Origin of the sequence: Pleionea sp. CnH1-48 (genome assembly GCF_024124665.1) — a bacterium.
Classification (GTDB): Bacteria; Pseudomonadota; Gammaproteobacteria; order Enterobacterales; family Kangiellaceae; genus JAMXSB01.
Map to the genome: position 1 here is coordinate 57,672 of NZ_JAMXSB010000016.1, position 112,975 is coordinate 170,646.

Consider the following 112,975-nt stretch of genomic DNA (forward strand, 5'->3'; position numbering starts at 1 on the left):
GTACCTCTTTGTGGGTAAGAGTATTTAGTATCCAAATTCATCCGTCAAGTAATAATCGTTTTTCGGTATTATTATTGCTTTTCAGGGTATAAATTCAGCCTAAAGGGGTCATTTTATTACTTTAAGTATGGCTTTATACACCTTCGGGTTCGCCGCTAACAATGATTCGCCATGCTTTACGGTGGGGTTCCCTGCCAAGTCACCCACAATACCACCTGCTTCTGAAACCAGTAAAGCCCCAGCAGCATAATCCCACTCTTTAAGACCAAATTCCCAGAAGCCATCATGACGACCTGCTGCGACATAAGCCAGATCTAATGAGGCACAGCCTGCGCGGCGCATATCGCCACACTCTTTATATAGAGCTTCAAACTTGCTTAAGTAGTCAGATAGTTTATCCATATCGCGGTAAGGAAAACCTGTTGCGAGCAGAGATTGCTCCAGGCCTCGAGCTTGGCTTACACGAATACGCTTGTCATTAAGTTGTGCACCGCTTCCACGGCTAGCTGTAAATAACTCTTCTCGGATGGGGTCGTAGACAACGCCTACTTCGATTCTACCTTTAACACGGCAAGCGATAGATACGGCAAAGTGGGGGACACCACGGACAAAGTTGGTTGTGCCATCAAGAGGATCGATGATCCAGACATGGTCAGAATCGCCTTGCTCACCACTTTCTTCGGCAAGAAAAGCATGGTCGGGGTAAGACTTACGAATGGTCTCAATGATTTTTTGTTCTGCTTTATAGTCAACTTCGGTAACGAAGTCATTGCGCCCTTTGATATCGGCTTTTTTGAGTAAATCGAGATTCGCTGTTGCGCGCATAATTGTATCGCCAGCTGCACGCGCAGCGCGCACGGCTATATTTTGCAATGCCTGCATTGAGAGACCACCTTGTAAGAAGAACGAAACCTGATTGATCGTGCCAACCAGATTGGGAATAGGGTTAAGGCGCGCATATTACCAAAAATTCCCTTTTTGAGAAACGCTATATTGTACAAAAAGTGAACTTTTCATAAGTTTTTTACGCCATAGATGGGTTTTATATAGGGAGATAGCTTTTCTGTCATTCCTGACCCTTTATGCAATCTGTTAGAATGGCGCCCATCATTGATGGCCTATTGGTAGTTTTATCTATGTTAAACAACGTTCAGTTTGTGATGTCGCACCCTACGCATCCGGGAAATATCGGTGCTGCTGCTCGTGCAATGAAGAATATGGGGTTATCACAACTAAGCCTGATCAATCCTAAACAGTTTCCTTGTGCAGAAGCCACGCAAAGAGCTTCGGGAGCACAGGATATCTTGGCAAATGCTGGAGTTTACGACTCGCTGGATCAAGCGATTGCAGGCAGTCGGCTGGTGGTTGGTACCAGTGCACGCAGTCGTACCTTACCCTGGCCAATGTTAGAACCCAGAGAACTGGCAGAAAAAATCGCTCAAGAACCTTCAACCCATCCTGTTGCCATCTTGTTTGGTACTGAGAACTCGGGACTGACGAACAGCGAGTTGCAACTGTGTCACTACCATGTAGCTATTCCGGCAAACCCTAATTATTCATCGCTTAACATTGCGTCTGCCATGCAGCTAATAGCTTACGAATTGAGAATGGCGGCACTGAAGTTTGAGCACCTTGAGACTGCATCAGAAGCCGAAGTGGATCCGGGCGAATTACCAGCAACCGCTGAGCAGATGGATCAGATGATTAAACATTTTGAGCAGGTATTGGAGTCGACTGGATACCTTGATCCCGTCAAACCCAAAATGTTGGAACTTCGATTACGTCGCCTGTTTGGAAAAGCTCAGGTGACCGACAGCGAATTTAGAATGTTGCGTGGTATCTTGGCTTCGATAAAAAAATTCGAATGATATAGCAATCCACGTTAGTGGCTTAATTGGCTTGCTAAAAAATTAAATCCCTTCGGGCAAAACAGATACAGATGCTCATCAGACATAGGAATCTGATATGTTTAAACGAATAAAAGAAGACATAAACAGTGTGTTTGAAAGAGACCCCGCCGCACGTCATTGGTTTGAGGTCTTGACTTGTTATCCAGGCATGCACGCCATCTGGATTTACCGTTTAAGTAATAAGCTCTGGAAATATAATTTTAAATGGTTAGCACGATTTATTGGCATGTTAGGGCGTTGGGTGAGTGGGGTTGAAATTCATCCTGGTGCTACGATTGGCAGGCGTTTCTTTATTGATCATGCGACGGGCATAGTCATTGGCGAAACCGCCATTATTGGTGATGATTGTACGCTATACCATGGTGTGACATTAGGTGGCACGACCTGGAATCCGGGTAAGCGTCATCCAACTCTTGAAGACGATGTGGTTATTGGTGCAGGTGCCAAGGTTCTGGGGCCGATAACCGTTAAACGCGGTGCGCGCGTGGGTTCTAATGCGGTGGTCATTAAAGATGTACCCGCAGGAGCTACAGTAATTGGTATTCCTGGACATGTAGTACGCGATCAGGCGGGCAAAAACCCACAACATCGAAAGCGCATAGAGCAACTGATTGGCTTTGAGGCTTATGGCGAAAGCGCCACCACTTATGATCCCGTTGCTCAGGTTATTTCTAGCATGTTGCAACATTCTAGAGCTGTTGATTTGCAGTTAAAGCGTTGTCGAGAAGCATTAGAAGCGCAGGGCATTGATGTGGAGAATATCTCTCTGCCTGGCATTGAGATGGCAGACTTTTTGGAAGAGTATGAACTCGATCCAGCCTATGCTAGTGATGCAGAGTCTGAATCTACCAAGGCTGAAGAGTCAACATCGTCGTCTTAGAGGCTTAGCCCTGGAGATTTGTAGAACACCCTGAGTGGTCATTAAGAGAAAGTATTCTTACACTTTATATAGGTAGAGTGTCACTCGTTTTGAGTGGCAGGCAAGATAGTAGAAAGTATTAAATCATGAAAACACCGATTTACTTTGATTTCGCTGCAACGACTCCTGTTGATCCTCGAGTTGCAGAAAAGATGATGCAGTTCTTAACGCTGGATGGGCAATTTGGCAACCCAGCTTCGCGCTCGCATCGGTTCGGCTGGCAAGCTGAAGAAGCCGTCGATATTGCTCGAAATCAGGTTGCTCAGTTGGTTAAGGCCGATCCGCGCGAAATTGTTTGGACGTCTGGAGCAACCGAGTCTGATAATTTGGCGATAAAAGGCGTTGCTGAGGCTTTTAAAGAGAAAGGCAATCATATTATTACCATGACCACTGAACATAAAGCGGTGGTTGATACTTGCATTTACCTGGAGCAAAAGGGCTGGCAAGTTACCTGGCTAACACCGGATGCTAATGGATTAGTGGATATGGAAGCTCTCGCTCAGGCCATTACTGACAAGACGGTATTGGTGAGCATTATGCAGGTGAATAACGAAACGGGTGTTGTGCAGAACATTGAAGCCATTGGCGAACTCTGTCGACAACATAAGGTTCTATTTCATGTGGATGCCGCTCAGGCAGCAGGCAAGTTGTCGATCGATTTATCTCAGCTCCCTGTGGATTTGATGTCGTTTTCGGCCCATAAAATTTATGGACCAAAAGGCATAGGGGCACTTTATGTTCGCCGTAGCCCAGATGTCTCGTTGGAGGCTCTCATTCACGGTGGCGGTCATGAGCGGGGAATGCGTTCAGGCACTTTGGCTACTCATCAGATTGTAGGCATGGGTGAGGCCTTTGCTTATGCTGATGCAGAGCTGGAACAAGAAGCAGAACGCATTCAGTCATTAAAGTTAAAATTGTGGCAAGGCCTCAAGGATATTACAGGTGTTTCTCTGAACAGTTCCCTTGATGGAGCGCCAGGTATTTTGAATGTGAGTTTTGCTGGCGTAGATGGTGAAACCTTGTTGATGTCACTGCATCAACTGGCTGTATCCTCAGGCTCTGCTTGTAATTCCGCCAGTGTTGAGCCTTCTTATGTTCTTAAAGCGATGGGGTTGTCTGACGAGCTAGCATTGACCGCTATTCGTTTTAGTGTGGGTCGTTTTACCACAGAGCAAGAAATTGACTATGCTATAGAGCAGGTGAGCGAAATCGTACCTCGTTTACAGGCCTTATAAATGGAGCTTTTTTGCTCCATTTTGTAGAGTTTTGAACGACAATTGTCCACTCGATAAAAATAAGGGCATATTTTAAAAAAAAGTATTGCATTATTTTTGTATATCAGGATAATACGCACCTCATCAGGCAGGGCACTGCTTGAAGCGCTGAGATAACAGCGAAATCAAACACTTACCAGCGGGTTGTTAGCTCAGTCGGTAGAGCAGTTGACTTTTAATCAATTGGTCGCAGGTTCGAATCCTGCACAACCCACCATTATTCAAGGCTGTCTGTTGGGCCTTGTTCGATGTTGATACTTTCGACATCCAAAATCAACAGAGCGTTGGGTTGTTAGCTCAGTCGGTAGAGCAGTTGACTTTTAATCAATTGGTCGCAGGTTCGAATCCTGCACAACCCACCATTATTTTTAAAAACCGCAGCATCAACTGCGGTTTTTTTTCGCTTGTAATTTAACCCTGCCTTCTCTCTATTTTTCTTATTATCCTCATTTTCGAGTACCCATTGGGTAATGAATGATGCGTTTTGTTGTATCCATAAAATATGAAGGAAGAGATCGTGAATCTGGAAATTCAAGAATCTCTTTTATTTGATAAGTCACAGAGTGGTATTTGAAGGGTAATATGAAACTGTATTTTAGTTTTGTTAGTTATATGCGGTTTCGGTTGCCGCAACAAGACAGAGTAAGATTGAACTAAATTATTGAATAAATGTAAAAAAGTATCGGCAAACTGGTTGAAAACAAAAACGGGATTTGATTTAATAAATTCAACGACAGGGAGTCACCAAAACAAAATAAGGAAAATACGTAATGAAAAACTTATGTTTTGCTGCCCTGACCCATTCCCTTTTTAATAGCTGCTTTTATAGCCAGTTTTCTATTCTTAGTCGCCGTCTTTAGACGTTCTTCGTTCACTTACACCTATTGCTTTTCGTGATATCAGCGGGGATCTGTTGTGGCTAAACGATTAATAATTACTGATGAAAATATTCTGGATGCTCGAACTTGGCTTATTAATAAATTAGGCAAAGAGGGCTTCAATTTTAAAATTGATATTGAGCGGTTGAAGGATTGCGAGTATGTGGATTCGCTGGTGGTAAACCAATTGACTCCACGGGAAACTAATCTGCTTTCTAGAGCGATTTCGGCGGCGAAAGCCAGGCGACAAAAAAAATCACCAGGAACTCAGATGGCATCGGTACAATTGCCGAGAGATTTGGTAGAAGAATGGGTGACGGTAGCCGAACTCGTTGGTGTTCCTAAGTCAGAGATTTTGCGCCGGGCAATTGCTTCTTTCTTACAAGGTTTTCAGTCCGAGCAAATGGCCAATCCTTCTGATGTGTGTCGGTAATATGATGATTATTGAGCACTGACTTTGCCATAAGCGGCAGGCTGTTGGCATAATAAGAGCACTTAAAATTAATAATAATTGCCAGCAGGACCGGGTATGCTTTCTTTTGTGATGGTGGGCTGTGCCGCTTTGCTCACCGCCATTTTGACCATGTTTTCTGGATTTGGGCTCGGTACCTTGCTGATGCCCGTGTTTGCGCTTTTCTTCCCTTTGCCTGTGGCTGTGGCTTCGACGGCTTTGGTTCATGGCGCTAATAATTTATTCAAAGTGTCTTTGATGCACCGTGATGCGGATAAGGCCGTCGTGTTACGTTTTGGCTTAACAGCTGTCGCGGCTGCCTGGTGCGGTGCCTGGATATTATCGCAATTGGCCCATTGGACGTTGGATATTCGTTGGCAATGGTTTGCCGTTGATTTTGTTACGACGCCTTTGAATATTACTTTAGGGCTACTGATATTAGCCTTTACCGCCATCGATCATTGGCCGACATTAAAGAAGAAGCAATTGGCGCCTCGTTGGCTACCGGTTGGGGGAATTATTTCTGGCTTCTTTGGTGGCCTGTCGGGCCATCAAGGCGCATTTCGTTCTATGTTTTTGTTGTCTTATGGTTTAACACCTAAAACATTTGTCGCGACTCAGGCCGTGTTAGCGACTATGGTTGATACAACGCGTTTGCTGGTTTATGGAACTCTGTTACTCACTGTCGATGCAACGGATTCTATCGGGGCAATAGATTGGCCTCATATATTGGTTGCAACGGTTTGTGCTTTTATCGGAACCTTAACGGCGCGCAAATATCTCGAAAAAATTAAAATTGCTTTTGTGCGTCGTCTAACGACTTTCATGCTTGTATTAGTCGCGGTAGGGCTGATTCTGGGGATTTTATAGGCTTGCTTGAGCTAAGGGCTGCGATCACTGTAGAATGCACGACCGCCAATGATCAGGATAATAATGTAATGGGACATATTGATTTGTTAATGAAATCCATCGATTTTCTTATCGACGATGGAAAGTACAGCGAAGACGATATTCGTCACTTATTTGCTCTTGCTTTAGAAGATGGTGTGATTTCTGAAGATGAAAAGCGCATCTTAAAAGGCGTTTTTGAAACGGCAATGATGCATGGCATTGATACTTCTACTCACGCATTGATAACTGAGCTGTCAAAAAAATATAATATTTAGTGCTTCTAACTTATTGATCTTAATGGTTATAGGGATTGGCCATTAAGGATATAAGTATCAGTTATACCCTCATTTCTATCGCTTAGTTCAATGACATTTCTGCCTTGTCTATGCTGGACGCCACTATTGATAAATAAAGGCGTTTTGGCATGCTGGCCAACATACTACAAGAATTCGCAAGCCCCCTGACTAAAGAGCAGGTCGACAAGATTCAGGCGGCGGTTGGCGACTTGAGCTTAGAGCAAGTTAATTGGCTGAGTGGTTATTTGGCTGGGATTTCTGCGGGTGCGGGTGCTCAGACCTTGCAAGCCGCTACTAATTCAGATGTGCAGACCCTCTCAGCGCAAAAGCCATCGTTAAGTGTCGAGTCCACTACTATTTTATATGCCTCGCAAACAGGCAACGCTCGAGCTCTGGCAGAAGAACTGTATGAGCAGTTAAAGCCACAGGGTTCTCATATTCGATTAGCGGATATGGCTGATTACAACGCCCGCCAGCTCAAGAACGAGCAACAGGTGTTTGTTATCGTATCGACTCACGGCGAGGGTGAGCCACCAGATGATGCCTTACCTTTGCATGAGTTTTTGTTTGGTAAAAAAGCGCCTGATTTGTCCCATGTTAAATTCGCAGTATTGGCCTTAGGCGACTCCAGTTACGAGTTCTTCTGTAAAACAGGTCAAGATTTTGATGAACGTTTCAGTGAGCTGGGTGCACAGCGACTTTTCGAGCGTGTGGATTGTGATGTTGACTATCGTTCACAAGCCAAAGCTTGGTCAGGGCAGGTGGTTGAGCAAGTGAGTAGTGCGGCTGCCACTGCTTCTGCGTCAGAAGAAACCAAGCCGCAACTTAGCGTTGTCGAAACGGTGTCTCGCTACAGTAAATTCACTCCTTTTTCTGCTGAGTTATTAGTGAGCCAGCCCCTTACTGGTCGTGGCAGTTCAAAAACAACCGCTCATGTTGAAATCTCTCTTGAAGACTCAGGTTTGAGTTATGCACCAGGTGATTCGCTAGGAGTTTGGCCCGAGAATCACTCTTCTCTGGTCGAACAGGTGTTAGCGGTCGTTGGACTTAATGGAGAACAAGAAGTCACGGTTGAAGAGCAAACTAAGCGATTAAAAGAAGCATTGGTTGTTGATTATGAGCTAACACAAATTAGTCCTGCGTTGGTTCAGTTTGTTGCCGAAAAAAGTGGTGATGGTTCCTTGCAGGCAATTGTGCAAGAAAGAAGTGAACTCAATGCCTTTATTAAAAACCATCAAGTGATTGAGTTGCTCCAAAAGTATCCATTGAGCTGGTCAGTAGAAGAGCTTCTAGGACAGCTGCGTAGAATCACACCGCGTTTATATTCTATCGCGTCGAGTCAAGAAGCGGTTGATGATGAGGTTCACTTAACCGTTGGCCTGGTGGATGATGTGCGTGATGAACAACACTACTATGGCGCAGCGAGCCGATTTTTGGTGGAAGCCGAAGAAGACCAAAAGGTTCGAGTGTTTGTTGAAAAAAACAAACACTTTAAACTGCCAGACAATGGCGACACCGACATTATTATGATTGGAGCGGGCACCGGTATTGCTCCTTATCGAGGCTTTATGCAACAGCGTGAGTCAGTCGATACTCAAGGGCGTAACTGGTTGTTCTTTGGTAATCCTCATTTTCAAACCGATTTCCTGTATCAGCTAGAGTGGCAACAATGGTTAAAGTCAGGATTATTAAGTCGTATCGATTTGGCGTTCTCTCGCGATCAAGCTCACAAAGTTTATGTACAGCATAAAATCAAAGAGCAGGGCCAAGAGCTATTCCAATGGCTAGAGCAAGGCGCTCACCTTTATATCTGTGGTGATAAAGACAACATGGCAAAAGCGGTTGAGTCGAGCCTGCTTGATGTGATCAGCGAGTACTCCGGCAAAGATTCTGCTTATGCCGAAGACTATTTACAACAACTGCGCCAGAGCGCTCGTTATCAGAAGGATGTTTACTAATGTCTGATACAAAAACGTTTTCGTTAACAAAAGAACAAGTTCAATCGCTTAATCCTGTAGAAGGCATTAAAGATAAAAGCCAACATTTACGTGGCAGCATTGCACAGAGTTTGGCAAACCCCGTTACTGGTGCCGTTGCTGCTGATGATACGCAATTGATTAAGTTTCATGGTATTTACCAGCAAGATGATCGTGATTTGCGTAATGAGCGTCGCAAACAAAAGTTGGAGCCTGCCTATAGTTTTATGCTGCGCGCGCGCGTACCGGGGGGTATCTGTTCTCCTGCACAATGGTTAGCCATGGACCGTATTGCTAATGAGTTTGGTAATGATACGTTACGTCTCACTACCCGCCAGGCATTTCAACTACATGGCATTATCAAAAATAATTTGCGTCCGACCATGCAGTCAATGAAGCAAGTCATGCTTGATTCAATTGCAGCCTGTGGTGACGTTAATCGTAATGTGATGTGTAATCCGAATCCGGTTGAGTCTAAAGTGCATAAAGAAGTTTATGACTGGGCGGCGCGCATTAGTGAGCATTTATTACCAAAAACTCAGGCTTATTACGAGATCTGGTTGAACGGCGACAAGGTTGATACCAATCAAGAAAAAGAACCGATTTATAGTAAGCACTATTTGCCGCGTAAGTTTAAGACGGTTGTGGCCATTCCGCCGTATAACGACGTCGATGTCTTTGCTCATGATTTGGGTTTTATCGCAATCATTCAAAACGGACGCCTGGCAGGGTTTAATGTCACTGTTGGCGGTGGAATGGGGATGTCTCATGGGGATACAGAGACTTATCCTCGAGCTGCAGACGTTATTGGATTTTGTTTTCCACAGCAAGTTTTGGCCGTTGCTGAGCAAGTGGTCAAAATTCAGCGAGACTTTGGTAATCGAGAAGTGCGCAAGCAGGCGCGATTTAAATATACCATCGCGACTCGTGGCATAGACTGGTTTAAACAGGAGCTTAATGATCGTCTAGGTTGGAAGTTGTTACCTAACCAACCTTATGAGTTTATTAGCAACAGTGATCGCTATGGTTGGATTAAAGGGTACGATGGTCGGTGGAATTTAAATCTCTATATTGAGAATGGTCGAATTGCTGATCATCCTGATTGGCCGCTGATGTCTGGGTTAAGAGAAGTTGCAAAAATTCACGATGGTGATTTTCGCATTACACCGAATCAGAATCTGATCATTGCTGGAATATCGGAGCAAAACAAAGCACAGGTAGAAGCTTTAGTAGAGCAGTACCGGTTAAATACAGGCGAAGAAGTTTCGAATATTCGACGTCATGGTATGGCGTGTGTTTCGTTACCTACCTGTACCTTAGCGATGGCAGAAAGTGAGCGTTATATGCCTACTTTCCTCGATAAGATGGAAAGTCTATTGCAGCAACATGGATTAGAATCACAACCTATCACGATTCGAATGACGGGATGTCCGAATGGTTGTGCCCGTCCTTATCTGGCTGAAATTGGATTGGTGGGTAAGGGGCCTGGAAAATACAATCTATTTTTGGGGGCTGGGCATCATGGTGAGCGTTTAGGCGTGGTGTATCGCGACAACATTGGCGAGCAGGAAATTTTGCGCGTGTTGGATCAGTTGTTTGCACAATATGTTGCTCAACGTGAAAGTGACGAAAAGTTTGGCGATTTTATTGTACGAAAAGGGATTGTATCGCCGACAGCAACGCCGCAAGACTTTCATTTTGAATTACAACATCAGGCAGCTGTTTAGCGAATAGATGGACAGTCTATGACTGCCGAGGAGAACTCAATGGGTTCCTATTGTTTACAACAAAAAGCGTTAACCGTCGAAGAGTTTGATTTTGCTCAGGCTAACACCAGATTGGCATCAATGACGGCACAGCAGAGGGTCGACTGGGCATTAGATACCTTGCCTGGTCATCATGTGTTGGCATCAAGCTTTGGCGCCCAGTCGGCGGTCAGTTTGCATCTATTAACTCAGGCTTTACCTGACATTCCAGTCATGTTGATTGATACAGGGTATCTTTTTTCAGAAACTTATCAGTTTATTGATCAGTTGGCTGAGCGTTTGAAGCTAAATTTAAAAGTGTTTCGCAGTCCGATAACTCCTGCATGGCAAGAAGCTCGCTATGGTCAGTTATGGGAACAGGGCGTTGAAGGGATCGAACGTTATAATCAATTGAATAAAGTAGAGCCGATGCAGCAGGCGTTAGAGGAGCTTCAGTGTTCTACCTGGTTTGCTGGGTTGCGCCGAGATCAATCTAATTCGAGAAAACATATTGATTTTGTTCGTGCCCAGCAACAGCGATTCAAAGTGCATCCGATTGCTGATTGGAGCAACCGAGATTTGCATTATTACTTGAAGCAACATGACTTGCCTTATCATCCTTTGTGGGAAAAAGGTTACGTGTCGATAGGTGATGTTCATACCACTCGGCCTTTTGCCGCAGGCATGAGTGAAGAGGAGACGCGTTTCTTTGGACTAAAACGAGAATGTGGCATTCATGAAATATAATGGAAATAATAAAAAAGCCCGTAAGGGCTTTTTTATTAGAGCGATAAAGCTCATTAAAAGACTGGCAAGGATTTAACTAAAGACAGTAACTCGGTTTCTACCATCTCGTTTTGATTTGTACATAGCTTCGTCAGCATCGGCTATCAGATCTTTGAGTTCGTAACCTGAACGGCTAGCAGTCGTGATACCGAAGCTAGCGGTGATGGTAAAGTTATGGCCTGAATCCGTTGTATCAATCACTTCGATAGTTCGTCGATGCTCTTCTGCGAGTTTTTCTGCGGTTTCAACATCACAGCCAGGTAGTAAGATGGCAAACTCTTCGCCCCCCAGGCGGCCAAGTATGTCATTTTTGCGTGTGTGAGTTTGGCAGGCTTTAACTGCATTTTTTAATGCCCAGTCACCAGTAGGATGGCCGAAGCTGTCGTTGATGACTTTAAATTTATCTAAATCAAACAGAATGAACGCCATTTCTTGCTCAGTGCTATAGCAATATTCGATAGTACTTTGAGAGCGTTGAGTAAAATGATGGCGACTACAGATCCCTGTCAGGCTGTCATATTCTGCAAGGCGGCGTAAACGCACTTGAGTCAGTTTTGTTTTATAAGCCCATAGAGCAATAAAACCAATAATAGCGACTAATAGGATGATAAGCAGTCGATTGTTTTCTGCCGCTTTATTAGAAAGCTTTTTTTCCAGCTTTAAGACTTCATTTTGTTTATCAAGTAACTCCACTCGACGTTTCATCTCTATCGACTGGTGGCTGACTAGCTGGTATGCCAGCTGTTTAGCGGTAATGTCATTGATATAAGCTTTGTCTGCGACCGCATGCTTTTTATGATAATCCAATGCAGAAACAAGATCATTTTGTTTCATGGCGATTTGGTAGAGCAACTCGTAAGACTTTACGATGGGTAAGGTATGGCCTAACGATTCGCTTTCTTTCACCGCTCTGGCGGCGTATCGATCAGCTAGCTCAAATCGGTCATCGGTCCAGTGAGCTTTGGCTAGCAGATAGAAAAACTCGGAAGTGAGGCGAGGGTATTTTGCTGCCGTAACTTCTGTAATGTGTTGATTCAGCAACTCAAGGGCGGCTTGGTGCTGGCCTTTATCCATAAACAGCGAGGCGCGATAAGTGCGAATAAGATTCGTTCCCACCGTTTCTCGATGGGTTTTACAGGTGTCGAGACCTGACTGTATGTCTTTGTTATTTTGTTCCAGAGTTTTTAGTTGAAATTGTGCTTCTAGCTTCAACATTTTGGCTATGCAGAGATTTCTGCCTTCTGGAGCTTCAGACAATAAGCGGTTAGCGTATTGCAAACCCAGTTCATATTGTCCCATTTGGTTATATAAAATGGAGGCTACCTGTAGGCCCTGCTGGCGCGCTTCGCTATTCTGTATTTCTGGAAGAAGATCGAGCGTTTGCTCGAGATGGGTTAAGCCTTCTGTAAAATGGCGCGTTACCGCTGCGGTGTTGGCAATCGATGCGCCTGCGCGAAATCGCAGAAGAGAGCTGGCAGATTCTTCTAGAACCTTTTTAAAAAGAATGAGAGCAGTGTCCATATCTCCTGCGAACGCGCGCTCGTAGCCACGCAGGTAGTTTAAATAATTTTTTTGCTCTTGAGATAAGGTTTCGGTGCGGAGGCTGAGTCCATTTAACAAATCTCTAAACTTTTGTGGATCAGAGCTGCGAATGGCATCGGCTTGCTTGAGGATCTGATTGTTTTCTTCTAAAGAATCAGCCCAAACAGGGCTGATTAAAAGCATCGAAATGAAAACGATCCAGTACTTAAGATAATACTTGTTATTATTTTGTTTCATTTCCTGTTAATTAACTGCTTGACGAATCTTGTCATCTGGCTGATCGTCGCCTTCTTTCTCAGGCTCGTCTTCTGCTGGTGCGATAAAGCATATCACATCTGGACGAGAGCCTAGCAGTTTTTTTAGCGCTTCGGCATCATTATTTTGCAGTGCGTCACGCAATTCGTCATTAACGTCTAGTTGATTGATCTCCTCTGACAACTGCTCTTTAGATGCGTGACGTAAAGTTGCATCTTGGCCTAGTTTTTCTAAAAACTTAATGACTTGAGACATTTTTTTCTCCTTCGTATGGCGTTAGTTATTGCATTAGAGTTGTGAATTATCAAGTTCTGCCAGACGCTTGATTATGACGTTATTAGGTTTAAGCGACTGGCTAGGGGGTATCACTAGTGTAGAATAGGATTCGATTTGAGCACTGACTAAATCGTTAAGTGCAATGCGTTCCATTCGTGGTTGATGAATGGGGAGAGTAGCAGCTTCGTAGATGATGACCTCATGGTCTTCGGGATAGTCTTGACAAAGTATTTCTATTAATACTTCTCGATAGGCTGGCCCGGTTGAAAACTTGGCCAAAGATTTATCGCCAGCAATGCCTATCTGCCAAAGAATTAAGTAGGCTGATGGATCAATATGACGGTGATAAAACATAAATTGGCTGGCTTCAAATTGCTGACATCCCACTTTGCCCGGGTCAATTCCTAAGTCAGCAATTAAGCAATCTTCTGCCGAAATACCTGGCTCCATGTGTGCAGTGAAACCTTCGTTACGAGCTGCGCTAATGGCCTTATGAGGAACACAAGCAAACACACCCGGATGACCATAAAAAGCGCCGCATACCTTTTTGCCGGCTCTGACTTCAAGCATCATTGCATCAACCATTTGTTGATAGGTTATAAGGCGAGATTGCCCTTCTTTATAGAAGGGTTGCAGACTGCGCACATCGCTGTGCATTTCTTCTAGCCATAACTCAACAATACCGTCTGATGCTCCAACAAAAACAACATCAGCTTGTTTGATATAACTGGATGATAATGGACTTATATGAGAGCCTAGGGTCATTCCCAGTCCTACACACACCAAACTTCCTGACTGACTCAAACCTTCTCTCCTGATCCATTTTTTTTTTGTTACTAAGTATCATTATTGATGATGGTTGGCATACTTTAAATAAAGAGGATGCTGATACCATTGTTGTTTTTTTAATAGCCAATGAAACCAAAGTGTTCCATCATCATGGATACATTCTTCTTTAATAAATCCTAGTTTTGTCATTAAGCGTGTACATGTCAAGTTTTGAGGTGAAGATTTACCAAAAATACTGTTTACACTCAAACAGTTAAAGCCTCTTGTCATTAAACCTGTCATGGCTTCTGTGCCAATGCCTGCTTGTTGGTGAGATTGACAGATAGACATGCCTACTTCTACTTTTTCCATTCGCTCTTTGGTGTTGCTGTTTCCCCAGAGCAAGCTCATAATGCCAATGGTTGATTGCGATTTTTTATCTTTCATTGCCCAAAAAAAACGCACCGTGGGATAGGCTTCGTTCATTTTTAACGCGGCCTGAAAACTACGAGTGGCTTTTTCTGTTGAAATGGGAGGAGCGATATATTTCATAATGTCATCACTCGTAAACAGATGACAATAAACGGCTTCGTCATCATGCTGTATTGGGAGGAGGAGCAGATTTGGGGTTTCGATAGTATGTCGAAAAGGATTGTTATCCATCACGTTATCGTTGTTATTCTTTTTGTAGCATTGTAGAGAAATTTATTGGCGTGCGCACGAGATTCCATCGATAAAACACTATTATCTATTCTCGATACTCATCTTGGCGACAATATTTATCTTAAGTTCTGATATTAATTTGTCGGATAACTGGATTTTTTATAACCAATGTCATAGGATATCTGCATCGGCACTTTCAAAAAATATCCTTCTTAGACGCGCCAGTTTTTCATTCGTTACAACTTTTTTTCTCTTCTGATATTGTGATCATTTTGTGATTTTTACGTGAGTATTTTGCCATAACTTTCTTCTAGTCTCTTAATCAGGTTTTTAACTTTATGCATTCGCATAGGATGTTTAGCTTGGGCCTTCGGCGCTCTGAGTTGAATGTCCAAAGCTAATTTTTTGTTGAATTTTTTGTAACGATTTGACTTGTGATTTGCCTACTACCTGCGCAGGTAAATCCAGATACTGATCGTTAAATACGATGAAAAAAATAACATGCATAGAAAAGCGTGGTTTTTCAACAGGAGACTATTATGAAATTAACAAAGTATGTTGGTGCTGCCGTACTAACAATGGGGGCGAGTCTTGTCAGCGCTCAAAATATTGATGTGACTATTACTAATCTGACTCAAGGTATTTATTACACTCCTTTTGTCGTCGCAGGACACAATGATAGTACTTATATTTTCCGCACTGGTGAGGCGGCGAGCGCTGCGTTGCAGGCTCTGGCAGAAGGCGGTGATACTTCGGCTGTCGTTGCTAATCTTGATGCTGCTGGCGCTGTTGTTGTTAATAATCCTGCTAACGGATTGTTGGCGCCCGCTGCTTCAACATCAACGTCATTAGATACCGGAAGCAATGGTTATCTATCGATTGCCGCAATGATGTTACCGACTAATGATGGATTTGCTGGTTTGAACTCCTGGAAAATTCCAACGGAACCAGGCACCTATACTATTAATTTAAATGCCTATGATGCAGGTACCGAAGCTAACAATGAGCTTATTGTTAATGGTAGTGGTGCTTCTGGGGTTTTAGGTATTCCTGCGGCACCTGGTGGCGACACTGGAACCAATGGTACTGGCGTAACAGTAACCGAAGGTAATCAGACGGTTCACATTCACCGTGGTAGTTTGGGCGATGATGATTTGGCGGCTGGTAAAAGTGATTTAGATAACCGAGTTCATCGTTGGTTGAATCCTGTCGTGCGCGTTACGGTTGTTGTTAACTAAAGGAGGCGTTTATGAAACCTCAATTAAAAATGACATTGGCTCGTGGTTTAGCGGGTGCTATGGCGCTGTTAGGGCTTGCTGCTTGCAGTAGCGATAACAATAACACGACACCTATTTTACAGCCTCCACAAGAGTTTCGTTATGATGTTACGGTTACCAATTTGACCCATGGCCAACCTTTATCACCCGTTGCAGTACTGTTGCATGATGAGGGTAGTTTGTGGACCTTTGGTGAAGCTGCCAGCAATGAGTTAGAAGTTCTTGCTGAAGGTGGAGATAATGCTGATGTTCTGGGACTAAGCTTTGTTGATATGGGCGCCAGCGGGACTGGACCTATTCCCCCTGGAGGCTCAGAAACAGTAATCTTAACGCTCACTGGGACCGTTTACACCTACCTAACCTTGGCGACCATGTTAGTGAATACCAATGACGCTTTTGCAGGAGTGAGTCGTGTTCAGGTTTCTCAGCTAGGTGTCGGTGACAGTATGAGCTTGCGTGCTCCGGTGTATGATGCTGGTACTGAACAAAACAGTGAGTTAGCTGGCACCATCCCTGGGCCTGCTGATGGCGGTGAAGGTTATAACGCGACCCGTAACGATGTTAACTTTGTTGCTCGACACCCAGGTGTCGTAAGTGCTGATGATGGACTCACCTTGTCAGTACTGTCAGATGCTCATCGTTTTGACAATCCTTTGGTTAATGTCGAAATTACTCGAGTGCAGTGATATAGCAATGTCGAAATATATTGGCTTACGTTTGAATGTCTTTCAGGTAAGCAAAAGTAACGTTGATATAATTTCGCCACTGCTTATTATGTAATGCAGTTTATTATAAAACTATGAGTACTAGCCGGGCACCGCCCGGCTATTGTGCATATTGAGCAATCAGGTATGGAGGGTACCAATAGATGGCAGATTCGGTTCTTATCGTAGAAGATGACTGCGATATTGCGGAGTTGATTAAGGTTAATCTCGAAGATATGGCTTTGCAAGCCTATCATTGTGAGGATGGAGAATCTGCGCTAGAAAAAGCCCTCAACGAAAACTTTGCCATTATTATACTTGATGTAATGTTGCCTGGATTAAGTGGTTTGGATGTATGTCGAAAAATTCGTGAGCAAAAGCCGGAGCAGGCTATTTTGATGTTAACGTCACGCTCATCGGAAGCCGATCGAGTAGTAGGACTGGAATTAGGTGCCGATGATTACATGACAAAGCCGTTTAGTATTCGAGAGTTGCAAGCGCGTGTGCGTACACAACTAAGAAGAGTGCACTTGCTTAATGATGCTCGTGTGAAAGAACCATCGGAGCAAAATCGGATTTGTTTTGGGCGATTGATGATTGACGACATTAGTCGTACGGTATCCTGGAATGATCGTTTTCTGGAGTTGACATCCACTGAGTTCGATTTGCTGTTTTATTTTGCCGCTCATCCCAACCAGGTTTTTTCTCGTTCTCAGTTGTTGGACAAAGTATGGGGGTATCAACATAACGGGTACGAACATACTGTAAACTCTCATATTAATCGGCTACGTAGTAAATTAGAAACCGATGCCGCTAACCCTCTTATTGTACAAACAGTATGGGGAGTGGGGTATAAATTTGATCCCAAAGAATGCGAGTAGAGTTTTGATTTATTCGAAGTATCTATCTTTGTGCTAAAGCGGCATGAGTGATTGTAAGGAGTAGTGATTTTTGAAGTTATCGCTATATCATAAGTTAGCATTAACCACCTTTATTGTATTTTTTGCAATGGTAGGGCTTATTTTTTGGTGGGTGCAAAAACTGGAAGTCGCATCCCGTCATCAGGCCGAACAAAAACTGCACCTGGGATTGGCTGATCATTTGGTTCATGATAATCCGTTGCTTAAGGATGGTGCTACTGACTATAAAGCGTTAAAGAACTTGTTTCATACGATGATGATCCTTGGGCCTGGCTTTGAGTTTTATGTGTTGGATACTAAAGGTCAGTTGAGTAATTATTCTGCTAAGCCGGGTGAGATTAAGCGGCGAAAAGTCCGATTGCAACCTATTTTAGAGCTATTAGACGATCCATCATCTTTACCAATCTACGGTGATGATCCGAGAAGTTTTAGCGAAGCTAAGATATTTTCCGCCGCACCGATTTATCGTGAGGAACAATTACAGGGATATATGTATGTCATTGTTGGTGGGCAAATATATGACTCTGTTTTTGAGAGCATAAAAGCTAACCACAATTTGAGCATTGCCTTTTCTGTTGTCATTGCAGGGATCTTATTCTTTTTCTTCGTATTGATGTTCACTTTCCGTTTATTTGTTTTTCCATTACGCCGACTAACAAAGAATGTAGAAAACATACGGCAAGCTGGTTTTGATGGAAAAGTTGACTCATTGTTAAAGTGCGAAAAATCAAGTAGCGAGGTTGATCAGTTAGGGTGCGCATTTAACGAAATGATTGCTCACATTAATCAGCAATTTTCCTCGTTACAACAACTGGATACACAGCGCAGAGAAGTTTTGTCGCATATCTCCCATGATTTACGAACGCCGTTAGCTTCTTTACAGGGATACATCGAAACCATTGACCTGCGAGGTGCAGCGATAACGGATGAACAAAGAGCTTCATTTATCAAACGCGCTTTAAAAAATGCCCAACAACTTAAACTGTTGGTTGATCAAATTTTTGAGCTGGCACATATTGAAAGTGGACAGGTGACCTTGAATCTGGAGCCCGTTAACTTATCGGATTTGATGAATGATTTATGCGATAAGTTTACTATGCAGGCGGCTGAGAAAAATATTCAACTTAATGTGTGTTTGATGAAAGACAATATCACTGCTAAGACAGACATTGGTAAATTAGAGCGAGTACTCAGCAATCTGGTAGAAAATGCACTTCGGCATACAGGTTCAGGCGGGTTTATTAATTTGAAGATAGAAGAAAGTGAACGAGAGCCGAAACGACTGGTTATCAGTGTTGAAGATAATGGAGAAGGGATAGCAAAAGAAGAGCTGCCTTATATTTTTGATGTCAGCTACCGTGCCGAAAATGCTGCTGGAGAGCGTACTAAACACATAGGCCTTGGTTTGACCATTACTAAAAAGTTGTTGGCCATAATGAATAGTGAAATCAGGGTTGATAGCGAATTGGGAAAGGGAACTCGGTTTTCTTTTTATTTGCCATAGAGTCTGAGGTAGACCGATATTTTACTTATCTTTGGTTAAGGTTTGACTATGAGGGCTCGTCTTTTTTATTGGCTGATCTAAGTATCCAAAAGAGGAGATAAACTGCTACACCCGTTAACCAAATAAACAATAGGCCTATTTGAGCTAAGTATCCTGCGTGGGGATGAGGGTCGATATTTAAGATAAGGCTAAATATACTTATTAAAATAGTCCAGATGACTAAAGGCTTCATACTAATATCCTTATTATTCTTTTACCAGTGATGCTCTTGCTGGTTTATTAAAAAAGCTGCCCGCATATACTTGAAATACGGGCAGCTTTTTAAATGATGTCATCTACTGCGAATCAAAATTTCTTAATGAGCTAAAGAAAAGTCCGGCTCCACCGCCCATTAAAACTAATAATACCAAAATATCAAAAGCCGTCATTGGCATAAGTGTCATGCGAATATTGGCAATGATTCCCGCAATCAAGGCGACGAGACTCAGACCACTGAGTAGCCAGCCAAAGGGATTTTTGCTATTCCAAAAAATCATGATGACACCGATAACAAAAGGCAGCAAAATCATTCCGCCGGTTACATTGAAGCCTGAGCCCACACTGTATAAACGTGTACCCATTCCAAAACCGCTAGAAAAAGCCCCGGTTGTCACCATCACTTTGGATAGAAAAATATAGCCGCCAACACACATCATGGTGAGACCTGCTAAGTAGCGTCCAATGCCTCCACTTGTTCCTCCTGCACCTTTGGGTGTTTCCATAGATTATTCCTCATTTATTCGATTTAATAACTGCTGAACTTCGTCTTCACTTGGTAAGTGCTTTTCGTGTACCAGCAACAGTAAAGCCGTTCCTATGGCGGGTTTAAACGGTGGTGGATTTGTCCACACCTTTCCATCTTCTGCAACATAGCCTACGGGAGTACCAAGGCCAGCTTTGATAATGTGGCAGGCTAGATCAGACCATTGTTTGACACTGAACTTATGGTCGATTCGAGTGGGGTGATCGCCTTCGTAGGTAAAGAGGTTTTCTAATACTTGCTCAGTACCCGGTGACACCATGGCTCGTACGATAAGTTCAGGGTAAGCTCTGATGGGGCGCAAAACAGAAGAAGCGCCTAATTCGGTGAAGCGAATACGATTAGAATCTTTAACAGCTTCGGCAATCACTCGTCCTTCAATATCTAAACTTTCCAGGTGATAGAGCACATCAAGGGTCATAGAATCAGAACTGCGAGCATGGCTATCGCTTGAGATCACAACAATGAACTTAGCTGTTTCTACACTGGCTTTGTGCAAATCGGCTGACTCAAAGCCATCTCCATGTATGTGGGCCGCATTCATTTGTCGAATAGACAGGGGGAGGCCGTCTGGAAAGTCGCGAGTTACGATACAAATTGGACTCTCATCTAGACTTGGAGTGTCACGGATCTGATCAATTAGGCGCTCTAAGAATAGCTCGGGGTTGTTGTTGGGAGTATTAATAATGACGATATGATCGTTCATGTTGTTCCAGCTCCATAGACCTTTAATTTTTCGGTCTTTTTGTTCTATTCGGTATTCTATGTATTCCGTTGCTACTTGAGCCATTAAGGTAATACCAATACCATACATTAAAATAACGGTGAAAGTTCTACCGAAAAACGTTTCGCTGCTTAAATCACCATAACCTGTTGTATTGATGGTTGTTAAGCTTAACCACAGCGCATCACCTGCAGACATACCTTCAAAGAACATCATTGCAAGGGTATGAAGTGCAATGATGCTGACGAGTGCAATGGAAAGTTTTTTGATACGATGCTTCGAGTCAAAAACAATGCCCTTCAACAACCACTTTGAACGACGTCGCCGTAAGATTTTAGTAAAGAGTCTCACGCAAAAATTCCTTAGTCGCTTTCTGCCAAATCAATCAGTCGTTTAGCCACAGCATGTTTGATGGCTATGTGATCCGTTGGGTCTAGTTGAAATAATTCACCCAGTTGTTCGTAGTCTTGCTGACTTAAAGTAATAGTAAGACGTGGGCGTACTTTTTTTTGTTTATATTCTAGCCCTAGCATTTTGCGAATATAATCAGAAGGTTTCAGACTGTCGTCCACCGAACACTTTTGAATGAACTTGTGAACGGACTCGCTCACATCAAAAGCAACTTGAGTTGCTTTTGCGGCTTCGGCCTGTTTTTGCCATTTCGTATTATTACTCATATCAGATGCGACCAAATAAAGATTTGATGTCAGAAGCGGGGCGCGTAGCAATTAAAAATACTTCGGTATCTCCGTCAGACCATACCTCTATCTGGATTGAAAACATATCATCATCAGAAACTAATGAGACACTCTCTAATGGTTCTCCGCCGTCTTCTTCAAAGCGAGAAATTTGTCGATTGCGATAGTCGCCTTTTAAAAAGAAGCCTCGAGTCCAGTCGCCACTCATACGATAAGAATCTGATACCCAGCGGTCGTACTCATCATCAATATCATCCTGCACTTTGATGACAGGGTTGCCAGGGTTTTCGTCAAAAACTTGAGAGAAAGCATCCATATCAACCAGAGACTCAACGTCATCACGTTCGACTTTCATTGAAAAGTTGATCCAGTGTTCGCCGTCTTCGGTTTCTACGGTCATAAAGAAGGGCTCACCTGTTGGGCCTTCTAATAGAAACTCGGTTTCTTTTTCTCGTTGATATTCGTAAGTGTTAACTTCGGTGACTTTAAATGATTTTCCTCGTATTTGCGCTGGAAGACCAAATGAGTCTACCATTTCAAACATATCGCCAACCTGCAAATCTTCGGGGCGCTCAAGAATTCGTACAGATTCTTCTTTTTTGCCAAACCATTTACTGAACATAACTGAGTCCTTTTATGAGTAGTCAGGTAATTTTTAACTTTTACAAAGTCTAAAAACACAAAAAGGCCGTCACCGTTAAGTGACGGCCTGACTATCAGAATTACTTCTTCAAGCGAGCCAAGATGTCGTTGGCTTTTGCTTTACCTTCGCCGATACCAGCATCAGCCAGTTTCGCTTTTAGGCCAGCGTCAGAGTTTTCTGCGTTTAACTCTTCAGATGCTTTAATCTTGTCGTCCAAACGCTGCTGACGTTCTTTGATTCGATTAAGTGAATCTCGAGCCGCTGAAGATTTCGAAATGTTTGAAGACAATGTCTCGTTTACTGATACACGAGCCTTCTGAACACTTTCTGTTGTTTTTACTACTGACAATTCACGCTTATGCTCTTGAATCGCTTTTTCTGCTTTGCGGATCTGGTCTTTCAGAGTCGCAACGCTTTTACGGTAGCTGTCTAATACTGGTTGCAGCTCTGCGATTTCGTTTTCGAACTCAGCAATTTTTTCTGCAACTTCCAGAGCAAGCTCTTCATTACCTTTTTCAAGTGCTTGGCGAGCATAACCTTCGTGCTCTCCAACGCGATCTTTCAATGCGTTAACTTGACGAGCCGTTTTAGATTCATCAGCCATAACGCCTGTTAACGAATCTTTTGCTTTAGCAATCGCAGCTTGCTGATCGGCGATTTCTTGTTCCAGAATGCGAAGAGCATTAGCATCAACAATTGACTCTCCTACTTCTCTTGCTCCACCACGGATTGCTGTTACTAATTTTTTTAAGATACTCATAATTCTCTCCTGCAAACTATTTTAAGAAATCTTCCAATGCTTCTAGAGTTTCTAGCGCATTTTCTGATTGAGTGACTAACTCATGAGCGACATTTTCAAGCAGTGTTTTCACACTCATCGCGCCGAACAACACGTAGGTTTCATCAATGATACCCAGCGAGCTTAGAGGAACATTGACCGTTAAACGTAACATAGTGTTATTTAAGTCATCGATCAGTTCATCTTTCACTTCATCTTTGTGGAACAAGTTTGTGACACAAAGAATTTGTTCATCGGTTGCGGTGATGAAGATGGGTAATTCATCAAATCCTTCTACAGTTACCTGCAAAACAGATATTTCACCGTTGCCGTTTTCCTGGATGGGCAATACATCTAGCGCAAAACCGTCCTGAACATAGCCACTGAGTTGAATTGCCAATTCCTTTAAAACCATCGTCGGTTATCCTCATGTTGTTTGACATAAAATGTCGTTGTTGTAGAGAGATTAATTGAGCCGACATAAAATGTCAAGCCCGATTCTTAAAAAACTTCAAAATTTATTTTAGCTGACTGCCTTTGGCGTAAACACCCGTATCTTTCTGCCAAGCTAATGTGTGGTAACGATACAGTACGCCACTACCCAAGTGATTGACTTCTATAGATTTTTTGTCTCTATAAAAGTTCGCTGGCATGGCAAAAGCCGCTTTGATCAAAGTCAGATCAACATAATCATCAGTGACCCAAAGTTTATCGTGTCGCTGAATACGTTGCTGTGCGGATTGCCCCATTTTTGTGGCGATCGTCCATCCCCATTCACCAAAGCTGGGGACATTCTGGCGATATTGCTCTACGTGTTGAAAGCCCGCCGCCGCGACTGTCTTCTGAATGCTGATAAAAGCGTCTTGCGCGTGGTAGGGCGATGTGGATTGAACCACCATGGCGCCATCACCAACGAGCAATTGCTTGAGTCTGGCATAAAAGAAGTCACTGTAAAGCTTATTGAGATCCGGATGGCTTGGATCGGGCAGGTCAACAATGATGGTGTCGAAATGCCGTTGTGCTTTAAGCAGCTTTTCAATTTCAATAAACGCATCGCCAAACATGACAGTGACCCGAGGGTCTTCAAAAGCACTGTTGTTAAGCTGCATTAATTTAGCTCTTAGCGCTTCAGTTTGTTGATCGTCACGTATTTTGTACTGCTCCGAGTATAGTTCAACCAGACCATGATCAAGATCTATCAGCGTAACTGATTTAGGTGACCATTTTAAGATATCTCTAACAGCCAGGCCGTCGCCACCTCCTATCACCAGAACATGGTCCTGCCGTGCGGATGCCAGCAGTGGAGGATAGATTAGCATCGAATGATAAATACGCTCATCTGAGCTGCTGAACTGGAGGCGACCATTGAGATACATATCAATGACCTGATTATCGCCTTCGCCCATACGACGCTGAGTGAAGGTAATGTTTTGATAGGTGGTATTGACCTGATAGATCACGTGATCTTTATAGAGCACGTTGGCGAAATTGCTCATCCAACGCGCGCCGCTATCGGCAACAATGACGAGCACAATCACTAACAATAGATGGATGGTTAACAGAGCTTTAGGGAAGCGAATTTTGTCCCAGTAGCGAACCAGAAAGATAATGCCTGCCACGATATTGAGTGATGCAGTCCAGACAGCTGCGGTGGTAATGTCCAGAGTGAGCATGATGGTCACCCAGAGCAGAGCACCGAAGCCTGCTCCGATATAGTCTGCGCCATAGATGGTACCAGCGTTGTTTTCTAAATGTTGACCATAAACACGTTCTCGCACCCGCGCGATCAATGGGATTTCCATGCCAATGAAAAAGCCCAGGAAAAATCCCGCTACATAGGGCAGATAGCCTGCATATTCTCTAAGCTGTTCGAGGGTTCCGCCTTCAATGACGGTATCAGGGGGGAGGTTAAACGTTTGCGAGACGAGCTCGGGCAGAGTGCCTGTGAGCGCAATAATCCCCGCGATGATTAAAACTGCCGTAGCGCCTATGGTCGCTATGACCACTTCTAGCCAGGCAAATGCCGTAAAAGGTTGTTTAAAAGTTCGGGCGGCAAAAGCGCCTAAGCCCATGGATACGATCATTAAGCCAATCATGGCGTAGATAGCCGTTTCCATAATACCGAGCACACGGCCTGCATAGTGAGATAACAGATATTCGTAAATAAGGCCGCAGGCGGCTAATACCGCCATAATGCTGATAAGCAAAACATCTTGTATGAACAAGTGCTTACGTGAAGGGTGTGCAACCGATTGTTGCATAGACATTCCTACACAGGCTTAACTACTCTGATGACTTTGAAAGTACAGTGACTGCATTTTCAAATATCTAGGGAGTATGTTGGTACCTGTTTCATTATTTTGGATGAATAAAACTGAGTGGCCATTATGCTGGCCACTCAGAAACTACTATTTACGCTAACAGAGCTGCCAAAATGAGTCCAATGGCAATAAATATCGCGCCTTCAATGGCTGCGACGCCAGCGTTCTTCTGGCGATCAACTTCTTCGGCAACGTCGATGCCCGACAGTACCAATTTGCGAGTTAGCATCACTAGGCCAGCGAAGATAACGATAGCAACAAGAGAAAGCCCTGCCCAGAATACAACCGAAAGCCAAGGGTTTTCGAGGCTGTAGGTTACCAGACCTGTCATTGAGTTTGTTGCCAGTGCTGCACCCACCATAAAGGCACCGTAGCGTAGAGCCAGTGCGTAGTTGCCTTCTGCAATAGCCGTTTGTAAGCAGTTATCATGGCCGTCGTTACGAGCTTTAAACAGCTTAATACGATAGATGCTGGCAACCAGCATGACCAGTTGTGCTAATACGAAAGCAACCAACAAGACTGGGATAATTGACCAGTCTGAAACAGGTACCCAGATCATAGCAGCGCGAACGATTAGTCCAACAGCCAGCATGTGGCCAACGTCAACAAAAGCACTTGCCAGATTGCCTTTCGCAAGTTCGGCATGAACGTCTAACTTGGTCAGCACAAAGCGGTCTTGAATAAAGCGGCCAGCCATAATCATGAGCAGACCCAATAGACCAAATCCACCTACGCTCAGGGCTTCGTCTAAGAAGGTATCGGCGATTTCGCCAGATGATACGCCTGTTAGCATAATGCCCAGAGCCAGAATACCGCCAGCGTAGCTGATACCGAAGGCAGCGTTGTTTTTCTCTTTTAGTTCTTCAGTTGAATGTACACTGGAAAAGAAGCCTTTTAGAAACTTCATGCTGATCAGCAGCGCAATAACGATCACCAGATCGAGTGCGAGCGCTTGCAGATTCCAGATATCGATGTCACTTAAATTCATTCCTCAATCCTCTAATTTTAAATTCTTATTTTCCACGACGTGGACCACGGCTGGTACGAGAGCTACTACGTCGGCTGGAGCTAGACGACGAGTTACGGAAGGTCGATGCGTTTCTAAAGCTACCCGAAGAAGGGCGCGAGGTGCTCGCTTTAGAAAGCTTACTGGCTCCGACACGCTGCTTAGAATAAGGACTCGTGAACTTTTTCCCTTGAGCGCGAAACGATTTAGCCGTGCGAGTTTGCAGCTGCTTTTGTGAGTAACGGTATTTAGGACGAGTGTAACGATAGCGCCCGTAGTCGTGATAGTAGGAGTAGGGGCGTTTATAGGACCAGCTACTGTACTTGTAGCGACGGCCGCCATCAAGATCTGAGAATAAAGCATAGATGCCATACCACTCCCAAAAACTTAACCCATTGCTGCCTGTTACCCATTGACCGTATTGAGGATTACCAACCAGTTGAGAGCCAGCTGCGGCCTCAGATTTATTAATGCTTTTCTCAGTCGCCTTGTCGATGGAGTTTATGCGAGGCAGTTTGCCATCAGACAGGTCGGCAATGACATTAATAGGATCCGTAAGTGCATCATTAAAAGTGCGGATATTAGCCGCTTCTTTTACGAGAATAATTTCTTCAAGGTTATTCTCCATCTGCAATTCGTTATCTTTAGGTGCAGCGTCCACAGCAATAATGCGGTCTTTTAACGACTGATACAGTGGGCCATTCACGATGCTATTGTAGGCCAGGTTTTTGGCCAACTTGGCTAGCTCGGGCTTTTGTTTGCCGAGTTGTTCAGCATAATCTTGCAGCAGTACTGCATTGGTTAAGCTGCCCTTATCGAGCGCATTCTCTAGCGATTTCATGCTTTTTTGCGCTGTTTTCAGTTCTTGCTCGTAAGTCTCTATAAGACTATCCAAGCGACTGGAACAGGCAGACAGCAAGAACACTAGTGCAAAAAGTGTCCATCTGAATTTCATTCAACCTCCGGTGCTTCTTCTTTATATTGTCCGATGTTGTGTAAAGTCGTTAAGTGTATCGATTTATTACACTTAACTTGAAAACAATATTCTATCGGTTAGTGGTGGATTGGCAAGTTTTCGTTACTTGAATATCTATGGTTATGATGAATTTCTCATTGAAAGATAAGGGTTTATGTTACTTCTCCGTTCGCGTATAGTGAGCTAAAATAGCACACAACAATACTACAAAAGGCGAATAATATGTTGTCACCTATTCTGAAAACAGGGCTGTTTTCGGCCTTGCTGATTTTAGCCGGTTGTCAGTCTGCTTATTATGGGGCTATGGAAAAGGTCGGTATCCATAAGCGGGATATCATGGTTGATCGAGTTGGCGATGCTAAAGATTCGCAAAATGAAGCAAAAGAAAAGTTTAAATCGGCTTTAGAGCAGTTTCAGTTTATGTTTGGCCGTGGTGACGAGGCATTAGCCGATAAGTATGAGCGCCTTAATGATGCTTACGAAGAGAGTGAGAGTGCCGCTCAAGAAGTCACTGAGCGCATCGAGAAGGTAGAATCAGTTTCGGAAGCATTATTCGAAGAGTGGCAACATGAGTTGGGATTATATTCGAGTGCCGCGCTGCGTCGTGACAGCGAACGTAAACTGTCTGAAACGAAAGCGAAGTATAAGCGAATGATGTCGGCAATGCGCAATGCTGAGCGAAAAATGCAGCCTGTCTTGAGCGCACTTCGTGATCAAGTTCTTTATCTAAAGCATAATTTGAACGCTCGTGCTATTGATGGCTTAAAAGGTGAGCTAGGTAGTGTAAAGCAGAACGTTGCTGCATTGATTCGTAATATGGAAAAATCGATTGCTGAGTCTGAGGCCTTTATTGCTCAAATTAAAGGTTCATAAATTAGTTATTTATGATGAGGGGGAGTCATAACCCCCCTTTATCCGTTGTCTGATAATACATAGACACAGGATTAAAGGCTTATTGAGTTTCTTCTGGCTCTGTTTCTGTTTCTTTTTCTGCCCATCGACGTTTTATATCCAATATGTCGGGTAAATTATCCATAAAGACATTGATCAACTCAGGATCAAAGTGCTGACCTTTTTGTTCTTTCAGGTAATCGAGTGCCTGCTCTAAAGGCCATGCTGATTTATAAGGTCGTTGAGTGGTCAATGCATCAAACACATCGGCTACGGCAACAATACGTCCTTCTAAGGGGATTTCTTTTCCCGCTAATCCACGCGGGTATCCTGAGCCATCCCACTTTTCGTGATGAGTTAAAGCAACGGTTCTTGCCATTGTGAGTAGCGGAGAGGTATGTTCGCCGAGAATATCAGCTCCAATTTGAGAATGTGTTTTCATGATTTCCCACTCGTCCGCCGTCAGTGCTGCTGGTTTAAGCATGATGTGATCCGGTATTCCTATTTTTCCAACATCGTGCATAGGAGCTGCATTGAGCAATAGATTACACCAATCTTCAGGCTCGCCAACACGGCGCGCAAGTAATTCTGAGTAGCGGCTCATCCGTATGGTATGTAACCCCGTTTCATTATCACGATATTCAGCTGCTCGACCCAATCGCTCAATGATGAGCCGCTGAGTTTCTTCTAACGTTTCCATCTGAACCAGAGACAGATGTGTTTTGACTCTGGCTCTGACAATGCCTGGCTGAATGGGTTTTTCTATGTAATCCACTGCACCGACTTCGAAGCCCTGTTTCTCATCTTCGGTATCGTTCATGGTGGTAACAAAAATAACCGGAATATGCTTTAACTCAGCGGCTTGCTTTAAATGTTTGCAGACCGTGTAACCATCCATCTGAGGCATCATGATATCGAGCAGGATTAAGTCCGGTTGCTGTTTTTGTGCGATATCTAGAGCGTCCTTTCCGTTCTTGGCGAAAACAATACGATAGCCTTCGGTGGATAGAACTTGCTCCATCACCTTAAGGTTTTCTACTTGATCATCAACAATCAAAATAGTTTTCGCGTTAATTTTCATCTAACTAACTCATTGGTTTAAAAAATAAAATTTGCAAATCTCATTTTACAATATTTCGTTTGGTGTTATTGAGTATAGACAGCATTGCCCCAGTTTTCATCGTTGATTAGGACTCCGGTTAGTCGTTATCTGGTTGTATTTGCAACTGCTCCAGTAGAGTGACTGCTTCGCTAAAATCGAATTGCTCAATATGATGCTTGAGTTTAGCCCAGGAAGATGGCTCCAGAGAGGTCGACAACTCCTGTAAATAAGCGTCAATTTTGCCGGAAGGCATTTCGGCCTGGGTGAAGGTTTCTATCAACTCTCTGATGATGACTAAACTGCGTTGATGGGTTGTTGGAGCCGTCGTTGAATCTGTCAGAACGGTTGCAGGCTTCAATTGGTTTATCACGCTATTAGTATGCGTTAAGGTGGTAGTAAAACGCTCTATACTATCTTGGCGAAGCTCATCGGGTTGAGCGAGTTGCTTAAGCAGCGTTTGGCTCGACAAAAATAATTCTGTTAAACAACAGTTACCAGCAACACCATGGAGTGTATGCAGCAAGGCATGTGCTTTTTGATAGTCTTTGTTTTCCAGCAGGGTTATGAGTTGCTTACCATCATCTTGGTGGGTGTGAGCAAAATTTAACAAGCTTTGGCAATAGGTACTTGTTGACTGCCATCTTTGTAAGGCCGATTTGATATCGGCAATGTCATGCAAGAAAGACAACTCATCGGGGAATGAAGATTCATTTTGCGAAATGGACGTTGTGGTATTTTTTGTACCTTTCTCTTGAGGTACAAATTTTTCCATCGTTCGAAAGAGAAGGTTAAAGTCGATGGGCTTAGTTACAATAGTCGACATACCTGCATCAAGACAGCTTTGTTTTTCGTCAGATAATACTGAGGCCGTCAGTGCAATAATGACCAAGTTATTGGCCTCTGGATGATCCGAGTTACGAAACTTTTGCGTTACTGTTAGGCCGTCCATTATGGGCATTTGTACGTCCATCAATACAAGGTCATAGTCGTTATTTTCCATTAAGTACTTAAGAGCTTGCTCTCCATTGCTAGCCAAGGTTAACTGATGATGTTGTTGTTTTAATCTTAAACTAATCAGTTCTGCATTTTCTGCGCTGTCTTCAGCAACTAGAATATTAAACCTTCTCGGTGAGAGGTAGATGGATTCCATAGTATCTGGCTGAGCCAGTTCTTCTGTTTCTTTTATGGCAGTTTCTGTTAATGGTAATGTGAAGTGAAAGTGAGTACCTTCGTTGAGCTTACTTTCGACCCATATTTTTCCTCCCATGAGTTCTACTAATTGTTTGCTAATGGTAGTCCCTAAACCAGTTCCTCCAAATTGCCGAGTGGTTGAAGCATCTGCTTGAGTGAAGCTTTCGAAAATCGTTTTCAGTTGCTTTTCGTCAATACCAATTCCAGAGTCTGATAATTCGAACTTTAGCTGGTTGTCGCTTGAAGATACATCAATATTCACAAAGCCTTGCTTGGTAAATTTGATTGCATTGCCCAATAAGTTGATAATAATTTGCCTGACTTTTCCTGGGTCGCCTAAGTAATGATGGGGCAGATCCTCTTCATAGTTTAATGTGATGGAGTAGCCTTTTTCTTGGGCTTTAACATTAAGAATATGTATCACATCGCATATGACCTGAAATAAATTAAAGGGCTGTTGCTCTAACTCTAACTTCCCACTCTCGTACTTACTAATGTCCAGAATCTCATTGATTATAGTGAGCAGGTTTTCGGCCGCACCGTGAGCGATTTGAATATGGTGATGATCCTCGCGAGGTAGAGAGGAATTCTCTAAAGTCAGTTTCAAAAAGCCAAGAATTGCGTTCATGGGCGTGCGTATTTCATGGGACATGTTCGCTAGAAAAATTGACTGCGCTTTTGTAGCCTGTTCTGCTTTTCTTTTTTCTACCTTTAGCTGTTTTTGAGTTTCCTCTAGTTGTGTTACAGAAAGCTTTAGGTTGTGATTACTAAGCTCGACTTGATGATAAGCATAGGCATTGTCGAGGGCAATAGCAGTGTAATTAGCTAAAGTTTGAGCTGCTTCTATTAAAGCTTCTGAATAAGCATCTTTTTGCTTACTTTGTATCGTGAGACATCCTAGTATTTGTCCATCGCTGCCTTTCAGTGGAAGATAAATAATAGATTCCATCGAGTCTCCAAACTCTTCGTCAAACTCGGAATTTTGATAGCTTTTTATATCTTGCTTATTAGAGAGGAAAACCGTCTCTTTGTTATTGATACACCATACAGAGAGTGAGTCGCCATTCAGTGACTTTTTCTTCACTTCGATTCTCTCTCCATCTTTTATTGCAAGGCTAAAGACAAGTCTGTGCTTCTTTTTTGAGAGGATACCTATAGCAAAAACGTTGGTATCAAATAGGTTCTCGACATATTGATAAAGCCGTGTGAAAATTTCTTCTCTATCCAGTACCGAATTAAGTTCGTTTCCTACGCGACCCAAAAATTTAAGTTCTGCCGTACGCTCAGAAACTATCTGTGTTAACTCCTGCTTTCTTTGATACAGGCTGCGAGTTCGCCATTGAAAACTCTGGTAAATAACGAATAGCGAAACGAAAATAACAGCATAATAAAACCACAGTGTTTGATGCCAGGCTGGTAACACCGTGATAGGAATCTCAAGTCGATTTTCACTCCACTTTCCCTTTCTATTGGAGCCTTTGACAATTAATCGGTAAGTTCCAGGATCCAGGTTAGTGTAGGTAGCGACTCGATATTGAGGAGAGGCATCAACCCAAGTTGTATTGTAGCCTTCTAGCAGGTAGGCATATTGATTGTCTTCTGGTGAAGTAAAGTCTAGTGAAGAAAACTCGATAGCTAAACTTTGAGCATCAGGCATTAATTCTAGTGACGAGCCGGGGGCCAGGGGAATCGGTTGAGCATCAATCTTGGCTTGTGTAATAACGATGGGGGGATTGTAGTTCCATGATTTAAACTGTGTAGGATCGATGACCAACATACCTTTGGTTCCACCAAAAAGCAATAAACCTGAGCGCGTTTTGGCATAGGCTCCTAACCACTCTCCACCGATATCAAAACCATTCGCGGTATTAAACCGAAAGAAATGCCAGTTCACGGTATCTATCATTCCTGAGCCTGACCATATTCTACCATTGTGATCTTCTATCAGATTGCTAATTAGTGAGCGTTTGGAAAGCTTCAATCGTTTATTGATGGACTCAAAGGTTGCTGTTGTGCCATTCCAATCTGTCATTCGGTTGATACCCAGATCATTGGAAATCCACAACTGCCCCTTGCTATCAAATAGCAGGTCGGTAATGTTGTTGTGAAGTAGACCTTCATCAGAGGCTCGTGCTTTTACGGGCAATATGAAGTCGCTATCACCAGGCTTTACATAGAGCCCTCCGGGACCTCCCGCCCAAATAGTACCTTGATTATCTTCTACTATAGCTTTTATGGTTCCATTAAATGGCTGCTTGTCTCCTTCGTTCAATAAAGAGAAAGAGTGAAACTCCTGAGTTTTGGGAATGTACTGCTTGAGCCCTCGGCTCGAAGCTATCCAGATAGAGTTATCCGAAGCACTCATAAGGGATAAAATTTGTTCTTTGTTGCCCGCTGTCTTGTCGGGTATGCGGATAAAGTTTTGTTGTTCGACATTAAATTGGTGCAAACCTGATTGCAATGTAGCTACCCAAACAGAGCCATCCTTTGATTGCACTATTGATTTAACGTTGCCGTCACCTAATGCGTTAGGATTTTTTTGATCGGATCGAAAGCTCTTAGAGAATTGAAGTTTGTTATGGGTTCTTTCGAATACATCAATTCCGTCGCCTTGTGTTCCAATCCAGATAGAACCGTTCTGTAATTCTGCAATGCTGAGTACATCACCATTTGAAAGGCCGTTACCTTCTGCGGTTTGTTTGATCGTGGTAAAAGCCGAGTTAGTTAAATTGTAGTGATACAAGCCACCGCCCCAGGAAGCAATCCACAGTAGCCCTGAGTGATCAAGTGTTAAATGACTGATGTTGTTGGATGAAAGTTGGCCCTGATTGGCCAAATGCTTTGTTATTCGTTGGGTAATTTCCCCCGTTTGTGGGTTCAGAATATGAATTCCTGAACCGTAAGTGGCAACCCACACTTCGTCTTGTGAAGGTTGATTGATATCAAATATCCAGGCTTTGTCTAATTGCGGATCAAAACTTTCTAGCTGAGTATTTCGGTGAAACTTGTTGGCTTTGTTGATCCAGGCGTAACCATTTTTAACCGTTCCAATCCAAAGGGTATCCTTATGGTCATAAAACAGAGCGGATACGTTTTGTCCGAATAAAGACTCCGGATCGGCTGGTGTGCTATGGGGAGAGAGGAAGGTATTGTTTTGAGAATCATATCGATTTAATCCCTGACGACTACCAATCCACAAGCGATTTTTATCATCAACCAATAAGGAGCGGATATGGTTGCTAAGCAGTCCCGTTTCATCTTCGTGACGGTAGTGAATAAAGTCTGGCGCGTCCTTTCGCTTAAGGTCGAGGCCGCCGTTGGTGCCGATCCAAATGTTGCCGTTGCGGTCACCCGTTATCGCATCGACTCGATTATGAGACAGACTATTGGGGTTAGAAGGGTTATTTCTGTGACGTTCAAAGGTGTTGTTTTTGGGATCGAATATAGAAACACCATCGGTAATGGTGCCAATCCACAACTTTCCATCATCAGCTTGCCATAGCGCCCGAATGTAATTGCCTCCTAAAGAATCTTTATTATTGGGATCGTGGGTATATTTTTTAAAGTGATAGCCGTCGTATCTGATTAAACCGTTTTGAGTACCTACCCAGATGAACCCCTGACGATCTTGCAAGGTGACGGTGACGACTCCATTGGGAATTTCGGCATTGCTACCAATGGGTTGAAAATAACGAGAGCCCAGGCTAAAGAGGTTGCTTGTCCCTTCTGGGTATACCGCTAATGACGATAGACAAAGCAATAAAGCGAGTAGTCGCGACATGGAAGATAAACATCGTAGTTCAGGCCTTCTTTTTAGTTTAGACGGATTTTATCAATAGTGACTCGAAGTGTCTGATCCCAACCGCCTATTCATCGAGAGCACAGGTGCGTCAAAGTATAGAAGTTTGGTCTCTACCTCTGAGCTTACTGGGTGATGCGGGAAGCAGGCTTGCCTTATTAAACTTACAATGAGTAAATAAAGTGAAAAGTTGTTTTAAATCAATTTATTACGTATTTTTCGTCTCTTGATGAAACTATCTATGTTGGTTTGTTACTTATTATTTAGTTATCTCATTATCAAAAGCAAATCGGAGAAGGTTTCGTCGTGATACAAGAACAAATGACACGGTCCATGAATGAGTTGGGCCGTCTTTATCAGATTTCAAAATTTGAGTTAGATGATGGTGGACATGCTGGCCTTATTTTTGAAGATGGCATTAAAGTAGAGATTCATTTACAGCATGATTTCGTCAGTCTTTATTCGCTTGCTGCGGAGATCCCCGAAGGCGCAGATGAAACAGAATTTATGATCTCGAAGTTGGAACAGAACCTTCTTGGGTTCGCGTCTCCCCACCTTTGCTGGAGCAAGCTGAAGAATCGGCGCTCCTTATTTTTGCGTCGTGATTTTGATAGTGAAGAACTCGTCTCAAAAGGCTTGGAGAAGTTGCTTATTCAATTTTATCAAGCCGTCAAAAAGGAAAAGTATCGTTCGGATAATGCTATTACCGATAAAGCAGTGACCAGCACGCCTGATGTTGTCGCTCCGATGCACCAACAAGATTTTATCCGAATATAGGAGAAGAAGAATGCATACCGATTTCAAAGTAGGTAGTACTGGAAAAACTCAAGAAGTTGAACAAATTACCCCTAATACACCGCTAACTAATGTTTCTAAAAGTAGTTCATCTTCTGAGCATCTGCAGAATATCGTTGAACTTGATCATGAAGTGAGCTCACCACCAGAGCTGACTAAAAGTAAAACGGTATTGATGATTGAAACGATTACGACAGAATCTATTAAAGATGGAGTACTGGCTACAAAAGACAGTGTAAAAGGTAGCACATTGAAAACTTTCAATGATTTGGTACCGACATTACTGGAATGCTCTGTTTCTCGACAAGAGCCTTTTAGTAGTAAAGAAGTTGCAACGATCATTAATATGATTGAACAGGGTGTGTCTGCAGAGTTAATTGGTCAAAGCTTAGAATCCTTAGCGCAGATATCAGATAGCGCAATACAAGATACTAAGAATTATGGCCCTAAAATAGGTGGATCGATTAACGATTTAACACTCGATTTTCTAGATATTGCCGCCTCTCGTGGCGAAGCTATAAAAAGTACCGATGAAAGTTATATTAAAAATGCTGTAAGACAACATATACCAACAAACGTGATGGCATTTTCGCTAGGTGTTGGAGACTATAACCATGAAATGAAACAGCTTGTGGGCACTCACCAGGAGTTTTTGAATCCGCATAAAATGGCTAACTTTGTTACAGGCTCCACACAAAACGGTAAAATGGAAATGTTGTTGGCGACCAACTCAGCAAAAACAGAACAGCTCCATTCGGGGGACTCTCTTGTTTATTTTGGCGGCGACAGCGACATTCTGCACCCATTGATTGCAACGGGGGCGACTGAAATTAACATTGTTTCTTGTTCAAATGGTGAAGATGCTGAGCATGGCCCAAGATTAGATTATCGTAACAGTATGGAGGCGTCTATTGTTGAAAAGTTAGAAGCTTATATTGCTGATGGTTATGAAGTAAATGTGGAGCGCGATGATGAGAATCACTTATCTACTATCACAGTAACGGCAACTGAAGAGAACGATGATCCTGTATTAACAATTAAGTTCCACTCTGCCAGCTATGATCAGTTTATTGATGAAAGCGATGACACCTTTGATTACTTTATGGAAAAAGACTCTTGGTTAAAAGAGTGGAAAGATAGTGACGATAAAGCGGTTCCTCCTGTTGTTAATAGTCTTCTTAATGAAGATGGTCACTGGATTGGCGGCTTTGATTCAAACAAGTTAGGTGTTGAAGATGCATTGAGTGGAAGCTTCACCGATCGTACTGAGCAGTATGTCGATTCCCAGCACATCAAGTGGTCAGGCTATGAAAACTTGCATATTCGCCAAAAAGGTGTTGAAGAAGTAGCAGAGCTGGATGATGAACTGGTTGAAGCGGCTCCCAGTTATTCGGATGACCCTTATTGGCAGGAAGCAGGAGAGAGTATTGTAAGTTGCGCAAACATTCTTTTTGACAATGTGTTTGGCTCTTTCACTGGAGACCATTATGCATCGCTAATTGAAGATACAGGTCCTTTATCCAATTTAGGCTATGTAGGACTAGAAAATAAAGCAAAAACCATTGAACTAACGGCAATGTATCTTCAGGAAAAAATGAGCGACCTTGGATATGACAAGGCTCTGAATACTATTGAAAACGATATTACACCAGCGATTAATAAGTACTGGGGTTAGTCTAAAGTAATAGGTAGTAACAGTCGGACTATCGACTGTTACTACCGCAGTTATTAGAGGAAACTATTGAGCTTCCGAATCCTTTCAAGCCGCAATTTGGCTTTTAGATTTTGGTCGCTCAATTAACTTATAAGGTAATTGATTTTCGTTGATGTTACGAATGTATCCTTCGCGACGATATTCATTAACGGAATCATCAATGAGTTGGCGCGAAAGATGCGGCGCAATCATTTCGATAAAGTCATACATATAACTGCGGATGTATTGATCTTCTCTGAACCCTAACCAGGTGGTGCAGGATGGGAAGATATCGTGAGTGCTCACAGCAACCAAATCGGCATCTTCGTCAGCGTCATAAGCCATGCTGGCGGCAATACCAATGCCCAAACCTTTGCGTACATAGGTTTTTATGACGTCAGCATCACGAGCAGTAATTGCGATGTTAGGCGTTAATCCTTCTGCATGGAAAGCTTCTTTGAAAGATGAACGGCCATTGGAGCTAAATACATAAGTAATAATTGGGTATTCTGCTAAGTCTTTTAGTGTGACTTCTTCTAACTTCGTTAATGGATGATCTTTAGGCATCAAAATAGCACGATCCCAGTGGTAGCAAGGGAGTGTGACCATGTCACTGTTCTTAGCTCCACTGGTGCTTGCCATGGCAAAATCGATCAGACCGCTTTTCATCATCTCTGAGATTTGTTCACTGGTACCTTGATGAAGATTTAACTTTACATCGGGATAACGCTTTCTGAACGCCTGTAAAATATCAGGCAGTACATAGCGTGCTTGAGTATGGGTAGTACCAATAGACAACGAGCCTTCCTGCTCATTTTGTAATTCTTTCGCAAGTTGTTTGATGTTCTCGACTTCGCGCATGATGTTGGCGGCTTTTTCTAGAACCTGATTACCAGCATAGGTGATACCGTCCAGGCTTTTGCCGTTGCGAGAGAACAGACGAAGACCAAGTTCTTCTTCTAGTAATTTTAATTGCTTGCTGACACCGGGTTGAGAGGTGTATAGGCGTTCTGATGCGGCAGTGATGTTCAGGCCGCTTTCGGCGATGGCTAACAGATAACGAAGTTGTTGCAGTTTCATGGCTTTATCTCCCTCTTTGGTGACTGTCAGGTTGGGATAGTTCAAAAATCCAATAAGCAAAATGTTTCGCAATAATTGAACGACAGACGGGTTTGAGGGCCATGAGAGGTGTTGCAAAGGTTTTCATTGTTATCTCCTGATAGTTTGGTTGTAATGTTTTAACTAAAAGTTATTGGTTGGGTTCGCCAACCGGTTGTATATTTTTATCTAGCATTAAAAAAGCCACCGAGCTTTGAGGGCGGGGTGGCTTTTAAAAATCTTGTGAAACGGTTGTTTAGTTTCTATTTTTGGCGGCCACCCCATCCTGTGTCAGATACCATTTACACAGGGGCATTTTAATTAATGTAAAGAGGACGACGGCCTTATTCATTGTGATTACTCTTAAACTCAAATTCATCAAAGTGTACTTTCTGAGAGTAGGGTTTTTTATTGCCTCTATAGCCGGGCTTCACTTTCTCAGATACTAAGTTGTATAACACCTAAAGATATTTTAGACGTCTACATGTCTGTTATTTCTACATGACTAATTTGTCTAAGTCAACCCCTGTTTTGTGCAACATAACAAAAAAGTATGAAATCAGAACATCCGATTATTTCTACCTGCGGCCATAAGTCCCTACATTAACTGACATTGAGGGCTGATTATCATTTTCGGCATATAACTATGGGTTATGGGAGCAGAACTTATGATTCTGCGGCTGGAGAGTCTGTCTGGTATTAGGATGACCGTTATTAAGTTTTAAGGTGAAGTTATGATCTACGACAATATTCTGCAAACCATCGGCAATACGCCGGTTGTGAAAATTAATCGACTTGCACCCAAGCATGTGGACATGTATGTGAAAGTCGAATCTTTTAATCCTCTGGCATCTGTTAAAGATCGATTGGCTATCGCGATCATTGAAGATGCTGAACGGCGTGGTACGCTCAAGCCCGGACAAACGGTGATTGAAGCGACTTCTGGCAATACGGGGATTGCACTGGCTATGGTGTGTGCAGCAAAAGGCTATCCTTTTGTGGCAACCATGGTCGAGACTTTCTCGGTTGAACGCCGTAAGTTAATGAAAGCCTTGGGCGCTAAGGTCATTTTGACTCCTGCGGCGGAAAAAGCCACCGGGATGGTACGTTTGGCAGAAGAGCTAGCTGAGAAGAACGGTTGGTTCCTGGCGCGTCAGTTTGAAAACCAGGCCAACCCTGAGTATCACCGTAATACAACGGCAGCAGAAATTCTGAGAGATTTTGCTGGCCATCGACTTGATTATTTTGTTAGTGGCTATGGGACTGGTGGAACCATTACTGGCGTCGGTGAGGTGCTCAAGGTCGCACGCCCAGAGATTCAGGTGATAGGCACTGAGCCTGCTGGCGCGGCGTTGCTCGGTGGAGCCGATTGGAAGCCCCATAAAATTCAGGGTTGGACACCGGATTTTATCCCTCAGGTCTTAAACAAAGGTGTTATTGATAAGGTGGTTCCGGTTGATGATGTGGTCGCCCGTGATACTTCTTTAGCTTTGGCTCGAGATGAAGGCATCTTTGTGGGTATTTCTGCGGGTGGAACCTTTGCTACGGCGTTGAATGTTGCACAGAACGCTCCTGAAGGGAGCAGCATTCTGGCGATGTTACCAGATACGGGCGAACGCTATCTCAGTACCTTCCTGTTTGATGACATCAGTGAGGAGTCCGATGATGAGTGGCTACGTGGTCTGGGTGCTGCGTAAGATTGGCTGGCGTGGAGGCTCAGAAGAAGAGTCTCCCAAGGCCCCTTTATGGCGTCGCTTTCAATTTCGACTGTCTTGGTCTGACAGCGTTGAAAGCGTCGAGTTATTACCTCCAAACACAACCGAATCTGACAAATCCAAAGGAGTCAGGTCGTCAGATCTTAATTCGATTTAGTCAGTCTGATATTAATTCCACATCTTCCAAGCGGGATGAGCGAGAGTTTTCAACGGGCTTATCGTCTGCTTGTCTAAAAGTCGAAACGGCGGCTATTTTGGTTGTCTGACTGAAATTCCTGGTGGCGGCGTGCAACAGTCGACTATGAAACAGCAAAACGTCACCCGCATTCATTTCTACTATGTGCTTGTTGGCTAAAATTTGTTGGTTCTGCGGTGTTTCTCGGCGAAAGAACAGGGCTTCATCAAACTGATCCAGAGAATAGTCGAGCTGATGACTGCCTGGAACCACTTGCAAGCAACCGTTGTCTTTGTTTTCCTCTCCCAATGCCAGCCACGCTGATATTAGATTACCCTTTTGATACTGCCAGTAACGAATATCTTGATGCCACCAGCTATCACTGCTAAATCGCGGATGCTTGGTCATGATGCAGTTGTGGTGAGAGCGTACCATCAGCGGTGGGCTTTTCAGCAATGCCTGTAGCGACTCAATCAATGGAGAAAAATGTATCCAGCTGGCAAACTCGTCAAATCGGTCATAAGCTTGCAGCAAACGTCGGATGGTATGAGAGCCAGGCGCATCCACTTGAGGCGCCCCTGGGTACTGAAGTTCAGCTTCTAATTCGAAGGGGGCCTGGCGCTTGGTTAAATCTTGTACTGACAATTCACGAATAGGTTGCCACAGTGTTTTGGGACAAAAACCAGAAAGCAGCAAATAGCCTTGCTGATGAAACGATTCAATTTGTTGTGAATTTAACATCTGACTTGACGAAAAGGGTCTGAACACAGAACATTGAGCAATAGAGACGACATTATATAGACGGTTTTTATAATGACAAATAAGAATTATGTATGGTTATGGTTGGTTTTTGTCTTTCCTTTAGCAGTATTTGCTGACGAAAGTAATAAATTACAACAGATTTTTAAAGACGACTGGGACTATCAAATAAAGCAGTCTCCAGCAGGGCAGTTTAATCAAGGTGATAAAAAGACCAAAGGGGGATTTCGTGATGAATCCGTCGCTGCCTATCAACAACGATTACGTCATGCCGAAAAGGTATTAGAAGATTTACAACAGCTTGATGTGGCGCAGCTAACCGATCTGGATAAAATCAATCTGGATATTTTTCGTTTTCAGATCCGCTCGCGTATGGACAACATAGAGCATCAAGCTTATCTGTTTCCGATGGTTGGAGATACGGGGTTTTATTTTGGCTTGATTCGCTTGCCCGAGACAACCGATATCCAGAGCGAAGATGAACTGCGTTTTTATCTTGAAACGGTTCAAGCAATCCCAGTATTTTTGCGACAATGGAAAGCCAATATGAAGTTGGGGATGCAGCAAGGTTTGGTTATGCCTAAGGTGGTGCTTAAAGATTTCGAAAAGCCACTGTTGACCTTATTATCTGGCAAGAAAAAAGCCTCTCCATTTTTAGGGCCCTTAGATAAAGCCAATCCTCAGCTGCCACCAGAGAAAATTCGCAATGCGAAAAAACAACTAAAGACTTACATTAAGCGCAATGTCGAACCTGCCTTAAAAGATCTGATTGCATTCATCAAGAAAAAATACATTCCAGCTGGACGCGAGAACATTGCCGCGACATCATTGCCTAATGGTGCCAGTTATTATCAATCCCAGATAAATTATTACACCACGCTGCCACTCTCGGCTGATGACATTCATAAGATTGGTTTGGAAGAAGTAAAACGCATTCGGGCCGAAATGGACAAAGTGATAGCTAGCACTGGATTTAAAGGAAGCTTTGCTGAGTTTCTTGAGTTTTTGCGTACTGATCCGCGCTTTTATGCAAAATCTGCCGAAGAGTTGTTAAAAGAAGCAGCTTATATTTCTAAGAAGATGGATGGACAGTTACCGAAGTTTTTTGGTCATCTGCCACGCCAACCTTATACTGTTGAGCCTGTTCCTGCTGCGATTGCTCCTCGTTACACAACCGGACGTTATTCTGGTGCGCCGCTCAACAGTACTCGCGCAGGTGCTTACTGGGTTAATACTTATGCTTTGGATAAACGTCCTCTTTATGTTTTAGAAGCGTTAACCTTACATGAAGCCGTGCCAGGACATCACTTGCAAAGCGCATTGACTAAAGAACTGGATAACTTACCGGATTTTAGACGTTATTCTTACCTATCGGCTTATGGAGAAGGGTGGGCTCTTTATAGCGAAAAACTTGGTAAAGAAGCGGGTTTTTATCAAGATCCTTACAGCGATTTTGGCCGCTTAACTTACGAAATGTGGCGTGCCATTCGATTGGTTGTTGATACAGGCATGCATGCAAAAGGTTGGAGTCGTCAGCAAGCGATTGAATTTATGGAGTCAAACACAGCGCTTTCTAAACACAATGTAAGAACCGAAATCGATCGTTATATTGCCTGGCCTGCTCAAGCATTATCTTATAAGTTAGGTGAGTTAAAGATTTGGGAGCTGCGCCGCCTGGCAGAAAAAGAACTCGCACGTAGATTTGATATTCGAGATTTCCACGATCAATTGTTAAGCTATGGTCCTATGCCGCTTAATTTGTTGGAACAAGAAATGAAGTTCTGGATCAATACAGAAAAAAATAAAGCGCCCGAATAATTGGGCGCTTAACGTTATTTTGCAATAACAAGATTGAGTATTAGTTTACTTAGACTCAATCTTGTTTGATCAAAAAAGATCAGAAGTTGAACCAAAGGTCAGGAAGACGGCATCTTCCATATCATCACCCGCAAATTTCTTGTAAGAGATAGTAAAAGTAAATCCGCTGTTAGTGATAAATTTGATGTGTGGCTTGAGGTAAAAACCAGAATCAATGTTAATGTTTTCTGATGGACAGTCTGTGCAATTGGAAATGCCGCGTTCTGACCAGATTTTTTCGACACCTATCATGGCTCCTAGATGTACACTTTTAGGCTTCCAGTTAAAGCTGTAACCGATTTCACCAAATAAACCAAATCCACTGGCACTAGAACTGGCTCTGCGATGATCACCAAAGCCATCAATCACATCAACGCTAAAACTTTCGTTGTCAGAATATAAGATGCCCGTAATACCACCGCCATAAACAAAACTATCTTCTTGTTGATGCCAAACAAAATCTAAATGGACTGCTGATTCATCAACACCTTCGCGCGCAGCTAATGCTGGGTTGAAGTTAATGGTTCCTGCACTGATCCCCCAGGTGGTGGTCTGAAGATACACTTCTTCTTTTTCTTCGGGTACAGGTTGTTCGGGCTGCGTTTCTGCCCAGACTGACGCTGAAGATATCAGGGCCAGCAATGTTATTAAATTCCGCATATTTAATATATCCATATTGAGATTAAAAAAGGGCGCTCGTTATACCAGTAATCCTACAACAGATCAATTTGTACTCACAATGAGTCCTTGTTTCCATTGCTTGAGATAACCATAGGTGAGAGCTCTCACTTTAGTAGTGCTTTAAGCGAAATTGAGATTTTCTCTTTAAAAATCAATGTGTTGAAATAAAAGTGTCATCAGCTATATATATTCTGATCACGTATCTGACATATCTCGTGAATAAGGTAACCCCGTAATTCGTAGTGATAACCTGGAGAATAAAATGAAAATGCTGAACACGTTAGCTTTGGCCGTGACGGCTTCTGCTATGAGCTTAATGGCATGCAGCAGTTATGCAAAAAATGACACTCAGTTGGAAGCAGAAGCGGAAAAATTCCATTGGTTCCGCAAGCCCGCCAAGGTTCAATTGGGACCTCGTCCGTTTTTTTTGGTTGAAGATATGGATGAAGGCCCTCTTAAACGTCAGCTAAAGCGTTGTTCGAATAAACGCTTTAAGAAGTCTGACTTTTCTATTGGGCATCGAGGCGCACCGATGCAGTTTCCTGAGCACACTAAAGAATCTTATGAAGCAGCGATCCGCATGGGTGCTGGTATTCTAGAGTGCGACGTTACCTTTACCAAAGATCGTGAATTGGTTTGTCGTCATTCTCAGTGTGATCTTCATACGACAACAAACATTCTTGCTATTCCAGAGTTAGCGGCAAAATGTTCGGAACCCTTTACGCCTGCTAATGCGTTAGCTGGTATTTCGGCTTCTGCAAAATGTTGTACCAGCGACATTACTTTAGCGGAATTTAAAACACTAGAAGGAAAAATGGATGCGGCCAATCCAAACGCTTCTACGGTTGAAGAATATATGGATGGGACTGCGGCATGGAGAACGGATCTGTATTCAGCTAAAGGGACTTTGTTAACTCACGCTGAGAGTATCGAGTTATTCAAGAAGCATCGAGTCAAAATGACGCCTGAGCTAAAAGCTCCCAGTGTACCCATGCCTTATGAGGGCGACTACACACAGCAAGACTATGCACAACAAATGATTGATGAGTATCGTGCTGCGGGTGTTCATCCTCGTAAAGTATTCCCTCAGTCTTTTAATGTTGATGATGTGCGTTACTGGATCGAAAACGAGCCTCGTTTTGGACGTCAAGCGGTTTATCTGGATGGACGTTATAGTGATCCTTCATTCGACCACAATGAGCCTTCTACCTGGTCTCCTAATATGTCTGAGCTGGTTGCCGATGGTGTTAATATTATTGCACCACCAATGTGGATGTTGTTGGATGTTAAAGAAGGAAAAATCGTACCATCGACTTATGCAGAAGAAGCTAAGATGGCGGGGCTGGATATTATTACCTGGACTATTGAGCGTTCTGGTTTATTAAAAGACAAAGGCGGTTGGTATTATCAAACCACCAGTGAAGTTATTAATAATGACGGTGATATGTTCGAAGTGCTCGATGTGTTGGCACAGGATGTCGGTATTTTAGGAATTTTCTCTGACTGGCCTGCAACAACAACTTATTACGCGAATTGCAAAGGTTTATAAGTTGCTATTCTAGAACTTAGTTTAGTAGAGACTATACCCAAAGTATTTCATGATGCAGGTAGGTGGCCAGTAAGCCAATATCGCTGCATCTTGAAAGGCGACGGGGATATATCGTTTGGTATAGTCTCTTCTTTTCTTAAGAGTCATTTTATTCGAAGTTGAAATATTTTCAGGGAACACTCTTAGTGTTTTGACTTTTGTTATCTCAAATCAATTCTATTTTAAAATTTCGTTACATATTTTTCTGTTGGTGTGCCCTCTGTTGAGAGTATTCTCAAGCGTTATGGACAGTGACGCAAGCGAGAAGAAAATGAATAATAAAATTGCGAGATATGATTCCATTGATCAACTGAGAGGGATAGTGATTGTTTTGATGGCACTGGACCATGTGAGAAATTTCTTTTCTCCATTTCCCTTTATGCCAGAAGACGTCAGTCAAACTTCACCAGAGTTATTTTTTACGCGATGGGTTACTCATTTTTGTGCTCCTGTCTTTGTCTTTCTGGCAGGTGTTGGTGCCTATCTCTTTCAACAAAAACAACAAAGTAAAAAGGAGTTGAGATACTTTTTATTAACCCGAGGTTTGTGGCTGGTTTTTATTGAGCTTATTATTATTGCACCGTCCTGGACATTTAATATTGCTCCATTTTTTATTTTGCAAGTTATATGGGTTCTTGGTATTTCCATGATTTGTCTTGCACTGTTGACTTACTGCCCACGAATCATCATCTGGTGTGTTGCTGGCTTTTTTATTTTAGGGCATAACCTGTTGGATAGTATTTCTGCGGCTTCTTTTGGCGATATCGGTTGGTTATGGAATATTTTGCATGAACCAACCTTTTTAAATGTTTCTCAACCTGGTTTTTCTGTCTTTGTTGCTTACCCATTAATTCCCTGGATTGGTGTGATGGCGTTAGGATATGTTGCGACAGCCTGGCTGATAGAAAGTGAAGCGACTTTTTCTCAACGCTGTGTTATTGCTGGATCATTTGCGATAACGCTGTTTATCGGATTGCGCCTACTTAATATTTATGGTGATCCTGTGCCTTGGCAAATGCAGTCGCGCGGGGAGGTGTTTAGTTTAATCTCCTTCTTGAATACACAAAAATACCCACCATCCCTCTTGTATTTGTGTATGACTTTGGGCCCTGCGTTGGTGTTTCTCGGCGCGTTAGAAAAATATAAATGGCGCTGGAGCTCGTTGTTTCAGGTCTTTGGTCGCGTTCCATTCTTCTTCTACGTCTTGCATGTCCCTGTTATTCATTTGCTGGCGGTTTTCTGGTTCTGGTCTCTCACTACTTCTACCGGATGGCAATTAGCTGGCCCCTCAGCGTTTCCGGCTGGCTATCAACCTAACTTATGGCTGACTTATGGAGTCTGGCTGGTGGTCACTCTGGGATTCTACTTCTTATGTCGCTGGTATGCAGGCATAAAGCGCCGTCATGACAGCTGGATTTTACGGTATCTCTAGGCCAATTTTGCCGATCCGTTTCTGTGTAGCTGACGTATAAGATTCTAAAGCCCTGATAAGCTACCGATGTTCGCAGAATCATCGTGATTATCGACGTCTATGCTTATTCAGGGTTCTGCGTGAGAATTAACCCGTTGTTATAAGAGAGTTACTAGATTTTATGGGTGCTAAAGAATCGCCATTGATAGGTCACTTTGTTCAGTTATTTACCACGATGAATCGCCAAAAGATACCTCGTTTGGCTGGAATTTATGCTGACGATATCTGTTTTATTGATCCCCTTCATCAGGTAGAAGGGCTGACCCATTTTTCTGCTTATATGGCCTCCTTGTTTGATAATCTCTCTCACTACGAAGTAAAAGTTGAGGATGTTGTACAACAAAGCGATTGTGCCTTTATTACCTGGCAGATGCGCTATCAACATTCAGCCATCAAGCGAGGCAAAATGATCGAGGTTGATGGGGCCTCCAAGTTGCTATTTCACGACAAGATATATTGGCATCAAGACTATTTTGATGCGGGCAGCATGATGTATGAGCATTTGCCAGTACTTGGCACCGCAGTTCGCTGGGTGAAAAAGAGAGTTTCCCGCTATGATGCTGGCTAATAAGACCCTGTTCATTACCGGAGTGACTTCTGGAATTGGAGAGGGACTGCTACGACATGCTTGTGTGCATGGTGCCAGAGTTTATGGTTGTGGGCGCAATGAAGCCAAACTTAATGCCTTAGCAAGTGAATACTCCAGTTTTGTTCCTATCGTTCTGGACATATCCAAGCATGAGGATTGGCGGCGATGTTTTTGTAACCAGCTGGTCGATGTGTCATTTGACATTGCGATCTTAAATGCAGGTACATGCGAGTATCTTGATGATGCTCATATTGATGTAGCCTTGGTTGATCGCTTAGTGGCGACCAACTTTTCTGGCAATATTCTTGGCATGCAAATGTTGATGGACAAAATGACTCACAGTGGTGGCGGAACCATTGCTGTAATGAGCAGCTCTGCTGCCTTTTTCCCTATGCCTAGAGCGGAAGCTTACGGCGCGTCTAAGGCGGCGCTGAGTTATTTCACTGAAGCTTATGCGGTATCGGCAAAATGCAAGGGCATTCACTTTTGCACGATCAATCCCGGTTTTATCAAAACTCCTTTAACAGACAAAAACGATTTTCCGATGCCGATGATGGTTTCATCTGAGCAGTTGGCCAAAAAAGTATTCGACGGTTTACTAAAGAAGAAGGCTACAATCAATTACCCTGTTATTTTTACTTCTGTTTTACGTATGATTGGATGTCTGCCAGTGAACTTTCGTCAATGGATAGCAGGGAGAATGTTAAAAACATGAAACGAATAGCAATCATAGGAACAGGCATTTCTGGGTTAACATGTGCTCACTATTTGCATTCAAAATATGATATTACTCTGTTTGAAGCGAATGACTATATCGGCGGGCATACTGCAACCAAAGAAGTGAGTATTGAAGGTGATGGCTACCTTATTGATACCGGATTTATTGTCTTTAACAACTGGACATACCCAGAGTTTAATAAAATTATAGAGCAGCTTGATGTCGAATACCTCGATACAGAGATGGGCTTTTCTGTAAGTTGTGAGCAGTCAGGCTTAGAGTATTCTGGAGGATCGCTTTCTTCATTATTTACCCAACGTAAAAACATCTTCAATTGGCGACATTGGAAAATGATTGCCGATATTATTCGCTTTAACCAACAGGGAAAAAAAGATTTATCGACTGGTCAACTTGATGAGTCAATATCTTTAGGTGAGTACCTTGACTCTCTTAATTTAAGTCAACGTTTTGCTGACAAATATCTGGTTCCCATGGGAGCGGCAATATGGTCTTGTGGCTTACAGGAAATGCTCGATTTTCCTGCGCGTTATTTTCTACAGTTTTTTGCTAATCATGGCTTGCTTAATGTTGGTGACCGACCACAATGGCGTGTGATCAAAAATGGTTCTCAAGCCTATGTCGATGCGATGATTAAGCCATTTAAGGATAAGATTTTACTGAATACGCCTGTAAGAAGTGTGATGCGAGGTAGTCGGTCCGTTAAAGTAGCTACGAATGATAAACTTTATGATTTTGATGAAGTGATATTCGCCTGTCATAGCGATCAAGCTCTCGCTCTTATTGATGACCCTGGAACATCAGAACTAGAGGTTCTGTCCCAGTTAAACTATCAAAGCAATGAAGTCGTTTTGCATACCGATAAAAGTTTGCTACCCAAGTCTCAACGAGCATGGTCAAGTTGGAACTACCGTATTAAAAAGGAAGCGACAACTAAAGCAACACTCACTTACAATATGAATATCCTACAGAGAATTGAGTCTATTCATACTTTTTGTGTCACGCTTAACGATACTGATTCCATCGACCCTGATAAAATACTGGGTACTTACCATTACGACCATCCTGTTTACAATCGAGGCACTCTAGAAGCTCAGCAAAGTCGACACAAGATCAATGGTGTCAATCGACTCTGGTTCTGTGGTGCTTACTGGTATGCTGGTTTTCATGAAGATGGAGTTAGAAGCGCTTTGGATGTTGTCAATGCTCTTGATAGTCAATTAGAGTCAGAGTCACACAGCTCTTTTGTGGTGGAGAACAGTGCTCGGGAGGCACACTGTGTTTGAACATGCTTTATGTGAAGGTGTGGTGAGTCATTGTCGGCATCACCCTCGGCATCATCAATTCTCTTATCCCGTGAGTATGCCTCTTGTAAATTTACAAAAGAGTAAGGAGTTGGATGAGCTTTCATCTTTAATGTCGACAAAAAATCGCTGGAGCCTTTATCGGTTTTGTGAAGATGATTATTTAAGAGAGCATCGGGTAGCATCTGAATCTTTGTATCAACGAGCAAAGCGGTTGGTTGAAGACTACAGCGAACAGCCATTTTCTGGCACTATTATGATGTTGGCCAACTGGCGCGTGTTAGGAATGGTTTTTAATCCTATTGCATTATTTTATTTCTATGATGATGAAGGACAGCTAAGCTATTTAATGTCGGAGGTGAGCAATACGCCATGGAATCAAAGACATCTTTACTGGCACACGCTATCTGATTCTGACACGACACTAAAAGCCACAACCGATAAAGCTTTTCATGTTTCTCCCTACAATCCCATGGCTATGGAATATCAGTGGCATGCGCATATTGATATCAAAAAGGTGACTCTTAAGTTAAGTTTATTTGCTAATCAAACTAAGCATTTTGATGCGGCAATGTCTTTGTGCCGTCAAAAAATGGATAAGAAGCAATTTTACCGAATGATAAGCCGCAGGCCGTTATTATCCTTGCAAACGCTATTTCGTATCTATTGGCAAGCTCTAAAGCTCTTTGTTAAGCGTATTCCTTTATATACTCATCCCGGTTATAAATAGGAGAAAATTAAATGAGTAGTAGCCGGTTAATTACCGATAAAATCAGTCAATCTAAGAGCTCATCATCCTGGTTATCATCGGTGTGCCGTAGTGTGTGTTTAAGAGGCCTCAAGCACATTCAAAAAGGACAGCTTGTGGTCATCGAAGGCGATCAACGTTTTGTTTTTGGCAACGACGATTCCTTAAAAGCAAATGTCATTGTGCGAGATCCTCGGTTTTATAGCCGACTTCTATCCTCAGGTAGTGTCGGGGCGGGTGAAGCCTTTATCGAAGAGTGGTGGGACTCTGACAATGTGACGGATGTCATTCAAGTAGTGGCTGCCAACTTGCCGATGATTGATCGAATTGAGTCATTCTCTCGCTGGTTTAGTAAACCTGTTAATTGGTTGAAAAGTAATTTTATATGGAATACCCGTAAGCGTTCAAAAGACAACATTGTCGCCCACTATGATTTAGGAAACGAACTTTATTCTCGATTTCTGGATGAAACCATGCTTTATTCTGCTGCAATGTTCCCCCGAGAGGAAGCTTCTCTATATGAAGCCTCTGTACATAAATTACAGGTGATTTGTAAAAAGCTGGATTTAAAGCCGGGTGATAAGGTTTTAGAAATTGGTACCGGGTGGGGGGCTCTTGCTATCTGTATGGCTAAAGACTATCAATGCCAGGTCACTACAACGACTTTATCGGATGAGCAGTTTGAGTATACGCAAGCATTGATCGAAGAGCAGGGTTTGCAAGAACAGATTACTTTACTCAAAACAGATTACCGTGATTTGACGGGTAAGTTTGATAAGATTGTCTCTATTGAAATGATTGAGGCCGTCGGTCATGAGCTTCTGGACCATTATTTTAAACAGTGCAATCAACTACTGCGACCTAATGGTAAGTTGCTGATACAGTCCATACTCATTGATGATAACCGCTACCAAAGTTACAAGGAAGGTTGTGACTTTATTCAAAAATATATATTCCCTGGTGGAGCTTTGCCTTCTGATCAAGTGATTCGCGAAAAAATTTCTCATGAGAGTGAGTTGAGTCTTGACGGTGTGGAGCATTTTGGTCGGGATTATGCACGAACATTAACATTGTGGCGCAACAACTTTAATAAGCACTGGCAAGATATTAAACCTTTTGGCTACGACCAGCGTTTTTATCGGTTGTGGAATTTTTATTTTCATTACTGTGAAGGTGGCTTTCTACAAAACACCATCAGTGTCGCTCACTTTCAGGTCAGCAAGAGCAGTGAGTAATCTATGTTATATCAATACTCCTTATCTAAGCTGCTGAGTAACTTTACTGCTTTTCAGCTTGGCTGGTTAGCTTGTGCTTTTTGGCATGATACTCGTTCTGTGGTTGTGACTGCCATGTTACTAATGTGGCTCTACCATTCGGAGCCGTGGAGCAAGGTGCGAATTTTTATCACTATTCAATGTGCAGTCATTGGTATCTTTGTCGATTCGATACTGAGCTACTTAGGGGTGCTGAGCTTTTCTCCCGTGTTTTTCCTGCTCCCTTTCTGGCTTGTTCTATTATGGTTTTTATTCTCTAGTACCTTGACCATCAGTCTTGATTGGTTAATGCGTCGACCGGTCTATGCTTTTATCGCTGGCTCTGTTTTTGGGCCCGCAGCTTATTGGGCTGGCGCTCAGTTTGAGGCTCTTCAAGTGGCAGGCGAGCTTGGTTATCCCATTCTGTCCATTGTCTGGGCATTGCTCATGCTTGTATTCAGCGGACTAATTCGGCTACAGCCTAACCATCATTTTATTAATCGGCGGTCGAACTCATGAAAGCATCTCTTACCTTAATTTTCGTCGCTATGAGTTCTCTTTGTTTATCGACTTCTTCGTCCTTAGTTGAGTTGGGCAAAGGGACTTACACATGGTGGGGTATTTCTATATATAACGCCTCTTTATGGGGAGCTCAGCCTTTCAATGGAGATTACGGTAGGACTCGACCATTACGTTTGAACATTCGTTATTTGATGGATATTGAGGGTGAAGAACTGGTTGAAACAACGATGGATGAGTGGCTTGATTTAGAGCTGGATAAAACAACTGAGTGCCAAGACATTAACCGATGGGAGAAGCAGCTGAATAAAATATGGCCAGACATTAAAGAGGGAGACCAACTAACACTAGATGTGATGACGACTGGCGAATCTATCTTTCTGTTCAATGAACAACCTATTGGCCGTATTAAAGACCCATTTTTTGCTGGTTGTTTTTTGGCAATCTGGTTGCATGAAGCGACGAATGCACCAGCACTAAGAGAGCAGTTGTTAGGATTACAGTAGCTTTATTGCGTTTTTTGTAATAATTTTGTCGAGGGAAAGACTCAGTAGATAATTGCTTAGAGAAGGAGTCTCTGAGCCGTATAAATAAAATTAATCTTGTTAGGGGCCATCATCTAAAGATCTATAGCCCCTGATCATCAAGGAGACGTATTTTGATGAGAAATGACCAAAAATCTAAAGCTAAACTAGGCCTTGCGGGAATGGTTGCATTCTCGGCTATCGCGCTGATTATGGGAACTGTTTTCACCGTTGACGAAGGTCATGTTGGGGTTGTGAAGCGGTTTGGAAAAGCCATTGAACAAGTCGACCCAGGCATTCACATGAAGGTTCCAATCATGGATGCGGTGGTCGAGATAGAAGTGCGAACGCGCAAGAATGTAGAAACCATGAATGCGGCGACAGCGGAGCAAATGCCCGTAAAAGCGGTGACTGCTGTTAACTGGACGGTAACAAAAAGTGCGGCTATTGAACTGTATAAGCAATATGGTGGCCTTGATCAATTTGAGCAACGTATCTTAGATCCTAGATTGCGTAGTGCAAGCAAGGCGGGGTTAGCCGAGTTTAAAGCCGAACAAATTATACAGAACCGAAATGCTGCAATACGTCGTATTGAGCAACTGCTAGAAGAGGAAACAGCAGGGCTTCCTATTGAACTCGGTGATGTTCAAATCGAAGATGTTAATTTGCCTCCCAAATATATTCAGTCCATTGAAACAAAACAAACGGAACTGAACCTGGCCGCGGCGGAAAAACACAAACTTGAACGTCAAAACCTTGAAGCGCAACGAGAAGTAAATACCGCTAACGCTCGTCGTGATGCAACGAAAGCGAAAGCTGATGGTGAAGCCTATAAAATTAAAGCAGAAGCTGAAGCCCAGGCTTACGCTATTTTGCAAAAAGGTAAAGCAGAAGCTTCTGCTATCGAAGCAAAAGCGAAAGCAATTGCCAAGAACAACACCTTGGTAGAATACGTTCGTGCACAACAGTGGAATGGACAGATGCCAACCACATTAATGGGAGCTGACCAATCTATTCTGTGGAATATGGGGGCACAGCAGAAAAAGTAACACACTTTCGAGAAGGGGCGCTCAAAGAGCGTCCCTTTTTTTGTTAAATTGCGAAAGCTCATATCCAATCTTATCGTTTGTTTTACTCAGTTTGAACTTTATCTAACAGACTCTTGCGAGCGATCCTTGACCATTCAAGTTAACTAACTTTGTAATCTGTGTTACTTTGCAAGTTACCAATACGAGTTGTTATGCCGAATAAAAAACTGAGTGCATTATGAAAAATATCGATTCAGTTGACCTAAATGAATTTATTCTTTCGATTCATAAAGATAATTCCGTTCATTCTAATAAGATCGAATTTGGAGCGCCAAAAGAGATCAAGGGAACTACCATTGGTTTGGCAACGATGGAGTGTAGTCCACCCCATAATGGTGAGCGTCATAACGATGGCGATGAAATAATCATTTTACTTAGCGGAAAAATAGCGGTTGAGTCTGATTCAAATCCAGATAAGTGTTTGGAGTTGAAACCTGGTGATTCCTGCATAATACGAAAAGGCGAGTGGCACAAAATCCAAGTTATTGAAAAGGCTCAACTCGTTTATGTGACACCAGGTTTAAATAACGAATATCGATTCTAAATTCGACGTAGCAGGACACAACTTCAGAACCTGCTTATGGCACAAATGAAGCTGTCGTATTTACTCGCATCTTAATGATTGAGTTTGATAGCTCTAGTTAAGACTTATTCAGTTAAATAGCCAGTTAAGTACCGGGCCAAATGTGCCTGTAAACTTTAAAGGTGCGTCCGTAATTGCCAGGCAGATACATTCACTGTCCGCTTGAGGAGAGTGTTCGTGGTTTCTGTCTCGAACAACGTAATCTCCACGACGATAGTGTCCCAAATGGTCATGGAATGAACCCTGCAATAATACCGTGATTTCTTTCCCCTGATGAGTGTGTTTAGGGACTTTCATTCCAGGCTTAATATAAATCAGTTTTACTTCTAACCCATCATCATTAGCTGCCAAAGGTAGCTCGGCAAATCGTTTGGTTCGCCAGTGCCAGTTCAGTTGATCGGTTTCTCCTCTTACCGCTTTATGGATGATATCAGAATAGTCTGAAGTCGACGGTTGCGGCTTGCTGTCAGTTTGTTTTCGAATAGCATCCAAAACATTGGCGGCATTGATATGCGTGAGAGGCTGGGGCTCGAGTTTATCAAGCCAGTCTCCGCCAAACGATTCAAGCTGATGAACATGCGAGGCACAGTGTGGGCACATATTTAAATGTATCTGAATGGCCGTTTGTCTGGCAAAACTGAGTCGACCAGAAGCAAATGCTAATAGCTGCTGGGAGTCGGGGTGATGTTGGCAAGTCATTGTGTACCTCTCATTAACTTGCTTAAGTTATTTATTGCGCTACGAATTCTTCCTTTTACTGTACCGAGTGTGATGTTCAGTGCATCGGCTGTTTTTTGATGACTCAGTTCTTCAAAGTAGACTTTTTGCAAAATCGTCACTTGTTCTTCTGGCAGGTGTTTAATCAAGGTCTTCACCTCGTCAAACTGACGTGCGTCGTATTGTTCACTTTGCTCGTCTCCTGCCCAATCGTCTTGCTCCACATCTAATGTAGGGACCTGACGATTCTGCTTTCGGTAGAAATCCAGCTTCTTGTTTCTTGCGATAGTAAAGATCCAGGTCGATACCTGACCTTTATTAGACTCAAAGTAATTGGCAAACTTCCACACGCTGATGAAGGTTTCTTGTGTCAATTCTTCGCTAACTCTTTCGTCAAGTTGAGCTTTGATAAAAAAGTGCTTAACTCGCGGAGCAAAATAATCAAATAGCTGCTGAAAAGCTTTTGTGTCTTCTTTTTGAGCGATAGCGAGCACGCAATCAATCCAGCGTTGATTTGGGCGTTCCGACGCGCTGTTATGTGGGTTGTTGCTCGACAATTTTTTATTAAAACCTTGGCGCTTAAATTGCACTACATTGGTCATCATACACCATTTACGTGTGTTGCTTACCTAATCATCGCCTTGCTACCTGATATATAGCAAATTAAGATGGTCTGGGTAGAGTCGTTCAATTGGCTCTGGATATTTTGTTATACGCTCAATAAAGATGATTGGAGCAAATGGATAAAAAGACATGCAGATACATCTTTCTCACTAGCAAAATACAGAGTGAGGCTGCATTCGTTCATTCCAGTCACTTAGTAAGCTAAGCTCTTTCAACTCACCACTCATGTGATAAAATAGCGGGCTCTTATTGCATAACTATGTGTGCAGCAAAGCACATTGCGACTATTTATCAGGGTTTCCACTTTGTTTGCTAATTCAAAGGAAGTTTCATCAAATCAATCGGGTCTTTATGAGCATCTGGAAAAAGTGGTGTGTCGCCATCGAGACTCGGAGTACAAAAAACCTATTCAGGCTCATAATCATGAAGCTTTTGAGCAATTGGTGGTCTGGATTGATGGACGTTCTAAGCCACTGATCATGGATTCCTGTTGTGGAACAGGGATGAGTACGGTTAATTTGGCTAAGCAGCACCCAGAACATCTGGTTGTTGGCGTGGATCAGTCAAAAGTGAGGATCACCAAGCCAGGCAGTGGTGGTGAGGATGTGCCTGATAATTGCCTGTTTTTACGCGCTAATTGCGAAGATGTTTGGCGTTTGTGTATTGAAGCTAACCTCTTATTTGAGAAGCACTATATTTTGTACCCGAACCCGTGGCCAAAAGCGGATCATTTTAAGCGTCGTTGGCATGGGCATCCGGTATTTTCGTATTTGCCTCGACTATCACCCTATATCCATCTGCGTAGCAACTGGCCTGTTTATTTAGCCGAATTTGCTAAAGCCTGGTCGCTGCTGGGCTATACTGAATATGCAGTTGAAGAACTGGAGGTAGGTTCGCCGCTTACTTTATTTGAGCATAAGTATCATGAGAGTGGGCAGCATTTGTACCAACTTACAGTGACAGCTTCATAACGACGGAATGTTTTCTTTTTTGTTAGGGCGCTCAAACCTTTTGCCGATGGTTATCGTCCAAAGCGACATGAGATAAGCTTTTGCGCTTTGTTTTGCCAGTTGAAACATTTATTTACGAATGATTGCATCCAACTTTGCAATTAGACGAATCATTAGTGTTATTCACAATAAATCATAAAAAAGCACATTAAAGACCAGTGGTTGAGCTTCTTGATTGGTTATATTTTCAAGTAAAAACAATATGTTATGTGATTTTGTTTAAGTTGGCATTAGAAATGCTTTAACAAAATAGCAAATGGCTTTAGGCATCTTTATTCAGCGCTAAGTCAGCTTATCTCAATATAATATCGGTTGTGTTTTAGTGAGTCGGTGTTATATTTGTGTATAACACTATGCGGCGGAAGCATAAGGTTTGTTTCATTGGGCAAAGTTGAGCAACAATCAAACGATAGATTGGATCTGATTATGAATTCGAAATACAAAAATCCATTAAGAGTATGTTTATGTTTGGGTTTATCCATGGTTCTAATGGCATGTGGGGACGAAAACGCTAAGGAGCAAGCCGAGAACAAGGAAGAAAAGAAAAAAGTAGCCGTGCCAGTTGAGGTTGCTAAAGTCGTTGAGGGCAGTATCAATGCTGTTTATACCAATACGACTTCTTTGGAAGCAGAAGAAGAGGCAACGGTCGTAGCCAAAACAGGAGAAATCGTTACCAAGATTTTTGTTGAAGAAGGTGATTTAGTTAAGCAAGGACAAGTACTTGCTCAGTTGGACGTAGAAAAACTTAAGTTAGAAATGAAGCGCTCCGAAGCCAACCTGAAAAAGTTGGAAAATGAGTTAGAAAGAAATCGTCGCATCTACAAAAAGAAAATGGTCAGTTCAGATACTTTTGAGCGCTTAAAGTTTGAATATGCAGCGCAAAAAGCAGCTTACGAGCTGGCTCAACTAAATGCTCGTTATGCCACCATTAAAGCGCCTATTGATGGCATTGTATCCGAGCGTTTAATTAAAGTCGGTAACATGGTGAACGTCAATCAGGCTGTTTTTAAAATCACTGATTTCGATTCGCTTCACGCTATTATCCATGTTCCTGAAAAAGAATTAAGTAAACTTAAAGTTAACCAGTTGGCTAACTTGCGTGTTGATGCCCGCGAAGGAGAGTATTTTCAAGGGCATATAGAGCGTATTAGTCCTGTTATTAATTCAAACAGCGGTACTTTTAAAGTAACCATCGAAATGGACAATAAAGACTATGTCTTGCGTCCTGGTATGTTTGGCCGTGTTGCCATTGTTTATGCTAACCATGATGACACCTTATTAATTGATAAAAATGCATTGATTGCTGAAGAAGGTGCTCCGTCAGTTTTCGTTATTCGAGAAAACAGCGCTCACAAAGTTGTCGTAGAAACTGGCTTTATTGATGCTCATCACATTGAGGTTTTAGCGGGCGTGTCGGCTGGCGACTTGGTGGTTACAGCCGGACAAAACAGCTTAAAAGATGAGTCTCTTGTGAACATCTTAAATCAGGAAGTCACGCAGCAAGCCTTGGAAACCGCAGAAAGCCGTTAATATTGACGGTTTTTAGGGAGGGCCAGTTTATTCAAATAAATGAACTGGCTCATGGTTCTATAGCCAAAGCATTTCATAGTGCAGCTAGGTGGCCAGCAAATAAATTCCCCAGCTTAGGCGACTAAGTGAAGAGGGTAGTGCGCACAGTCAACACCACAGCACTTTGAAAGACGGGTATATTTTAATAAAAGTTTATCAAAAGGCGCTAACATGCAGTTAAGCTATTCCCTCATTCAATTATCTACACGACGTCCCGTTACCATATCGATGTTTACTATTGCATTGTTAATGTTTGGTATGGTTTTAGTGAATCGTTTGGGGCTGACGTTGCTGCCAGACCTGTCTTATCCTACTTTGACGGTTCGTACTGAGTTTACCGGTGCCGCTCCTGCCGAAGTTGAAAATCTGATCACTAAGCCAATTGAAGAATCACTCGGCGTCATTAAAGGATTACGAGAAATTCGCTCTGTGTCTCGAGCTGGACAATCTGATGTTATGCTGGAGTTTGAGTGGGGCAGCGACATGGGGTTTGCTGGTCTCGATGTGCGCGAGAAACTTGATATTGTTCAATTGCCTCTGGAAGTAAAACGTCCATCGCTGTTACGTTTTAACCCCTCCTTAGATCCTATTATTCGTTTGAGTTTATCTAATAAAGAAGACAACTCGGCGCAAGAGTTTGCGTTAAACGATAGCAACCTTATTCAGTTACGTCGTTTTTCGGAGGAAGAAATCAAGCGTCGCATAGAGTCCATCGAAGGTATTGCGGCGGTTAAGATCAGTGGTGGACTGGAAGATGAAATTCAGGTACTGGTGGATCAAAATAAATTAGCTCAGTTGAATCTTTCTATTGATCAAGTCGCAGCACGACTTAAAGCTGAAAATGTGAACTTGTCGGGTGGTCGATTAGAAGAGGGAACTCAACAGTATCTGGTGCGTACTATCAACCAGTATGGTTCTGTTGAAGCCATGGCGAACTCCATTATTGCTAACGTTGATGGTCATCCGGTGTATTTACGTGATGTGGCAGAAGTTTTTCAGCGTTACAAAGAGCGTGAAGCTATTACTCGAATCAATGGTATTGAAGCGGTAGAAATCGCAATTTATAAAGAAGGTGATGCCAACACTGTAACGGTAGCACAGCGGTTAAAGAAACGTCTAAAGCGCGTAGAAAAGTCGCTGCCTGACAATTATAAACTCGATAAAATATACGATCAGTCACACTTTATTGAACAGTCTATCAATGAGGTGATTTTAAATGCCATCATCGGTGGTGTGTTGGCGATGATCGTCTTGTACTTATTCTTGAAGAATTTTCGTGCGACATTAATCATTTCTTTATCGATTCCTATTTCGGTCATTGTCAGTTTTAACATGATGTATGGTTTTGGTATTACCATGAATATCATGTCTTTAGGAGGGCTGGCACTAGCGGTAGGATTGTTGGTGGATAATGCCATTGTGGTGCTCGAAAACATAGCCCGAAAACGAGAAGAAGGCGCCGATATTATGGAAGCCGCTCAGCAAGGTGCAGGAGAAGTTGCCTCTGCCATTGTGGCGGCTACTTTAACGACGGTTGCGGTGTTCTTACCTCTGGTTTTTGTTCAGGGTATTGCTGGGCAACTCTTTAGTGATCAGGCCCTGACCGTAACCTTTGCTTTGATTATTTCTTTGATTGTTGCGGTGACTTTGATTCCGATGTTGTCGTCACTGGGTGGGCGAAAAAATCCTTACAACGCGACTATTCAAGAAGAGGCATTGCCAGAGACCCGAGGTGGCCGCATTTACCATCGTGTATTTGTGACAGCACCTACTTATGTTTATCTGTTTTTCCAATTAATTGCTGGGTTGATTTCAACGGCTTTCCGCTGGGCATTTAAGCCTTTGGTGTGGGGCTTTAATATATTCTATAAAGCCATTGCATCGGCGTACAAGAAGTTACTTGATTGGTCTTTAAAATTTAAAGCAATAGTTATTCTTGTGGCTGTTGGTGTGTTTACTTTCTCGCTGAGTTTAGTGCCTCTTATTGGTGTTGAATTGATTCCTCAGTTGTCTCAAGGCGAATTAGCAGTAGAAATTAAAGCTGTATCAGGAACACCACTAAAAGAAACCGATGGCATTGTGACAGAAGCGCAAAATCGTCTGTCGAACATCGATGCGATCGAAAGAACTTACTCTGTTGCTGGTTCTGGTAATCGTCTGGATGCTAGCCCAGATAAAGGCGGTGAAAACTGGGGACAGCTAAGCGTGGTACTTAAGAAGCCAGTAAATCACGAATTGGAAGAGCAAGTTATTCGGCAAATCCGTGAGAGTCTGTCGACCATGGCGGGTATAGAAGTTAAGGTGAGTCGTCCTACATTATTCAGTTTCAAAACACCTTTAGAAGTAGAAATCGTTGGCTTTAATCGTGAAAAAGTAAAACAAATCAGCCAAGCGCTGGTTGAAAAAATGCAAAATGTTGATCGCTTCAGTGACATTAAATCGACGGTAGAGCAGGGGCATCCCGAAGTTCAAATCGTTTTTGATCACGAGCGAGCGGCTCACTTGGGGTTGTCGGTACCTGAAGTTGCCAATAATGTTGTGCGTAAACTGCGCGGTGAAGTGGCTACCAAGTACGCGTTTAGAGATCGTAAAATTGATGTACTGGTTCGCGCATCAGAGACCGATCGTTCTTCGGTAGAAGATGTGCGCCGTCTGATTGTTAATCCACAAGAAGACCGTCCTCTTACACTGAGTGCGATAGCGACGGTGACGGTTGCAGAAGGCCCAAGCGAAATTCATCGCACCAGCCAGGAGCGAGTGGCAATCGTAAGCGCCAATCTTAAATACGGAGATTTAGGACAGGGTGCCGCCAAATTGGCTGAGTTGGTGGATGAGCTACCACCTATGAAGGGTGTTGAAGTTCGTGTTACAGGGCAAAACGAAGAGATGCAGGTATCTTTTAACTCATTAAAGTTTGCTTTAGCTCTCGCCATCTTCCTGGTTTATCTGGTCATGGCTTCACAGTTTGAGTCTCTGTTGCATCCTTTTGTTATTTTGTTCAGTGTTCCTTTAGCATTGGTTGGTGCTATCTTCGCGCTGTACTTAACTGGTTCAACTATCAGCGTTGTGGTCTTTATCGGACTGATTATGTTGGCCGGTATTGTGGTTAACAATGCGATTGTATTGATTGACAGGATCAACCAGCTGCGAGAAACGGGCATGGCTAAGTTAGAGGCGATAAAATCTGCGGGACAAGCACGTTTACGTCCTATTGTGATGACGACACTAACAACCACCTTAGGTATGTTGCCTTTGGCATTAGGTATTGGCGAGGGTGCGGAAATTCGAGCTCCGATGGCCATTACGGTTATTGGCGGCTTGCTGATTTCAACCTTGTTGACCTTGATCGTTATTCCAGTTCTTTACTCACTGTTTGATCGTCGAGCATAAGGAGAAGAGCCATGAAACTGACCGCCTTGGCGTTGCAACGACCCGTCACTACCATGATGTTGTTTTTATGTTTTCTGGTGACAGGGCTCTTCTCATCTCGTCTGTTGCCATTGGAATATTTTCCAGGTATTGAGTTCCCAGGCATCTTTATTCAGATCCCTTACGGTGGTTCGACCGCTGAAGAAATTGAGCAACGTATTACGCGCCCAGTAGAAGAAGTTCTGGCAACCATGAGCTCGATTAAGAGTTTAAATTCCACGACGACAGATAACAGTGCACAAATATTTATTCAGTTTGATTGGGAGCAGAACTCACGCTTAAAAGGTGTGGAGGCTCGTGAAAAAATAGATGCCATTCGATCAGAGCTACCTGATGATATTCAGCGTATTTTTGTTTTTACCGGCGGCACTCAGGATATGCCAGTATTAGAGTTGAGGATCTCAAGCCAAAAAGATTTGTCTAATGCATACGATATGCTTGATCGAAAACTAAAACGTCCTATTGAGCGTATTGAAGGCGTATCAAAAGTCACTTTATACGGAGTGGATAAACGCCAGATAAAAATAAAGTTAGATGCAGATCGTGTAACAGCTCACGGCATTAACTTGCAGGAGCTAAGTCGTAAGCTACAGCAGGCAAACTTTTCTGTCTCTGCTGGTCTTATTTCTGATTCTGATCAACGCTTAAGGGTTAAGCCCATTGGTGAGTATCGTTCTTTAGATGATATTAAGAATCAGATTATTGGACCTAATGGTTTGCGCTTGCGTGAGATTGCCGACATTGTGCTTGAGCAGCCAATTCCTCAAGAAGGACGACACCTTGATCGTGCTTATGCTGTGGGTATGTCTATTAATCGTGAATCCAATGCGAATTTAGTTGCAGTGGCCAAACGGGTAATGGCGGCCATTGCAGAAGTTGAAAAGGACCCAGCGTTTGAAGGGATTCAACTTTACGCAATGGATAACCAGGCAGAAGGAATCGAAACCTCGATTAATGACATCAGCATGTCTGGGCTTATTGGTTTTGTGTTATCCATTGTTGTTCTGTATTTCTTCTTACGAGAAATATCATCAACTTTGATTGTAGCATTAGCGGTTCCATTTTCGCTTACGATTACTCTCGCATTTATGTTCTTCTTTAATGTATCACTCAACATCTTATCGATGATGGGATTGATGTTGGCGATTGGAATGTTAGTAGATAATGCAGTAGTAGTGACAGAAAGCATTTTCCGTTATCAAGATATGTACCCTGATGATAACAAAAAGGCGATTACTCTAGGTGTTAAAGAGGTTGGGACCGCAGTATTTGCCGGAACCATTACAACGGCCATCGTATTTTTACCTAATATCATAGGTAAAAAGGTAGATGTCACGGTATTTCTGGGGCATGTGGCGATTACCATCACTATTGCATTAGCGGCTTCTTTGTTTATTGCGTTAACGGTTATTCCACTGCTGTTATCCAAATTTAAAGTGCGCAGTCAGGTGCGTTCAAGTCAGTTTATTAACAAGCTATCAGAACGTTATACCTTGACGCTAAACTGGATGATGGACAATCCATGGAAAACCTGGTTAATGATTCTTCTTGTGGTCGGTAGTGTGCTTATTCCTGCCCCGCATGTTGTGAAAGATAACTTCACGGAAGATACCCAACGACGTTTATTCTTGCCTTACCATATTAACGGTCAGTATACGGTAAAGCGTATAGAGAAGTCGGTGGATAAAATCGAAGAGTTTCTGTACGCGCATAAAGAAGAGTTGGATATTGAGAATGTTTATAGCTACTACAATACCAATCGTGCCCAGTCGACGATTTTATTGGTAGATAAAGAGGACGCTACCAAGTCTGTTAATGATATTCGCGAGTTTATCGAAAAAAACATGCCTAAAATCGCGATTGGTCGTCCGACTTTTGAACGCAAGAAAGGAGGAGGGCAAGAAGGTGTTAAAATTCATATTAACGGTGAGTCGACTAAAACCCTTACGGAAGTCAGCCATGAAGTAGCCCGTATTTTGAATACCGTTGAAGGTATATATGACGCGCGTTCAGAAGCCAACTCTCCTGATCAGGAAGTGCAAGTGACCATCGATCGAGTGAGAGCTCAAAATCTGGGACTTGATCCGGCAATGGTGGGCAGTATGATCGGCATTGCCATGCGTGGACAACCTTTGCGTTCGTATCGTGGAACTGACAGTGAAGTTGAAATGATATTGGAGTTTAGTCAAAATGATCGCAAGAACCTTCAGGATCTTAAAAGTTTAACTATCTCCACACCGCTTGGAGAGTCAGTCGCTCTAGATAGCATTGCAAGTTACAAAGTTTTGCAAGCCGCTAATACCATTCGCCGAAAAGATCGTACAACGCATATTGCTGTCGCTGCCAGCTTAAAAGATTTAACCGTTGATAAGGCAAAAGAAGAAATTAAGAAAGTGATGAAGACCGTTACTTTACCACCTGGATACAGCTGGAGTTTGGGGCGTGCCTTCGAGCGAGAAGCCGATGCCGACAAAATCATGATTCAAAACTTTATTCTTGCTGTCCTGATGATCTTTATTGTTATGGCAGCGTTGTTCGAGTCTTTGTTGTTTCCGCTAACGGTAATAACATCCATTATGTTCTCAATTGTCGGTGTTATTTGGTTCTTCTTTATCACGGGGACCAATTTTTCGACGATGGCAAATATCGGCATACTGGTGCTGATGGGGGTGGTCGTTAACAACGGCATTGTATTAGTAGACCACATTAATCATCTGCGTAAAGAAGGCCATCATCGTCGGGATGCTGTGTTAATTGGCGGACGTGATCGATTAAGGCCCATATTAATGACGGTGAGCACAACCATTTTGGGATTAATTCCTCTGTCTATCGGGGATGCGACCATTGGTGGAGGAGGTGATATGCCACCTTACTTCCCAATGGCAAGAGCCGTTATTGGTGGGTTGGCTTTCTCAACAGTGGTGAGTCTGCTATTTATCCCTACCATTTATATCTTGTTGGATGACTTGAGAAACTGGAATCGACACACATGGACTTATGCTCGCAGACGTCGACAATCTATATTACCTTCATAAAAAAGGCTCCTTAAGGAGCCTTTTTGTTAGCTTGTGACAACGGGTTCTTGAAACCAGAGTACGGTACCTTTGCGGTTGGCTTTTGCGGTAATCAATTGATCATCTGCCAGAGTTAATAATTGTTCTGGATCATTGCCTAAAATGGAATTGTACTCAACCACGCCAAACGTTGCCTGAGCACGCACCGTATCTTCTTTGACTTTAAGCTCTATGCTTTCGATGGATTTATGCAGTCGTTCTACAAAGTTACATGGATTGGTTTCTATATCCAATAGTGCCGATATGCAGAACTCATCGCCACCAAAGCGAGCGACATTGTCAAACAGTCGCAAATCTGACTGCAATACTTCAGCAACTTTTTGCAGAACCTTGTCACCAGTGTAATGGCCGTAACAATCATTCACCATTTTAAAGTTATCGAGATCAAACATGATGATTAACAAGCGCAAGTTATTACGTTTGCTTCGATAAATTTCTTGGGTTAGGCGCTCGATAAAAGGCGTTCGTTGCAGCAACCCGGTGAGCTGATCGAAAGTGGCCCACTTATAGTACTTCCAGTGTTTGTGCGACAAAATCGCACTGACAGTCACGCTGAGAATCAATAATGCATAAGGGCCCATTAACCGCTTAAGAATTTTGGGCGAACCCTGAGTGTAATCCAGATAGATATCAATCACACCTACGATAAGATAAAAAGCCACAACCAGCGCAAGAATTTTTGAGTACTCGAGCTTTTCTTTGATGGCCTGATACATGGTGTACAGCAACGGTGGGAGAGTGAGCAATAGAACAATCGTCTCAATGAGCTCTAACGACACATAAATCCAGTCGAGATTGGGCACTATCATCACAAACGGAATATTCAGCGTAACATAAATAAAACCGTATCGAGCAATTGTCGGAATTGGTTTGCCAAAGAAGCTATAAATAAACAATGGAAAAGTAACAAATATGACGTAAAACAACGCAACATTGGTGCGAAAGATGATATTGATATCCAGGCCCGTCATCAATATTAATTCGCTGTAGCTGAGAAGGTACAGTGACCAACTACCCGTAAATAAAGCGTAGTAGAGGTTTTCCATTGCCCGCGTATGAAAAATAAAATAAACAGAGTGCACAATGGTAAAAACCATGAGTATGGTAATAAAGATAAGCATCTCATAGTTACGAGCTTGCTGATCTTCCTGCAATTTAAAGTAATCATCGATGACGGGAGGTGCACCATGAACACCTCCATTGCGAGCATTATTATAAACCCAGATGGTTAATTGATTGTTGCCATCGGCGGCCAGATGTTCTGCTCGGATCTGATAAAGACGTGAGTAAAGTGTGGCTTTTTTGAAATGCGGAAGAAACTCTCCGCTACTCCCGATAAGATGCCCATTTAAAAATAATTTATCGGCGTCTCTTATTTGCTCCATGTATATGCCTGCCACAAGACCAATATCGTCAGGGAACAAAGTAAAGTGGGTTTGCAACGCCATGTAACCGTCATAATTCGGATAGCCTTGCTCTTCCCAGTTACCAGGTACCTTAACTTTCGTACAAAGCTCTGTCGCCGTCACATGGCCTAGCGAGTATTTTTCGGCGCTACAGGCATACCATTGCTGATTCAATTCTAGTGGAAGATGAGCGGCTAGCGTGTGACCTGTCACCAATAATGAACAAACATAAAGCAGGCATACAACGACCAACTTAGAATTCAAAATACTGCCTCCTGGCATTAACCACATCCATCAATATCTCTGCCAGTCACTTTGATTTGTGAACATTGATTCTATGGTTATGTTTTGTTATTCATATCCGAGTATTAGCTATCTAGCTATCAAGGTTAGTTACCACTTAGTTCCGCGGCGCAGACTTCCTATCCTACTCAAATAACAGCTTTTATATAAACGTGCGTCTGTTGTTTTTAATCCAGTGCATGGGATATTAAATATCAACTTCGGTTTCCATTACTGCAGAATAAGGACGCTCATGGCCTATAAGCATAGATGCTTGGTGTCCATTAAACAAAGATCTGCAGGCGATAGACAACACGTCACAAAGAATTCTAATAGAACGGTGGATTAATGCTAGAAGAGATCGGCCAATAGGCTTGTAAGATATTGTCGTAACTTGGAGAAGGAGGGGGAAGAATGGCAGCTTTTACGATGCCATTCCAAACCATTTAAAGCCAAACAGCTTATCAGTGAGCATGTCATTATCGACATCAACCGCTGATGAAGGCAGGCTGTGTAGGACTTCTAAAGGAATACCGTTATCGTCTTTGGGAGATTCTGACAAATCCAGAACGTTGGATTTATCAAGTTCTATTCCGTAATGGTTACGTACCAGTGCTACTTTTGGACGTAGACGAGCATTTTCTTTTTGCTCAAGTACCAAAGCAACGGAATGATCCGAAAGCTCAACAAGGCTCCCGGTAGGATAGATACCGATAGCTTGAATAAAGGATTCAATCAGCTCACGCTGAAACAGCACACCACGGTTATGATACAAGTTGGCAACCGCTTCAACAGGCGTCATGGCTTCAATGCCAGGACGAGGGTTGATCAATTGCTCGTAATAGTCAGAAATACCGGACACTCGCGCCAAAAAGGGAATGCGATTGCCGATGATTTGACGAGGGTAGCCACTGCCATTATTGCGCTCGCAGTAGTTAGAGATAATGAACTTAATTTGCCCATTAATCGTACCCATATACTCGAGTTCTTCTATGGTGTACTCAATATGCTTTTGGAACTCCAACTGCTCGTTGTCATCCAGCTCGCCAATATGCAGCTCTCTAGGTAGCTTAGATTTGCCGATAGAAGACAATATAAGCGCTGCACCTACATCGTTTAAATCTTTGCGTGACAGCCCCAGATGGCGAGCAAAAACCAGACCCCATACCGCAGCTCTAATCGAATTCTCGAATAGCTGGCTGTTTTCTTGGCGTACACGACACATCCAGACCAAAGCATCAGGATTACGAATGACACTGTCGACCATCTTGCGAACACTTTTCTCTACAGTGTTCAGCTGAATCGGCTCGCCATTATCAATCTGGCTAATTGCGCTGGCAATGGTTGAAGTAACGTTGGTGTATATCTTCTCGGCGGTACGCAGCTCTTTTTTGATGGGAGTACTGACTTCGTAGTGCTCCACGCGGCTTTTCATTCGCGCTTTTTCATTAATGAGCTTTTGCGTTTTGGGATCGAGCTTGTTATCTGATGTTGATGGCGTCCATCTCTGCTTAACGAGTGGGCCTTCAACTTTAGAAAGAATGGTATCTATATAGACGTGATTACAATATTGACCCAGCAATGATATCTCATCTTGCTTAGTGATGTAGAAACCCTGGATCGGGAATGGGGTTTTAACCCATGGCACGTCCAGTCGAGAGACGTACATACCTACTTCTAAATTGGATACAGATACTTGCTGTGTCTTTAAATGCATGTTTACAACCTGATACCGGATTGTCTGAAAGACAGTTCGCGTCATTGTGATCATAGTCGAACTGTCGAAGTATTTTACGACTTGGTTCACAAAAAGGGCAACAAAAAATGCACAAATTCGGCAATTTTTATAATATTTTCTTCTAAACTGCGCCTAGGCTGTTATATCGGGTTATAAGATGTCAGTCTAACTCCTTGAAATAACTAGACTTTATAAACTCACTCCAGCCACCAGCATAAACCCCTACTGAACCCACTCCAGCAAGCAATTGCGACAATATATTCACTAATGCCGTCACCCCCGAGCCACAATAGTTAATAATATTACCGCTACGAGATATTTTATGCTGCCAATGAGCATTATGCCAATTTGGCGGACGAAAAAGTCCGGATTCATCTAAACAATCTAGCCAGACACTGTTGCTGGCATTGGGAATGTGTCCTGCAATGGGATCGATTGGTTCTTCTTCTCCAGCAAAACGTTTGGCTTCTCGAGCGTCTACAAGGTTGATATCACCAGCCTGACTTTCCATGACTTGTTTAAGTGAATAGATAGGAAGATCTATAGAGATTGAGGTCAGGGCACCAGAAGGCGTTGGTGCCGTCTCACTGGTTTGTTGCCATCGATTCCAGCCACCGTTAAGCAACCGAACTCGATGGAATCCATGGAGATGGAGCAACCACCAGGCTCTCGCGGCATGGGCCAAACATCCCTGATCGTAACAAACTATCTGACTGTCTGGAGTCAGTTCCAGTTGGTTCGCCCATTGTCGAAAAGCCTCTTCGCTTGGCAAAGGATGACGTCCACTTTGAGCTGTAATAGGCCCCGATAGATGGTGATCGAGGTGAACGTAATGTGCATCAGCAATATGAGCTTGCTGATGTTCTCGCTGTCCCCATTCCGTATCTTGCAGAGAGAATCGACAGTCCAGTAACACCAGATCATTTGACGGTTGTTTTAGTAAGAAGCGGAGTTGTTCTGCTTCAATAAAAAGTTGTTCCCATTGCATGGCGATGATTCTTTAACTAAAGAGCTTTCGATGAATTCTAAATATTACTTGAGCGAGCGAAGTGTCACAAGGTCGATTCTTACGAAGTGGTTTGTGCGTTAGAAGTTTATCGTTTTCTATGATTTTTTTGAAAAATGTTTATTGACTGATGAGAGAACTGAAAAGGAGACGGCACTAAAAGAAAAAATGGATGCAATCAGAGGATATCAAAATGATTATGCAAACTCAGCGTTTAACTTTACCTGACCTACCTCGCCCTGTCGGCACCGGATGGCTTCGGTCACCACCGGACATGCGAGATTACCATGTTAAGCACGACTCCATTAAACCAGCATTAACGACTCTCGGGTTATCGAAGAAACAAGACAAAATCGTTCTGCCTGACAATATGGATTTATCTGATTGGTGCTCTCCCATAGAAGACCAGGGGCAAATTGGTTCTTGTACTGCTCAAGCCGCTGTAGGGATTGCTGAGTATTTTCAAAATAGAGTCTTTGGTCAGTATACGGAAGGTTCTCGACTTTTTGTTTATAAAACGACGCGAAAGCTAATGGGGTGGGAAGGCGACACTGGCGCTTTTATGCGTAGTGCGATGGGTGCTTTAAGATTATGTGGTATCGCGCCAGAAAAATATTGGCAATACACCGACGACCCCATCTTGTTTGATGAAGAACCTCCTGCATTTGTTTATTCAGTTGCTGATAATTTTGAAGCGACTCATTATTTCTGTCATGACCCCATTAGGTTATCGATTAGCAAAGATGAAGTACTTAATAGCGTTAAGTCATTTATTGCGTCTGGTGTTCCTTCCATGTTTGGTTTCTGGATTTTTGATTCGTTTTATGAGTCCGAACGCCCTGGTGACATTCCAATGCCTGGAATCTACGAGCGTAATCAGGGTGGTCATGCGGTTGTAGCGATTGGATACGATGATGATTACGAAATCGTTAACACTTTTAATAATCAGAAAACTAAGGGAGCTATTAAAATAAGAAACTCGTGGGGTGAAAGCTGGGGGAATCAAGGATATGGATGGTTGCCTTATGATTATGTACTGGCTGGTTTAGCGGATGAGTTCTGGTCTCTATTCGATATGGACTGGATCGACACAGACGAGTTTGGTTTGGAATAGTTCATCTATTGATAAGGAGTTTATTATGAGACCTACGCTAAGAGTTTTATTGAGTTGCATTTTGTTAGGGAGCTTTTTAAGTGGTTGCTCTCATTTGGATATTGCCAGTCAGAAAACGGTGAAGCATATTGATACTGAAAAAACAGAAAAAGGAGATCTTGAATTAGTTTCTTTCCCTGCCGAATTGCGAGGAGCTTACGTTTATACGATCAAAGGAAAAGCTGATGGGAAGGATGGTAGGCCTTATAGTGGAAAAGTCATTTGTGCCGAGCCTTTCGCTGATGTAGCAGTCTCAAGCTCTCTGGACACCACCGCTAAGGCGATTCAAAATTTTACTAGTGAGCTGGGTTCTGGACAAGCTATTGAAGGGGACGATACTGCATCGAAAACAGCCAAACTAACGAGAGAGAAAACCGCTGAGGCAGGATTAAACGTAATTAATACGATTGTGGCTTTAGAAGGCCGTACGCAGTTTGTTCTACTGGCTAGAGAGATGCTTTATCGAACCTGCGAAGCCGCTGCCAATGGTTTTATGGATAAAGACAAAGTTGTGGCTCAACACGAACTAGTTGTTAAAGCGTTAACCGATATGATTGATAGCCAAAATCGACAGGCTGAAGTTAAAGCTGTTGAAGCGAAAGCTGAGACAGTGAAAGCCTTCATAAGTTCAGGTAAAGAAGTTGATGAAAAAGTATTGAAAGACATCTTTGAGAACAATAACTTTATGCAACAACTGTATTTAGAAAGCTATGAAACATGTGTCAGTGATGCGAAAGATAATACCGACAAGATTAAGCAGTGCAGGGACGAAACAATTAAGAATATGCAATTACTAAAGTGAGGTGAGTTATGGACTCCAGTTATTTTCGACTTATTAAGAAGGTATTTAAAAGTGGTAAGCCTTTCTATACCTTATTTGGAAATCAAATGGTACAGGCTAAAATTAAAGGCTTACATCAAGACTATGTTATTTTAGCCTGCCAATATAATAACAAACCCTTGGAGGTTCATTGCCATATCAGTCAGGTTGAAATTTTACGTCAGCCTTAGCTGGTTGAGTCTTAATTTATGGTTAGCTAGAAGGCAAATCAAGCAACAATGAAGCCTTTTCTTCAAAATCAAAGTCGCAATCCAGCTCTGGCGATTGAACAAAGCGCATAAACTCTTGACTATCAGGGTGTCGCAAAACCAGCTGCCACGCATGCAACATTAAACGTGGAGCAGGATCATTGTCGATACCATAAAAGTTGCACCCCACCATTGGGTAGCCTAACAGCTGCGCATGAATGCGCAGCTGGTGTGAGCGCCCTGTGTAAGGGAAAAACTGAATCAGGGTTTGATGGTTGGGCAACAAAGCCAGTCGCCGATAATGGGTGACAGCCTGCTTGCCAGTTTCAAAATTGAGCATTTGTAAAGGACGGTTAGGCCAGTCAACCGAAAGTGGTAAATCAATCGTTCCAGCTTCGTGAGACAGGTGTCCATGAACAATCGCGACGTAAGACTTCTTCGGGATGCGCTTTTCAAACTGAATACTTAAGTGTCTTTGTGCTGCTTTGGTACGAGCAAAAATAATAACGCCCGATGTTGCGACATCCAGACGATGAATCAAATAAATGTCACCGCATTGTTTAATCAGATAATCGTAAAGATTGGTTTTGAACTTAGGATTTTTGCTCGAAACACTCGGCAAACCTGGAGGCTTGTTAACAACCAATAGAGTGTCATCAGAGTAGATGGTGAGAGCATCCAGATCCAGATCGCTCTCACCATATAAAAAATGTTCAGCCATTAGACCTCTGCAACAACAACAGCACGCTTAGGTGCAGGATGGCCTTCGATGGTTTTGTTGGAATCATTGGGATCGAGATAGTCACTCAAAGAGTGAAATGTCATCCAGTCGGTGGCTCTCTGTTCTTTTTTAGAGGTTTGATTAACATCGACAGTGCGTGGGTTTTTAAAGCCACAACGAAGCATCCATTTTTCTAACGCCAGAGAAGAGGGCAGATACCAAACATTACGCATTTGTGCGTAGCGTCCGTCAGGAATAAATACAGTATCTTCATCGCCATCGACTACAAGAGTTTCTAATACCACCTGACCACCTTCGCGAGTAAGATTACGCAGATGAATGAGATGATCAATGGGTGAGCGACGGTGATAAAATACGCCCATGGAAAACACTGTATCGAAGCCTTTGCGCGACATATCTTCTGGCATATATTCAATGCCGACAGGCAACAGGTGAACAGGATGTTCGCCAGCATAATGTTTTAGCATTGAAAATTGCATCAAAAACTTTTGGGAGGGATCAATGCCAATCACCTGACGAGCGCCTTCGCCATACATTCGCCAGCAGTGATAGCCATTGCCGCAACCCACATCCAAAATAATACGATCTTTCAGCGAGTCTAAGTGAGGCAAAACGCGATCCCACTTCCAGTCTGAGCGCCACTCGGTATCAATAAAGGTATCAAATAATTGATAAGGGCCTTTACGCCAGGGATGCAAATGCATCAACTGTTGCTTCAGCAGCTGGCGTTCAGCTTCACTACCATCAGTTGGCGCACCAATAGTGACTGAATCTTTAAAGTCCATTTGGCTAGGCTTTATATCGGGCAATTGCTTGAGTAGCTCTAACCATTCGTTTAACTCACCATGAGTATAATCCGTAAAGCGACGAGCCATGGCCTGTTGCAAATCGTCTACCCAAAAATGCATTCGACTTTGTCGTAAGTCGTTGTAAAGAGAATCCAACTGAATCATTTAAAAGCCATCATTGAACAGAAGTTAAAGTGTTTAAACCAAACATCGACACTTTTAAATCCCATTCCTAACAAACGTTCAGAATGAGTTTCGATGGTTTCTGGTAGTAGAACATTTTCTAGAGCATTGCGTTTTTGGCTGATCTCTAATTCGCTATAACCGTTCGCACGTTTAAAGTCGTGATGCAAATCAATCAAGGTGTTGTCGATCGCATCGTCAGAAGCTTTAATTTTTTCTGACAATATGAGTACACCGCCCGGATTCAAACCATCAACTATTTTTTTGATGATCGCATCGCGATTATCGACACTGATAAATTGCAAAGTAAAGTTCAATACAACCATAGAAGCATTGGTCAGTGGAATCTCTTGCAAATCACCACAAACCAATTCGACGGGAGTATGGTGACGGTAGGCATCAATAAATAACTGACTGCGCTCAATCATTGAAGGAGAGTTATCCACACCGATCACTTTGCAGCCGTCTGCTTGAATACCACGGCTCATCGCCAGACTGGCGGCGCCCAGTGAGCAGCCCAGATCGTAGCAATGTGTATTCGCTTTCACAAAACGCTGGCTCAGACTTTGAATTCCTTCAATGATGGTGTCATATCCAGGCACCGAGCGCTGGATCATATCTGGGAAAACGGCAGCCACTCGCGCATCGAATTTAAAAGGCGATGCAGGCTGAGGTGATTGATAAATATTGTCGGTAGACGTCTTCTTCATAGAGCAATAGGCCCTGATAACTATTGAACGCAGATTTTTAGGCGGCATAGCATAGCAAAATTGCTTATTTATCGCATCTTTCCTTGCCTATGCCCGTCGCCTTTCAAGATGCAGCGTGTCGGCTGCGCGCACTCACCCCAATCACTTAGTAAAGCTAAGCTCAGGGGATTCGCTTGCTGGCTGCCTATCTGCACCTTGAAATACTTTGGGTATATAAAACGACACTAATGGGCTAAGAAAAAGCCATACAAAAAAGAATGAGATTCACGGTTGTTTTGTGAACTATTTACGCTAAAATGGCCGCCTTTTGCGTTTCCTTTAGGGCTAAGTCTATGAAAATTCTATTAGTTGATGACTTTTCAACCATGCGCCGTATTATCAAAAACCTACTCAGAGAAATTGGTTTTGATGATGTTGTAGAAGCCGAAGACGGCAAGCAAGCAATCGCTATGATGCAAAATCACGATGTGGACATGGTGATTACTGACTGGAACATGCCAGTAATGAGCGGCATCGATTTGCTAAGACATATTCGCACCACCAGGGATTTTAATGAATTACCTGTGCTTATGGTGACGGCAGAATCTAAGCGAGAACAAATTGTTGAAGCGGCTCAGGCGGGTGTGAATGGTTATATCGTTAAACCATTTAACGGCCAGACATTACAAGAAAAGATAGGAAAAATCTTACAACGCAATGCTCAGCCAGCCTGATCAACACCGTAATCCAGGATCTTATATTTTATAATATGAAATATATGTGACAGTTGGATGTCACTATTCTTACTCTAACTCATTGAAATGCCTATCGTTATTCTAGTCTCAACCCAATTATTCCGCTTCGTTCTCAAGGCCCTTATTGCTTAACCTGTAACTTGTTTGGCTATGCTTAAAAACAGGCTCTCCATTTGTCGTATAGGGGGTAAGGCGTTGTTTAACTTAAAAATGTTAGTGGTGTGTTGGATTTTTATTTACTGGCCTATGGTGTCGGTGGCGAATGAGCAGTCATCGCCCCTTAACGAATTTTTTATTGAACCCGACAAGCTCTCTCTCCAAAGTCATCAATTATCCCGCCGTTATAACCGCGCTATTGTCTTGCTGGATGAAACTCAAGGTGTGAACTGGGCTCAACGCCGTGCTGTGCTTCACGGTATGAAGTTACCTTCGGAGCAGCGTACTGATAAATGGTGGCAACGTTATGAACAGGGGCTATTGCAAACGATTCATGCGGGCTTTGCCCTCAAACAACCTGATCACTTAAAGCTACCTTGCATTATTTCTGTAGGCTCCAGCTTCGAGCATCATGTAGAACGAGGAGGGTTGGTCGCTGGCCTGTTTGATTACAATTATCACCCTTATTCTGACAAAGCCTCTGAATACGAAAAGATGGTATTGCTGCACGAAATTGGCCATTGTTTCGAAAATTATGATGATGTGTATGCAGAAGCTTATGCGGATGTGTTTGCCTACCTGGTTTTAAATATGGAACATCAGGCAAGTGAGTTTTTAGAGCGTCAAACCTCTATGCGCACTATGGAGTTGCTAGAAGGAGACTCACTGCACTACAGTGCTCATGCGTTAAATCTTGTTAAAGAGCATAAAGCTAATAAGCCCGACTCCATTGCCCGTGCTTCCAAGATCGCTCACGATATGATTCAGACGATGATCACCGCAGTAAAAAAAGATTTAAAAGCGAATCGTTGGTTCGCAGAATTCACACAAAATCAATTACAAATAAAGTTGGTGGATTATCAAATTAATCGACTGATCGATAAAGTGGATGATTATTCCGAAGCTCGAAGAGATTACCTCACCGAAGCTCGTGTTGATTTGATTAAGCGTCGTGTTGAGTTAGAGCAGTTTACTCAGATGTATAAAAACTATCGAGCTGAGATGGTGCAGCAAGTAGTAGAGCAGATGTATCGCGAACGTGAAACGCGCGGTGATCTTTATAATGAAGTTGAAATCAGCGCATTCCGTAATGACGTAGAAACTTTGCTTAATACTGTTGACCCAGAGCAAACAATACTCAGTCAGTTTATTACCGAGAAGCTTAATGATGAACAATGGATGAAGCTGATTACTGATATGGTGGCGGCCAATTTTTGATATCGCTGTAGTCTGGCTAAATTAAGAGGCTGCCTTATGACAGCCTCTTATGCGTTTTATAGCAAGTCTTCTGCGATTAAAAATTGTAAGTCTTGTGTGGCGTCTAACTCATACTGTTTGTCTTTCTCAAAAATAACGGCTGGATGATCGCCGACCAAACTCACTTTGTCATCATTGAGTTTTAGCCCTGTTCCTTCTCTTAGACCGATCACTCGAGCATCCGGGTTAACGGTTAAAAATTCTTCTAAACGTTGTGCTCGTGTTTCACCATTAAAACCGGGCGGGTGCTTGTCTAAATAATGTGGATTGATCTGGCAAGGTACCAGATGCAAGGCATGGAAAGAGGGCGGCTGAATAATCGGCATATCATTAGTCGTCATAATGGTAGGCGCGGCGATGTTAGAGCCCGCACTCCAGCCAATGTAAGGTTTACCTTTTAATACTTGCTCGCGAATAAGTCCTAACAAGTCAAACTGATATAACTGATGCAATAGGTGGAAAGTGTTGCCACCACCAACCACAATGCCTGCTGAATCCTTAATCGCTTGCTCGGGGTTATCTACGGTATGAATGGACTGGATATTGTAACCCGCATCAACAAAAGGTTTTTTGACTAAGGCTTCATAATCGTCATAGCCAACGGATACCCCTGCAAAAGGTATAAAAAGTAATGTATTTTCCTGGGGGCCCAGAAACTCTTTGATATGCACCATGGCATGTTCCAGATAACCACCGTTTTCATAACGCGAGCTGCTCAGGAGCAACAAATTGGCAGACATAAATAAGTATCCTCTCAGTTTTTAATACAGCAACAAGATGATGTTTTAACTCTCCAACACTCATACAGGTGACAACTTAACTTCGTTGTTTACTTTCAAGCCTGACGGCCATTGTGTTTGGTTGAAAAGTAATCAGTCTATTGCAAATAATCCTCTTTAATATTTTAACCAAATCACCACATAACAGCGACTCTAAGTTCATAAGTTTATTGAGATATTGTAAATGTTTATGAATCAAGGCCCTTGAGACTCCAGCCATTAACTGGCGACTTTTGCTAGGAATCTGTTTGATTGATGTGGTAAATTGTGCGCCATTTATTTGTAGCGGTTAAGGTTTTTATGAAGGTCTATCAGAACGTCCTAGAGCTTGTTGGCGACACGCCATTGGTTAAAGTCAATCGACTTGATACTGGTCCCTGTAATCTCTATCTAAAGCTGGAAAATGCCAATCCAGGTAATTCTATTAAGGATCGTATTGCTTTATCCATGATCAATGCGGCTGAAGAGCAGGGCTTGATTAAGTCTGGCGATACCCTGGTAGAAGCGACAGCGGGCAACACCGGTCTGGGACTCGCTTTGGTTGCAGCGCAAAAAGGCTATCGCTTATTGATCGTCATGCCTGACAAAATGAGCATGGAAAAAGAGTACAATCTCCGTGCTATGGGCGCAGAAGTTATCCGTACGCGCTCTGATGTAGCGAAAGGGCATCCAGAATATTATCAAGAAGTCGCTGAGCGCATTGCCAAAGAAGAGAACGCATTCTACGTTAATCAATTCAGTAATGACGCCAATTGGAAAGCTCATTACACCACCACAGCACCAGAAATCTGGTCAGCGCTAGACGGCCAGCTCGATGCTTTTGTTTGCGGTGTTGGCTCTGGCGGTACTATAACTGGTGTTGGACGTTATCTAAAAGAACAGCGCTCAGACATCGATATGGTTCTGGCTGATCCCGAAGGTTCTATTTTGACCCATTATCACAATACCGGCGAAATGGTCGAGGCTGGTAGCTGGGTTGTTGAGGGGATTGGCGAAGATTTCATCCCTGATATTTGCGACATGTCACTGGTCGACAAAGCCTATTACGTTAGTGATAAAGAAGCCCTGAACTCAGCACGAGAGCTGTTGCTAAATGAAGGTCTTATGGGTGGTTCTTCTAGCGGAACACTACTGGCAGCTGCGCTAAAATATTGCCGTGAACAGACCGAAAGCAAAAATGTAGTGACTTTGCTGTGTGACACTGGCAACCGCTACCTTTCTAAAATGTATAATGACGATTGGATGAAACAGAACGGTTATCTGTAAGTCTTTTGTGTTAAATCTGAATATTTAAAGAAGCTGAAACTCTATGAGCGACAACAAAGAAATGAAATTTGATACCCGTGTCATCCACGCGGGCCAGGCCCCAGACCCAACAACTGGGGCGGTTATGCCTCCTATTTATCAAACATCAACCTATGTGCAAGAAAGCCCCGGAAAACACACTGGCTTTGAATACTCTCGCACACAAAACCCAACACGCTTTGCTTACGAACGTTGTGTTGCTGCCTTAGAAGAAGGCCAACGTGGTTTTGCTTTTGCCTCTGGAATGGCGGCCACAGCCACCATCTTAGAGCTTCTTGATGCTGGTGATCACGTGATCGCGATGGATGACCTCTATGGTGGAACTTTCCGCTTGTTTGATAAAGTTCGCAAAAGAACGTCTAACATTGAATTTTCATTTGAAGACCTTAGCGATTTATCTAATTTAGAAAAAGCGCTAAAGCCGAACACTAAAATGATCTGGGTTGAATCGCCAACCAATCCGATGCTTAAAGTCGTTGATATGAAAGCCATCGCCGACTTTGCCAAAAAGCATCGCCTGATTGCCGTTGCCGATAACACCTTCGCGACACCTTACAATCAAAAGCCTCTGACTATGGGCTTTGATATCGTTATGCATTCTGCGACCAAATACATCAATGGCCACTCTGATATGGTCGGTGGACTAGCGGTAGTCGGCGACAACGACCAACTCGTTGAAGACATGGCCTTCTTGCAGAATTCTGCTGGTGCCGTGCAAGGTCCATTCGACAGCTACCTTGCTCTGCGTGGTGTTAAAACACTAGCATTGCGTATGCAGCGTCACAACGAAAGCGGCTTACGCATTGCTCACTGGTTAGAAGCCCACTCTAAAGTTGAGCGCGTCTACTATCCTGGCTTGTCTTCACACCCACAGAACGAATTAGCTGTCAGCCAGTTAAAAGGTTTTGGCGGTATGATTTCTATTCTGGTTAAAGGTGGTGTAAAAGAAGCATCAACCTTTATGGAGCAGCTTAAAATATTTGCTCTGGCAGAAAGCCTGGGTGGAGTAGAGAGCTTAGTGAATCATCCTGCGATTATGACGCATGCCTCTGTACCGAAAGAAATTCGTAAAGAACTGGGTATTCATGACAACTTGGTTCGTTTATCAGTAGGGATTGAAGATCCTGAAGATTTGATTGCGGATATTGATCAGGCTTTGCAGGCTATCTAGTATAGTCTTATGAAGTTTATAAAAAGAGCCAGTTAATCTGGCCCTTTTTTTAAGAGATTAAAAAAGTTTTTTGAGTGAGGCAATCACTTTAAACGTAAAAAATCACTCGATTCAACCAGCAGGTTTCGTCCTGCTGGACGAGCCTCTTTTGTAAGCCCACAAAAGAGGCGAAAAAGGGCTGTGTTCCGAAGATGAGGCCTATCGGCACCACTCCGTAAAGCCTTAGCCCTTCGACTGAGCGTCTTATACGCACTTCCTTGTGCGGATAAGACTCTTGCTGCGTCCATGCAGCAAGCCAGTGTGGTCTAAGTCTTTACTCCGTTCTCATCCAGTCACGATGGAGTCGTCTGATAATTTTTAACTAAGAAAGCCAGGAAAGAAAATCAAACAAAAACACAAAGCAAAATCGAATCTTCCTTGGCACCGATAAGATCAAAAAATCACTTCAGAACTAGCAGACATACTCAAACCATAAAATCCCAGATGAGCAAATGCCAGCGCAGCGACCTAGGGCGTTTTGCCCCTATCTTGTAGTACAAGATGGGATCTAAGGACCTTCTTTTTCGCTCTTGAAAAAGAATGGTCGCCAGAGGCGAAACTTATACTTTCAAAAGAGCAGAAGAGTAAAAGAATATTTGCTCAATTAACTTATCACTCCAAACGAAAAATCCTAGTTTGATTCAGCCAGCAAGTTTCGTCCCGCTGGACGAGCCCCTTTTGTAAGCCCACAAAAGAGGCGAAAAAGGGCGATGCTCCAAAGATGAGGCCTCCGGCACCACTGCGTAAAGTCTTAGCCCTTCGACTGAGCGTCTTATACGCACTTCCTTATGCGGATAAGACTCTTGCTGCATCCATGCAGCAAGCCAGTGTGGTCTAAGTCTTTACTCCGTTCTCATCTAGTCACGAAAAGGCATCGTCTGATAATTTTTAACTAAGAAAGCCAAGAAAGAAAATCAAACAAAAACACAAAGCAAAATCGAATCTTCCTTGGCACCGATAAGATCAAAAAATCACTTCAGAACTAGCAGACATACTCAAACCATAAAATCCCAGATGAGCAAATGCCTGCGCAGCGGACTAGGGCGTTTTGCCTTCTTTTTCGCTCTTGAAAAAGAATGGTCGCCAATAGGCGAAACTCGATTTATCAAATGAGTAAGAAAACAAAAGAAAATCATGACCAACTAAAACTATCATTCAAAAATAAAAAAAGAGGCTTAAGCCTCTTTTTTTATTTCAACAAATTCGCCGGAGAATACTGATCAGAAAGACTCCTGGCCTCCTCATTCCAATCCTTACTCTTCCTAAAATGCTTCAAAATCCATTGAGGGTCTACACCAAACTTCGAAAATTTATGCCGCAACTGATTCGCATGACGTTTAATTCTATTCATAGAAACCAACTCATCACTCTTAGCCGCTAACACAATTCGATTGCCAGTAGAGCGTCGACGCAAATTATAAAAATCACCAAACACTTTATGATAAGTCACCGACTCGTGATCATACAAACGACTATCGCTGAAAGTATTCGATGTAATAATACCCTCATCGCTCAGCAATCCTCGTAGCTCAGCAAAATACTCCTGAGTCATTAAATGCTCTGGAATATAGTCACCATTAAAAGCATCCAGAATAATCCAGTCATACTGTTGCTTCTTTAAGAGTGCACGCTTTACATAGACACGGCCATCAAATATGTGGGTACTCACCTTATTGTTATCTTCGTAATGAAAATATTTCCTGGCCAGTTTTACCACCGCTGGATCAATTTCTACTGACTCAATGATAGCTTCCGGCACCATCTTGTTAAGGGCAACAGGCAAAGTACCACCACCCAAACCAATCACTAGAATTCGTTTCGGCTTGGGGTTATAAAGCAGGCCCGATAGAATCAGTTTTGTGTAGTTAAACACCAGTTTATCTTTATTGCGTAAGTCCATGCATGATTGATAGGGTGGCGGGTCATTGCGAGATTCAAAAATCATACAACGACGATTGCCTTCTTCGATCACTACAATATTTCGGTACAGTGACTTTTCGGTTTGCAAAGTTTTGGCGGCATGGGCCGAGTGCGCCAATAACAAACCAAGCAAGAAAGCGATTAGGCCGAATCGTTTATTTTTTATCATAGTAATAATATCCCGTTGCCAAACCACCAGCGAGCATAAACACTGCAAACACGACCCATAAAATGGTATTGATCTCAAACCAGAGTACAAAATAGAAAGACGTCATAATAGTGCCCAGTGCACTACCAATGGTTGAGACAAAATACAGAAAGCCTGCGGTTTGTCCGCTGTTTTCGGTGGATTCTATCAACAGTCTGACCGAGTAGGGGGCGATCATGCCCATTAAGGTCGTGGGTATGAAAAACAGCAACATTGCCCCTGTAAGTGAACCAAAACGGGGATCTTCAATTTGCAGAAACACCCATTGCATAATGGATTCGCTAAACAAAATCAGTGGAAAAAGTGCCAGTCCCGAAAAAATAAACAGGCTACCGTACTTTCGCGTGTTTGGAGACTGCGTAGAAAGTTTACCGCCAGCAAGATAGCCTATGGACAGGGCCAGCATAAAGACCGTGATGATACTGCCCCAAACGTAGATACTACCGCCAAAATAAGGAGCCAGAATGCGTCCGCCAAGTAGTTCGACGGTCATGATGGAGAAGCCCGCACAAAAAGCGAGCAATAATATAAGAGTTTTTAGCATGAATCGTTAACGTTATTGTTTTTATGGCAATCTAACGTGTTCGACTCGCTGGCGCAACCAAAGAAGCCGAGTTAATCGACTAACTGACGGATCTTTTGAGAGTAAGCAGACTGTTGATTCTGCCACAGGTAACTAGATACGGGGTTAGAAGGCAATTCCAAACCTTGTTGGTACAAAGTGACCAATTTTTCGGCAAGGAGAGCAGCATCATTTTCCGGTTGATCAAGATATAGACAGTCTGGCGGCAGATATTCCGGATAAGCAACACGAGCAGGGGCTATAGGCATTGCGCCATAAGCAATCGCTTCTTGCAATGCCAGTCCTTGGAAGTCGTGCAAGCTGCTGGACACAACAACATTTGCTTGACTCAGATGGTGCCAGTAGTCCTTTCGTTCTGCATAACCCCAGACGATGATATGTTCTGCAAAGGCTTCTCGTGCCTGCTCAAAAATAGCGGGAGAATGGCGAAAAGACTGACCAAGAATGCGCAGCGAAAACGGAATGCTTTGTTCCTTGAGTATGTGTAAAGCTGCAAAAAATGCTTCTGGGTTTTTGTCGTATTCCCAACGGTGGTTCCATACAATATCTAAAGGCGTCTGAGCTTGATAAGGCATAGGCTCTTGCAAAGCGTCTAAATCCAATGGCACAGGCAAAACTTCTGCTTTTTGTTGGATATTGTCGATGAGTCCATTGGGTTTACAGTCTGGCATTTTCTTTAATAGTTTCTTAGCGCCATCAACAAAGGTTTGATAATTGTACTTGGAGTTAAACAAAATCTGATCGGCACACAAAGCGTTGTAGATAGACGTTAGCTTTATCTGAATATCATCACTTTGGTGAGCCGAAGTAGGGTAGTCAAACTGATTTTCATGAAAGTAAACTAACAAAGGACACTGCCCCAGATGAGGTCGAAATCCTCTTAGTGCTGTAATGTCAACCATGGAGGTGGCGATAATAGCATCATAGTTTTGTTCTAACTCTGGGTATTCACCAAGCCCCCAACTCAAACTATTGCCACGAGTGCGCCAGGCAAAATAACGAGCGGGTAATGCAAGTTGTGTCCAGCCATAGTCGTGTAAATGTTTTTTTAAACCTTTGCGCCAATATTGATGACTGGGTGTGTCATAAGCAGACAGTAACAGCAGCTTCTTCATAGATAAAGGGGGTCGCTAGAAAGTGAAGCCTAAGCATAGATTATCTTGCTATGAAAGGAAACAACAGGAATACAGAAGAAGGGAGTTAAACGAAAACTGGAAAGAGCCAAAAGCTCTTTCCGTCGTGCCTAATAAGCTAGTGATTAAAAGCTAGTGCTTTCGTAAAATGCTCTTGCAAAAGGAGCTGTGTAGTAGTTGTTACTATCGAGATCAATCACCTTAGCGCGTAACAAAATTTTCTGATTAGATTGAATCGGCAAAGTACAAGTTAAAGAGTTTTCTGGACAGTCTCTGTTTGACCATACAACTTGGAAGTTACTCAAGCTTGTATCAATCTTAAATGTAGCTGTGGATTTTAATGCTGAGCCACTTCCATAACATTGGTTAGTCAAGCGACCAATTGGGCCGACAAAACAGCGTAGGCCAATGTTAGTCTTAGAGGAAGCTGTAGCTGAAAACTTATCGAAAGAATCGTTCTGAAACTTCGCATCTGCGCTTGCTGAACCCGTGCCCATTGCTAAAAGGGAAGAAATTAGTACTGAAGCCAGTTTGTTTTTCATAGTAATACTCCAATTATTTGTGTTGAAAAACTGCATAGTCAAAGTAAAAGCTATGGATGTCTTAATATTCATAGTGTCTTACAGCAAATGTTTTTGCATTCACTAACTCTGTCGTTTTTCGTTGAATTAAAAATAATTGTTTAACAGTGCACTGGCTAAACGATTTCTATGATAATTTTTTTTTCGGGTTTGTAAATCCCATAGAAATCTCAAAACTTTGATAATTGAGTGTCGTTTGGTGGGGAAGAAAAATTGGGTAAAATTCACCATTTTCTTGCTCTACATTTATCCGTCAACGAAAGTATTTGAAAGAGGCAGAAGTGTCGTTTTTGTGAAGGTTGATGAATGATTTTTGAACACTTCCAAAAACGTCGCATCATAATAAAAAAAAGATAGTTTAAAAAAATAAACTTTTATTCAATCTTTTCTGGGAGAATAAATTGTTGCTGAAGGTTAAGTCTTTGGAGTTTCTTTTCTAGTTGATAGCAAATGGAGCCAAATAAAACTCCATTTGCACACTATCGAGTCGTTATTTTGATGCCAAGTAAAGGTGCAATTGCTCAAGACCAGCACCCCATCCTTTGCCGTGTTCTGAGCGTGATGCTTCAAAGGCCTCGGCTTCTTCTTTGGTTGGATTGACAGGCTCCCACAAAAACGTCAGTTGCGTTTTGTCTCCGTCGCCTTCTAGTAAAACCGTCGCTCGCATGTCTTTCGGCCAGTTTGGCATGTGATTGCTGGGAACAATTTCACCTTCAGCATTCGACATATATTGGAGAAACACAATTTTGTCGGGAGAAGAGACTTCTTCAAACTTGGTTAGCAAAAACATCTCGTGACCATTTGGCATAATCACTTTATGTAGCGAACTGCCACCGGTCTTGATATCGGCTGATACATACTCACACTTACAACCCTGCATCGGGAACATCCATTGCGTTAAATGTTCAACTTGCGTCCAGGCATCAAATACTAATTGACGAGGCGCATTAAACTCCCTCGATAAAATCGATGGTTCTACTTTGAGGCTGCTATTCATTCTTGTCTCCCTTGGTCTGAATCGTATTTAAGTAATCTTCTAACTGATCCAGTGTGCCACCCCAGAATTTTTCAAACTGATGGACCCATTCGTGGATGGGTTTTAGCGGCGCTGGATTAAATTGATAGATCCGGCAGCGACCTTCTTTACGCTCTTTGACTAAGCCGACTTCTTTCAGCACACTCAGGTGCTTGGAGACCATCGGTTGGTTCCATTGCATCAGATCGACCAGCTCGCCGACAGTTTTCTCTTCTTCGGCTAATTGTTCAATCAGCGCACGTCGCTTAGGTTCAGCGATAGCGTTAAAGGTGTCATAAGTGGTTTTTGTACGAGCCATAGGATTAATATATTCCAATATGGGAATATGTCAAGTGCCAATGTGGTAGAATTCGAAAGAGGGGAAGTGATCTCGCTAAAACCCTCGCTACAGACCATAGAGAGCTAAAGTCTTCTGTAGCGAGGGCGGAGACTCATTTATAGTGGGATCTGAGGACTACTCAAAATATTGCGATTCGTAAAACTGACTATTCTCGCTCTGCCTGCCGTAGTCACTATCTAGGAGTACACGTACCCTCGAGAAAATGTTTCTTTCTACGAATGCCTCGCACGGTCGATCTAAATAACAAATATTTGCTTTAACGGCGGTTTTCCAGTTTACGAAAACATTGTCAGTGATCAATGCAAACTGAACGTCAGCTAACCCCAAAGCAACAGAATTATTTCGATAGTACTCGCGACCACCAACGATAGTATTGTGATAAAAGTTAACTTGCCTTATGTCATTAACACCCAAAAATGTATTCGATTCTGTAAAAATCTTACTGTTTGCGATAGAAACAAAATTACCACCAAAAACAATCATACTTTTTTGGTCATCGCCAAATTGCCTAAGTGTCATATTGTTGAGTATAAGCGTCGATTCATGACCTCGTATCGCCGGATATTTATCACTAGCCTGATCATGAGTAAATTCGAGCTTGCCATTTTGTATAGTGATGCTAGCGCCGAAAACAGCGCTGATATCTTTAACGGAAATGGTTTTTCCTTTTAGATCAATGACAACATTGGCACTAAGAAAATTCCAGTCCGCGTCTTCAATATTTTGTGTCGCGCATAGCACTTTATGGTTATAGGGATTAACCTGATCTATAGTCTTGGGAAGTTCTGCATCACATCCTTCTGGAAGCTCGGCATAGAGATAGTTGCTAAGTATAAGTATCAAAATTGCTAAAGCTCTTTTCATTTTTAGTTCCTTTTCTTTGTTGTGAATAATTATTTTTCGAAAATATACGAAGCAAATTTTTGATAAACAATGGAGAAAAGAAGGAAAATTAAAAAAGATAAAAAGATGAGATTGAGTGGCAAGTTTTAAGTTGAGATAAGAAGAAATAAAAAACAAGAATGATAAGTAAAAGCCATGGATAAAACGGTTTTAAGTTAATTATCCATGGCGCAATAAATGCAAGCGACTTTTATATCAGTGCCTCAGTGGCAACTTTTGAACGGGATTCAAAGTATTTTAATGCGCTCATCCAATCGATGGCTATTAGCAAACGGCTAAAGTCTTTTCCTAACCAACGGGCGGCGGGTACTTTTTTTAGCCATTTCAACTGATCAACAGCATCAAACAATCGCTCAATAACAACCGGGTTAGATTGTTCGAATAAACATAATGTAAGATCTAAAAAGCCAGCCTTATTATCTTCGAAGTGCCAACAAGTGGAGTGCAATAGCATGAGCAAATCTCTAGCCTGCGCATCATAAGTATCCAATACCGCACCAGGATTATCTTCGAAATCAACAAAGCCGACACTCAAACTTGATTCATCAACAATAATATTGCGGCTAAAAGCTTGGCTCAAAAAGTATCCCTTATGATGTAATCTCAATACTTCATCAAAAACATTTTCCATGACTTGTAGCTTATAGTCGGCATCAAGACTGTCAGTCAAAACAGTGCGAAGATTGGTGCCCATATCTTCAAGCAATAAATAATTGCTTCCTTTTTCATAGATTTTTGGAACTTTCACTCCTGCTGCATGCAACTGCTCTATGCGAAAGACTTCATTATATAATGAAGCAATACCTCCCGGATTAGGAACCGCTTTAAGCAGATCAACTTTTAATGCTTTAGCAAGGGTATTTAAAATGGAATAACCCAGTTTACCGCGTAATTTAGGTGCTTTTTTTATCCAGGCACGATGACCATCTTGCTCAATCAAGAACACATTACGATCTAAGTTCAGGTAAAACTGCAACTGTTTTTGTGTTAAGAACATCCTGTTCTCCTCTTAAGTGAATGACTGGAGTTTTGCATTATATTAATCACTTAAAATTAACAAAAGCTTAATGCTGTAAGAAAGTGTCTGTTTTTGTAAGCCCACAAAAGGAACGAAAAAGGGCAGTGCTCCAAAGATGAGGCCTCCGGCACCACTGCGTAAAGCCTTAGCCCTTCGACTGAGCGTCTTATACGCACGTCCTTGTGCGGATAAGAGTCTTGCTGCGTCCATGCAGCAAGCCAGTACGGTATAAGGCTTTACTCCGTTCTCATCCAGTCACGATGGAGTTGTTTGATAATTCAGAGTTAAAAAAGATAGCTAAGAGAGAAAACGGAACAAAAACACAAAGCAAAATCGAATCTTCCTTGGCACAGACAAGATCAAAAAATTCCCTCAGACTTAACAGATACACTCAAACCATAAAATCCCTGATGAGCAATTGCCAGCGCAGCGACCCAGGGCTTTTTGCCCCCTTTGCAGCTCTTGGTAAAGGGGGGCGCCATCGGCGAAATTAGAAAACTATTAAAGGAGTAGGGAAGCAAAAGACAATCTTTTAAATTAACCCATCACTCCACACGAAAAATCCTAAAGTGATTCTACCTTCATCCTCATAAAGAGAGGGAAATAAACAGAAGCACCAAAAACAAACAACATAAAAAAAGGCCAGCTAAAAAGCTGGCCTTCAAAAATCCAACAAAAGCTAAAAACAACTTACTCAGCCTTCGCCAAATCCTCCATAACAGCCGCCAAGAAACGAGCCGCCTCACCACCCGTACAAGCACGGTGGTCAAAGGTCAAAGACAAAGGCAACATCTTCTGATTCTCAACGCCTTTAGCCGTCAACTGAAGCTCATTTCGGAAACGACCAGTACCCAGAATAGCCACCTGAGGTGGTGACACAACAGGGGTACCATAACGACCAGCAATCGAACCAAAGTTCGAAAGAGTAATGGTCGCATTAGCCAAATCGTCTGGCTTAATGGCTTTATTAGAAATCTTATCGCGCAGCTCTTGAACACGAGCGCGAGATTGGCCCATATTCATCTGATCAGCACCATGAACAACAGGAACATACAAACCATCAGGCGTATCAACCGCAATACCCACATTAACGTTAGGGTGTAGCAGACGTTCCATGTTTTCACCGTCAAACCAGGCATTCAATGCTGGCTCAATACGACTTGCGTAAACCAGAGCTCGGATATAACGCGCTAACGAGTCAGTACCTTTTCTCCACGCTGAAATGTTCACATCTTCAACCAAAGTAGTTGGGACAACAGTAGCGTGAGAATGAGCCATACCTTGAGCCATCGCACGACGAACGCCACGAACAGCCTGAGGTTCAACTGTCACAGTCACTGGCTGCAAGCGTGAACCACTTGCTGCCGCTGCTGGTGCTGCCTGAGTGGCCGCTGGAGCTGCTACTGCAGCTTGTGGTGCGCCTTTGTCTGCAACCGCTTGTACATCATCACGAGTGATGCTGCCTTTACGGCCTGTCGCTGCACAATGACCCAAGTCCACACCCAGACGACGAGCCATAGCACGCACGGCTGGAGAGGCTTTATAAGCCAGAGGATTACTGGTATCTGTACCTGAAACGGGAGCTGCTTGAGAAGCTGCACCTGCTTTGGCTGAGCCCGCTTTTGCTGCTGCCTTAACATCCGCTTGAGTAATGCTGCCGTTAGAGCCTGTGCCTTTAACCTGGGCAAGGTCAACTTTAAGTTTACGTGCCAGAGCTTTAACAACCGCGTTAGCCGATTCGGCAACAATCTGGTTGCCCACTTCTACCGCACCAACAACGGTACCTGCATCTGCAGAACCTTCATCACTGGCTTCTGCCGCTGGAGCAGCTTCGACTGGGGCTCCTGAGCCCGCAAAGGTAACTAAAGGAGAGCCAACAGGGATTACGTCGCCTGCCTGGCCGTGCAATGTAGCAATCGTACCTGCCAAAGGAGAAGGAACTTCAACAACCGCTTTCGCTGTTTCCATTTCTACCATAGGCTGATCAACAGCAACAGTATCGCCTTCGGCAACTAACCAGCGTACCACTTCGGCATCTGGCAAGCCTTCACCCAGGTCGGGTAGTTTAAATACTTCACCGCCTGCTGAGCCAGCAGCGGGCGCTGCTCCTGGTTTGGCTGGTGCTGCTTCTGCCACAGGTGCAGCAGGCGCTGCACTTGAACCGTCACCATCAAATTCAACCAGTACGGCACCTACCTGAATGACATCTCCAGCTTGGCCATGTAATTTTGTAATTTTGCCGGCAAAAGGAGAAGGCACTTCTACTACGGCTTTCGCAGTTTCCATTTCTACCATGGGCTGATCTACAGCAACGGTATCGCCTTCGGCTACCAACCAACGTACAACTTCGGCATCTGGTAACCCTTCGCCTAAATCTGGCAGGTTAAATGTCTTCATTTGTACTCCATGATTCTTCTTGCTTCTTCCAATACACGATCAACCGTTGGCATGTATTGCTTCTCCAGACGGTAATAAGGCATAACCGTGTCGTAGCCTGATACACGACCGATAGGAGCAAGCAGATTAAATACGCCTTTCTCGGCAATTTCTGCCGCGATTTCTGAACCCAGTGAACCGGCTTTTGGTGCTTCTTGAACAATCAAAGCGCGACCTGTTTTGGCCACAGACTCAAGAATAGTGTCGATGTCTAGAGGACTAACGGTTGCAACATCAATGACTTCGGCACTGATACCTTCTTTAGCCAATTGATCCGCTGCCTGGTTCGTCTCATGCAACATGGCTCCCCAGCTGATCAAAGTAATGTCGGTACCTTCGCGGTCAACAAAACTACAACCCAGAGGATATTCTTCGCCATTGTCTTCGACTTCGTGCTTAACGATTCGATAAACACGCTTTGGCTCAAGGAAAATCACTGGATCAGGATCACGAATCGCCGCCAGCATTAAGCCATAAGCGCGAGAAGGATTCGAAGGAATCACAACCTTCAAACCAGGAATATGAGCGAATAGGGCTTCTGTTGATTCTGAGTGGTGCTCAGGTGCGTGAATACCGCCACCAAAAGGTGCACGCATAACCATAGGCAAGGTTAGGCGACCGCGAGTACGATGACGCATACGTGCCATGTGGCAAATGATTTGGTCAGCAGCCGGGAAGATGAAACCCATAAACTGAATTTCAGCAACAGGCTTCATGCCTTGTGATGCCATACCAATGGAGACACCAGCAATCATGGATTCTGCCAGTGGCGTATCAATAACGCGGTCAGCGCCAAAGCGCTCTTGCAAACCATCGGTTGCACGGAATACACCGCCGTTAACACCCACGTCTTCACCCAGTGCAACAACGTCTTTGTCTTGCTCCATTTCGTGAGCGAGTGCCATATTAACGGCTTCGATTAAAGTAACAGCTGGCATTATTTTTTCGCTCCTCTTCTGATTGCTTCTTCTCGTTGAGCCAGAGTTCGCTCAGGCAATTCAGCATAGAGATAGTCAAACATAGCTTCCGGCTTGTCAGCAGGAGTGTTCAGATAGTTGTCAACGGCTTGCTGAACGTTGGCAGCCACTTTTTCTTGCAATGCGGCTTCGTCTTCTTCGCTCCAAGCACCTAATGACTCAAGATATTTGCGCAGACGAATAATCGGCTCTTTTGTCCAACCATCGTCTAGCTCACCTTCTGGACGATAGCGTCGTGCATCGTCAGCGGTGGTGTGGTCACACAAACGTAGAGTGACACATTCGATAACTGTCGGGCCACCACCGTTGCGTGCTTTGTCCATGGCTTTATCCATGGCCGCTTTAACGGCAACAATGTCGTTACCATCTACTTGGATACCTTCTACACCAGCAGCAATTGCTTTTTGTGCGTAGGTTTCACAAGCCGTTTGAATTTCGGAAGGAACAGAAATCGCCCACTGGTTGTTGTTAATAATGAAGACAACACCCAGGTTCCAGATACCGGCAACATTAACGGCTTCGTAGAAGTCGCCTTCTGATGTTCCACCTTCGCCGATTTCTGTCGCAACGGCGCGTTTTTCGCCGCGCAACTTCATGGCTTTAGCAACACCAGCTGCATGCAGACATTGTGTAGCAATCGGAACCGCAATCGGAAAATCTTCTTTTGCGTTTTGATAGTCCGAACCACGCTCGTCTCCACCCCAGTAGAGTAGAACCTCTTCCATGGTGACACCGTGTTGAATCATGGCTGCTTGGCCACGATAGTAAGGAACTAAGACATCGTCTTTGGTTAATGAAGAACCATAACCAACACCTACGGCTTCTTGTCCGGTGGCAGCAGGGTAGGTTCCCATTTTACCAGTACGTTGTAATGCGTAAGCTTTAGTATCTAATTGACGGATTTGCACCATATCGTGGTACAAAGACTTTAACAGATCGACATCTTTAGCAATGGCGGGCAGATCATCAGTAACAGGCTTGCCGTTCTCATCAATGAACTGCGTAAAATTAATATCAAAGGTTGCAACCGTGGTCACAATTCATCCTCCTTACGGGGGGCAGCAAAAAGACAACATGTCTTTCGGCTTTATTATGGTCAGTTTATGCGGCGCAGATCATAAGGTGAACACGCCCGTTTGTATAGCGCAAAAATATAAAAAATCCGTGAACTTGGTTGATAATTGCGCAAAAAAGCCCAGTAAATGGCGGCAAATCGCAACAAATCAGACCAGTTGATATTGAAATGAGTTTTGCTTTTAAAAGCTTTTCGGTAGTCTTATAGCATAATTATGCCAACGAAATAGATTGGCATAACGGACATAAAAAATTCACATTTAAATCAACAGACGATGGTTTTTTAAGCCGTTTAAGTTCCAAACTTATTATTGTGTATTAATAAGTTGGCATTCTGTTTATTTATTCAACACTGCTCTGTTGTAAAAACACACACTGAGGATTTCAGATGAAAGATGCATCAGCTCCAGCTGCAAAATATCGCAAAGATTATCGGCCCACGGATTTCCTGATCGACGAAACTCATCTCAATTTTAAATTATTTGATGACCACGCGTTGGTTGAAAGTCGGCTTATGTTGCGCCGCAACCCAAAAGGGGATGCTCAAGCTCAATCTCTCTGTTTAGATGGTGAGCAACTGGAGCTGCAAAGCATTGCTATTGATGGCGAAGCCTTACCAGAGACGGCTTATAAAACTACCACAGAAAACCTGACGGTTAATGTGAATAAAGACCAGTTCGAGTTGCAGTTAGTGGTTAAAATTGTTCCACAAAAAAATACTTCTCTAGAAGGGTTGTACACTTCGGCGGGTAAATTCTGTACTCAGTGTGAAGCAGAAGGGTTTCGCAAGATCACCTATTACTATGATCGCCCCGATATCTTATCGCGCTTTTTCGTTACTATCGAAGCTGATAAACAGCAATATCCTTTATTACTGTCTAATGGTAATCCCATTGCGCAAAAAGAGTTAGATAACGGACGACATCTAGCTGAGTGGGAAGATCCTTTCCCCAAACCTTGTTATTTGTTTGCTTTAGTCGCAGGCGATCTGGATTTGTTAGAAGACTCATTTACAACGCGTAGTGGTCGTGAAGTCAAACTGCAATTGTTTGTAGATAAAGGCAAGTTGGATCAAAGTGAATTTGCCATGGCGTCTTTAATCAATGCTATGCGTTGGGATGAAGAGCGTTACAACCTCGAATACGATCTCGACCTTTATATGATTGTGGCCGTTGGCGACTTTAATATGGGCGCTATGGAAAACAAAGGTCTGAATATTTTTAATACGAAATATGTATTAGCTAATCGTCATACCGCAACGGATATGGACTTTGAGCATATCGAGAGTGTGATCGGTCACGAATACTTTCATAACTGGACGGGTAATCGTGTTACCTGCCGTGATTGGTTTCAGTTGAGTTTAAAAGAAGGCTTAACGGTATTTCGTGATCAACAGTTTACCGAAGACATGCGATCGAAAGCCGTTAAACGTATAGACGATGTTAAAGTGATTCGCAGTCATCAGTTTGCTGAAGATGCTGGCCCCATGTCGCATCCGATTCGTCCTGAATCTTATATCGAAATGAATAACTTCTACACTGTAACTGTTTATAACAAAGGTTCCGAAGTGATTCGAATGATGCATACCTTGTTGGGCGAAGAAGGATTCCAACAAGGGATGGCATTGTACTTTAAACGACACGATGGCGAAGCGGCTACCTGCGATGATTTTGTGGCAGCCATGGCCGATGCAAACGAATATGACCTAGAACAATTTACACGTTGGTATTCGCAGTCGGGTACACCGGAGCTATCGGCTGGGTTTGACTACAATGCAGATAAACAGCAATTGAATCTACACTTCAAACAAAAGCTGCAACAAGAATCCCACGAAGCTTTTCACATTCCCGTGTTAGTTGGATTATTAGATGAGCAGGGCAATGCGTTGAGCTTCAGTCAAAGTGAAGAGGGTGAGTCTCTACAACAAACCATTCTGCATATTAAGCAGATGGAGCAAAGTGTTGTTCTTTATAACGTGACTCAGTCGGCGTTGCCTTCGTTGCTCAGAAATTTCTCTGCACCGGTAAAATTGCATGCACAATATAACACAGAACAGTTAGCCTTTTTGTTTGCGCATGATAGCGACTCATTTTCTTGTTGGGATGCTGGCCAACAGCTCATTCAACGCTATGTTGATAGTCAAGGCAAAGCTTTTGATGTGAGTTATATCGTTAATGGCTTTAAAAGCATTATCGAAAATACGAAATTAGACAATGCGTTTAAGGCTCGGGCATTAACACTGCCAGATTTGCGAACCTTATTTGAAGCTGCTGAGTCTCCTGATATCGATGCTATGATCACAACCCGTGAATCGTTAAAGCAAACTTTATCCGATGAGCTGGCTGACCATTGGTCGCAAGTATATTTGAATAATCGAGAAGCCGAGTATTCCAACAGCCAGGAATCCATTGCCAAGCGTGCGATTAAGAATGTGGCTTTAGGTTACTTAATGCAATCGTCAAAAGCCGACAGTGAGTTGTTAAAGCAGCATCATGCCGAAGCCAATAACATGACAGATAAGTTGGCTAACTTATCTGTAGCAACTCATCAAGAATTGCCATGTGCTGAAGAGTTTTTATCCGGATTCTACGAAGAGTGGAAGCACGAGGCCTTATTGATGGATAAGTGGTTGCAGGTGCAATCCTCTGCGCCAACACAAGATGTTTATGAACGCATCGCTCAGCTGCGCAATGACCCTGTTTTTGATTTGAAAAATCCCAATAAGGTTCGCGCTTTATATGCTGGCTTTGCCGCTCTTAATTTTAAAGCCTTCCACGATGCATCCGGCAAAGGTTATGAGCTAATAAGAGATACCATTGTCGAAGTAGACAGTGTTAATCCACAAGTAGCAGCGATGCTCAGCAAGCAGTTTTCTTCTGCGCCTCGCCTGGATTCGGAACGTCGCAATAAAGTCACGCAATGTCTACAAACCATTGTTGATAAAAAATCATTGAGTAAAGATGTGTTTGAGATCGTATCAAAAACACTGGAGCAGTTGAATGAACAGTAAGTTACCAGAAGAAGGTATTCGCAACTGCCCAGGCTGCAACCGTGAGCTATCTGATAAAGCGACAGAATGCCTTATGTGCGGCCATAAGTTCGAAGCGGCTAATCCTGATAGAGAAAGAGCAAAAGCGCATAAGGCGCTTAAGCGCAAAAATCGTTACCATTCGATGGCGTATTTAGCAATGGTGCTGGTTTGTGCTGGCGCGTTATTTATCTACTTTGGCCGTAAAGGCTCCAATGAAACATTCTTGTTGTTTGGTTACGGCTCGTTGGGATTGGGAGCTGCAAGCTACCTGTGGGCACGAGCCATGATGTTTGTTCATAAAAAGAAAAAGTAGCACACATGCATTCTGTGCTTTAAAAAGGTCACGAAGTTATTCGTGGCCTTTTTTTATGGGGGCTGAAAAATAAATTGGAATGAATTTTAGCTGGTTAATTATCATAAGTTTATGATTTTAATGGGGAAAGAAAAATGGCTTTGACGGCCAGTTCAATATTTATGCAAATACAAGAAACTTATTGATTTAGCTTGTTACTTATTGTGCAAATTGAATGGCTTATTAGGATATGAGATGCACACTTCAGTCGGTTTAGAGACAGTAACACTAAGCAAAGAAACTCCCATGGTTCAGGATGATGGTTTACTCACGCCATCCACGGGTACAAACCAATCTCAACCCACAACTAGCAACACTCGGGTTCAAGACCCATCTATCGTCGAGATTACTTTTAGTTCTCAAGAACAAAGCAATGCACGAACCTTTGAGACAACGCTAACGTCCAAAACCACTTTACGTCAGGATAGTTCAAACTTAGATGGCCCTGATGTTAATCAAAAGTTAGGTGCGACAATTGCTTCTGGTAGCACAATTACGATTGATCCTGACAGTGCAACAGAGATCGATGGAAAAACCTGGTACAAAACCAGTGGTTTAGACAGCGATGGCTGGATCCGTGGCGATAAAATCGATACCTGGGGTCTTAAACCTGGCACTATGACAACAATAAGCACCAAGACAACTTTACGCCAGAGTAACGAGATGGGCGATGGTCCTAATGTTGGTCAAAAACAAGGGAGCTCAATATCTTCGGGTACGGATATTAAAGTCGACTTCTCTACTAAGAAGACAGTCAATGATGCAGTCTGGGTTAAAGCTTATACTGCTAATGATCAAGGGTGGATTCGATACGATAAAGTGCATACTCAAGGTATTGATCCTACATTAACGCAAACGTCGCTTCCGGATAAGTTTGTTCATGAAGATATCATTCCGGGTGCTGGCATTGAAGCAACACGTATCAATAGCACCAATCCACAAATTACCTTTGTGAGCTATCAGGGTAAAGGAGGGGATCTAAGTACTGATGATATGAGCTTTGACTACGGCGGCACTTTGTCTGGTAAAGAATGTTTTTCTAAGCGTTCTGATCACGTTCAAAGCGGTACTTACTACTTTACAACAACTGAAGCTATCATCAAGCCTAATAATGAATTAGGCCAGTACGAATCGGAAGCCTTTACAGAATCTTTAGCTTCATGTAACTGTTTCTTTGTGAAATACAGTGATGGATCTATTCGAGCTATTCACGATGGTGGCGGCGGCTCTCGGGAAATGAAAGACATGGTCAATGGTAGCACAAGAGCGAAGCCAGACATGCGTCACTTCCAAGACTTGGAGCAAGATACTGATTTCGAAATTGATAGACAAGAGCTTCTTAAAGAACCCACATGTGTTGACGAAAATGCTGTCATCACTGATATCTATGTGATTGGTAAAACTGCCAGTGAGAGTCAGAGCCGTCAGGCAAAAAATATGGATACCGCTATTAAGATCTCTCAAGAATATCCGATCAATGCGCATATGATTTGTCTGGAAGAAGCAGGAACGGCTAACCTGGCTGTTCATATATCATCTGACGATGGTTCAGTGACTGCTTGGGCAATGGGTCGATAGTAATGATACGAATGGTGCTGCATGCACCATTCGTAATTTAAGTCTTAATTGTGGAGCGTATCAATGGGACAATTTCATGAAACCGTGAATGGATGGTTATGCCAAAAGTGTAGACAACCAGTACGGTTGGACGAACAGGGAAAATGCCGTTTAGAAGCCAGTAATGACTTGTTTTTAAATGTTTACATCCCCAACAACAGTCAATACCTGTATTTTTCAGTAGAGCTGATGACATTAACAGCGGAGAGCGAAGCCAGTTTGATGAAAACAGCCTTACAGCTGAACTTGTTTGGCCAAAAAACTAATGGCTCCATGTTGGCAGTTGATCCTGTTTCAAATAAATTGATACTTTGTGCCAGCGAAAAACTGGAACAGTTAGACTTTCAAATTTTTTCTAATATCATGAGCAATTTAGTTAGTACTGCAGAAAGTCTACTAGTAGAGCTCAACGAAAGTGTAACTTCTTCAGCGCATGCAATGGCAGGAAGTGAAGAACTTATGAGTGACTTTACTATGTTACAAATGAAAGTGTAATTTTTCATCTGTTTATTGTACAAGTTGCGGTGTAAAAAGACCCAGAAGCTATCTGCTTATTGGTAGCTTCTGAGGACGAATTAAGCTCTACGATTCTTAATAATATTCCTGTATGCTAGAAGGCATCAATCGTTATCAGGTGTCTTCATTTCTATGAATAAAAGAACTTTTTTAAAATATTCAATGATGTCTATGGCTGCTTTTTCAGCGCCTACTTCAATCGCTTTATCTGCTAAACTTACTGTTGATTTTATTAATCCTACCATATTAAAAGTCAATGATATCGATATGGCGGTCTATGAACAGGGAAAAGGGCTACCTGTTATTTTCTGTCATGGCTTTCCTGAGTTAGCATATACTTGGCGTCATCAAATGGCATCCGTAGCCGAAGCTGGGTTTCGAGCCATCGCGCCTGATTTACGCGGTTTTGGTTTGAGCGACCAGCCAAAGAATGTTAGTGATTACGCTGCCACTAAAGTGTGTGATGATTTGGTGGCGATGATGGATGCAATGAAAATCGAGTCTGCCATCTTTTGTGGTCATGACTGGGGCGGGTTTATCGTTGATACCATGAATCTGTTGTATCCCGATCGGGTGAGGGGACTTATCGGTATAGGAGCTCCTCATCACTATCGCCCAGAATCATTGCCGAGTTTGAAGTTGCCCAATAAAGAAGTGCTTGACAAACAGGCTTACAATGATTTCATGCAAATACCCGAAGTACCCGAGAAGCTTTTGAATTCTAACCCTCAAGCTTTGTTCCGTGCGTTATTTCGCGATAACTATTTTACCACTCGCCATCTTGCAGGTTTGCCTGAGTCATCTCCATTAAGAAAAGTCGATCTTGCCACTATGATTAAACAAAACAAAGATGCGAAAGATCTCTTTGTGTCTCAACAAACCTTGGATTACTACACAGGTATTTACGCCAAAGTAGGATTTGCTGGCGGTATTCAATGGTATCGGGCGATGGGAGCCACATGGGAGGCGATCTTTAAGCGTAAGTTTAACTGGAAGGTGGATGTTCCTTACTTGTACTTGTGGCCATCGGATGATCCCATTAATGTTATGGGGCTCAATGTTGGTATGGAAGATTACATTAAAGATCTCGAAAAACATAAGCTAGTCAATGGCAATCACTTCGTGATGGAGCAGAAGCCCAAGGAAGTGAGTGTAAAGATCGTCGATTGGCTAAATAGAAAGTTTAAATCTTAAGTCGTTCCTTTTTAAATCGTCATCTAATTGTCAAAGAGAAATTGAACTAAGGATGTTGAAATGTGTTTATGAATCACACAGATTAGGTTATTCCTAAGGTTATCAATCAATATCACTTTAGTTTCACTTAATGCTTTCATTTGAAGAGTCGACAAATTGTTATGTTTAACCTATTCTTTTTAACTAAGGCATATCTAATAAAGAGAATTGAGAATAATGCGAGAAAATATTAAGCTTTTGTTTATATTTCTTGGATCGCTCTTTCTTTCGTCCTGCAACAATGATTCAGAACAGTTAACCTTTTTGGCGAAAGCTGTACTAAAAATAGAGGAGCTACCCAAGAACAGTGTATTAGTAGATGAATACTCTCCGTTCTTCCCTTTTAATAAAACGAAAGAATACTATCTTGAAATTTTACCTAGCGACTATGATTTGTTGATTTCCGGAAGAAACTACGATAATTGCCATATACAAGAAGTTCTACTTCACGATGCTTTCTTAAGCTTTCCTCAAATGGGTAATATTCAACTAAAAGAGTGTGTGAAGACAAAAGGTATCGCTATTTATAGCAACGAAGGTAGAACGAAGTTGTTTATTTTATTCGATTACTAGGGGCTATAAGCTATTCTGTGTATCTGCCTTCCATGATGTGTTCGGCAAAGGCTGGTGCGTTATTTATCTATTTTTGTCGCCAATTCTCTAATTAAACTTTCTTGTTGTTTGTTTTTTTGCTCACCATCTTGCCGGTTTATCCGAGTCACCTCCTTTAAGAAAAGTCGACCTTGCCACTATGATCAAACAAAGCAAAGACGCGAAAGATTTATTTGTATCTCAACAAACTTTGGATTACTACACAGGTATTTACGCCAAGATCGGATTTGCTGGCGACATTCAATGGTATTGAGCGTTGGGAGCCATATTGGAAGTGATCTTTAAGCGTAAGTTTAACTGGAAGGTAGCCAATGGCGTCATTTTGTGATGGAGAAGAAGCCCTAAGAAATGAGCGCAAAGATAGTAGGCTGGTTGAATAGAAAGTTAAGTCTTAAGCCGTTCTCTCTTTAAATCGTTAAGGCACTCGTTATCATGGATAAAGAACTGGAATACGAGTCGGTATTAAAGGTCTTGTTGTTATGTGTTTTTACAGCAGGCTTTTACCTATTTTATAAATTATTTAAATTATCCAGTTTTACTAACAGTCATTCTTACTCAAAAATATCTAAGGTTTTTATGTTTTCTGTTAGCCTGATGTTTTTGGTTTCAATGCTTTCTCTGGCTTGGGGAGTTCTTCATTTACCCGATACGCAAATTATTAAAGCCCATCTACCCATCCTTCCCGTTTCTTCTATATTAGATATTATCTGGATTGTTCGCGTTAGGAACGCGCTCAATATGGCTTTTCGTTCGAGCAAGCATCAAGGGAAATTGCTTCACCCACTGTTAACTTCGGCCTTTCATATTGTTTATATTCAGTATGTGCTGAATAAGAGATGATATTATTAATAGAGTATTATCATACTTACTAAGCGGGTGTTTTTGGGAGTAAAAGCAATGCAAATCAGCACTACTTCTTATTTGAGCATTTCGGCAACATTAGTGTTTTTTGCAACGGTTGCTTGGGTTATCCACGACAAAGTTGAGTTTGAGCGGCAATGACAAAATTATCGTGGCTATCTGTATCTTGCTCATGAGGAGGTTACATTTGCCCACTGTGACTCTTTCGAACGTTGGGATATATCATCCAGTTCCAAAATGGCTATTAGAGAGCTTTATCGATCTCACCATAAGCATAGATGGTTCCCGATCTTTTGAGTTTAAGCGGCCCGTTGCATTACTGGATTCATGAGAAAATATGATTCTTTGATTTGTGCCTTCAATATCACCCGCAAAAATTTGACCATCTGTTACCGGAATATCCAGGTAGCCTTCTTTGTAGTTATGAGTAAAGATGACGCGCTTATTGCTGACCCAATAAAAGCGTTTGATATGCTCGTTAGACTTTAAGCCAAATGCGTGTTTCACCTTCAGCTTTTCAGCATCCAAAATCACCAGAATGGTTTGATCCTGATAGGGAGCGGTTGCGGCAATGTGTTTACCATCCGGTGATAGCTTTATTTGATTATAAGCTGGAAACTTCGCAAAGTGTTGCAAAGATAAGGGTTTTGCCACTACAAAACTGCATACAATGAACGCGAAAAATAGACTTATATGCTTCATAAGATAATATCCTTAAATCGTCAAATAGCATTCCTCTAAAAATGAGAGAGGCTTAGCAAGCGAATACTAGCATCCCAATAGAGAAGCGCCTAGTTTGGTGGACTAGCTGCCCATTGGTATTCGCAGCAGGCCCTAAGGGCATCTAATATAGAGTTTTACACTAAGCTGTCTGCCGTCTTATAATAGACGGTAATTGGTGGAGAAAGTGTGGGGTTTAAGGAAGAGCCTTGATCAACGTTTTTGTCCATTCAATGTTAAGTTATAGATATTCCAAAAATAGATTATTGCTAATTATATACCCTATAAATTAAGGAGATAGTGTGAAACACCTTATTGCCATATTTATGATTTTGTTGCTTTGCTCATGCACTACCGTAGGGCCTAAAAGGCTACAAACATCGAGTGTTTTTGCAACCATAAAGTGCGAAGAGATAGAGCATCTAATACTGGCCAACGAATTATTGCAGATTACTCATGTCGATGGCGAAAATATGGGAGATACGCTTGCCTGGCCGAGTGAGGTTAGTCTGGACCCTGGAACTTACATTATCAATCTAAGGTACAGAAACCCTGTGGGTGCAACAATGATGGAAAAATACAGATCATTATCAATCAATAAAGTACACGATAAGAGTTTTCGGGTTACCCTGGAGGCAGGAAAAACGTATTTGGCCCGTTTTAAGGTGCTGACAGAGGACTCTATGCTAGGCAAGAAGAGAATTGGGGTTGATATGTGGGTAGAAGATCAATCGACAGGGTATACCATTTCTGAGAGGGTTGAGCCTGCTCACCAAGAGACGATACCAAACTTTGATGATGACGACGATTTATAGATTTGATGGAATTGTTAACGAAAAAGCCGCGCTTTGCATCGCGGCTTTTTCGTTAAAGAGGCATTATTGCTAAGCGAATTTTCTCTCCATACGTCGAAAGGTATGCAAAGCTATTTGTGACAAAGCAAATAGTCCAAAGGTGAGGACCAGACCGCGTAGCATCACAGGGTCATACTGTTCGGCAAACAAGGAAACCACCCGAGCAGAACCATTGAATAGGAAGTAAAGCGAAGCAGGAAGCAGAAGTATCCATTGTTTACGAATTGCGCCAATGGCGGTGATTATCGCCAAACTTAGCAAGGGTGCGCCCAGAGTGCGTAGATTAGTAAATCCATAGTCTGTGGATGCATTAAATCCTGCAGCTTGATTAACGGCATCAGGGGCAAAGATGATGGTCAATGAAGACGCAGCAAAGATAAGAACAAAGAGAGCGGAGAGTATTTGAGCAAATCGAAGCATAAAGTTTCCTCTTAGCAGTGGTTCAAACCGGGTACACCGATCGGTGGAGGTTTGATTGAATATGGTTGATATTTGTCAATTATATTTGTTGGTTGATACAAGTCAACTATTTGTTGAGTGTCTTTATTCTGTTATAGTGTGCTCCTGCTTAAAAAGGTGAGCGATTAGAGAGTCTTATGGTGGATAAGAAACGAACAATACATGAGGCGGCTTTCCGTCTTAGCTATGATCTAAGTACTCAGATGGCCCCAAAATTAAGTGATCTGGGTGCTAAACCTGCTCCTATGCAGCTCAGAGCTATGCGGCAAATTTGGGCCAGTGGCGAATCAACGCTGCTGGATGTGGCTCGTACCCTAAAGCGAGACAAAGGCCAGATAACACGACTGATCGATGAGCTTTGTGCTATGAAGATGGTTCAACGGGTGCCCAACCCAAATGATGGTCGTAGTAAGTTATTGAAGCTAACAAGCAAAGGAGAGGCGTTTTTTGAGTCGATAGAGAAGATTGAATCGGAGTTCTCTGAGCAACTTACTAAAGGCATTTCGAAGAAGGACTTACAAATCTTTTTCGCAATATCAGATCAGTTATCAGAGAATTTACGCGAAATTGATAGCGGGAAGACGGAGTAAGAGGTGGGAGTTTCTCTAAACTTGCTCGTTCTAAGATGCAAAGACATCCACATTAGCAAAGCTTTCTATGAAAAGCTGGGCTTGTCTTTTCAATTAGAAAAACATGGTGGTGGACCCAAACATTATGCAACTCAAATGGATGGGCTTGTGTTAGAGCTCTATCCCCTAAAAACTGAAAGTGATGTATCCGATATACGGCTAGGATTGTCAGTGTCCTATGATGGAGAGCTATTAAGTCTACTTAAGCAATATGATATTGAAGTCACTTCTATCAATAATCTTGATGGAAGTAAAAGCTTTGTGGTTGAAGATCCAGATGGCCGTAAGATTGAGCTAACATAAAAAATCAGCGAGAAATCTATGGGAAAATTGCTTCAGAGTGTGCAGTAGTCAAAGCTTTAGTTATTTTGAGGGGAGCCTTAGTCTCGCAAGAATAATGTTATAATGAGTGTAGAATTGGAGAAGAAAATGGATAATTCATCAACAGAAAGCAAGCATTTTAAAGATACAGTTGCAAAATGGATGAAAGAAGAAAAAGAGTTATTAATACTATTTCGTTTTGCTAATGTTGGAGGAAATAAGTCTTGGGAATTTTTCTCTTCCGTAGAGCAATTTGAATATCGTTTAGCAGAACTGCCTTCCAAAACTAGCGTGATTGTTTTTAAGAAACATGGCCTAAGGTTACGAGGTGTTGCTGATAAAAGCTTTTTTGAGCAAGCAAAGTCGCAGTTTGCCAATTATAAATACGCACTCTTAATATGTGAGCAAATAGTCAAAATTGGTGGATACACATGGTATCCCAGCATGAATGTTGACACCCTGGAGGAGCTTGAGGAAGAGCTTTTTGAAGGGTTCTATTTTTGTGGAAGAAAGGTAGCTTTGGGATCTGAGCCTAACTGGCTTGTTAATGATGAAAATTTGATAGCAGCCTATATTCCTAACGAAGATGGTGTGGTTGAGACTGGAGCTTACTAAAGAACAGGGAGCTGTTTAAGTTAAAAAGCATAGTGATAACAGTAAGAAAATTATTTAGTTGTAAGTTTTAATTTAGTTGTAGGGATTTTTAAGAATGAACCCAGCTGTATATTTAGCCGCTTTTGCAGTGTTTATTGTTCTTGTTATTTACTTTTGTAGGCAAAAAAGCGAAGTGTATTAAAGCAGTGCTCTTACGGTAATTCAGAAGTTTTTGAAGTATTGGTCAATGCAAAAGATTATAGCGGCTTAAAAGCGTTGATGAGCAAGGCGGACTCTTTTGATAAGCGATATTTTATCAGTCTTGGTATTTCTCGTGAGTTCCCTATGGAGCATTTGCAAGCATGGGTGGAGTCAGAGTCTGAGTCTGCGGATGCGCTTCTGTGTTATGGTGCACGACTTTTGCAACGGTCGTGGGATATTCGTGGGTACGGGAGAGGCCACGAAGTCGGTAAAGATAAGTGGCAAAGTTTTTATGACAGTCTGGATGAGACGAGTGATGTATTACTTCGATATGCGGAGGAGTCGCCAGAAGATCCGACGCCCTGGGCTTATTTGATTATGGCGTCTACTTGGAACGCTCATGATATGAATACCAGAAAGTACTATTTTTGCAAGGCGATAGAAAGAGATGAGAACAATTGGGCAGCACACATGCACATGATCATTGCCTTGTCACAAAAATGGAGCGGTAGCAACGAAGAGATGATTCGTTTTGCAGAGAGAGTTGCTGATGAAGCAGAAGATGGTTCTGACCTACCTATTATATTGATCAAAGCCTACCTCGAGAACTGGAAGTATCTGGATGTATTTCAAGGTGAGCTAGAAGAAGCTGAAGCCTTTATTCAGTCAGAAGAAATAAGAAGTCGTGCGTTAGCGGCCTATCATAAGTCTCTGGGCTCGGATAAGCATCGCGAATTATCAACCACTATTTTCGCGCGATACAATGCTAGCTCATGGTTTTGGGTTGTTAAAGACGCTCCTGTGTTAAAAGTAGAATTTGATAAGTTGGGTGATAATATCGAAGATATTCACTGGCGTTGGGCTGGGTCAGAAGGTGAGCTTTATCAGGCAAGAGAATTTGCCAAAAAAGCTGGGTAGCTATTGCTTTGCGTTTCAGTTTTTAGGTCATTGAGACTCACCAAGAAAGGAGCTACTTGGACCATGTGGTTTGAGAAATATATTACAAGCTTTATTAAGTAAAGCGATAAGATGTCCAACACTAAAAAATCATCAGCTAAGAAAAGGAGGCCGCTTTTTTGTCAAAGCGATAGTAGTAAAAGCCGATAAAAAGAAGTGATAAATCGTAAAAAATAGTGGTGGCTCTATCAACATTGTCAACGTCAGAATCATAAATAAGAATTAACATAGAAGGGATAAACAGCATTACTCCAGTTATAAGATAAAGAGTAGCTGCTTTACCAAATTTTTTTCAAAAAACTAAAAAGCAAGCAATTGATTGGATGAGGATGGCAATCGACAGATATATGTAAACAGGATACACAAATATGCTTAGAAAAAAGTCAGGGTTCCTTATTGCATAAATGTACATTATTGGTAGATGGGAGAATAAAAAAGCACCAAATAAATAAGTATAGAAAATAACAGCCTTATTAGGCTTGATACTTTTATCTTTGTCTATATCGGAGGTTGGTGTGGAATAGGGGGATTCAGTACTCATGGGATAACTTAAAGTCTAAGAGGTTTCCAAATATTGGCATATATCAACGCTTTGTTTCCCATTAATTCTTTCGCGATTAGTTAAAAGAAAAAATTAGTATCTGCATAGCTTTATTCAGAGTACTTACAAATTAACAGTTCATCCAAGTTCAATTATGCTCCGAACATTTAAAATGCCAGAGCAGATGGGAGCAAAATGTTCTGACTTTACAATATATACACCAGGAGATTTCTCTGGAGAATACAACATTGCTGATTTCTTAAAGTAGTTTACGGTTATATGAGTAAATCCATCCCAGCTCACTTCTCTTTCTAACAACTTCTTTTGTTTGTAAGTTAGTTTAAAATCAGCCAGTTCCATCACATCATTCGGCCAGCGATTATTCTTGCAATAGAATGCTGCAATGTAGACGCTTGCACTGTTATGGTTTAAAGCATGCTCTACAGACGAGTCTGGGGGCTTACACCTGTCTTTTTGCTTGCGCATGAAAAGAGCAGTGCGAGAGACAGAATGAGTGCTATTTGCTTAATTACTCCATAGTCTTATAAAAGGGCCTGGAAGCTACAGTAGTCGTGCTAAAAAGCTCAGTATTTATAGTCCTACAGAAAAGGTTAGGAAACTACAAGTTCTGCAGTAGTATCAGCGCTCTTTGCCCTTAAACTCTATCTTCATCAGATGTACGCAAAAAATAGCTAAACTGGGACTCGCGTAAACTTTTCCTTTATAGCTTCTTGTTAAAGCGGTAATAATAAATACCCAGTAAAAAGGATGACAAAAAGGCCAAGAGTGGACTGGTAATTTCAAAGGTTCTGATATTATTCCAATTTAGTAGAATGGTTATTAAAGAATAAAAGTAAAGTGCTCCGCTGAGAAAGTAAGCTATTGATGCTAAATTGTATCTTTTACGAAAGATCATTAGCGAGGCAATAATATACGAAGAGAAAGTTACAGTGATAAAGGCTAGCCTCGATACAGCCTCAAAGTCTTTAGAGATGAGTCCGAATCTCATCACTCCAAGCCACGTCGTTATTAAAGCTAATAAGCAGATAATGCCAGAAAAGTGAGTATAAATAACAACGAGTATATTAGGTTTTAAAGATACTCCTTTTATCTTGTCGACTTCAGATAAAGGAGGAGAGTAGGGGGACTCATTGCTCATAAAGTAAGGACTCTAAGTAAATCTATTTCTTGTTAATTCGGAGTTGGTTTTTTATTTTCTTCGGGGGAGTCACTTTTGTACTCACCCCATCCCATGTATTCGTAATACTTTGTTATGGCTTCAAAATAGGATGACGCTTCGCTAGTCCATGCGAGTTTCGCTCTAGGAGCAAGCAACTGGCGAGCACTTTTACCAAGAGGCCCGGCTAAGCAAAAAGTTTGTTCTCCTTCTCTTTCAACCCAGAGCTCATACATCATATAGTTCTAGCTTAACACCACGTCAGAGACTCTAATTTTTATTCAAGTACATGTATCCACAGTTGCCATCAGCAATAAAACTGACGGCTCTTTTAGAATCGCCTTTTAGTTTTAACGTTATTTTGGCTGTCATGGGGTTGCGATTAACTACACAATGAATGTCACCAGAGTAGTTGCCAGCAGGAATACTAACCCAGTTACCACGATTTTTATTAACTGATTCCAATCCTTCAATGTCTATAGACTTAACGTAAGATTTAGCGGACGTATCTAGCACAGGTAGCAAAAAGTCTTCGGCACAAGCCTGGTAAGACAAAAGTGAAGCAGCGGTAAGGCAAAGAATTTTTAATGATTTCATTCTGATTTCCTTTTTATATCAAATCTAAGCACACATTGAGTCTGAGCCCATCGCGATATATTACAGGTGTCAGCAAAAATGATAAATCAAAGTATCATTGCTGTATTCTAGATAAGGTAAAAACCTTGTGGCTTTTTAGGGTGGTTGAAAAACGATCAGGGTGAAGTCTTGCAAATAATAATGCCAATTACCATGCGGTTTTACGCAAAGGAAAGTACAAGAGTTATGTTGTTTGATGATGAGGAAGCTTATTTAAACAGGAGAGGAGACTAGAGGCTGTTCAAAGGAGTCACAGCCTCTAACACGACATCTAGCCTTTATGAGACTCATGGAAGTGGAAGCCATGCTGGTGATGCCAGTGCTCATTGTGCTTGTATTCTACACGGCCGCGCTTCACTCGAAACTCATGTCCGCACTTTAAGCTGTGCGCGTGTTTGTGGTCGCCATGCACCTTTACGGTTGCTTCGTGAGTGTGACCTTCGTGGCTGTGATGATCATGTCCATCATGCTCATAATCAAAATGGTCTTTGTGCCATTCAGCTGCATGTCCACAATCTTCGCCATGTTTATGCTTATGTTTCTCGTGGGGAGTGTGTTCTTTAGCGATTGCAATAGACGCAACTGCGCATGCCAGAACTAAAAGTGATTTTTTCATAGCGGCTCCATGTTGTCAGAAAAAACTTTCCTGAGTTTAGCCAACTCAATAAAAATATGAAAGATCGATACGTTCGTATGTGCCACCAATATTCCTTATTGAGCTAGAAAAAACAAACTTTGAGTCAATAAGGAATAAATAAACGATACTTTGTATCGTTAACTCTTAGCAATGTTAAATAAGTGATACTTTATATCGTTCATTTTTAATAAGGTTAAGTGAAGGATATAAAGTATCGTTTATTAGAGAGGCTCAACAAACATTAGTTTTATCAAAATAATTGATGCACCATAAAATACAAGAAGTATGAAATCAAATGTCGTTCTATTTGTTTTTATGACCTTAAAAAACACGGAAAAGAAAGGAGACGTTTACAGCTCCTGAATATTTAATCTATCTCATGCTTTCCTTCTACATCAAACTGACTGATCCCGATATGTAAAATCAGATGGGTGTTGTAGGTGACGCCTTTCACCCATTGTTTCAATAAACACATAGCATAACTCCTATTAATGATATGCAGTACTCTGTTTACATTTAAATAACAAAATACGTGCCAAAATTAGTAAGAGTCTAAACTCATTAAGTTTTGAAGAGTTAATACCTAGAGTTAGATATTTTTGCTCCACTAAAGTGCGAAGACTATTTTAAGCGCTTTGTTTTGAAGCATTGCTTTTAGAGGTCGGTTCACTCAAATGGTGCTTCCGGTAGGAAATAAGAGCATACGATGCACCGATTGCATCGCATGCTTAAAGGAGAATGTTTCGCTTAGCGGGCAATCAAAGATTTGCGACGTGCCATCAACAGTAAGCTAGATACAAAGAGCATTAGTGTTGTTGGCTCAGGAACCTGTACTGTATTGATGCCCAGTGTTCGAGTGTGATAGTAGCCATCCCATCCAGATGCCATGCCGTCATCTAAGTTTTGAGCATTGATAGCCGAGGGAGTACTTAAGTTTGAGCTAAATAAATCCATTCCGTAAGCATCAATGGTCATCGATGGAATGCCATAAAGATCATCAGGTGAGAAAAAGAGTTGAACTCTTAACTGCTCTAGAGGATTGCTTGTTCTGTCAGAGAACTGAATGATTGAACTCGCTACATTAACCTCAGTGCCATTGATAAGAAATCGAAGATCATACTGAGCACTGGATGGATTAAAGTAGTAATTGTAAGCGTTACTCCAGCTCCAGTTATCGACAGAGTCCGGTGCCAGAGTTGAGTCCAGGCTAAAGGTTAAATCAAAAGTAGAACCATCGTTGGTTGAACCATACACATCACCGTCACCGCCAAAGTTAACAGAGCTGGATTGATTATCTTCTACAATACCCGACACGCTATATTGGATGGGGGTAGCCATCGCAAAACTGCTCGCAAATAAAAGAACAAAAGCCATTAGAGCTTTATTATTTAACATCATGAATTTTTACCTCTATATATCTTATAAAGTTTCCCTAAATAAAAACGTTAGCAATCCTAGCCAACACACATATCACTAATAATACTGACTATTTGTCATAGAATAAGATGACTATACAAGAACAAATAACATTCAATAAAAAGCGAAAAAATTAAATCGTTTTACGCACAAATATCCGTGGCGCGTATTCTAAGTTTTGTGACGGCTTTAATCAAGGTGCCTCCGTAGAAAAAGCTCTAAAATAAGCAGCTTTCAGTCAATTTTATTGCATCAAAGCGCGATAAAGCCGGAGACTTTTTGCGGGTAAAGACAAGTGATAGCATGGTTACGATTCATTTTGCTTAGAGCGCAATAAGATGGAATAAAGCGACCAGACAAGCGATTTATTAAATAGGGATAGAAGTAAATTGAGAAGGATAAAAAATAATCAGCAGAAGCTTGATTGAGGCAGCCATCTTGGCTAAGGTAAAAACACTTTATTACTAAGGACTTTAGAATGAGAAAACTCGCACTTCTTATATTTCAATCAGTCGATGGCGTGATGCAGGCACCCAGCCAGCCGGACGAAGATGTCTCTGGCGGTTTTGAGTTGGGAGGGTGGGCCAATCCTTGTTGGGGCGATGTGATGGAGCAGGTAACCCAAGAGGCGATGGCAGAGTCTTATGATTTGTTGTTGGGTGGTTATACTTACGATCTCTTCGCACCTCACTTTTCGCAGGCGGGTGATGACAACCCTGTCGCGGCAAAGCTGAATCAAGCCAAGAAGTATGTGGCTACTTCAAGGGCTGAACCACTTGACTGGAACAACTCTACCCAGCTAACAGGCGATCTTGCGCAACAGATCGCAGAGCTAAAGCAGGCCGATGGTCCTCTTATTCAGGTTCATGGCAGTTGGCAGCTGGTGCAATTGCTATTGCAGGCAAAGCTGGTGGATGAGCTAAGGGTTTGGACCTTTCCGGTGGCTTTAGGATCTGGCAAGCGCCTGTTTGAGCAGCTGAATGCACCTGTTGAGCTTCAGCTATCAAAAACGGCGCAGACACCCTCTGGTGCGGTGATGACCTTTTATCAGACGAAGTATTAGAGTCTGTTATCTTTGCTTCTTGCGCAGATAGCAAAAAAAGGTGAGACGACGACTGGCCTCGCTCACTATCATGATGTCTCAAAAGAGGAGTTTTCGACATGATGAGCTGGCCACAACGAATGAATCGAGCCATCGAATATATTGAGCAACACCTGGCGGGTGAGCTGAGTATCGATGACGTTGCCCGTGTTGCTGCGTGTTCCCGGTTTCATTTTCATCGTGTGTTTTTGGCAAGTTTTAACGTGACCTTTGCTGAGTACGTTCGCAAACGAAGGATGACTCTCGCTGCGACCGAGGTAACCAGCGGCGATAAGACAATTCTGGATATTGCACAGCTTTATGGTTACGACTCGCCTAATGCGTTTACTCGCGCGTTTAAAAAACTACACGGCATGAATCCTAGCAAGGCGCGTTCATCGCAGGCCAGGTTGTCTGCTTATCGTCGAGTTTCCTTTCCCCTCGAATTGTCTGGAGAAGAGAAAATGGATTACAGAATTGTAGAGCGGCCTTCGTTTAAAGTGGTAGGGCGTAGCAAAAACTTTGACTTTGATACTTTTGTTAAAGAAGGGCCAAAGTTCTGGAAGGAGTATGTGCGTTCTGATGAGTACAAAAGTTTGAGTCAGTTAACACACGGCAAGCCTGGCGCTGTCACCGAGTCGCCCTTGCTGTCGGTGTATATTCCAAAAGACAAAGAAAAAAGCGATGAGTTTGTTGATCTGTTAGGTTTAGAAGCTGCACCAGGGATGGATTTGGATCAATTTGAAGTTCATACCGTACCGGCTGCAACTTACGCTGAGTTTTATTGTACTTACAAAACGTCAATGAAAACCAACCGAGCGATTTATGGCGAGTGGTTTGTATCAACTGGCTACGAGCGGGACGGTAATAAACCGGATATTGCGGCTTATTATCCGGTTCCGTTTCGGCCCTTTGGTGAAATGGGGATTCGTTGGTGGATTCCTGTGGTTAAGAAGTGAGAGCGTACGTTCACTGCATAACAGGCATAAGAAAAAAGAGCTGCGATTTGAGTTAATATTGAAAGGCGCAGCTCTAAAGAGGTTTGAGTCTCTCTAAGGTCTAGTCACAAACATCATGCCATTGGTTTGGAATACTTACAAAGCCACCGGTTTCCTTATCATGCATTACTAAACTTGATTGACAACTTGTAGAATCATTCTCTTTAAATACCAACATGTAATTGAATCCTTGCTTAGGCACGAACGTATAGCCAATATTGCACTCCATGCTCCCTCTGTGGCCTGATGCTACAATCGTAGTCGGTATACCCGCCTCGAACTCGATAGTTGTTTCATTATACTTACCTAAATGAGTATTGATAAGCCCTCCCCCAGGGCAGTCAAGTTGCTTGTGATATACGTAGACTAATAGAACTGAGTCTTGAGTCGTAACATCAAATTCCAATGTGGCTTTAGGTGCTCCAGGTCTAGTTTTATAAATTGGTGTCTTAGGTATTAGAAAGCAGCCTGACAACAGAAAAAAAACGGGAATCAGAAACCATTTCATAATTTACTCTCATTATCTTTGGTTGTTTATCAAGTGTAGTCCAAATTAATTTGCAATTTTTTAAGAGTGACTTTACACTTTTTTACGTATACCGACGATTAACGCGTCTGTACGATAAAGCTCCTAATTCAGGGGCTTTTTTACACATGGAGTTTGAACTCAAGGAGTGGAGTATGAGCATATAAAAGGCACTAGTTGCTGCATTTATTTTTTCAACGCTAATGGGCTGCGCGAATAATAGAGTCGTCTCACAGGCTGATATCGTCAACGTAACCGATAACGAAGTGCACATGTATCAAGCGTGTAAATCACACCTGAAATTAGATAAAGAGCCAGAAGAGCAAGAGCGATTTTGCCAGTGCTATTCTAAAGGTATCGCTCTTCTACAGGCAGGAAAGTACGTAGATGTGACCTGGAGAAATGGCGTAAAAATTAAAAGGCTCAAACCTTGGGCGAAAAAACAAATAGGCTGTGAAGGTATTGCGCTAAAGGTTATTTGAATATATATCTATAAATGCTATATTCGATACACTGCAACTATCTATTACTGATTAGGTATGTATCGAATATTCAAAGTCACAATCGCATTTGTAGTTCTAGCGTTCTGCCTTGGTGGCACGAAAGCTTTGCCTGTTGAGCGCAAAGCAAAGCCTCAACGATGCTCATATCAGTGCGGTTGTGAAGCAGAGCGAATATTAAGAAACCTGCACCGCTTACAACTCAACGGCGAAACTGAATACCTAACACCCGAACGATACAAAATTAAAACAGTAGAACTAACAGAACGAATAAAGCACTGCTAATCTATACCTATTGAGTATTTTCTTGAGGAATTTCCATGAGAGTAGCTTATCTTACTGCGGTTGTAGTTCTTCTGCTTTTTTCAAATTCAGCTTCATCCTCAGATATTTTGCGCGATTCTTTCGCGAAAGCAAGAATCGCGGCTTGCATTCAAAATCGGCATCAAGTTCTTGACGAAAAAGATACTGCTGCTTACTGTAAGTGCATGTGGCCTACAATAATAAGTCAGTTATCAGTTACTCAAATCATAAGTTTGAGTAGCGGCAATACTCAGTATGCAGAAACATTTCGCGCCCTAGAGGCAGAGCAGGAAAAGCACTGTATATCGCATCTAATTACTAAAGAAAGGTTCATTAAAGAGATGACCCTGATTTGCAAGGAACAAGAAGTGTCAGAACCATACAGAAAGGCAGTGAACGTTTATTGCGAGTGTTTTGTCCCTGAGTATACTGGCCGAATGTCTGTACAAGATAGAATTGATGTGATGAAGAATAAGGTTAATGATTTTTCGAAGTTTTATGCTCCCGTTGAATCTGAAAGAATAAAGTGCAAGCAAAAAGCTTCTGCTTACCTTCCTAAATCGTAAAAAGCAAGAAGTTAACAGATAACGAAACTTAATATGAGCCTCGCAAATGCGGGGCTTTTTTATGCCTGCAATTTCCCTTGGTACCTGCGAATGCGTGAGTTCTTTGCTTCTCGGGCTTCTTTATACCTGACAAAAAAAGTACATTGATGAATATGATCGTAATTTACGGTGATCAACTTGCGGTCACTTTAGGTGACATGATTCAAGCCAGTGGCTTGGCCATCGCTATTGCTGGCCTGGTGTTTCGAGTTCGCGATAATTCTAAATCAATAGGGAATAAGAAAGATGAATATCAAACAGTTGTTATTACTGCACCCTTCTTACTTTTACTAGTAGGTGGAGTGCAGGAAATACAAAAATTAGATGTGGATGTTGGTATACTGATGGTTTGGCAACACTTAGACTTTACGTATGTTGCCAATAAATTTAGGAGTTCTATAACCTTGAGCTGTTAAGCTTAATTGTCGAACCAGAACACAGCCCTTACTCGATTTCTGCCGCACATCTTTTCTATGTTCTCCATGATTTTGAGAGCTTGGGTCAACTGCTCAGATTGAAGCAAATAGGAATGTACATCCAATGCTAACAAAAACTCGGATAGATAAAGCCATGAAGGGGTATGCCAGTCAGGGCAAGATACCCATTCTTTTTTTGTAACTGGGTGATTTTGCAACTCGGAGTATCCCTTTTGTACATAATCATTGACGTGTTCTCGCAATTCATCGTAGTCGCTCAACGGCTTATCACCTGGCTCTACAATATTAGAGAAGTACTCCTCAAACAATGCTTCCGATACTGGGCTAGGAAAGCCTCTCGGCGGGAATTTAGGCAATGGCGATTGACTTCTTACACCTGATAAAGCAGCAAATAGGTCATAATCTCGCGGTAAGAAAAAGTCACCTGTAGTTTCAAGTTCTATTTCTGAAGTATCGCTAAAAGGTAGCTTACCCTTTGAGTCATACTCTATAAAAAAATGAATGTCGCATCCCATAATTAGCCTGTTTAATTTGATGATGTATGGCTGTTAAAAGCGCATGTCGTGATTATTAAACTTCCAATAATAACAGGTTTCTTTAGCAGAAAAACCGGTATGGCCACTTTAATATATTTTCCGAAGTCAGATACTCTCTTAATCAAAAATGTGAGGTTGTGTCAGCTTCCCCATTACTGAGACAGCTCTAAACTAGAGTTTTCTACTTTTTTCCGATAGATAGCTGGGGGTAAACTTCCTAAGCTATCGTGCGGTCGTTCTTCGTTGTATTCCAACATCCACTCCCACGCCATTTCTCTTACTTGTGATAGACTGTCAAACAAGTAAGCATTTAAAAACTCTCGCCGAAACGAGCCATTAAAACGTTCAACAAATCCATTCTGCTGCGGCTTTCCCG

Annotated in this window: 104 protein-coding genes and 2 tRNA genes; 57 read left to right on the forward strand and 49 right to left on the reverse strand. The window is 42.5% G+C overall.

From position 1 onward, the window contains the following. Positions 1-108 precede the first annotated feature (108 nt). On the reverse strand, positions 109-882 hold the full coding sequence (locus NH399_RS21535) for an inositol monophosphatase family protein (protein ID WP_253043271.1): 774 nt from the start codon (positions 880-882) through the stop codon (positions 109-111). A gap of 200 nt (positions 883-1,082) precedes the next feature. Between NH399_RS21535 and NH399_RS21540 the strand changes: the two genes are divergently transcribed. From NH399_RS21540 to NH399_RS21590, 11 genes are all read left to right on the forward strand, one after another. After that, the gene (locus NH399_RS21540) at positions 1,083-1,868 is read left to right on the forward strand and encodes an RNA methyltransferase (RefSeq protein WP_253043272.1); all 786 of its coding nucleotides are present in this window, start codon (positions 1,083-1,085) and stop codon (positions 1,866-1,868) included. A gap of 97 nt (positions 1,869-1,965) precedes the next feature. Continuing rightward, entirely contained in the window at positions 1,966-2,790 is an 825-nt protein-coding gene (gene cysE, locus NH399_RS21545; RefSeq protein WP_253043273.1) for a serine O-acetyltransferase, read from the forward strand. Positions 2,791-2,915: 125 nt separating this feature from the next. Next, a complete protein-coding gene (locus NH399_RS21550; protein WP_253043274.1) occupies positions 2,916-4,064 on the forward strand; it encodes an IscS subfamily cysteine desulfurase in 1,149 nt (382 codons plus the stop codon). 180 nt (positions 4,065-4,244) lie between these two features. Next, positions 4,245-4,320 (forward strand) — tRNA-Lys (locus NH399_RS21555). A gap of 69 nt (positions 4,321-4,389) precedes the next feature. Then, positions 4,390-4,465 (forward strand) — tRNA-Lys (locus tag NH399_RS21560). A gap of 553 nt (positions 4,466-5,018) precedes the next feature. Further along, the gene (locus tag NH399_RS21565; RefSeq protein ID WP_253043275.1) at positions 5,019-5,414 is read left to right on the forward strand and encodes a hypothetical protein; all 396 of its coding nucleotides are present in this window, start codon (positions 5,019-5,021) and stop codon (positions 5,412-5,414) included. 96 nt (positions 5,415-5,510) lie between these two features. Further along, positions 5,511-6,302, forward strand: coding sequence for a sulfite exporter TauE/SafE family protein (locus tag NH399_RS21570; RefSeq protein WP_253043276.1), 792 nt, complete (start codon positions 5,511-5,513; stop codon positions 6,300-6,302). Positions 6,303-6,370: 68 nt separating this feature from the next. After that, positions 6,371-6,598 (forward strand): hypothetical protein, encoded by a 228-nt coding sequence (locus tag NH399_RS21575; protein ID WP_253043277.1) that lies wholly within the window; start codon positions 6,371-6,373, stop codon positions 6,596-6,598. Positions 6,599-6,747: 149 nt separating this feature from the next. Then, the gene (locus tag NH399_RS21580) at positions 6,748-8,577 is read left to right on the forward strand and encodes an assimilatory sulfite reductase (NADPH) flavoprotein subunit (RefSeq protein ID WP_253043278.1); all 1,830 of its coding nucleotides are present in this window, start codon (positions 6,748-6,750) and stop codon (positions 8,575-8,577) included. Then, on the forward strand, positions 8,577-10,322 hold the full coding sequence (cysI, locus tag NH399_RS21585; protein ID WP_253043279.1) for an assimilatory sulfite reductase (NADPH) hemoprotein subunit: 1,746 nt from the start codon (positions 8,577-8,579) through the stop codon (positions 10,320-10,322). The genes NH399_RS21580 and cysI overlap by 1 nt, the downstream gene beginning before the upstream one ends. A gap of 39 nt (positions 10,323-10,361) precedes the next feature. Next, positions 10,362-11,087 (forward strand): phosphoadenylyl-sulfate reductase, encoded by a 726-nt coding sequence (locus NH399_RS21590; RefSeq protein ID WP_253043280.1) that lies wholly within the window; start codon positions 10,362-10,364, stop codon positions 11,085-11,087. A gap of 72 nt (positions 11,088-11,159) precedes the next feature. On the opposite strand, the gene NH399_RS21595 is transcribed toward NH399_RS21590, so the two are convergent. Genes NH399_RS21595 through NH399_RS21610 form a run of 4 tightly spaced genes read right to left on the reverse strand, consistent with a single transcriptional unit; the run spans position 11,160 to position 14,630 of the window. Further along, complete coding sequence (locus tag NH399_RS21595; RefSeq protein WP_253043281.1) at positions 11,160-12,905, reverse strand: GGDEF domain-containing protein; 1,746 nt, start codon at positions 12,903-12,905, stop codon at positions 11,160-11,162. Between the two features lie 6 nt (positions 12,906-12,911). Then, the gene (locus NH399_RS21600; protein ID WP_253043282.1) at positions 12,912-13,178 is read right to left on the reverse strand and encodes a hypothetical protein; all 267 of its coding nucleotides are present in this window, start codon (positions 13,176-13,178) and stop codon (positions 12,912-12,914) included. 33 nt (positions 13,179-13,211) lie between these two features. Beyond that, on the reverse strand, positions 13,212-14,003 hold the full coding sequence (locus NH399_RS21605) for an SAM-dependent methyltransferase (protein ID WP_253043283.1): 792 nt from the start codon (positions 14,001-14,003) through the stop codon (positions 13,212-13,214). 42 nt (positions 14,004-14,045) lie between these two features. Then, the gene (locus NH399_RS21610) at positions 14,046-14,630 is read right to left on the reverse strand and encodes a GNAT family N-acetyltransferase (protein ID WP_253043284.1); all 585 of its coding nucleotides are present in this window, start codon (positions 14,628-14,630) and stop codon (positions 14,046-14,048) included. Between the two features lie 539 nt (positions 14,631-15,169). Here NH399_RS21610 and NH399_RS21615 point away from each other — a divergent pair. From NH399_RS21615 to NH399_RS21630, 4 genes are all read left to right on the forward strand, one after another. After that, on the forward strand, positions 15,170-15,868 hold the full coding sequence (locus NH399_RS21615) for a spondin domain-containing protein (protein WP_253043285.1): 699 nt from the start codon (positions 15,170-15,172) through the stop codon (positions 15,866-15,868). Positions 15,869-15,879: 11 nt separating this feature from the next. Beyond that, complete coding sequence (locus NH399_RS21620) at positions 15,880-16,593, forward strand: spondin domain-containing protein (protein ID WP_253043286.1); 714 nt, start codon at positions 15,880-15,882, stop codon at positions 16,591-16,593. A gap of 182 nt (positions 16,594-16,775) precedes the next feature. Continuing rightward, a complete protein-coding gene (locus NH399_RS21625) occupies positions 16,776-17,492 on the forward strand; it encodes a response regulator transcription factor (RefSeq protein ID WP_253043287.1) in 717 nt (238 codons plus the stop codon). Positions 17,493-17,562: 70 nt separating this feature from the next. Beyond that, entirely contained in the window at positions 17,563-19,035 is a 1,473-nt protein-coding gene (locus NH399_RS21630; RefSeq protein WP_253043288.1) for a HAMP domain-containing sensor histidine kinase, read from the forward strand. A 335-nt stretch (positions 19,036-19,370) separates the two neighbouring features. Here NH399_RS21630 and NH399_RS21635 read toward each other — a convergent pair whose 3' ends face one another. From NH399_RS21635 to NH399_RS21675, 9 genes are all read right to left on the reverse strand, one after another. Continuing rightward, positions 19,371-19,796, reverse strand: a complete 426-nt coding sequence (locus NH399_RS21635) for a hypothetical protein (RefSeq protein ID WP_253043289.1) — start codon at positions 19,794-19,796, stop codon at positions 19,371-19,373. A 3-nt stretch (positions 19,797-19,799) separates the two neighbouring features. Continuing rightward, positions 19,800-20,909, reverse strand: a complete 1,110-nt coding sequence (locus tag NH399_RS21640; protein ID WP_253043290.1) for an ion channel — start codon at positions 20,907-20,909, stop codon at positions 19,800-19,802. A gap of 11 nt (positions 20,910-20,920) precedes the next feature. Next, on the reverse strand, positions 20,921-21,235 hold the full coding sequence (locus tag NH399_RS21645; protein WP_253043291.1) for a hypothetical protein: 315 nt from the start codon (positions 21,233-21,235) through the stop codon (positions 20,921-20,923). A gap of 1 nt (position 21,236) precedes the next feature. Continuing rightward, a complete protein-coding gene (locus NH399_RS21650) occupies positions 21,237-21,878 on the reverse strand; it encodes a hypothetical protein (protein WP_253043292.1) in 642 nt (213 codons plus the stop codon). Positions 21,879-21,978: 100 nt separating this feature from the next. Then, positions 21,979-22,659 carry a PspA/IM30 family protein gene (locus NH399_RS21655; protein ID WP_253043293.1) on the reverse strand — a complete coding sequence of 227 codons (681 nt, stop codon included), beginning with the start codon at positions 22,657-22,659 and terminating at the stop codon, positions 21,979-21,981. Positions 22,660-22,675: 16 nt separating this feature from the next. Further along, entirely contained in the window at positions 22,676-23,092 is a 417-nt protein-coding gene (locus NH399_RS21660; protein ID WP_253043294.1) for a DUF2170 family protein, read from the reverse strand. A gap of 103 nt (positions 23,093-23,195) precedes the next feature. Beyond that, positions 23,196-24,938: a polyamine aminopropyltransferase gene (locus NH399_RS21665; protein ID WP_253043295.1), complete on the reverse strand. Its 1,743-nt coding sequence runs from the start codon at positions 24,936-24,938 to the stop codon at positions 23,196-23,198. A gap of 151 nt (positions 24,939-25,089) precedes the next feature. Beyond that, on the reverse strand, positions 25,090-25,986 hold the full coding sequence (locus NH399_RS21670) for a DUF350 domain-containing protein (protein WP_253043296.1): 897 nt from the start codon (positions 25,984-25,986) through the stop codon (positions 25,090-25,092). Positions 25,987-26,011: 25 nt separating this feature from the next. Beyond that, a complete protein-coding gene (locus NH399_RS21675) occupies positions 26,012-26,959 on the reverse strand; it encodes a hypothetical protein (protein WP_253043297.1) in 948 nt (315 codons plus the stop codon). Between the two features lie 243 nt (positions 26,960-27,202). On the opposite strand from NH399_RS21675, the gene NH399_RS21680 reads away from it, so the two are divergent. Then, positions 27,203-27,853, forward strand: coding sequence for a DUF2959 domain-containing protein (locus tag NH399_RS21680; RefSeq protein WP_253043298.1), 651 nt, complete (start codon positions 27,203-27,205; stop codon positions 27,851-27,853). 79 nt (positions 27,854-27,932) lie between these two features. On the opposite strand, the gene NH399_RS21685 is transcribed toward NH399_RS21680, so the two are convergent. Together NH399_RS21685 and NH399_RS21690 are read right to left on the reverse strand one after the other, a co-directional pair. Then, complete coding sequence (locus NH399_RS21685; protein WP_253043299.1) at positions 27,933-28,952, reverse strand: two-component system response regulator; 1,020 nt, start codon at positions 28,950-28,952, stop codon at positions 27,933-27,935. Between the two features lie 118 nt (positions 28,953-29,070). Then, a complete protein-coding gene (locus NH399_RS21690) occupies positions 29,071-33,945 on the reverse strand; it encodes a two-component regulator propeller domain-containing protein (RefSeq protein ID WP_253043300.1) in 4,875 nt (1,624 codons plus the stop codon). Between the two features lie 351 nt (positions 33,946-34,296). Here NH399_RS21690 and NH399_RS21695 point away from each other — a divergent pair, with 351 nt between their 5' ends. Both NH399_RS21695 and NH399_RS21700 read left to right on the forward strand, forming a co-directional pair. Continuing rightward, the gene (locus tag NH399_RS21695; protein WP_253043301.1) at positions 34,297-34,740 is read left to right on the forward strand and encodes a type III secretion system chaperone; all 444 of its coding nucleotides are present in this window, start codon (positions 34,297-34,299) and stop codon (positions 34,738-34,740) included. Between the two features lie 10 nt (positions 34,741-34,750). Continuing rightward, a complete protein-coding gene (locus tag NH399_RS21700; protein WP_253043302.1) occupies positions 34,751-36,433 on the forward strand; it encodes a hypothetical protein in 1,683 nt (560 codons plus the stop codon). A gap of 84 nt (positions 36,434-36,517) precedes the next feature. Here NH399_RS21700 and NH399_RS21705 read toward each other — a convergent pair whose 3' ends face one another. Next, positions 36,518-37,531: a LysR substrate-binding domain-containing protein gene (locus tag NH399_RS21705; protein ID WP_253043303.1), complete on the reverse strand. Its 1,014-nt coding sequence runs from the start codon at positions 37,529-37,531 to the stop codon at positions 36,518-36,520. Positions 37,532-38,283: 752 nt separating this feature from the next. Here NH399_RS21705 and cysK point away from each other — a divergent pair. After that, a complete protein-coding gene (gene cysK / locus NH399_RS21710; protein WP_253043304.1) occupies positions 38,284-39,246 on the forward strand; it encodes a cysteine synthase A in 963 nt (320 codons plus the stop codon). A gap of 175 nt (positions 39,247-39,421) precedes the next feature. Here the strand turns inward: cysK and NH399_RS21715 are convergent, their stop codons facing one another. After that, positions 39,422-40,180, reverse strand: a complete 759-nt coding sequence (locus NH399_RS21715) for a phytanoyl-CoA dioxygenase family protein (RefSeq protein WP_253043305.1) — start codon at positions 40,178-40,180, stop codon at positions 39,422-39,424. Between the two features lie 72 nt (positions 40,181-40,252). Between NH399_RS21715 and NH399_RS21720 the strand changes: the two genes are divergently transcribed. After that, positions 40,253-42,016 carry a DUF885 family protein gene (locus tag NH399_RS21720; protein ID WP_253043306.1) on the forward strand — a complete coding sequence of 588 codons (1,764 nt, stop codon included), beginning with the start codon at positions 40,253-40,255 and terminating at the stop codon, positions 42,014-42,016. A 69-nt stretch (positions 42,017-42,085) separates the two neighbouring features. Here NH399_RS21720 and NH399_RS21725 read toward each other — a convergent pair whose 3' ends face one another. Further along, the gene (locus NH399_RS21725; protein ID WP_253043307.1) at positions 42,086-42,715 is read right to left on the reverse strand and encodes a hypothetical protein; all 630 of its coding nucleotides are present in this window, start codon (positions 42,713-42,715) and stop codon (positions 42,086-42,088) included. A gap of 283 nt (positions 42,716-42,998) precedes the next feature. On the opposite strand from NH399_RS21725, the gene NH399_RS21730 reads away from it, so the two are divergent. The 11 genes from NH399_RS21730 to NH399_RS21780 all read left to right on the forward strand — a co-directional run bounded on the left by NH399_RS21730 (position 42,999) and on the right by NH399_RS21780 (position 53,100). Further along, positions 42,999-44,285, forward strand: coding sequence for a glycerophosphodiester phosphodiesterase family protein (locus NH399_RS21730; RefSeq protein ID WP_253043308.1), 1,287 nt, complete (start codon positions 42,999-43,001; stop codon positions 44,283-44,285). Between the two features lie 310 nt (positions 44,286-44,595). Continuing rightward, entirely contained in the window at positions 44,596-45,756 is a 1,161-nt protein-coding gene (locus NH399_RS21735) for a DUF1624 domain-containing protein (RefSeq protein ID WP_253043309.1), read from the forward strand. A gap of 160 nt (positions 45,757-45,916) precedes the next feature. After that, entirely contained in the window at positions 45,917-46,363 is a 447-nt protein-coding gene (locus tag NH399_RS21740; RefSeq protein WP_253043310.1) for a nuclear transport factor 2 family protein, read from the forward strand. Further along, the gene (locus tag NH399_RS21745) at positions 46,350-47,099 is read left to right on the forward strand and encodes an SDR family NAD(P)-dependent oxidoreductase (RefSeq protein ID WP_253043311.1); all 750 of its coding nucleotides are present in this window, start codon (positions 46,350-46,352) and stop codon (positions 47,097-47,099) included. Before NH399_RS21740 ends, NH399_RS21745 begins: the two co-directional genes overlap by 14 nt. Beyond that, positions 47,096-48,406: an NAD(P)/FAD-dependent oxidoreductase gene (locus NH399_RS21750; RefSeq protein ID WP_253043312.1), complete on the forward strand. Its 1,311-nt coding sequence runs from the start codon at positions 47,096-47,098 to the stop codon at positions 48,404-48,406. The genes NH399_RS21745 and NH399_RS21750 overlap by 4 nt, the downstream gene beginning before the upstream one ends. Then, positions 48,399-49,154, forward strand: coding sequence for a DUF1365 family protein (locus NH399_RS21755; RefSeq protein ID WP_253043313.1), 756 nt, complete (start codon positions 48,399-48,401; stop codon positions 49,152-49,154). The genes NH399_RS21750 and NH399_RS21755 overlap by 8 nt, the downstream gene beginning before the upstream one ends. Positions 49,155-49,165: 11 nt before the next feature. Continuing rightward, on the forward strand, positions 49,166-50,407 hold the full coding sequence (locus tag NH399_RS21760; RefSeq protein ID WP_253043314.1) for a cyclopropane-fatty-acyl-phospholipid synthase family protein: 1,242 nt from the start codon (positions 49,166-49,168) through the stop codon (positions 50,405-50,407). A 3-nt stretch (positions 50,408-50,410) separates the two neighbouring features. After that, complete coding sequence (locus tag NH399_RS21765) at positions 50,411-50,944, forward strand: DUF2878 domain-containing protein (protein WP_253043315.1); 534 nt, start codon at positions 50,411-50,413, stop codon at positions 50,942-50,944. Further along, a complete protein-coding gene (locus NH399_RS21770; RefSeq protein ID WP_253043316.1) occupies positions 50,941-51,450 on the forward strand; it encodes a chalcone isomerase family protein in 510 nt (169 codons plus the stop codon). The genes NH399_RS21765 and NH399_RS21770 overlap by 4 nt, the downstream gene beginning before the upstream one ends. Before the next feature lie 155 nt (positions 51,451-51,605). Next, on the forward strand, positions 51,606-52,517 hold the full coding sequence (locus NH399_RS21775) for a prohibitin family protein (RefSeq protein WP_253043317.1): 912 nt from the start codon (positions 51,606-51,608) through the stop codon (positions 52,515-52,517). Positions 52,518-52,734: 217 nt separating this feature from the next. After that, positions 52,735-53,100, forward strand: coding sequence for a cupin domain-containing protein (locus tag NH399_RS21780; protein WP_253043318.1), 366 nt, complete (start codon positions 52,735-52,737; stop codon positions 53,098-53,100). Positions 53,101-53,208: 108 nt separating this feature from the next. Here NH399_RS21780 and NH399_RS21785 read toward each other — a convergent pair whose 3' ends face one another. Both NH399_RS21785 and NH399_RS21790 read right to left on the reverse strand, forming a co-directional pair. Beyond that, positions 53,209-53,838: a ChrR family anti-sigma-E factor gene (locus NH399_RS21785; protein ID WP_253043319.1), complete on the reverse strand. Its 630-nt coding sequence runs from the start codon at positions 53,836-53,838 to the stop codon at positions 53,209-53,211. After that, on the reverse strand, positions 53,835-54,461 hold the full coding sequence (locus NH399_RS21790; protein ID WP_253043320.1) for a sigma-70 family RNA polymerase sigma factor: 627 nt from the start codon (positions 54,459-54,461) through the stop codon (positions 53,835-53,837). Before NH399_RS21790 ends, NH399_RS21785 begins: the two co-directional genes overlap by 4 nt. A 324-nt stretch (positions 54,462-54,785) precedes the next feature. Between NH399_RS21790 and NH399_RS21795 the strand changes: the two genes are divergently transcribed. From NH399_RS21795 to NH399_RS21810, 4 genes are all read left to right on the forward strand, one after another. Further along, entirely contained in the window at positions 54,786-55,451 is a 666-nt protein-coding gene (locus NH399_RS21795) for a tRNA (guanosine(46)-N(7))-methyltransferase TrmB (RefSeq protein WP_253043321.1), read from the forward strand. 465 nt (positions 55,452-55,916) lie between these two features. Next, positions 55,917-57,020, forward strand: coding sequence for an efflux RND transporter periplasmic adaptor subunit (locus tag NH399_RS21800; protein WP_253043322.1), 1,104 nt, complete (start codon positions 55,917-55,919; stop codon positions 57,018-57,020). Between the two features lie 210 nt (positions 57,021-57,230). Next, a complete protein-coding gene (locus NH399_RS21805; RefSeq protein ID WP_253043323.1) occupies positions 57,231-60,449 on the forward strand; it encodes an efflux RND transporter permease subunit in 3,219 nt (1,072 codons plus the stop codon). 11 nt (positions 60,450-60,460) lie between these two features. Beyond that, positions 60,461-63,523 (forward strand): efflux RND transporter permease subunit, encoded by a 3,063-nt coding sequence (locus NH399_RS21810; RefSeq protein WP_253043324.1) that lies wholly within the window; start codon positions 60,461-60,463, stop codon positions 63,521-63,523. Between the two features lie 26 nt (positions 63,524-63,549). Here NH399_RS21810 and NH399_RS21815 read toward each other — a convergent pair whose 3' ends face one another. From NH399_RS21815 to NH399_RS21825, 3 genes are all read right to left on the reverse strand, one after another. Continuing rightward, positions 63,550-65,232 (reverse strand): GGDEF domain-containing protein, encoded by a 1,683-nt coding sequence (locus tag NH399_RS21815; protein WP_253043325.1) that lies wholly within the window; start codon positions 65,230-65,232, stop codon positions 63,550-63,552. 442 nt (positions 65,233-65,674) lie between these two features. Further along, positions 65,675-66,967: an HD-GYP domain-containing protein gene (locus NH399_RS21820; RefSeq protein WP_253043326.1), complete on the reverse strand. Its 1,293-nt coding sequence runs from the start codon at positions 66,965-66,967 to the stop codon at positions 65,675-65,677. Positions 66,968-67,148: 181 nt separating this feature from the next. After that, complete coding sequence (locus NH399_RS21825; protein ID WP_253043327.1) at positions 67,149-67,976, reverse strand: sulfurtransferase; 828 nt, start codon at positions 67,974-67,976, stop codon at positions 67,149-67,151. A 211-nt stretch (positions 67,977-68,187) separates the two neighbouring features. Between NH399_RS21825 and NH399_RS21830 the strand changes: the two genes are divergently transcribed. Continuing rightward, positions 68,188-69,108, forward strand: coding sequence for a C1 family peptidase (locus NH399_RS21830; protein ID WP_253043328.1), 921 nt, complete (start codon positions 68,188-68,190; stop codon positions 69,106-69,108). A gap of 25 nt (positions 69,109-69,133) precedes the next feature. Continuing rightward, positions 69,134-69,949: a hypothetical protein gene (locus NH399_RS21835; RefSeq protein ID WP_253043329.1), complete on the forward strand. Its 816-nt coding sequence runs from the start codon at positions 69,134-69,136 to the stop codon at positions 69,947-69,949. A 231-nt stretch (positions 69,950-70,180) separates the two neighbouring features. Here the strand turns inward: NH399_RS21835 and NH399_RS21840 are convergent, their stop codons facing one another. The 3 genes from NH399_RS21840 to cmoA are packed head-to-tail and all read right to left on the reverse strand — an operon-like array spanning position 70,181 to position 72,599. After that, the gene (locus NH399_RS21840; protein ID WP_253043330.1) at positions 70,181-70,897 is read right to left on the reverse strand and encodes an RluA family pseudouridine synthase; all 717 of its coding nucleotides are present in this window, start codon (positions 70,895-70,897) and stop codon (positions 70,181-70,183) included. Continuing rightward, the gene (gene cmoB / locus NH399_RS21845) at positions 70,897-71,871 is read right to left on the reverse strand and encodes a tRNA 5-methoxyuridine(34)/uridine 5-oxyacetic acid(34) synthase CmoB (protein ID WP_253043331.1); all 975 of its coding nucleotides are present in this window, start codon (positions 71,869-71,871) and stop codon (positions 70,897-70,899) included. Before cmoB ends, NH399_RS21840 begins: the two co-directional genes overlap by 1 nt. Beyond that, positions 71,868-72,599, reverse strand: a complete 732-nt coding sequence (cmoA, locus tag NH399_RS21850; protein WP_253043332.1) for a carboxy-S-adenosyl-L-methionine synthase CmoA — start codon at positions 72,597-72,599, stop codon at positions 71,868-71,870. Before cmoA ends, cmoB begins: the two co-directional genes overlap by 4 nt. 332 nt (positions 72,600-72,931) lie before the next feature. Here cmoA and NH399_RS21855 point away from each other — a divergent pair, with 332 nt between their 5' ends. Both NH399_RS21855 and NH399_RS21860 read left to right on the forward strand, forming a co-directional pair. Further along, positions 72,932-73,312, forward strand: coding sequence for a chemotaxis response regulator CheY (locus NH399_RS21855; RefSeq protein WP_253043333.1), 381 nt, complete (start codon positions 72,932-72,934; stop codon positions 73,310-73,312). A gap of 216 nt (positions 73,313-73,528) precedes the next feature. Then, a complete protein-coding gene (locus NH399_RS21860) occupies positions 73,529-74,707 on the forward strand; it encodes a hypothetical protein (RefSeq protein WP_253043334.1) in 1,179 nt (392 codons plus the stop codon). 56 nt (positions 74,708-74,763) lie between these two features. Here the strand turns inward: NH399_RS21860 and pepE are convergent, their stop codons facing one another. Beyond that, positions 74,764-75,486 (reverse strand): dipeptidase PepE, encoded by a 723-nt coding sequence (pepE, locus tag NH399_RS21865; RefSeq protein ID WP_253043335.1) that lies wholly within the window; start codon positions 75,484-75,486, stop codon positions 74,764-74,766. 306 nt (positions 75,487-75,792) lie between these two features. Here pepE and NH399_RS21870 point away from each other — a divergent pair, with 306 nt between their 5' ends. Together NH399_RS21870 and NH399_RS21875 are read left to right on the forward strand one after the other, a co-directional pair. Next, positions 75,793-76,791: a pyridoxal-phosphate dependent enzyme gene (locus NH399_RS21870; protein WP_253043336.1), complete on the forward strand. Its 999-nt coding sequence runs from the start codon at positions 75,793-75,795 to the stop codon at positions 76,789-76,791. A 43-nt stretch (positions 76,792-76,834) separates the two neighbouring features. After that, positions 76,835-78,001 (forward strand): cystathionine gamma-synthase, encoded by a 1,167-nt coding sequence (locus tag NH399_RS21875; RefSeq protein ID WP_253043337.1) that lies wholly within the window; start codon positions 76,835-76,837, stop codon positions 77,999-78,001. Positions 78,002-79,229: 1,228 nt separating this feature from the next. Here the strand turns inward: NH399_RS21875 and NH399_RS21880 are convergent. The 11 genes from NH399_RS21880 to pdhA form a co-directional block, all read right to left on the reverse strand. Then, entirely contained in the window at positions 79,230-80,129 is a 900-nt protein-coding gene (locus tag NH399_RS21880) for a spermidine synthase (RefSeq protein ID WP_253043338.1), read from the reverse strand. Next, a complete protein-coding gene (locus NH399_RS21885) occupies positions 80,116-80,661 on the reverse strand; it encodes a fused MFS/spermidine synthase (RefSeq protein WP_253043339.1) in 546 nt (181 codons plus the stop codon). The genes NH399_RS21880 and NH399_RS21885 overlap by 14 nt, the downstream gene beginning before the upstream one ends. A 122-nt stretch (positions 80,662-80,783) precedes the next feature. After that, on the reverse strand, positions 80,784-81,866 hold the full coding sequence (locus NH399_RS21890) for a DUF3524 domain-containing protein (protein ID WP_253043340.1): 1,083 nt from the start codon (positions 81,864-81,866) through the stop codon (positions 80,784-80,786). A 143-nt stretch (positions 81,867-82,009) separates the two neighbouring features. Further along, entirely contained in the window at positions 82,010-82,426 is a 417-nt protein-coding gene (locus tag NH399_RS21895) for a hypothetical protein (protein ID WP_253043341.1), read from the reverse strand. Between the two features lie 529 nt (positions 82,427-82,955). Further along, entirely contained in the window at positions 82,956-83,462 is a 507-nt protein-coding gene (locus NH399_RS21900) for an SRPBCC domain-containing protein (RefSeq protein WP_253043342.1), read from the reverse strand. After that, positions 83,455-83,799, reverse strand: coding sequence for a helix-turn-helix transcriptional regulator (locus NH399_RS21905; RefSeq protein ID WP_253043343.1), 345 nt, complete (start codon positions 83,797-83,799; stop codon positions 83,455-83,457). Before NH399_RS21905 ends, NH399_RS21900 begins: the two co-directional genes overlap by 8 nt. 156 nt (positions 83,800-83,955) lie before the next feature. Continuing rightward, positions 83,956-84,705, reverse strand: a complete 750-nt coding sequence (locus NH399_RS21910; RefSeq protein ID WP_253043344.1) for a hypothetical protein — start codon at positions 84,703-84,705, stop codon at positions 83,956-83,958. Positions 84,706-84,934: 229 nt separating this feature from the next. Continuing rightward, the gene (locus tag NH399_RS21915) at positions 84,935-85,741 is read right to left on the reverse strand and encodes a hypothetical protein (RefSeq protein WP_253043345.1); all 807 of its coding nucleotides are present in this window, start codon (positions 85,739-85,741) and stop codon (positions 84,935-84,937) included. A 711-nt stretch (positions 85,742-86,452) separates the two neighbouring features. Further along, on the reverse strand, positions 86,453-88,159 hold the full coding sequence (locus NH399_RS21920; protein WP_253043346.1) for a 2-oxo acid dehydrogenase subunit E2: 1,707 nt from the start codon (positions 88,157-88,159) through the stop codon (positions 86,453-86,455). Beyond that, positions 88,156-89,136, reverse strand: a complete 981-nt coding sequence (locus NH399_RS21925; RefSeq protein WP_253043347.1) for an alpha-ketoacid dehydrogenase subunit beta — start codon at positions 89,134-89,136, stop codon at positions 88,156-88,158. The genes NH399_RS21920 and NH399_RS21925 overlap by 4 nt, the downstream gene beginning before the upstream one ends. Then, the gene (gene pdhA, locus NH399_RS21930; RefSeq protein WP_253043348.1) at positions 89,136-90,212 is read right to left on the reverse strand and encodes a pyruvate dehydrogenase (acetyl-transferring) E1 component subunit alpha; all 1,077 of its coding nucleotides are present in this window, start codon (positions 90,210-90,212) and stop codon (positions 89,136-89,138) included. The genes NH399_RS21925 and pdhA overlap by 1 nt, the downstream gene beginning before the upstream one ends. A 425-nt stretch (positions 90,213-90,637) precedes the next feature. Here pdhA and pepN point away from each other — a divergent pair, with 425 nt between their 5' ends. The 7 genes from pepN to NH399_RS21965 all read left to right on the forward strand — a co-directional run bounded on the left by pepN (position 90,638) and on the right by NH399_RS21965 (position 98,450). Then, positions 90,638-93,259 (forward strand): aminopeptidase N, encoded by a 2,622-nt coding sequence (pepN, locus tag NH399_RS21935; RefSeq protein ID WP_253043349.1) that lies wholly within the window; start codon positions 90,638-90,640, stop codon positions 93,257-93,259. Next, positions 93,249-93,593, forward strand: coding sequence for a zinc ribbon domain-containing protein (locus NH399_RS21940; RefSeq protein ID WP_253043350.1), 345 nt, complete (start codon positions 93,249-93,251; stop codon positions 93,591-93,593). The genes pepN and NH399_RS21940 overlap by 11 nt, the downstream gene beginning before the upstream one ends. A 234-nt stretch (positions 93,594-93,827) precedes the next feature. Next, positions 93,828-95,210 carry a hypothetical protein gene (locus NH399_RS21945; RefSeq protein ID WP_253043351.1) on the forward strand — a complete coding sequence of 461 codons (1,383 nt, stop codon included), beginning with the start codon at positions 93,828-93,830 and terminating at the stop codon, positions 95,208-95,210. A 63-nt stretch (positions 95,211-95,273) separates the two neighbouring features. Further along, complete coding sequence (locus NH399_RS21950; protein ID WP_253043352.1) at positions 95,274-95,744, forward strand: CesT family type III secretion system chaperone; 471 nt, start codon at positions 95,274-95,276, stop codon at positions 95,742-95,744. A 153-nt stretch (positions 95,745-95,897) separates the two neighbouring features. Further along, positions 95,898-96,959, forward strand: a complete 1,062-nt coding sequence (locus tag NH399_RS21955; protein ID WP_253043353.1) for an alpha/beta hydrolase — start codon at positions 95,898-95,900, stop codon at positions 96,957-96,959. 216 nt (positions 96,960-97,175) lie between these two features. Beyond that, the gene (locus NH399_RS21960) at positions 97,176-97,571 is read left to right on the forward strand and encodes a hypothetical protein (RefSeq protein ID WP_253043354.1); all 396 of its coding nucleotides are present in this window, start codon (positions 97,176-97,178) and stop codon (positions 97,569-97,571) included. Between the two features lie 471 nt (positions 97,572-98,042). Next, entirely contained in the window at positions 98,043-98,450 is a 408-nt protein-coding gene (locus tag NH399_RS21965; protein ID WP_253043355.1) for a hypothetical protein, read from the forward strand. A gap of 243 nt (positions 98,451-98,693) precedes the next feature. Here NH399_RS21965 and NH399_RS21970 read toward each other — a convergent pair whose 3' ends face one another. After that, positions 98,694-99,173, reverse strand: coding sequence for a hypothetical protein (locus tag NH399_RS21970; RefSeq protein ID WP_253043356.1), 480 nt, complete (start codon positions 99,171-99,173; stop codon positions 98,694-98,696). Between the two features lie 320 nt (positions 99,174-99,493). Here NH399_RS21970 and NH399_RS21975 point away from each other — a divergent pair, with 320 nt between their 5' ends. Continuing rightward, a complete protein-coding gene (locus NH399_RS21975) occupies positions 99,494-100,006 on the forward strand; it encodes a hypothetical protein (RefSeq protein ID WP_253043357.1) in 513 nt (170 codons plus the stop codon). A gap of 69 nt (positions 100,007-100,075) precedes the next feature. Here the strand turns inward: NH399_RS21975 and NH399_RS21980 are convergent, their stop codons facing one another. Beyond that, entirely contained in the window at positions 100,076-100,465 is a 390-nt protein-coding gene (locus NH399_RS21980; RefSeq protein WP_253043358.1) for a hypothetical protein, read from the reverse strand. Positions 100,466-100,641: 176 nt separating this feature from the next. Between NH399_RS21980 and NH399_RS21985 the strand changes: the two genes are divergently transcribed. From NH399_RS21985 to NH399_RS22000, 4 genes are all read left to right on the forward strand, one after another. Next, positions 100,642-101,094, forward strand: coding sequence for a MarR family winged helix-turn-helix transcriptional regulator (locus NH399_RS21985; RefSeq protein WP_253043359.1), 453 nt, complete (start codon positions 100,642-100,644; stop codon positions 101,092-101,094). Between the two features lie 21 nt (positions 101,095-101,115). After that, a complete protein-coding gene (locus NH399_RS21990) occupies positions 101,116-101,436 on the forward strand; it encodes a VOC family protein (protein ID WP_253043360.1) in 321 nt (106 codons plus the stop codon). Between the two features lie 126 nt (positions 101,437-101,562). Next, complete coding sequence (locus NH399_RS21995) at positions 101,563-102,069, forward strand: hypothetical protein (protein WP_253043361.1); 507 nt, start codon at positions 101,563-101,565, stop codon at positions 102,067-102,069. 258 nt (positions 102,070-102,327) lie between these two features. Then, positions 102,328-103,167 (forward strand): DUF4034 domain-containing protein, encoded by an 840-nt coding sequence (locus NH399_RS22000; RefSeq protein WP_253043362.1) that lies wholly within the window; start codon positions 102,328-102,330, stop codon positions 103,165-103,167. A gap of 718 nt (positions 103,168-103,885) precedes the next feature. Here the strand turns inward: NH399_RS22000 and NH399_RS22005 are convergent. From NH399_RS22005 to NH399_RS22025, 5 genes are all read right to left on the reverse strand, one after another. Next, entirely contained in the window at positions 103,886-104,233 is a 348-nt protein-coding gene (locus tag NH399_RS22005; RefSeq protein WP_253043363.1) for a hypothetical protein, read from the reverse strand. Positions 104,234-104,938: 705 nt separating this feature from the next. Beyond that, entirely contained in the window at positions 104,939-105,163 is a 225-nt protein-coding gene (locus NH399_RS22010) for a hypothetical protein (protein ID WP_253043364.1), read from the reverse strand. 31 nt (positions 105,164-105,194) lie between these two features. Further along, entirely contained in the window at positions 105,195-105,521 is a 327-nt protein-coding gene (locus NH399_RS22015) for a hypothetical protein (protein WP_253043365.1), read from the reverse strand. A 310-nt stretch (positions 105,522-105,831) separates the two neighbouring features. Then, the gene (locus tag NH399_RS22020; protein WP_253043366.1) at positions 105,832-106,176 is read right to left on the reverse strand and encodes a hypothetical protein; all 345 of its coding nucleotides are present in this window, start codon (positions 106,174-106,176) and stop codon (positions 105,832-105,834) included. 768 nt (positions 106,177-106,944) lie between these two features. After that, positions 106,945-107,595, reverse strand: a complete 651-nt coding sequence (locus NH399_RS22025) for a PEP-CTERM sorting domain-containing protein (protein WP_253043367.1) — start codon at positions 107,593-107,595, stop codon at positions 106,945-106,947. 496 nt (positions 107,596-108,091) lie between these two features. Between NH399_RS22025 and NH399_RS22030 the strand changes: the two genes are divergently transcribed. Beyond that, complete coding sequence (locus NH399_RS22030; RefSeq protein ID WP_253043368.1) at positions 108,092-108,676, forward strand: dihydrofolate reductase family protein; 585 nt, start codon at positions 108,092-108,094, stop codon at positions 108,674-108,676. A 98-nt stretch (positions 108,677-108,774) separates the two neighbouring features. Then, complete coding sequence (locus tag NH399_RS22035) at positions 108,775-109,653, forward strand: helix-turn-helix domain-containing protein (protein ID WP_253043369.1); 879 nt, start codon at positions 108,775-108,777, stop codon at positions 109,651-109,653. Positions 109,654-109,753: 100 nt separating this feature from the next. Here the strand turns inward: NH399_RS22035 and NH399_RS22040 are convergent, their stop codons facing one another. Further along, positions 109,754-110,200, reverse strand: coding sequence for a hypothetical protein (locus NH399_RS22040; protein WP_253043370.1), 447 nt, complete (start codon positions 110,198-110,200; stop codon positions 109,754-109,756). An 838-nt stretch (positions 110,201-111,038) separates the two neighbouring features. Between NH399_RS22040 and NH399_RS22045 the strand changes: the two genes are divergently transcribed. Together NH399_RS22045 and NH399_RS22050 are read left to right on the forward strand one after the other, a co-directional pair. Beyond that, positions 111,039-111,587, forward strand: a complete 549-nt coding sequence (locus NH399_RS22045; protein ID WP_253043371.1) for a hypothetical protein — start codon at positions 111,039-111,041, stop codon at positions 111,585-111,587. A 146-nt stretch (positions 111,588-111,733) separates the two neighbouring features. After that, on the forward strand, positions 111,734-112,042 hold the full coding sequence (locus NH399_RS22050; RefSeq protein WP_253043372.1) for a hypothetical protein: 309 nt from the start codon (positions 111,734-111,736) through the stop codon (positions 112,040-112,042). A 2-nt stretch (positions 112,043-112,044) separates the two neighbouring features. Here the strand turns inward: NH399_RS22050 and NH399_RS22055 are convergent, their stop codons facing one another. Further along, on the reverse strand, positions 112,045-112,578 hold the full coding sequence (locus NH399_RS22055; RefSeq protein WP_253043373.1) for a hypothetical protein: 534 nt from the start codon (positions 112,576-112,578) through the stop codon (positions 112,045-112,047). Between the two features lie 173 nt (positions 112,579-112,751). Further along, positions 112,752-112,975 (reverse strand): transposase (locus NH399_RS22060; RefSeq protein ID WP_253043374.1); only part of this gene is annotated, 224 nt, incomplete at its 5' end.

What these genes read in the sequence shown, in the direction of transcription:
- NH399_RS21805 (WP_253043323.1), top strand. Translation starts at nt 57,231, where the DNA reads ATGCAGTTAAGCTATTCCCTCATTCAATTATCTACACGACGTCCCGTT.
- NH399_RS21650 (WP_253043292.1), bottom strand. Translation starts at nt 21,878, where the DNA reads ATGTTCAGTAAATGGTTTGGCAAAAAAGAAGAATCTGTACGAATTCTT.
- NH399_RS21610 (WP_253043284.1), bottom strand. Translation starts at nt 14,630, where the DNA reads ATGGATAACAATCCTTTTCGACATACTATCGAAACCCCAAATCTGCTC.
- NH399_RS21570 (WP_253043276.1), top strand. Translation starts at nt 5,511, where the DNA reads ATGCTTTCTTTTGTGATGGTGGGCTGTGCCGCTTTGCTCACCGCCATT.
- NH399_RS22015 (WP_253043365.1), bottom strand. Translation starts at nt 105,521, where the DNA reads ATGAAATCATTAAAAATTCTTTGCCTTACCGCTGCTTCACTTTTGTCT.
- cysK (WP_253043304.1), top strand. Translation starts at nt 38,284, where the DNA reads ATGATCTACGACAATATTCTGCAAACCATCGGCAATACGCCGGTTGTG.
- NH399_RS21905 (WP_253043343.1), bottom strand. Translation starts at nt 83,799, where the DNA reads ATGGCTCGTACAAAAACCACTTATGACACCTTTAACGCTATCGCTGAA.
- NH399_RS22020 (WP_253043366.1), bottom strand. Translation starts at nt 106,176, where the DNA reads ATGAAAAAATCACTTTTAGTTCTGGCATGCGCAGTTGCGTCTATTGCA.
- NH399_RS21715 (WP_253043305.1), bottom strand. Translation starts at nt 40,180, where the DNA reads ATGTTAAATTCACAACAAATTGAATCGTTTCATCAGCAAGGCTATTTG.
- NH399_RS21960 (WP_253043354.1), top strand. Translation starts at nt 97,176, where the DNA reads ATGCGAGAAAATATTAAGCTTTTGTTTATATTTCTTGGATCGCTCTTT.
- NH399_RS21925 (WP_253043347.1), bottom strand. Translation starts at nt 89,136, where the DNA reads ATGCCAGCTGTTACTTTAATCGAAGCCGTTAATATGGCACTCGCTCAC.
- NH399_RS21830 (WP_253043328.1), top strand. Translation starts at nt 68,188, where the DNA reads ATGATTATGCAAACTCAGCGTTTAACTTTACCTGACCTACCTCGCCCT.
- NH399_RS21695 (WP_253043301.1), top strand. Translation starts at nt 34,297, where the DNA reads ATGAATGAGTTGGGCCGTCTTTATCAGATTTCAAAATTTGAGTTAGAT.
- NH399_RS21745 (WP_253043311.1), top strand. Translation starts at nt 46,350, where the DNA reads ATGATGCTGGCTAATAAGACCCTGTTCATTACCGGAGTGACTTCTGGA.
- NH399_RS21620 (WP_253043286.1), top strand. Translation starts at nt 15,880, where the DNA reads ATGAAACCTCAATTAAAAATGACATTGGCTCGTGGTTTAGCGGGTGCT.
- NH399_RS21720 (WP_253043306.1), top strand. Translation starts at nt 40,253, where the DNA reads ATGACAAATAAGAATTATGTATGGTTATGGTTGGTTTTTGTCTTTCCT.
- NH399_RS21770 (WP_253043316.1), top strand. Translation starts at nt 50,941, where the DNA reads ATGAAAGCATCTCTTACCTTAATTTTCGTCGCTATGAGTTCTCTTTGT.
- NH399_RS21735 (WP_253043309.1), top strand. Translation starts at nt 44,596, where the DNA reads ATGAATAATAAAATTGCGAGATATGATTCCATTGATCAACTGAGAGGG.
- NH399_RS21800 (WP_253043322.1), top strand. Translation starts at nt 55,917, where the DNA reads ATGAATTCGAAATACAAAAATCCATTAAGAGTATGTTTATGTTTGGGT.
- NH399_RS22000 (WP_253043362.1), top strand. Translation starts at nt 102,328, where the DNA reads ATGAGCAAGGCGGACTCTTTTGATAAGCGATATTTTATCAGTCTTGGT.
- NH399_RS21825 (WP_253043327.1), bottom strand. Translation starts at nt 67,976, where the DNA reads ATGCAATGGGAACAACTTTTTATTGAAGCAGAACAACTCCGCTTCTTA.
- NH399_RS21790 (WP_253043320.1), bottom strand. Translation starts at nt 54,461, where the DNA reads ATGATGACCAATGTAGTGCAATTTAAGCGCCAAGGTTTTAATAAAAAA.
- NH399_RS21920 (WP_253043346.1), bottom strand. Translation starts at nt 88,159, where the DNA reads ATGAAGACATTTAACCTGCCAGATTTAGGCGAAGGGTTACCAGATGCC.
- NH399_RS22005 (WP_253043363.1), bottom strand. Translation starts at nt 104,233, where the DNA reads ATGCGCAAGCAAAAAGACAGGTGTAAGCCCCCAGACTCGTCTGTAGAG.
- NH399_RS21655 (WP_253043293.1), bottom strand. Translation starts at nt 22,659, where the DNA reads ATGAGTATCTTAAAAAAATTAGTAACAGCAATCCGTGGTGGAGCAAGA.
- NH399_RS21705 (WP_253043303.1), bottom strand. Translation starts at nt 37,531, where the DNA reads ATGAAACTGCAACAACTTCGTTATCTGTTAGCCATCGCCGAAAGCGGC.
- NH399_RS21595 (WP_253043281.1), bottom strand. Translation starts at nt 12,905, where the DNA reads ATGAAACAAAATAATAACAAGTATTATCTTAAGTACTGGATCGTTTTC.
- NH399_RS21535 (WP_253043271.1), bottom strand. Translation starts at nt 882, where the DNA reads ATGCAGGCATTGCAAAATATAGCCGTGCGCGCTGCGCGTGCAGCTGGC.
- NH399_RS21890 (WP_253043340.1), bottom strand. Translation starts at nt 81,866, where the DNA reads ATGAAGAAGCTGCTGTTACTGTCTGCTTATGACACACCCAGTCATCAA.
- NH399_RS21965 (WP_253043355.1), top strand. Translation starts at nt 98,043, where the DNA reads ATGGATAAAGAACTGGAATACGAGTCGGTATTAAAGGTCTTGTTGTTA.
- NH399_RS21945 (WP_253043351.1), top strand. Translation starts at nt 93,828, where the DNA reads ATGCACACTTCAGTCGGTTTAGAGACAGTAACACTAAGCAAAGAAACT.
- NH399_RS21765 (WP_253043315.1), top strand. Translation starts at nt 50,411, where the DNA reads ATGTTATATCAATACTCCTTATCTAAGCTGCTGAGTAACTTTACTGCT.
- cysI (WP_253043279.1), top strand. Translation starts at nt 8,577, where the DNA reads ATGTCTGATACAAAAACGTTTTCGTTAACAAAAGAACAAGTTCAATCG.
- NH399_RS21540 (WP_253043272.1), top strand. Translation starts at nt 1,083, where the DNA reads ATGCAATCTGTTAGAATGGCGCCCATCATTGATGGCCTATTGGTAGTT.
- NH399_RS21820 (WP_253043326.1), bottom strand. Translation starts at nt 66,967, where the DNA reads ATGCATTTAAAGACACAGCAAGTATCTGTATCCAATTTAGAAGTAGGT.
- NH399_RS21785 (WP_253043319.1), bottom strand. Translation starts at nt 53,838, where the DNA reads ATGACTTGCCAACATCACCCCGACTCCCAGCAGCTATTAGCATTTGCT.
- cmoA (WP_253043332.1), bottom strand. Translation starts at nt 72,599, where the DNA reads ATGAAGAAGACGTCTACCGACAATATTTATCAATCACCTCAGCCTGCA.
- NH399_RS21590 (WP_253043280.1), top strand. Translation starts at nt 10,362, where the DNA reads ATGGGTTCCTATTGTTTACAACAAAAAGCGTTAACCGTCGAAGAGTTT.
- NH399_RS21970 (WP_253043356.1), bottom strand. Translation starts at nt 99,173, where the DNA reads ATGAAGCATATAAGTCTATTTTTCGCGTTCATTGTATGCAGTTTTGTA.
- NH399_RS22055 (WP_253043373.1), bottom strand. Translation starts at nt 112,578, where the DNA reads ATGGGATGCGACATTCATTTTTTTATAGAGTATGACTCAAAGGGTAAG.
- NH399_RS21670 (WP_253043296.1), bottom strand. Translation starts at nt 25,986, where the DNA reads ATGAATTTAAGTGACATCGATATCTGGAATCTGCAAGCGCTCGCACTC.
- NH399_RS21760 (WP_253043314.1), top strand. Translation starts at nt 49,166, where the DNA reads ATGAGTAGTAGCCGGTTAATTACCGATAAAATCAGTCAATCTAAGAGC.
- NH399_RS21950 (WP_253043352.1), top strand. Translation starts at nt 95,274, where the DNA reads ATGGGACAATTTCATGAAACCGTGAATGGATGGTTATGCCAAAAGTGT.
- NH399_RS21955 (WP_253043353.1), top strand. Translation starts at nt 95,898, where the DNA reads ATGAATAAAAGAACTTTTTTAAAATATTCAATGATGTCTATGGCTGCT.
- NH399_RS21900 (WP_253043342.1), bottom strand. Translation starts at nt 83,462, where the DNA reads ATGAATAGCAGCCTCAAAGTAGAACCATCGATTTTATCGAGGGAGTTT.
- NH399_RS22010 (WP_253043364.1), bottom strand. Translation starts at nt 105,163, where the DNA reads ATGATGTATGAGCTCTGGGTTGAAAGAGAAGGAGAACAAACTTTTTGC.
- NH399_RS21810 (WP_253043324.1), top strand. Translation starts at nt 60,461, where the DNA reads ATGAAACTGACCGCCTTGGCGTTGCAACGACCCGTCACTACCATGATG.
- NH399_RS21680 (WP_253043298.1), top strand. Translation starts at nt 27,203, where the DNA reads ATGTTGTCACCTATTCTGAAAACAGGGCTGTTTTCGGCCTTGCTGATT.
- NH399_RS21895 (WP_253043341.1), bottom strand. Translation starts at nt 82,426, where the DNA reads ATGAAAAACAAACTGGCTTCAGTACTAATTTCTTCCCTTTTAGCAATG.
- NH399_RS21730 (WP_253043308.1), top strand. Translation starts at nt 42,999, where the DNA reads ATGAAAATGCTGAACACGTTAGCTTTGGCCGTGACGGCTTCTGCTATG.
- NH399_RS21775 (WP_253043317.1), top strand. Translation starts at nt 51,606, where the DNA reads ATGAGAAATGACCAAAAATCTAAAGCTAAACTAGGCCTTGCGGGAATG.
- NH399_RS21665 (WP_253043295.1), bottom strand. Translation starts at nt 24,938, where the DNA reads ATGCAACAATCGGTTGCACACCCTTCACGTAAGCACTTGTTCATACAA.
- NH399_RS21600 (WP_253043282.1), bottom strand. Translation starts at nt 13,178, where the DNA reads ATGTCTCAAGTCATTAAGTTTTTAGAAAAACTAGGCCAAGATGCAACT.
- NH399_RS21645 (WP_253043291.1), bottom strand. Translation starts at nt 21,235, where the DNA reads ATGAGTAATAATACGAAATGGCAAAAACAGGCCGAAGCCGCAAAAGCA.
- NH399_RS22045 (WP_253043371.1), top strand. Translation starts at nt 111,039, where the DNA reads ATGAGAGTAGCTTATCTTACTGCGGTTGTAGTTCTTCTGCTTTTTTCA.
- NH399_RS21855 (WP_253043333.1), top strand. Translation starts at nt 72,932, where the DNA reads ATGAAAATTCTATTAGTTGATGACTTTTCAACCATGCGCCGTATTATC.
- NH399_RS21700 (WP_253043302.1), top strand. Translation starts at nt 34,751, where the DNA reads ATGCATACCGATTTCAAAGTAGGTAGTACTGGAAAAACTCAAGAAGTT.
- NH399_RS22040 (WP_253043370.1), bottom strand. Translation starts at nt 110,200, where the DNA reads ATGAAATGGTTTCTGATTCCCGTTTTTTTTCTGTTGTCAGGCTGCTTT.
- NH399_RS21675 (WP_253043297.1), bottom strand. Translation starts at nt 26,959, where the DNA reads ATGAAATTCAGATGGACACTTTTTGCACTAGTGTTCTTGCTGTCTGCC.
- NH399_RS21625 (WP_253043287.1), top strand. Translation starts at nt 16,776, where the DNA reads ATGGCAGATTCGGTTCTTATCGTAGAAGATGACTGCGATATTGCGGAG.
- pepN (WP_253043349.1), top strand. Translation starts at nt 90,638, where the DNA reads ATGAAAGATGCATCAGCTCCAGCTGCAAAATATCGCAAAGATTATCGG.
- NH399_RS21995 (WP_253043361.1), top strand. Translation starts at nt 101,563, where the DNA reads ATGGATAATTCATCAACAGAAAGCAAGCATTTTAAAGATACAGTTGCA.
- cysE (WP_253043273.1), top strand. Translation starts at nt 1,966, where the DNA reads ATGTTTAAACGAATAAAAGAAGACATAAACAGTGTGTTTGAAAGAGAC.
- pepE (WP_253043335.1), bottom strand. Translation starts at nt 75,486, where the DNA reads ATGTCTGCCAATTTGTTGCTCCTGAGCAGCTCGCGTTATGAAAACGGT.
- NH399_RS21835 (WP_253043329.1), top strand. Translation starts at nt 69,134, where the DNA reads ATGAGACCTACGCTAAGAGTTTTATTGAGTTGCATTTTGTTAGGGAGC.
- NH399_RS21875 (WP_253043337.1), top strand. Translation starts at nt 76,835, where the DNA reads ATGAGCGACAACAAAGAAATGAAATTTGATACCCGTGTCATCCACGCG.
- NH399_RS21740 (WP_253043310.1), top strand. Translation starts at nt 45,917, where the DNA reads ATGGGTGCTAAAGAATCGCCATTGATAGGTCACTTTGTTCAGTTATTT.
- NH399_RS21940 (WP_253043350.1), top strand. Translation starts at nt 93,249, where the DNA reads ATGAACAGTAAGTTACCAGAAGAAGGTATTCGCAACTGCCCAGGCTGC.
- NH399_RS21780 (WP_253043318.1), top strand. Translation starts at nt 52,735, where the DNA reads ATGAAAAATATCGATTCAGTTGACCTAAATGAATTTATTCTTTCGATT.
- NH399_RS21885 (WP_253043339.1), bottom strand. Translation starts at nt 80,661, where the DNA reads ATGACCGTCGAACTACTTGGCGGACGCATTCTGGCTCCTTATTTTGGC.
- NH399_RS21550 (WP_253043274.1), top strand. Translation starts at nt 2,916, where the DNA reads ATGAAAACACCGATTTACTTTGATTTCGCTGCAACGACTCCTGTTGAT.
- NH399_RS21635 (WP_253043289.1), bottom strand. Translation starts at nt 19,796, where the DNA reads ATGGAAACACCCAAAGGTGCAGGAGGAACAAGTGGAGGCATTGGACGC.
- NH399_RS21750 (WP_253043312.1), top strand. Translation starts at nt 47,096, where the DNA reads ATGAAACGAATAGCAATCATAGGAACAGGCATTTCTGGGTTAACATGT.
- NH399_RS21915 (WP_253043345.1), bottom strand. Translation starts at nt 85,741, where the DNA reads ATGTTCTTAACACAAAAACAGTTGCAGTTTTACCTGAACTTAGATCGT.
- NH399_RS21615 (WP_253043285.1), top strand. Translation starts at nt 15,170, where the DNA reads ATGAAATTAACAAAGTATGTTGGTGCTGCCGTACTAACAATGGGGGCG.
- NH399_RS21575 (WP_253043277.1), top strand. Translation starts at nt 6,371, where the DNA reads ATGGGACATATTGATTTGTTAATGAAATCCATCGATTTTCTTATCGAC.
- NH399_RS22030 (WP_253043368.1), top strand. Translation starts at nt 108,092, where the DNA reads ATGAGAAAACTCGCACTTCTTATATTTCAATCAGTCGATGGCGTGATG.
- NH399_RS21840 (WP_253043330.1), bottom strand. Translation starts at nt 70,897, where the DNA reads ATGGCTGAACATTTTTTATATGGTGAGAGCGATCTGGATCTGGATGCT.
- NH399_RS21660 (WP_253043294.1), bottom strand. Translation starts at nt 23,092, where the DNA reads ATGGTTTTAAAGGAATTGGCAATTCAACTCAGTGGCTATGTTCAGGAC.
- NH399_RS21725 (WP_253043307.1), bottom strand. Translation starts at nt 42,715, where the DNA reads ATGCGGAATTTAATAACATTGCTGGCCCTGATATCTTCAGCGTCAGTC.
- NH399_RS22050 (WP_253043372.1), top strand. Translation starts at nt 111,734, where the DNA reads ATGAATATGATCGTAATTTACGGTGATCAACTTGCGGTCACTTTAGGT.
- NH399_RS21685 (WP_253043299.1), bottom strand. Translation starts at nt 28,952, where the DNA reads ATGAAAATTAACGCGAAAACTATTTTGATTGTTGATGATCAAGTAGAA.
- NH399_RS21980 (WP_253043358.1), bottom strand. Translation starts at nt 100,465, where the DNA reads ATGCTTCGATTTGCTCAAATACTCTCCGCTCTCTTTGTTCTTATCTTT.
- NH399_RS21985 (WP_253043359.1), top strand. Translation starts at nt 100,642, where the DNA reads ATGGTGGATAAGAAACGAACAATACATGAGGCGGCTTTCCGTCTTAGC.
- NH399_RS22035 (WP_253043369.1), top strand. Translation starts at nt 108,775, where the DNA reads ATGATGAGCTGGCCACAACGAATGAATCGAGCCATCGAATATATTGAG.
- NH399_RS21880 (WP_253043338.1), bottom strand. Translation starts at nt 80,129, where the DNA reads ATGATAAAAAATAAACGATTCGGCCTAATCGCTTTCTTGCTTGGTTTG.
- NH399_RS21580 (WP_253043278.1), top strand. Translation starts at nt 6,748, where the DNA reads ATGCTGGCCAACATACTACAAGAATTCGCAAGCCCCCTGACTAAAGAG.
- cmoB (WP_253043331.1), bottom strand. Translation starts at nt 71,871, where the DNA reads ATGATTCAGTTGGATTCTCTTTACAACGACTTACGACAAAGTCGAATG.
- NH399_RS21690 (WP_253043300.1), bottom strand. Translation starts at nt 33,945, where the DNA reads ATGTCGCGACTACTCGCTTTATTGCTTTGTCTATCGTCATTAGCGGTA.
- NH399_RS22025 (WP_253043367.1), bottom strand. Translation starts at nt 107,595, where the DNA reads ATGATGTTAAATAATAAAGCTCTAATGGCTTTTGTTCTTTTATTTGCG.
- NH399_RS21910 (WP_253043344.1), bottom strand. Translation starts at nt 84,705, where the DNA reads ATGAAAAGAGCTTTAGCAATTTTGATACTTATACTTAGCAACTATCTC.